This window comes from Haloarcula sp. MBLA0138 (genome assembly GCF_055632455.1).
The window spans coordinates 2567379-2677249 of the sequence record NZ_CM145746.1; the positions used below are offsets into that span (position 1 = coordinate 2567379).

Sequence of the window (109871 nt, forward strand, 5' to 3'; positions counted from 1 at the left end):
GGCCGCGACCGGGTAGGGCTCGACGCGCTCGTGGCCTCGCTCCTCGAAAAACGAGAGGAAGACCTCCCGCATCTCCGAGAGGGAGTACTCGTCGTCGAAGCCGGGGTCGTCGATGAAGCCGTACTCCTCGCAGGGGGGCTCCCCGCACGTCTCGCGCTCGGTGCGCGCCCAGAACATATCGCCACACTCGACACACTCCTGTCGGGTAAAGCCCGACTCCTCGAAGTAGTCGAGTCGGTAGGCCGCCTCGAGGTCGCTCATTGGGGCAGTGTTGGCCCGCGTTCGCCTAAAACAGTTCCGAAGGGGCCGACGGCTACAACGCGACTGCGCTCGTTCCCGACAGCGTCGGCGGCGCGACGACCCGTTCGGTGGTAGTCCCGCCCGAGGCGCTGACGATGCGGACCCGCGCGCTCCCGCCCGCTTCGAGTTCGTTGCCGAAGGCCGTGACGCCGAGGCTGTCGCTGCTCCCGAGGTCCAGCGTGATGGTGAAGCGGTCCTCGGCGTCGTTCAGGACCGGGACGGAGTCGTCGTCGTCCTGTATCGACGAGACGCCGAACTCCCCGTCGGCGCTCGACGCGCTGGAGGTTGATAGCTGGTAGTACGACCCGCTGTCGCCGACGTAGTTGACCGTCGCCTTCCCGAGGTCGACGTTGCCTGCACCGGGGGATTTCTTCACGACGATCTCGATAGCGCCGATGCCGTCGTCGTTGAACTCGTTGCCGGTGACCGACACCACCTGCACGCGGTTGGTCGTGGAGTCGCTGGATTCCTGTCCGGTCGCCTGCGCCGAACTCTGGAGGAAGCCGGCGGTGTTGATGAGGACGCCCGCGGCGATGGCGGCGACCAGCACCATGCCGATGAAGACGATGAGAGTGCCGATACCGACCTGCCCGCGCTCGCGGTCGTCTCGCGCTCGATACCCGTTCATTTCAGTTGGTGATAGCTTCTGTGGCCGACGAATGTAAAGGTGCGCCGCCGATTATCGGCCGTGAAAACGGACGTGCGGGCGTCCAGCGGCGGCGGGACGGCCGACCCGCTACCGGTCGGCGGCCAGCGACGCCAGCATCGCTTCGAGTTGCACCCGCTCGTTGGCCCCCTGCGTGATGCGGTAGTCGGTTTCGCCGACGCGTTCGAGGATGCGCACCGCCGCGTCGTCGGCCACGTCGAACTCCCAGACCGACCGGTGGAGTTGGTCGATGACGTCGCCCCCGGCGATACCCTCCTCGGTCAGCAGGCGGTCCAGCGTCGCCCGCGCCGCGGTGAAGTCGCCGTCAAGCGCCGACCGGACCATCTCGTGTATCTCCTCGGGCCGAGCGGTGGAGGTGATGGCGTAGACGGCCTGCTCGTCGACGGTGTCGCCGCTGACCGACGCCGCTTGCAGGCCGTTGATGGCCTTGCGCATGTCCCCATCGGCGGCGTAGACCAGCGCCGCCACTCCGTCGTCGGTGAGTTCGATGCCCTCGGCCTCGGCGATGTGTCGGATTTCGCGCTCGACGGCGTCGTCCGACAGTGGCGAGAACCGGAAGACGGCACACCGGGACTGTATTGGGTCGATTATCTGACTGGAGTAGTTGCACGAGAGAATGAACCGGACGTTGTTCGAGAACTGCTCCATCGTCCGGCGGAGCGCCGACTGGGCATCGGACGTGAGAGCGTCGGCCTCGTCGAGGAAGATGATACGGTACTCGTGGCCGCCGAAACTGGTTCGGGCGAAGTTCTTGATTCGGTCCCGCACCACGTCGATGCCGCGCTCGTCGGAGGCGTTGAGTTCGAGGAAGTGCTCGCGCCAGTCCTCGCCGTACAGTTCGCGGGCGATGGCGGTCGCACAGGTCGTCTTGCCCGTGCCGGCCGGGCCCGAGAAGAGCATGTGGCTCAGGTCGTTGCGGTCGACGTAGCTCTGGAGGCGGCCCACGATATCCTCGTGGCCCATCACGTCGGCGAGCGCCTCCGGGCGGTACTTCTCTATCCAGACTTCCTCGCGTCCCGCCCGCGACGCTGACTCGGCCTCGCTCATGGACGGTGGGAGGCGCGGCCCGCTCTTAAACGCCCCGACAACGACCACGAGCGACAGGCTCAAGCCCGGCGTCACGAAGACGGCGTATGGACGTGACCGTCGAGGTGGCCGGCGAGGACACCCACGAACTCACCGTCGCCGACGACGCCACGTACGGGGACCTGCTGGCCCCGCTGGACCTCTCGCCACACGCCGTCTCCGTGGTGGTCGACGGCCGGACCGTCCCGACCGACCAGCCGGTCGCGGCCGAGCGCGTGCGCGTCGTCCGGCTCATCAAGGGCGGGTGAGGGGGGCGGCGAAGCGACGGGGCAAAGGCGGGCAAGAGGTTCGGCGAAGCGACGAGAGCGACGCCGGGGCGGCCGCCCGTTTTTCACCGTCGAGACCCTACCGCCGGCCGTGCGCGTCCGCGAAGCGACCGTCGACGACCTGCCGGACGTGATGAACGTCCTCGACGGCGCGGCGCTGTCGGTCGAGGTCGAGACGGTTCGGTCGGGTATCGCCGGCGACGGGACGCTCGTGGCGGCGGTCGACGGGCGAGTGCTGGGGGCGCTCGTCCTCGACGGGGACCGTATCGTCGCCGTCGCCGTCCGTCGGGGCCGCCGCGGGCAGGGGGGCGGGACCGCGCTGGTCGAGGCGGCCGCCGACCGGCGCGAGCGACTTACCGCCGCCTTCGACGCCGACGTGCGACCGTTCTACGAGGAACTGGGCTTCGCCGTCGAACCGACCGACGAACCGGGCCGGTTCCGGGGCGTACTGGAGTGAGTCAGACCAGCGGCGCGACCAGTTCCCGCCCCGCCGCGAGGAGTTCGTCGACGCGCTCGGGGCTCCCGGCCTCGGCGTAGACCCGTAGCTTCGGTTCGGTGCCCGAGGGGCGCATGAGGAGCCACGTCCCGTCGTCCAGTCGGACCTTGAACCCGTCGACAGTGGTGACGCCAGCGACGGCGACGCCGGCCACCGCGTCGGGGAGTTCGGCCTCCAGTTCGTCGAGGACGGCCGCCTTGCGGTCGTCGGGACAGTCGACGCTGATGCGGTCCTGATGAATCTCGCCGTGGGCGTCGAGCAGGCGGTCGACGCGGTCGTCCAGCGGTTCGGCCCGCTGGGCCGCCGCGGCCAGCAGCGCCAGCAGGACGCCGTCCTTGTTCCGGAGGTGGTCGGTCAGGCCGAACCCGCCAGACTCCTCGCCGCCCAGCAGGGCGTCGTAGTCGGCCATCGCCGCGGCGACCCACTTGAACCCGACCGCCGTCTCGTGGACGGACTGGCCGTGGGCCTCGGCGACCCGGTCGACGATGCTCGACGTGGAGACCGTCCGGACCACGTCGCCGGCGCGGGTCTCCAGCAGGAAGTCGTACATCGCCGCGAGGAAGAGGTTCGGGTCCAGAAAGCCGCGTTCGGGCGTGACGACGCCGAGGCGGTCGGCGTCGCCGTCGTTGACGACGCCCAGCGCCGCCGGCCCGTCGGTGACGCGCTCGGCGAGGGCGTCGACGTGTTCGGCGGTCGGCTCCGGGGGTTCGCCGCCGAACTCGGGGTCGCGGTCACACCGGAAGCGGGTCACGTCGGCCCCGGCCCGGGCCAGCAGGTCGCCGGTGACGCCGCGGCCGCTGCCGTGCATCGCGTCGTAGGCGACCGGGAGGCCGTCGAGGGCGGCGTCGGCGTAGTCGAGCGCGTGGTCGAGGTACGCCGCGGTGAGGTCGTCCTCGGTCACCGCGCCGCGGTCGCTCTCGGGGACCGCCTCGGGGACCGCGAGATTCGCCTCGATGGTCTCGGTCACCTCGGGGAGCGCCGGCGCGCCGTCGCTCGGGACGAACTTCACGCCGTTGTACTCGGGGGGGTTGTGGCTGGCCGTTATCTGGAGCGCCCCGGCCAGCCCGCGGTCCCGGACCGTCCACGCGACGACCGGCGTCGGCGTGTCGCGGTCGGGCAGGAGGACGTCGAAGCCGTTGTCGGTCAGCACGTCGGCCAGTGCCTCGGCGAAGCCCGGCGAACTCTCGCGGGCGTCGTAGCCGACGGCGACGGTCCCCGTCTCCCCGCGCTCGCGCAGCGTCGTCGCCACCGCCTGCCCGACCATGCGGACCCGCGGTTCGGTGAACTCGTCGAGCGTGGCGCGCCAGCCGTCGGTCCCGAACGCGATGGCCGCGGCGTCCTCGGGACGTGGTTGCCCTGTCTCCATGCGCGTGGGTGGTCCCCGCAGTGACATAAGTTTCACGTCCGTCTCGGGGGGAAAATTCACACTCTTCCGGAACGAAACCGCCGGTCAGTCGTCGTCGGCGACGAGGCGCTCCTTCTCGCTCCGGGAGAGCTGTTTCACCTCGTACTCGCGGCTCATCGCCGCGGATTTGGACTCGTAGCGCTCGACGTGGACGAGTTCGACGGGCGTCCGGCCGCGGGTGTACTTCGCGCCGTCGCCGCTGTCGTGTTCCGCGACGCGTCGCTGTACGTCGGTCGTGTAACCCGTGTAGAACGTCCCGTCGCTACACGACAGGACGTAGACGTAGTGGGCAGGGCCCCGCGTGGTGGTCATCGCACGATGCAGGTGGCCCAGCGGGCCTCACACCTGTCGGGCGCGCTCTTTCGACACCTCGGCGATGCCAGCGTTCGCCGAGCAGTTCGGGCAGGCCCGGATGTGTCCGCGCTCGTCGGCGAACACTCGGGCGAACTGGTCTGAGACGTGCGCGCCGCAGTGGTCACATTCAGGCATCGTGTTCGTCGGCGACACCACCGCCGACGGTCGTTTGTAGGAGTTCCACACGCATATTCCTTTACCCAAATATTTGGGTATCCGGCTGCCGTGACGCGTCGACGCGCGGCGGCCGCCCGTCCGCGCGCCGCGGCGCTACGTCCGTGCATCGTCGAGCCGTCGGGCGATGAGCCCCGCCTGTACACCGGCGGTGAACCCGGCGTCGACGTTGACCACCGAGAGCGCGGTACAGGACTGGAGCATCCCCGAGAGCGCGGCCTCGCCCTCGCCGCCGTGGCCGTAGCCCGTCGAGACGGGGAGGCCGACGACCGGTACGTCGACGAGGCCGGCGACGACGGTGGGGAGCGCCCCCTCGCGGCCCGCCGCGACCACGAGCACGTCCTGTCCGCCGAGGCGGTCGACGGCATCCAGCGTCCGGGACATGCTGGCGACGCCCACGTCGTCGATTCGGGTGACGCGTGCGCCCATCTCCGCGGCTATCATCGCGGCCTCGCCGGCGGGGACGGCGTCGGAGGTGCCAGCGGTGACGACGGCCACGTCGGCGTCGAGGGCGGGCCGTTCGAACCCCGGGACGGTGGCGACCAGCCACCCGGAGCGCTCGTCCCAGCGGACCGTCGCCTCGCACTCCTCGGCCAGTGCCGCCCGCACCGCGGCCGCGTCGGCCGGGTCGACGCGGGTGACGATGGCCCGCCCGGTCGTCTCGACGGCGGTGGCCGCGAGGTCGGCCACCGCATCGGGGGGTTTCCCGTCGGCCAGTATCGCCTCGGGGACCCCCGCGCGTTCCTCGCGTGTCGCGTCGAACCGGCCCGCGTCGGTGGTCGCGTACCCCGACAGCTGCGCCTCGGCCTCGGCGGGGGTGACCTCGCCCGCCGCGACCCGTTCGAGTATCTCGCGCATACCCCCTCTGAGACGCGGGCGCACTCCTATCCGTCGGTCCGCGGCGGGCGGGCGAGGCGGGTATGCCCGACCCGTGTCGCGCCGGAGCGGAGACTAGCCTGATATGTCAGAGCCGGCGCGACGGAACCCGACGATTTATATGGGGTGGCGCGGTCCAAAAGCTCTCAAACCCCCGTGAGTACCGGCGAGAGCGGCGGGGATGGGGAAAGTATTTAACCAACCCTCGCGGAAAACACGTCTGTATGGCAGACCTAATCGTCAAAGCCGCCGTGAAGGAAGCGCTCGATGACATGAACGTCGCATCCGACTTCTACGATGCTCTCGACGAGGAAGTCGAGGAGCTGCTCGAAGACGCCGCCCGCCGTGCCGACGCGAACGACCGGAAGACGGTCCAGCCGCGCGACCTGTAAGGTCGTCGACCTCAGCGTTTTTTTTTCCGCCGATAGTCGACAGCGGCGGCGCTACGGCTCCCTGACCGTCACGCCGTCCTCGCGGCCGACGTGGACCGCGTCGGCCAGCCCGACGAACAGGCCGTGTTCGACGACGCCCGGCGTGTCCGCGAGGTCGCGGGCGAGGCCGGCGGGGTCCCCGATGGGGCCGAACTCGCAGTCGAGGACGAGGTTGCCGTTGTCCGTGACGACGGGGCCGTCCTTGCGCTCGGCCCGCCGGAGCGTCGGGTCCCCGTCGAGCCCGCGGACCGTGTCGGCGACCGGCGTCCGGGCCGCCGGGAGGACCTCGACGGGAACCGGGTGCGAGAGGCGGTCGGCGACCTTCGTCGGGTCGGCGACGACGAGAAAGCGGTCGGCACTCGCGTCGACGACCTTCTCGCGGGCGTGGGCCGCGCCGCCGCCCTTTATCAGGTCGCCGCCGGCCACCTCGTCGGCCCCGTCTATCGCGAGGTCGACGGTCACCTCGTCGAGGTCGGCCAGCGGGATACCCACCTCGCGGGCGAGTTCCCGCGACTGGAAGGAGGTCGGGACGCCGGTCACGTCCAGCCCCGCCTCGACCGCCCGGCCCAACGCCCGGATGGCGTAGGCCGCCGTACTCCCCGTCCCGAGCCCGACGACCGCGCCGTCGGCGACGGTCTCGGCCGCGGACTCCCCGGCCGCTCGCTTCGCCGCGTCGGAGCCGCCCTGTTTCATGTCCGGACCGTCGCCGGACGCGGACAAGACGTTTGCGCTCCGGGGTCTCCGACGGAACTTAGACGGCCCCGGACCACCGTCCGGGTATGACACTGTTCGGTACCAGCGGCATCCGCGGTCCGGTGGGGGAGACGGTCACCGCAGCCCTCGCGCTGTCGGTCGGGCGCGCGCTCGGCGTCGACAGCGACCGCGTGGTCGTCGGTCGGGACCCCCGGGAGAGCGGTGCCGTCCTGCGGGACGCCCTCGTCGCCGGCCTGCGCGAGAGCGGCACCGACGTGGTCGACGCGGGGCTGGCGGCGACGCCGACCGTCGCCCGCGCCGTGGGGTGGGCCGACGCCGACGCCGGCGTCTCGGTCACCGCGAGCCACAACCCGCCGGAGGACAACGGTATCAAGCTCTGGCAGCCCTCCGGGCAGGCGTTCGACGCCGACCGGCGCGAGCGAATCGAGGCCCGCATCGAGGACGGGACGGCCGACCTCGCGGCGTGGGACGGGGTCGGGGACCGCGAGACGGCCGACTACGCCGACCGCCACGTGGCGGCCATCCGGGCGGCGCTCGACGACCCCGCGCTCGACCGCTCGGTCGTCGTCGACGTTGGCAACGGGGCCGGCGGCGTCTCGGTCACCGCGCTGGACGCGCTGGACTGTCGCGTCGAGACGCTGAACGCCCAGCCCGACGGCGCGTTCCCCGGCCGGCCCTCGGAGCCGACCGCCGAGAACTGCGGGTCGCTGGCGACGCTGGTCGCCGAGTCCGACGCCGACCTCGGCGTCGCCCACGACGGCGACGCCGACCGCATGCGCGCCGTGGCGGGCGACGGGACCTACCTCTCGGGGGACGTGCTGCTGGCGATACTGGCCCGCGCGGCCGCCGCCCCCGGCGACGCCGTCGCGGTCCCGGTCGACACCAGCCTCGCGGTCGCGGACCACCTCGCAGCGGCGGACGTGGACGTGGAGTACACGCCCGTCGGGGACGTGTACGTGGCCGAGGCCGCCAGCACCGACGGCGTGGCCTTCGGCGGGGAGCCAAGCGGCGCGTGGATATGGCCCGAGCGGACGCTGTGTCCCGACGGCCCGTTGGCGGCCGCCACCGTCGCCACTCTCGACGCCGAGCGGCCGCTGGCCGAGCGGGCCGCCGACGTGCCCGACTACCCAATCCGGCGGGCCAGTGTCGAGACGGACGCCAAGGCGTCGGTGATGGAGCGGGTCCGCGAGGCGGTGCTGGCCGAGTTCGACGACGTGACCACCCTCGACGGCGTCCGCGTCGACCTCGGGGACGCGTGGTTCCTGCTGCGGGCCAGCGGGACCCAGCCGCTGGTGCGAATCACGGCGGAGGCCCGCGAGGCGGACCGCGCCGACGAGGCCTTCGAGCGCGCCCGCGGCCTCGTCGCCGACGCCGCCGAGTGAGGACGCCGCCGCTGGCGGCCGCGTGACCGGTGAGAAGGAGACCCCCGGGACCGAGCTTCAGGGCGGCACCGCCCGACCCCGCCGGTGGTTATCCGCGCCGCGTCGACCGGGCCTCACGGACGTCGGCCCCGTCCCGAATCTTGTCCTCGCACTGCGGACAGACCCGCGGCTTGTCGACGCCGTTCGGCGTGAAGACACGCGCGTAGTCGGCCGTTACAAAATTACCGCAGTTCTGGCATTCCGGCATACAGGCCTGAATGGGTGCTAAGTCCTCTTAATGGTTGGTGCTTTGGTAAGAATTCGCACACCCGGTTATGCGGGGTCTAGAAGGCGCTGCTGACGGTTCCGTCCTCGGCGAGTTCGACGACGCCGTCGAACCGCTCCCGGAACGCGGTCAGCGTCTCCTCGTCGTGAACCCCCTGTGCGAGGTGGAACATGCCGACCGCGTCGTACTCGTCGAGCAGTTCGAGGATGTCGGCGACGGCGTCGAGGGCCTGCTGTTCGTCGGCGTAGTAGATGAGTTCGGTCACCGAGTCGAAGGTCACTCGGAGTTTGCCGTCGTGGTCCTGCAGGAACGTCTCGGTCTCGTCGACGATGCCGGCGAGGTCGTCCGGCGCGGAGACGTACCGGACGTTGTCGGACTGGCGGCGGGTGTACCCCCGCTCGACCGAGAGCGTGTCGAGGATGGTCGCCGCGTCCTCGTCGACCTCGTAGTACTCCAGTTTCTGCTTGACCTCGCGGGCGGTCGTCCGGGTCGAGATGACCAGCATCGCGTCCGTATCCGTCGATAGGAACTCAGTGTCCAGTCGGTCTGTCTCGCCCGTACTCGGATGCAGGAGGAGGATGCCGGTCCCACCCGCCACGGTGTCCGGCGCGTTCTCGATGGCCAGCGTATACTCCATGTGGCGGTACGAGCGGCTGGGACCGCATTAAGTCTGCGGGTCCCGGGTCGGACCGCGCGTCAGAACACGCTGTCGGCGGTCGCCGCGCCGACGACGCTGAACATCGCGCCGACGGCCACGGCCTTCAGCGTCGTCAGGGCGACGGCGGTCGGCGTCGGGTCCGCGAGGGCGCCGTTCTCGACGAGAAACGTCTCCGGGGCGGTGAAGGCAAGCGCCAGCACGGCGACCGAGCCGAAGGCGACACACATCAGCGAGACGAACCGGACCGGGACGCCGGCCACGTCCACCTCGTCCTCGATGTCGCGGTCGGCGTCGGCCTTGTACAGCGCGCCGTAGCCGATGGCGAAGACGATGGCGGTGACGACGGCGGCGTGGGCGGCGGACATGTTCGCGGCCAACACCCACACCTCCTCGGTGACGACGAAGGGGCCGGCCAGCAGGAACCCGCCCACGACCTGCTGGGCCGTGTCGGCGACGCGGTAGCGGCGACGCACCATGTCCGAGCCTTGGGCGACCGGCCGGGATAACGCTACTGGGTCGGGCCGTGGACGGCGACCCCGCGGGTGGGCGAGGGCGGCCGACGACCCCGGCGTCGCCCGACAGCCCCCGAAGCGCAACGGGTTTCGGGACCGCCGTCGAATCGAGGCTATGAGCGTCAGCGACGAGTTCGACGACTGGGCGGCCCGGGGGAAGGACCGCGGGATGGAGGACCGCCACTGGCACACCGCCAAGCACGTACTGGCCCGGATGCCCGTCGAGGCGGGCGACACCGTCCTCGATTTGGGCTGTGGGAGCGGCTACGCCGGCCGCGCGCTGCGGGAGACCAAAGACGCCGGCCGCGCCTACGGCGTCGACGCCTCGCCGGCGATGGTCGAGAACGCCCGCGAGTACACCGACGACCCCGACGTGGCCTACCTCGTGGGCGACTTCGAGTCCCTGCCGTTCGCGGCCGACAGCGTCGACCACTGCTTCTCGATGGAGGCCTTTTACTACGCCCGGGACCCCCGCGCCGCGCTGGACGAACTCGCCCGCGTGCTCCGGCCCGGCGGCACCTTCCACTGCGCGGTGAACTACTACGAGGAGAACGTCCACTCCCACGCGTGGGACGACCTCGTCGACGTGCCGATGACCCGCTGGTCGGCCCCGGAGTACCGCGCGGCGTTCCGCGACGCCGGCTTCGCCGTCGCCGTACAGGACAACGTCCCCGACCGCGAGACCGAGATTCCCCCCGCCAGCGAGTTCCCGACCGACGACTGGGAGAGCCGCGAGGCGATGGTCGAGCGCTACCGGGAGTACGGGACCCTCGTGACCGTCGGCGTCGTCCGCTGACGGGTCGACGACGGGAACGCGTACGTTTTTGCCTCCCCGCGGGGAACGTGGGGTGTGATGTCACGCCAGCGGTCGTACGTGCTCGCGGGGCTGTTCGTCGTCGCGGCGCTCGTGACGGCGTGGCTGCTGTCGGACGTACTCGCGACGGTCTTTTTCGCCGTCACCGTCGCCTACGTTCTCTTCCCGGTCGTCGAGTGGCTCACCGAGCGGGACGTGGACCGGCGGGTCGCCGCGGCGCTGACGACGGCCGTGGCGTTTCTCAGCGTCACGCTCGCGGCCGTCCCGGTCGCTGCGGTGTTGTACCTCCGCCGGCGGGACCTGTTCGTGTTCTTCCAGCGGCTTCCGCCGGTGCTGACCGTCGACCTCGGGGAGTACCAGTACAGCCTCGCGCTCCGGCCGCTGTTCGCTCTCGCCCGGGAGGCCGTCACGGCGCTGGGGGTCACGTACGCCGCCGCGGCCGCGGTCATCGCCCTGAAACTCGTCCTCTTTGCCATCCTCGTCTACGCGATGCTCTGGAAGCCCGCCGGCGCGGCCCGGACCGCCCACCGCATCGTCCCGGGCCGGTACCACGACGTTCTCGACAGCCTGCACGCCCGCCTGCGGGGGACGCTGTACGCCATCTACGTCCTGCAGGCGGCGACGGCGTTCGGGACCTTCCTGACGGCGTGGGTCGTCTTCGCCGCGCTTGGCTACCGCGGCGCGTTCGCGCTGGCGGTGGTCGCGGGCGTGTTACAGTTCGTTCCGGTCGTCGGCCCCAGCGTCGTCGTCCTCGCGCTTGCGGCCGCCGACCTCGTGGCCGGGGACGCTGTCAGCGCGGTGGTGGTGGCCGCCGTCGGCCTCGTCTTCGTCGGGTTCCTTCCCGACGCGCTCATCCGGCCGCGGCTGGCCCGGTACACCACGGGCCTGCCGGCCAGCCTCTACTTCGTCGGCTTCACCGGCGGCGTCCTCTCACTGGGACTGGTCGGGTTCATCGCGGGGCCGGTCGCTATCGCCCTGCTGGTGGAACTTCTCAGCCTGCTCGGAGCGGCCGTCGACGGCGACCGGCCGGCTACTCCTCGGTGACCAGCGGGCGGTCCTGTGCCTCCCACTCGGTCAGACTGCCTTCGTAGAAGTCCACGCGCTCGAAGCCGAGGTGGCGCAAGACGACGTAGGTGTGGCTGATGCGCCGGGCGGTGTTGCAGTACAGCACCACGCGCTTCTCGGGGACGACGCCGGCCGCTTCGAGTGTGGCGAGGGCGTCCTCGCGGGGGAGCAGGCCCCGCGTGTCGTCGTCGACGAGGTCCCGCCAGTCGAGCAGGACCGCGCCGGGGATGTGGCCCGCCGCGTACTCCGACTCCTCGCGGGTGTCGACGACGACGGCGTCGGGGTCGTCGGCGGCCGCGGCCACCGCGTCGGCGTCGACCAGCGGCGTCTCGGCCGGCGGGGCGGCGGCGTAGTCGGTCGGGGTCACGTCGGGGGCCTCGCCGCTCGTGGGGTGCTCGCGCTGCCAACTGGAGAAGTCGCCGTCCAGCAGGTGGAGGCGGTCGGGGTCGTGCCCCAGCAGTTCGGCGGTCACGAGAAAGCGGGCGGCGAAGACACCGTGGTGGTCGTCGTAGGCGACCACGTCGTCGTCGGCCGCGATACCCGCCTCCGAGAGCAGGGCGGCCCAGTCGTCGCCGCTCGGGAGCATCCCCTCGCGGTCGTCGGCCGCCGTCCGGAAGCTGTCGAACGGGACGCTGACGGCACCGGGGAGGTGGCCCAACCCGTCGTACTCCCAGCCGTCGCGAACGTCGACGAGGCGTAGGTCGTCGCCGGCCTCGCGGACCCAGTCCGCGGAGACGATGTCGGTCATCGCCCGTGCTTCCGGCCGGGCGCGCTTGAATACTCGGGTTAGGGCCGCTTGGCGGTAGCGGCAACAATTTCACCATCTATCCGGTGACTCCCGCGAGCGGCGGTCTCGGCCGCCGGTGTGGCCGCGTCGGCAGCGATGCCGTGGGAACAGTTCTCATCAGTCATCCGAAAAGTAGCGGCAAAATATGTCTCCGCGGGGTACGAGTGGCCGAACATGCCGACACTCGTGGTAATATATGCGTGGTCGGCTTACGGTTCAGTGCACTATGAGCGAATACGCCAACGACGTGCTCGTCTCGGCCGACTGGGTCAGCGAGCGCCTAGACGAGTTCCAGAGCGACGACTCCGGCCTCCGGCTGGCCGAGGTCGACGTGGACACGGAGCTGTACGACGAGAGCCACGCGCCCGGCGCGATCGGCTTCAACTGGGAGGAGGACCTGCAGGACCAGACGACACGGGACATCCTCTCGAAGGAGGACTTCGAGGACCTGCTGGGTTCCCACGGCATCAGCGAGGACGACACGGTCGTCCTGTACGGCGACAACTCCAACTGGTTCGCCGCTTACACCTACTGGCAGTTCAAGTACTACGGCCACGACGACGTGAAGCTGCTCGACGGCGGCCGCGAGTACTGGGTCGAGAACGACTACGAACTCACCGACGAGGTCCCGGAGTTCTCCGCGGTCGACTACGACGCCGCTGGCCCGCGCGAGTCCATCCGTGCCTACCGCGAGGACGTCGAGAACGCCATCGAGCGCGAGCTTCCGCTCGTCGACGTTCGCTCGCCCGAGGAGTTCTCCGGCGAGATTCTGGCCCCGCCCGGACTGCAGGAGACCGCCCAGCGCGGCGGCCACGTCCCCGGCGCACAGAACATCTCGTGGGCGGCTGTCACCAACGACGACGGCACGTTCAAGGACTACGACGAACTCGAGGAGCTCTACGCCGAACACGGCATCGACGGCGACTCCACGACGGTCGCGTACTGCCGCATCGGCGAGCGCTCGTCGGTCGCGTGGTTCGCCCTGCACGAACTGCTTGGCTACGAGGACACCATCAACTACGACGGCTCGTGGACCGAGTGGGGCAACCTCGTCGGCGTGCCCATCGAGAAGGGCAACTAGAGCGGCTCCGGTTTCTTTTTCGAACGGGTCCCGAGCGGCCCGGCTCCACCCCGGCGAGCGCCGCGGCCGTCGTCGACGCTCCCGAGCGCCGCCGTCCGGTCCGGCGACGGGGCGGATGTTAAGGACTTAGTAGGTGCGGGCAGGACGTTCTGGCAGTATGAACGTCGCAGACGCCATGACGCCGCGCTCGGAGGTTGTCACGGTCGAGCTTCCGGGTACCCGTGACGACGTGCTCGAATACCTCCAAGAGCGGGCGTTCTCGTCCGTCCCCGTCGTCAAGGAGACCGACGAGGGGGAGACTTTTCGGGGACTCGTCTCGCGGGACGCGCTCATCGACCGGCCGGACGAGGACCAACTGGCCCTGCTGGTCGAGGAAGTGGCGACCACCACCGCCGACACCGCTATCGAGGACGCCGCCGCCCTGATGGTCGAGGCCGGCGAGCGCCGCCTCCCCGTCGTCGACGGCCGGCTCGAGGGTATCGTCACCGTCACCGACGTAATCCACGCGATCGCCAACGGCGACGTGGACGGGGACACCGAGGTCGGCGAACTGGCCCGCCGTGACGTGAACTGCACGTACGCCGGGACGCCCCTACCCGTCGCCGAGCGGGAGCTCTCGCACGCCGAGGTCCCCTACGGCGTCGTCCTCGACGACGAGGGCGACATGACCGGGATGCTCACCGAGGTCGACATCATCGACGTGGCCCGCGTCGTCGAGGGCGAGGACGCCACCGGCGACTCCATCGCCAATCAGGACGACGAGTGGGCGTGGGAGGGCATCAAGGCCGTCGGCGGCCGGTACATGCCCACCCGGAACGTCGAGATTCCCGCCGAGCCGGTCAGCGAGTTCATGACCGACGACCTCGTCACGGTCACCAAGCGCCGCACCGCCCGAGAGGCGGCGAAGCTGATGATGGAACACGACATCGAGCAGATTCCGATGGTCTCGGGCGACGAACTCACCGGCATCGTCCGGGACGTGGACTTGCTGGAGGCGCTATGAGCGAGGGGGAACGACTGACGGAACTCGCCAAGCGCCGCGGCTTCTACTTCCCCGCCTCGGAGGCCTACGGTGGCGCGTCGGGCTTCTGGACCTACGGCCCGCAGGGCGCGGCGCTGAAGTCGGCCATCGAGGAAACGTGGCGGGACCGCTTCGTCGTCCGCGAGGGCCACCAAGAGATTTCGGCCCCGACCGTGATGCCCGAACCGGTCTTCGAGGCGTCGGGCCACCTCGACGGCTTCGACGACATGATACTGGAGTGTCCGGCCTGCGGGGCCACCCACCGCGCCGACCACCTCGTCGAGGACAACACGGACATCGAGGAGGCCGAGTCGCTCCCCAACGAGGAGGTCATGGACATCATCGCCGACCACGGGCTGACCTGTCCCTCCTGTGACGAACCCCTCGGCGGCGTCGAGGTCGACAACTTCAACCTGATGTTCGAGACGAACATCGGCCCCGGGAGCTCCTCGCCGGGCTACCTGCGCCCCGAGACCGCGCAGGGCATCTTCGTCGAGTTCCCCCAACTGGCCGAGTACGCCCGCAACCAACTCCCCTTCGGCGTCGCCCAGATAGGCGAGGCCTACCGCAACGAGATATCGCCGCGCAAATCGCTGGTCCGGGTCCGGGAGTTCACGCAGGCCGAACTGGAGCACTTCGTCGACCCCGAGGCCGACGAGCCGCCACTCGACGAGGTCGCGGACGTGGAACTGCCGCTGTACTCCGGCGAGCGCCAGCAGGCCGACGGCGGCGGCGTCGAGCGCCTGACGGTCCGGGAGGCCGTCGACGAGGGCGTCGTCGAAAGCGACTGGGTCGCCTACTATCTGGGCGTCGCCAAGGGGTGGTACGAGCGCATCGGCGTCGACATGGACCGCTTTCGCTACCGCCAGCACCTCCCCGGTGAGTTGGCCCACTACGCCTCGGACTGCTGGGACGCCGAGACCGAGATCGACGGCGACTGGATAGAGGTCACCGGCTTCGCCTACCGGGGCAGCTACGACCTCGACAAGCACGCCGCCCACTCCGGCGAGGAGTACACCGTCTTCAAGCAGTACGACGAACCGGTCACCGTCGAGCGGCCGACCGTCGACCCCGACATGAGCGAACTCGGCCCCGAGTTCGGCGGGGCTGCGGGGGCCGTCGCCGACGCGCTCGAATCGAAGGCCGAACGCGACCCCGACGCCTTCGACGGCGAGTCGGTCACCGTCGAGGTCGACGGCGAGGAACACGCCGTCCCGGTCGCGTGGACGGGCTTCGCCGTCGAGGAAGTCACCGAGAACGGGGAGCACGTCACGCCCCACGTCGTCGAGCCCTCCTTCGGCGTCGGCCGCATCGTCTACACGGTGCTCGCCCACGCGTACGCGACCGACGAGGTCGACGGCGAGGAGCGGACGTATCTGGACCTCCCCCCGGAGGTCGCGCCGACCACCGTCGGCGTCTTCCCGCTGATGGACAAGGACGGGCTGGCCGACCGCGCCCGGGAGATAGCCGCCGACCTGCGCGGGGCCGGCCTGTCGGTCACCTACGACGACTCGGGGGCCATCGGCCGGCGCTACCGCCGGCAGGACGAGGTCGGCACTCCCTACTGCGTGACCGTCGACTACGAGTCCCTAGAGGAGGGGACCGTCACCGTCCGGGAGCGGGACACCACCGACCAGAAGCGCGTCCCCGTCGACGACCTCGCGGCGACGCTCGCGCGGCTGAACGAGGGCGACGCTACCTTCGACGACCTGTAGATGGCGGACGAGGTCGCCAGACGCGCCGTCCACGCGACGGGGGCGCTCGTGCCGCTGTCGCATCTGGCCGTCCCGTCGCTCGTCACGTGGCGAGTCGTACAGGGCTTTCTGGCGCTGTGTGTCCTCGTCGTCGTCGTTCTGGAGTACCTGCGCCTCTCCGCGGGGCTTGAGTGGGCCATCTACGACCGCTTGACCCGCGAGTACGAACAGGACAACCCCGCGGGCTACGCGCTGTACATGGTCGGGATGGCCGCCGTCGCCGGCGCGGTGTCGCTGGGGATGGCCGAGTCGGTCGCCGTCGCCGCGATGCTGATGCTCGCCGTCGGCGACCCCATCAGCGGCCTGCTCGGCTCCGCCGACGCCGGCAACGTCAAGCAGGCGTGGGTCCTGCTGGTGATGTTCGGCGTCTGTACGGGACTGGCCGCGCCGTTCGTCCCGACCGCGGCGGCGGTGCTGGGCGGCGTCGCGGCGACGTTCGCCGACGGGGTCAAACCCACCGTCGCCGGCTTCGTCGTCGACGACAACCTCTCGATTCCGGTGTTGGGCGCGGCGGCGATGTGGGTCGGCGTCGCCGCCGTCCCGGCGTAGGCCTCTACTTTCACCCCGGTACCTGAACCCTTAACCGGGGACGGGACCAACCCCACGGCAATGGCGACCGCCGACGCCGGCGCGGAGTATCTCGACCGGCCGCTGGTGACCGACGGGTTCCTCGAAGACCGCCGGTATCAGGTCGAACTGGCCGCGACCGCCGGCGGCGGCCACACGCTAGTCTGTCTCCCGACCGGGCTCGGGAAGACGACCGTCTCGCTGCTCGTGACCGCCCAGCGGCTCCACGGCGTCGGCGGGAAGTCGCTGATGCTCGCGCCGACCAAGCCGCTGGTCGAACAGCACGCGACCTTCTACCGCGAGGCGCTGGAGGTGCCCGACGACGAGATAGTGGTGTTCACCGGGGAGGTCCGGCCCGACGACCGCGCGGCCCTGTGGGACGACGCCCGGGTCGTCGTCGCCACGCCGCAGGTCGTCGAGAACGACCTCGTGGGCAACCGCATCGACCTCGATTCGGTCGTCCACTGCACCTTCGACGAGTGCCACCGCGCGACCGGCGACTACGCGTACAACTACATCGCCGAGCGCTACCACGCCGACGCCGACGACCCGCTGGTGACCGGGATGTCCGCCTCGCCGGGCGACGACGAGGAGGCCATCCTCGAAGTCTGCGAGAACCTCGGTCTCTCGGAGGTGGCGGTGATGACCGAGGACGACGCCGACGTGGCCGAGTACACCCACGACACCAGCGTCGAGTGGGAGCGCATCGACCTCCCCGAGGTCGTCGTGGAGATACGCGACGCGCTCAACGAGGTCGTCGCCGACAGGCTGGCGCAGTTGAAGGAGTTGGGCGTTACCGGCAAGTCCTCGCCGGACCTCTCCGAACGCGAGATTCAGGGGATACAGGCCGAACTCCGGCAACTGATGGACAACGACCAGAGCGAGGGGTATCAGGGGATGAGCCTGCTGGCCGAGATTCGCAAGATACGGACGGCCGTCACCTACGTCGAGACCCAGAGCGTCGAGTCGACCCGCCGGTACTTCGAGCGCCTGAAGGAGGCCGCCCGCTCCTCCGGGGCCTCGAAGGCCGACCAGCGGCTGGTCAGCGAACCCAAAGTTCGGGAGGCGATACGGAAGACCCGCGACTACGACGACCTGCACCCGAAGTTCCGCCGGACCAGAATGCTGCTGGCCGAGACGCTGGGCATCGAGAACGGCGAGCGCGTCATCGTCTTCACCGAGTCCCGGGACACGGCGGAGACGCTGGTGGACTTCCTCTCGGACCACTTCGCCACCGAGAAGTTCGTCGGCCAGAGCGACACCGACGGCAGCGAGGGGATGACCCAGACCGAGCAACAGGAGACCTTAGAGCGGTTCCGCGGCGGCGAGTTCGAGGTGCTGGTCTCGACCTCCGTCGCCGAGGAGGGGCTGGACGTGCCGGAGGTCGACCTCGTCCTGTTCTACGAGCCCGTGCCGACGGCGATTCGGGCCATCCAGCGGAAGGGCCGGACCGGGCGACAGGCCGACGGCCGCGTGGTCGTCCTGCTGGCCGAGGACACCCGCGACGAGGCCTACTTCTGGAAGGCCCGCAACGACCAGAAGCGGATGCAACGCGAGCTACAGGACCTCAAAAGCGCCGCCAGCGAACTCGAAGCCCGGCTCGACCAGACCGGGCTGGACGAGTACGGGAGCGGCGACGGGACCGCCGGCGACAGCGACGCCGCGGGGAACGGTTCGACTGGAACCGGTGGCGGCGGCGCGACCGCTGCCGACGGCGACCGAGAGGACGGCGAGAGCGCGGGCAGCGGACCCGAAACGGAGGGCGACGGGCAGGCCGGACTCGACGCCTTCGCCGGCGAGGACGTGGCGAGTGGCAGCGGGGAGACGACCGGCGGCGAGGTGACCGACGGGGAGACGGTCGGTGGCGACGCCCCCGACGGCACCGTCGCGGCGGCCGACAGCGGGAGCGAGGAACCGACGGAGATAGTCGTCGACCAGCGGGAACTCGACTCGACCATCGCCCGCGACCTCTCGACGCGCGAGGGAATCGAGACCCGACTGGAGACGCTGGCCGTCGGCGACTACGTCCTCTCGGACCGCGTGGTCGTCGAGCGAAAGACCGTCGCGGACTTCCTCGATACGCTCACCGGCGGCGACCGCTCGATGTTCGAGCAGGTCGGCGACGCGACCCGCAACTACGCCCGCCCGGTCGTCGTCATCGAGGGCGGGGACCTCTACGGCGCGCGAAACGTCCACCACAAGGCGATTCGGGGGGCGCTGGCGTCGCTGGCCGTCGACTTCGGCGCGAGCGTCATGCGGACCGCAGACGAGAGCGAGACCGCCGACTTGCTCCAAGTGGTCGCCGAGCGCGAGCAAGACGCCGGCGACCGCGAGGTCAGCGTCCACGGCGAGAAACAGTCCAAGACGCTGGCCGAGCAACAGGAGTACGTCGTCGCCGCCGTCGCCGAGGTCGGCCCGGTGACTGCCCGGACGCTGCTCGAACAACTCGGGAGCGTCGAGGCGGTGATGACCGCCGACGACGAGACCCTGCAGTCGGTCGACGGCGTCGGCGAGGTCACCGCCGAGCGAATCCGGGCGGTCGTCGGCAGCGACTACGACGCGTGAGACGCATCACGGGAGCGTTACGGGAACTTTGATATGGGTGGCCCGCCTTGATAATAAGGGGGAGACGAAGTGAATAAAACAGACGCCGACGGGCATCGCTACTTCGATTTCGAGCTTCACAACGTCGGGACCGGCAGCGAGGCGCTCGATTCGCGGACGCTCGCGGCCGACCACGACTACGTCCTCACGGTTCTCTTGCGGGACCACTACTGCCCGTTGTGTCGGGACCTCGTGGGGCGGTTGGCCGACCGCTACGACGAGTTCGCGGCGCTGGGGGCCGCCGTCGTCCCGGTGTTGCCCGACGGCCGGGAGCGCGCGCTGCTGTGGCACCGCCGGTACGACCTCCCGTTCCCGATGCTGGCCGACCCCGCGAAGGGGCTCGGCGAGTCGGAAGCGGCGGACGACGACGCGGCGCGGTTCGGGGCGTTCGCGCCCTTCGAGCGGACCATCCCGCGACTCCCGGGCGTCGCGCTGTTCGAGTGCGACGACGACCGCCTTCGGGTCGTCTCCCGCCACGGCGGCCCGAACCCGCAGGACGTGCCCGACATCGACGACCTGCTGGACCGGGTCGACGACCGGCGGGACGGCGGGGTCGACTCGGCCGTGGGGGTCACGGCCGACGGACCCGGCGGCTACTGAAGGGGGTCACGGCGGCGTCGACGGCTTTTCGGACGAATACTGCCGGCGACCGTGCGGTCCGGCCCCGCGCCGGCGTCAGAAGGTCGCGGCGTCGAGCGCTTCGGCCGCCTCGCGGGCCGCCGCGAGGTGTTCGCGGGCGGTCCGGGGGTCGTCGGCCGCGGCGGCGCGCTCGGCGTAGGCTCTGAGCGTCTCGGCCAGCAACGCCTCCGCCGCCTCGAGGTCGGCGGCCACGTCGCCGTCGGGCGAGCGGGTTCGAGTGGAAACACCGGGGTCGGGCCGGGACGGGGCGGCGTCCGCGTCGGCGCGGGCGGGAGTGTCCGAGTCGGGCCGGGGCGCGGTACTCGGGTCGGCGACGCCGTCGTCGGGCGTCGGCCGAGCGTCCCGCTCGGCCGACTGTGCGGCGGGGTCGGGCGTCGGTGTCTCGGTGGGGGCGGGGTCGGCCGCTGTCGGTTCCGCTTGGGCGTCGGCGGCCGCGTGCTGTTCGGACCGGGCGTCGGCGGCCGCTCGGTCGGGTTCGCCCTCGGCTGGCTGGCCCGGGGCACCCTCGGCACCGTCGGGGGCGTCGCCGTCGGCCGTCTCCCCGCCGAACTGGACGTGGGCGTCGTCACTGGGGTCGGTCACTTCGATGTGGTCGCCGGCGTCGGAACCGTCCCCCTCGCCGTCGCCCTGCTGGGCCCCGTCGCCGCGGTCGACGGGCTTCTGACAGGTCGGACAGAACTCCTGTCCGTCGTAGCGAAAGACCGGGTCGCCACACTCGTTGCAGTGGGCGTTGGTCATCGTCGCGCCCTTGAGCAGCAGTTCGCTCATCTGTTCGGTCGCCGCGCGCTTCTCCTCCTCGCGCTCGAACTTCTCGCGGAGCTTCTCGCGCTCGGCCTCCTTGTCGAAGTCGCTCATGTGTGTCCCAACGCCGTCACGCTGAAAACCGTTTTCGGGTGCGGTAGAGCGCGGTCGACCGGGAACTGGGGGGTTTCGACACGTTTAACGTCGGCGCGGGTGGCGTTTCGAATGGTATGACAAAGGTAAGCGTAGTCGGTGCGGCCGGCACGGTCGGCGCGGCGGCAGGGTACAACATCGCGCTCCGGGACATCGCCGACGAGGTCGTCTTCGTCGACATCCCCGACAAGGAGGAGGACACCGTCGGGCAGGCGGCCGACACCAACCACGGTATCGCCTACGACTCGAACACGACCGTCCGACAGGGCGGCTACGAGGACACCGCGGGCTCCGACGTGGTCGTCATCACGGCGGGCATCCCGCGCCAGCCGGGCCAGACCCGCATCGACCTCGCGGGCGACAACGCGCCAATCATGGAGGACATCCAGTCCTCGCTGGACGAGCACAACGACGACTACGTCTCGCTGACGACCTCGAACCCGGTGGACCTGCTGAACCGCCACCTCTACGAGGCCGGCGACCGCGCCCGCGAGCAGGTCATCGGCTTCGGCGGCCGTCTGGACTCGGCGCGGTTCCGGTACGTCCTCTCCGAGCGCTTCGACGCCCCGACCCGAAACGTGGAGGCGACCATCCTCGGCGAACACGGCGACGCGCAGGTCCCGGTCTTCTCGAAGGTCCGCGTCGACGGCACGGACCCCGAGTTCAGCGGCGACGAGCGCGAGGAGATTCTGGCCGACCTACAGGAGTCCGCGATGGACGTCATCGAGCGCAAGGGCGCGACCGAGTGGGGGCCCGCCCGCGGCGTCGCCCACATGGTCGAGGCCATCGTCCGCGACACCGGCGCGGTGTTGCCCGCCTCCGTCAAACTACAGGGCGAGTTCGGCCACGAGGACACCGCCTTCGGCGTCCCCGTCCGCCTCGGCTCGAACGGGGTCGAAGAGATAGTCGAGTGGGAACTGGACGACTACGAGCAGGAACTGATGGCCGAAGCGGCCGAGAAGCTCTCCGAGCAGTACGACCAGATATAGGCGGCCGGCGCGCGGTTTTCGCGGTCTGGTTCGCGGCGCGGTCGACGCTACGCCCGCTCCTCGTCGTCGAACCAGTCGACCTCGCGGACGCCGTCCGAGCCGTCGTCCTCGACGTCGGACCCGAGGAGCGACGCCCATTCGTCGACGTGTGAGTGCTCCCGCTGTCGCATGGGTCTACGCGGAATATCTATCCCATATTATATAACCGTTGTGCCGGGGCCGCCCACAGAATAGTGGTAACACCGCTGAGACGGTTGCAGACGGTGTGAAATCGCGTTTACTCCCGCAGCGTCTCCGGGACCTGAATGGAGTAGCGGCCGTCCTCCTGCAGCGCGATGATGTACTCGTCGCGGTCGTACAGCTCCATGAGGTTCAGCTCGTACTGGCCCGGTTCGAGCACCTTGATGGACTCGAACTGGTCGTTGAGTTCCGCCCGGAGCTCGTCGAGGTCGGGACGGTCACGCCGGTCCGCGTCGGTGTCGTCCCCGCCCTCGCTCTCCTCGGTCGCTGCCGCGACCGGCTGGAAGCGGTGCTCGGTGTCGGTCTCGGTCTGCGGGTCGGTCGGGAGCTCGTCGGGCGAGACGACCTCGCCGCGCGCGCTCGCCTGCGCCGAGTCCTCGGTGTCGGCCGCCGACGGGTCGCCGACGGGGCCCGCGTCCGACACGGCGGAAGTCGAGACGCCGGGTTCGCTCGGGCCGTCGGGGGTTCCAGTCGAAACCGGGGGCTCGCCGTCGGCGGGCGCGCCGGCGGTGGCCGACTCCGACGCCGAGCCGGTGCCGGAGACGAGGTCGCGAACCGTCGCGGCCGTCTTGCCGACGGTCCGGGCGACCCCGTCGCCGCCGGGCGGGTCGGGCGGGTCCGGCGGCTCCGCGTCTGGGTCCGGCTCCGCGCTCTCTCGGTCGGGCCGGAACTGGAACTTGTTCCCGCCACAGTCCGGACAGCCCGAGAGCATCTCCTTGGAGCCGTCGTCGAACACGCGGCCACAGCTCGTACACTGGTGGGGCATTATTTCCGGGAGACGAGGGCGCTGATGAGGGTCTCGTCCTTGTGCAGCGTCTCTATCTGGTTGGCCGGACCGATGACGGTCAGCTTCTTCGTCGATTCCTTGCCCATGATGCGGTCGAGGATGCTCGCGTCGGCCGTCTCGGACTTGGGGTAGGTCTCTATCTCGATGCCGTTGAACTCGTCGGGGCTTATCTCGGTCATCGTGACCTCGATGAGCCGGGACTCCTCGTCGGGCGAGAGCCCCTCTTCGAGGATGACGATGTTGCCGTCGCGGACCCCGTCGAGAATCATCCGTATCTTCTCCATCGAGGTCATCCCGTCCATCCGCTCGCCGCTGATGAGGTCTATCTGCACGCCGTCGTCGGGGTCTTTCACTTCCGCCATCGTATCACCCGAAGTACTCCGCTATCTTGTCGTAGACCTCGTCCATGTTGTCGCCCTCCAGCGCGGAGAGCGGGATGGTCTCGTGTTGTGGGTAGGCGTTGCGAATCCGCTGGACCGACGACTCCTCTAAGTCGATCTTGTTGGCGAGAATCAACACCGGCAGGTCCTGACTCTCGATGATGCCGATGAGCATCGTGTTGACCTGCGTGAACGGGTCTGTCGCCGAGTCGAGGACGTAGATGACGCCGTCGACGTCCTCCCGGAGCCAGTGCATCGCTTCCGCAACCCCTTCGGTGGCCTCCCGGGAGCGGCGGACGGCGTCGTCTTTCTCCATGTCGTGTTCGAGGAACTCGGTGTAGTCGACTTTCGTCGTCACACCGGGCGTGTCCACGATGTCGATGGTGACCTTCTTGCCGTCGCGCTCTATCTCGACGTTCTCCTTGCGCCGTGCGCGGCGTGTCTCGTGTGGTACGTGACTCTCCGGGCCGACGGCGTCGCCGGTCCAGTCACGGGCGATGCGGTTGGCAAGCGTCGTCTTCCCCGCGTTCGGGGGGCCGTAGATGCCGATACGCTTCGGGTCTTCCTCCGAGAACAGCGTCGACGCTGCCCGCGAAATGCTATCTTTGAGGTTCGTTAACAATCCCATCCTCGTTCCTCCCGCCGCCCGGATTACCCGGTATCGCGGCGTCTGCCCGTAGAAGAAAGGCGAATTCACTTAAGGCTACGTCAGACAACCGTAATTTTTCCGAGTTGTTCGGCAGTGGCAAACGGAGCGGGAAGCGGGGTCCGCGGAGCAGAATCGGGTGACGGAGACGGGAAAGCGTCAGAGAACCGAAGACCGGGCGCTGGACGACAAGGAAACGGGGCGAGTGTCGAAGGTAGAGGAAGCCCCCCACCCCTTCGTTTCAACTGGAACGGGGAATAGGTGTGTCCACGGGAACCGCTCGGCCCGAATCGCGGGTGACGACTGCGCGCTCTAGACGAGGGTATCAGCCGGTAGCGTCGCCTAGACGCTAGTACAGCATACTAACTATACCTACAACGTTCTATTTCTCCAGTGCGGCTCTGGTTTAACGGTATCTATGTTAAATCTTTCCTAGTCTAGCTCGTTCTCATTCTACTTCTTTACCCCCCCACCCGGGTGGTTTCTCCGTTGCACCCGAAACGAAGGGGTGGGGGGGTCTACCCGGCATGGAGGTCGACCAACTCTCGGCAGACACTGAGTCAGTCCGTAGGGACCCCTTCGGGTCGGTCGACGCCGTCCGCTCGCGTCCCGCCGCTTTCGCCGAACCCGCCACCGTTTCCCGTCCACCCGAACCCACCCCTTTCCCACAAGGGGGTTGGCTCTCGTCGACTCGACGCGGTGAGTTCCCTCTCGTCGCAACCGCGCATTCCGTCCGTCTGTGGCCGACCGTCCTCCTCGTGGTCGCTCGGCGTCTGTCTCGCCGTGATTGCTGTCCCGAGCTGTTCGCCCCCCGTTTCGGGTCCGGCGCTCTCAATCGACCGAAATATTTATTATCGAATCAGCCACGGGTTCATGTGGTTCAACTGGACGCACCCGTGACGACGAAACCGACAGGTGGTGGCGTGAAACGCCGTGTCTCGGCCGCTCTTCGGGTGCGGGCCGCTCTCTCCACACGAAACGAAGGGGTATCTCTCTGGACATGACCGACGCAAGCGACGACCCGGACGACGAGACGAACCGGTCGGAGCCGGTCGCCGACGCCGACTCGACCGGCGACGGTGGGCCGCTGGACGGCGAGACGACAGCGGAGGGTGGGGTCCTCGACGACGTCGTCCTCGACGGCATCGACTCCGGCGACGACGACTCCGACGAGGCCTCGCGAGGTCTGTTCGACGACCTGCTCGACGGGGAGCCGATATTCGAGAACAAGGAGGTGCTTCGCCCCTCCTACACGCCCCACAAGCTCCCCCACCGTGAGGAGCAGATAAACAACATGGCGACTATCCTCGTCACCGCGTTGCGCGGGGACACGCCCTCGAACATCCTCATCTACGGGAAGACTGGGACGGGCAAGACCGCCAGCGCGAAGTTCGTCAGCGAGGAACTGGAGACGACCTCCCAGAAGTACGAGGTCCCCTGCGAGGTCGAGTACATCAACTGCGAGGTCACCGACACCCAGTACCGCGTCCTCGCACAGTTGGCGAACAAGTTCATCGACAAGAACGGCGAGGTCATCGACGAGCGGGTCGCCGACCTCGAGGACCTCGCCTCGCGTGCGCGCGAAGACGAATCAGCGCTGGCCGACACCGAGTTCGACGCCGTGGCGGCGGTCGAGGACCGCATCGACGACCTCGAAGCGGACAAGGCGGGCTTCGAGGACGTGCCGATGACGGGATGGCCCACCGACCGCGTCTACAGTTCCTTTTTCGACGCCGTCGACTACCACGAGCGCGTGGTCGTCATCATGCTCGACGAGATAGATAAGCTCGTCGAGAAGAGCGGGGACGACACGCTCTACAACCTCTCGCGGATGAACTCCGAGCTGGAGAACTCCCGCGTGAGTATCATGGGCATCTCCAACGACCTGAAGTTCACCGACTTCCTCGACCCCCGGGTCAAGTCTAGCCTCGGCGAGGAGGAGATCGTCTTCCCGCCCTACGACGCCAACCAGCTCCGGGACATCCTGCAGGCCCGCTCGGAGGTCGCGTTCAAGACTGCCGCCCTCTCGGACGACGTCATCCCCCTGTGTGCGGCCTTCGCCGCGCAGGAACACGGGGACGCCCGCCGGGCGCTCGACCTGCTGCGGACGGCGGGTGAACTCGCCGAGCGCGACCAGACCGACCAAGTCGAGGAGGACCACGTCCGGCAGGCCCAAGAGAAGATAGAACTCGACCGCGTGGTCGAGGTAGTACGGACGCTGCCGACCCAGTCGAAGATCGTCCTCTTCGCTATCATCCTGCTGGAGAAAAACGGCGTCCACAACATCAACACCGGCGAGGTATACAACATCTACAAGAACCTCTGTCAGGAGATCGACGCCGACGTGCTAACCCAGCGGCGGGTGACTGACCTCATCTCCGAACTCGACATGCTGGGCATCGTCAACGCCGTCGTCGTCTCGAAGGGTCGCTACGGCCGCACCAAGGAGATCTCGCTGTCGGTGCCGACCGACGAGACGGAGGCGGTCCTGCTGTCTGATTCGCGGCTGGGCGACATCGAGGACGTGCAGCCGTTCGTACAGGCCCGCTTCGACAACTGACAGGGGTTACGGCGCGGGTCGGGTCGCGTTCGCGGCCGCCCGGTTCGACCGGAGGCGTATCTCCCCGAGCAGCGGGACGCGGGCCTCCGCGGTGCCGACGACCCACCCGGGGCGCACGACGCCGCTGATAGTGTTTGCCCCGACTTGGTCGTACTGGCCGTTCGAAATCCTGTTGTCGCCTTTCGTGATGAACCCGGCGTGGGGGGCCGGGCAGTTGGCGAGTTCGGCGCAGTTCCGGGCGTTCCCGATGGCGCTCTGGTTGGCGCGGTCGTACCAGTTCTCGTCGGCTTCGACGTACAGCATCGCTCGGTGGATGATGGGTGTCGTCCCGTTGTTGCCGTCCGGGGCGTAGACGACGACGTCGCCCCCCTGCTGGAATCTGGTGTAGCCCCCGTCGGCCTGCGCCGCGGTCACGACGCCGTGTTGGGCATCGGGGCCGGGGAACCGGTCTTCCTCCATCACGAACACGAGGTCGCCCTTCTGGATGTGTGGCTCCATGCTGCCGCTCTCGATGGCGACCAGCGGCGGCCAGACGCCGCTGACGGCGAACAGGAGCACCCCGACGACCAGCACCGCGCCGGCGCTGCTGACGACGTCCCGCAGGTAGGTACGGGCACTCGGCCCGTCGCCGCCGTCCGACTGTGACTCCCGCCCGGACATACGACTCGGCTTGTCACAGGCCGCGTATCAACTTTCCGTTGTCCCCTCCCGTCACGCTTTTGCTGTCCGGGACGGAGTAGCGAACGTGCCTCTGGAGACGCCGGCACGGGTGGTGAGCGAACTCGCCAGCCGCGGCTACAACGCCGAGCGCGAGGCCGTGACTCTGCTGGCGGACGCCCCCGACACTGACGCGGCGCTGGGTGACGCACTGGAAACGATGCCCGACGACGCGCTCAAGCTGACGGCGGCCCACGTCCGGGCCGTCCTCGACGCCTCGGGACCCGACGACAGCGGGGCCGAACCGTCCTCCAGAGCGGATCGACGCGACACCGCAGCGCCGGCGACCGACGCCGCCCCGGACCCCCCCGCTTCGACTGGAACTGCCGACGCCGAGACGGCCGACGGCGGGGGCGGTGTTCCAGTCGAAACGAAGGGGTCGAGAGACGCGGACACGAGCCTGCGTGCCATCGAGGTCGCCAACGACATGACGGGGAGTTCGACCGGGACCGGCGAGTACGGCGACTTCGTGACGGTGTTCCGGGACCGCTACGAGAAACTCGCCACCAAGCTCCGCGGTCGGGTCAACCACCGGCCGACCGACGCCATCGAGAGCATGGCCGGGGGCAGCGAGGCGGCGCTGGTCGGCATGGTCTCGGACATCCGCTCGACGGCCAGCGGTCACTGGCTCGTCGAACTGGAGGACACCAACGGCACCTTCCCCTGTCTCGTGATGAAAGACCGCCCCATCGCCGACCTCGTCCAGCAGTTGCTCTTGGACGAGGTCATCGCCGTCGAGGGGACGCTGGCCGACGACGCCGGCATCCTCTTCGTCGACAACCTCTACTTCCCGGACGTTCCCCGGACTCACTCGCCGTCGACGGCCGACCGCCACGTGCAGGCGGCGCTCATCTCGGACGTTCACGTCGGCAGTCAGGAGTTCATGGCCGACGCGTGGCACCGCTTTACCGACTGGCTTCACACCGCGGAGGCCGAGACCGTCGAGTACCTCCTCATCGCGGGCGACATGGTGGAGGGCGTCGGCGTCTACCCCGACCAGGACGACGAACTCGACATCGTCGACATCTACGAGCAGTACGAGCGCTTCGCGGAGTACCTGAAGGAAGTGCCCGGCGACATGGAGATACGGATGATTCCGGGCAACCACGACGCTGTCCGCCTCGCGGAGCCACAGCCCGGGTTCGACGAGGAACTGCGCGCTATCATGACCGCCCACGACGCGCAGGTCCACTCGAACCCGGCCTTGGTCACCGTCGAGGGCGTGACGGTCCTCATGTACCACGGCGTCTCCTTGGACGAGGTCATCGCCGAACTCCCCGACGAGGAGGCCAGCTACGACGAGCCACACAAGGCGATGTACCAGCTCCTGAAGAAGCGCCACGTCGCCCCGCAGTACGGCGGCCACACCCGCCTCGCGCCCGAGGACCGGGACTACCTCGTGATGGAGGAGGTCCCCGACGTGTTCCACACCGGCCACGTCCACAAGCTCGGCTGGGGGAAGTACCACAACGTGCTGGCGCTGAATTCGGGCTGTTGGCAGGCCCAGACCGACTTTCAGAAGTCCGTCAACATCGACCCCGACGCCGGCTTCGCCCCCATCCTCGATCTGGACACGCTCGATATGACCGTCCGGAAATTCGCGTGAGAACCGGTTTCGTCGTCCCCCTCCTCGACGGCGTCCGTCATCGACTCCAACCCAAATTCGCCGCGACCTCGGACCACCAGCGTGGGTCGCCGCGCCGGGGAGAGTTAAGGGCGTTCCCGTTCAGTATCCCCCTGTATGAGCGACGACGACCGCGGATTCGAGACGGACGCCCTACACGTCGGACAGGAAGAGCCGGACGCCGAGACACGGTCCCGTGCGCCGCCGCTGTATCAGACCACCTCCTACGTCTTCGAGGACGCGGAGGACGCGGCCGCCCAGTTCGCGCTGGAGAAGCCCGGCCACATCTACTCGCGGCTGATGAACCCGACCGTCTCGATGCTCCAAGAGCGGCTGGCGGCCTTGGAGGGCGGCGTCGGGGCCGTCGCCACCGCCTCGGGGATGGCGTCGCTGAACCTCGCCACGTTCCTGCTGGCCGACGTGGGCGACAACGTCGTCACGGCCTCTTCGCTGTACGGCGGCACCTACACCTACTACACCCACACCGCGCCGCGCAACGGCGTCGAGACGCGGTTCGTCGACACGCTGGACTACGACGCCTACGCCGAGGCCATCGACGAGGACACGGCCTACGTCCACTGCGAGACCATCGGCAACCCCGCCTTGGTGACGCCGGACTTCGAGCGACTGGCCGACATCGCCCACGACCACGGCGTCCCCCTGTTCGTGGACAACACCTTCGCCACGCCGTACCTCTGTAACCCCATCGAACACGGGGCTGACCTCGTCTGGAACTCCACGACGAAGTGGATTCACGGCCACGGCACCACCGTCGGCGGCGTGCTGGTCGACGGCGGCTCGTTCCCGTGGGCCGACCACGCTGAGAAGTACCCCGAAATCGCCGGCGACAACCCCGCCTACCACGGCGTGAACTTCGAGGAGCGGTTCGGCGACGCCGCCTTCACTTACGCCGCCATCGCCCGCGGCCTGCGGGACCTCGGCTGCCAGCAGTCGCCCTTCGACGCGTGGCAGACGATGCAGGGCCTCGAAACCCTGCCCGCGCGGATGGACCGCCACTGCGGGAACGCGATGGCCGTCGCCGAACACCTCGCGGACCACCCGGAAGTCTCGTGGGTCACCTACCCCGGACTGGACGACCACGAGACTCACGAAACCGCGAGCGAGTACCTCGACGGCGGCTACGGCGGCATGATAACGTTCGGCCTCGAAGCCGGCTACGACGCCGCCCGGACCACCGTCGAGTCGACGGAAATCGCCAGCCTGCTGGCGAACGTCGGCGACGCGAAGACGCTGGTCATCCACCCCGCGAGTACCACCCACCAGCAGCTCACCGACGAGGAGCAGGCCGCCGCCGGCGTCACCGACGACATGGTGCGGCTCTCGGTCGGGACGGAGTCGGTCGCGGACATCATCGCCGACCTCGACCAAGCCATCGCGCAGGCGACCTAGAGGCTGTAGAGGACGCGGGTCCCGAGCCACACGACGAGGCCGAGGACGAGGAGATACGCCGCGGCCGACAGTGCCCAGTCCCGGCTGACCTGCCGCACCCGCTGGCGCGGCAGTCCGGCCCGCGGCAGGACCACGAGGACGAAGAACCCGACCATCAGAGCCAGCAGGGCGACGGCGGTCCCGAGGAACACGGCCACCGACACCCCCAGCAGCGCCTCGGCCAGCAACAGCATGGTTACGAACAGCGGCCCGGTGAGCCAGCCGGCGACGTGGTGGACCACCGCGGCCAGTCGGCCCGGCGCGTCGTCGGGCGACTGCTCGGTCAGCACGCCCGCGGCGACGCGGGGCGGCGTCTCACCCTCGGGGAGTCGGGCCATCACCACGTCCATCCCGCGGGTGGCGATGATTCCGGCGACGACGCCGACGGCGATGCGAAGCGGCGGCAGGAGGGGCCCTTGGACCATACCACCCCTTGCATCTCCTGACACTTCGGTGTCGTGGGCCGCTGGCCGCGCCGACCCCCTCCTCAGAGGAGGCCTTCGGCCTCCAGCAGGTCGTACAGTTCGTCCATCGTCTCGACGACGGTGTCACACGACGGTTCGACGGCCGGTTTCGGGTCGAACCCGACCGCCAGCCCCGCAACCTCCAGCATCGGGAGGTCGTTGGCCCCGTCGCCGACGGCGACGGTCGCCTCGCGGTCCTCGCCGACGACGGCCGTGGTGACCTCCAGCGCATCGTCTTTGGTCCCCTCGATGAGCGGGCCGCGGACCTCGCCGGTGAGTTCGCCGTCGGCGACCGGCAGGCGGTTGGCGACGACGGCGTCGACCGTGACGCCCTCGGCCGCGAGTGCGGCCTCGACGCCGCGCTCGAACCCGCCGGTGAGGACGACGACGGTGTGGCCCGCCGCCCGGAGCGCCTCGATGACCCGGTCCGCGCCCGGGCGGAGTTCGACGGCGTCGAAGGCCGCCTGCGCGTCGGCGTCGCTCACTCCCTCCAACAGGGCACACCGCTGGCGCAGGCTCTCGGCGTACTCGATTTCGTCGTTCATCGCCCGCTCCGTGATGGCGGCCATGTCCTCGGCGGTGCCGTTCCGGTCCCCGAGGAGGACCGTCATCTCCGAGTCCGAGAGCGTCCCGTCGAAGTCGAACGCGACTAGCATTGCCCGGGGATAACACAGCGGGGGTTTCAAACTATCCGGTTTGGAACCGGGCGCGCCGGCACCCAGTTCGCCGGCTCAGGCCTGCTCGGTCGGACGGGACGGGCCAGTGGCGTCGGAAAAGACGGCTCCGACCCACCGGAGGCCGACGCCCAGCAGGAAGCCACAGAGGGCGACGGGGACGCCGAACGCGACGCCGACGTACGCGGCGTGGGCGACGGCCTCGGGCAGCGAGACCACGGCCGTTCCCCCGCCGTAGGTCGAGACGGTGGTGCCGTAGCGCGCGAGCCCAGCGCCGAAGACCGGCGCGGCGACGAGGACCCCCGTCGGGACGAGCCCGGAGTTCACCCCGGCGCTGGCGGCCCCGAGGCCGACGAGGGCGGCCGCGGCGAGGAAGACGCCGAGTTCGGGGTCCGTCCCGTCCCACGTCCCCGACACGAGTTCGACGAGGGGGCCGTAGCCGAGGGTCGCGTCGACCCACCACGCCGACCCGAGGGCGAGGGGGACCGCGAGCAGGAGCAACAGCACCGAGAGGGGGAGCCGTCGACCGAGCAGGACCGTCCGGACCGGACCCGTCACCGCCTCCCGGAACGGGCCGGCGAGGACCCGACGGCTCCGGTCGGCCCCGGTCCACGCGCCCGACCGGAGCCACGACCCGGCCCGGCGGAGTGTTCGCCACGCCCGCGCCGTCGCCGCGCGGCCCCTCGCGGCGGTCCACGTGAGGGCGGCGACGACGACGGCGAGGGCGGCTGTACCGTCACTGCGGAGCGTCGAAAGTGGAGGGCGCATCACGTAGGGACTTCCGGTAGGACCGGCTTAAAATCTCTGACCGTTCAGTCGTTTGGGGGCGGACGCGTCCGCTGGCGCGGAGGGGCGGGCCAATCGCGGTCCCGCGCCGTTCGACCGCGGGCTAGGGCTTCGGCGGCGGGCCGTCGTAGGCGTCCATGTCCTGATAGAAGTTCAGCATGGCGAACTTCAGCTTCTCGGGGTCGACGTCGACCATCTCGCGGCGCTCCTCGGGCGGGAACGCGCCGCGGACGGCGTAGTCGTGCATCTCGATTTCGGCGGCCTCGGTGTACCGGCCGTCGAGCAGGATTCGCGCGCCGAAGTCCTCGGGCGAGCGGACGACCCGACCGAGCGCCTGCCGGGTCTTGCGGACCGTCGGCACCTCGACGGCGTAGCGCCAGCCGGCGTCGTCGGTGTCGGCGAAAGCGGTGTCGTAGGCCGACTGCACCGCCTCCATCCGGTCGTCCAGATGCGGGTAGGGGACGCCGACGACCACGACGGTGCGGGCGTCGTCGCCGTCGTAGCTGACCCCCTCGCCGAGCGTCCCCCACAGCGAGGTGAACAACACGCCGTCGTCGCCGTCGACGAACGCCTCCCGGAGGTCACGGGCCTGCCGCCCGGGTTCGTCCAGATAGCGGGTGCCACTGACCGCGACCATGTCGTGGTAGCGCTCGGCCTCGCCGTAGGAGGGGCAGAACACGAGCGTGTTGCCCGGCGTGAACCGGATGGCGTCCTCCAGCGTCCGGGCGACGGTCCGCTGGGTCTCGGGGTCGTCGCGCTGGCTGGAAAACAGCGCGGGGCCGTCGACGGCGTAGGTCCGCCGGCGCTGTTCGGGAAACTGCGCGCCGTAGGCCATCGTCACCGGGTCGTCGACGCCGACGACGGCCTCGGTCACGTCGAAGGGGCGCAGGGTCGCGCTCATCAACACGGCGGCGTGCAGGTCGTCGAACAGGTCTCGGGTCACCTGCTCGGGGATGCAGGTGTACAGTTCCGCCCGGCCGTACACCTCGTCGCTGCCCTCGTCGCGGCGGACGCTCACCACGGGGTACTGCCCGGTGTCGTCGCTCTCGGCCAGCCACGCGTCGAGAAAGCCGGCGGCTTGGAGGGTCTGGCACTCCTTGCGCGTGTTCAGCTCTCCCTCCTTGAACTGCTCCTCGTAGCGGGCGTCGAGGTCCCGGCCCAACTCCAGCGCCGCCGTCAGTTCCTCGTGGAAACCCGGACCCGTGTACCCCTGCAGGAACGACAGCGTCAGTTCGTCCCGCCGGTCGTCGTTGGCGATGGACACGTCCTCCCAGTGGTCGTCGACCTGCTCTCTGTCCCCGAAGCCGAAGCTCTCCTCGTAGGCCTCGACGAGGGCGTCGCGGAACGTCCGCAGGACGTTCGCTGCGCCCGCCGCCCGGTCGTCGTCGAGTCCGTCGAGTTCCTTCAGCGCCTCCGCGAGGGTGTTCTCGGTCAGCGTCCGGCGGGCGTGGTCGCGGGCCGCGGACTCGACGTTGTGGGCCTCGTCGAAGACGGCGACGATGTCCTCGGGGTCCCGGCCCAGCCACCGGAAGAACTGCTCCCGGATGGTCGGGTCGAGCAGGTGGTGGTAGTTACAGACGACGAGGTCGACCCCTTCGATACCCTCTTTCAGCAGTTCGTAGCCACACATCCCGCGCTCGCCGGCGTAGGCGTAGACGTCGTCGGGGGTGCGCACGTCGTCGTAGAGCCACGCGTAGAACGCCTCCGTGTTCTCGGTGAGGTTGCGGTAGTAGTGGTCGCAGGTCGACCGCTCTTCGAGCAGGTCGTCGCGTTCGTCCTGTAGGTCCCGCAGTTCCTCGACGACGGCGCTGCGGGCCTCCATGGCCTCGCTGCTGCCGGCCTGTCCGTCCGAGAGTAGTTCGCCCTCGCGCTGTTCGAGGTCGGCGATGTCGTCTTCGATGTCCACGAGGTCCCGCGTGGTGTCCCGCAGCGCCTGACACTCCTGATAGTCCACGTCGATGTGACACATCGACCCCTTCCCTCGGAAGACGACGGCGCGCAGGCGCTCTTGGTCGGTGATGGCGCGGGCGTCCTCGACGAACTGGCGCATCTGCTGGTGGACGTTGGTCGTGATGACGACGGTCTTGTTCGTCTCGCGGGCGTACTCCAGTGCCGGAGCCAGCGAGGCCAGCGTCTTGCCGGTGCCACAGGCTCCCTCGAACAGCACGTCCCGCCCCTCGTCGAGGGCGTCGTAGATAGTCCCCATCGCCTCCTGCTGGTGGTCGTAGGGCTCCTCGTAGGGGAAAAACCGGAGGTAGCCGTCGTCGGTCGTCGCCACGGGCGTGCGTTGGCCGCTGGCGCTGAAAAGGGTTCGCCCCGCCCCGGAAGTGGCCCCGCGCCGTCGGCGGGCGACCCGAGCGGGACCGTCGCGGCCACGGCCCGCCTCGACGTCGGCCGCCGCGGCGTCGTCCGGGCCGTCGACTACGAGGCGAGACAGCGCGACGGCCCCGTGGTGGCTCGACGGCGCGGACCCGTACGCCTAGGTCTCGGGTTCGATGTACACTTTCGATACGTCGCCGTTCGCCGTTATCATCGCGTCCTCGATGGCCGTGATGGCCGCGTCGATGTTGTCGGTGTCGAGCCCCTCGGTGAACGCCACGTCCGCCGAGACGATGACCTCGCCCGGCCCGAAGTACACCGTCCGGAAGTCGACGATGTCCGTGACGTGCTCGTTGTCGGTCACGACCGCGCGGAGGCGTCGCTCGGCCGTCGCCGGCAGGCTCTCGCCCAGCAGCAGCCGCTTGTTCTCCCACGCCAGCGCCAGCGCGAACCCCATCAGCATGATACCGATGAGCAGCGCCGACACTTGGTCGTAGACGGCGTTGCCCGTCTGCTGTTCGAGGAAGACGCCCAGCAGGGCGATGACGATGCCCGTCAGGGCGATAGTGTCCTCGGTCAGCGCCGTCAGCGTGGTCACGTCGCTGGTCTCGCGGAAGGCCTCGCGGTAGCTGTCCCAGCCGTTGCGGTCCATCTGCCGGCGCATCTCCGCGCGGGCTTTCACCAGCGCGTAGGTTTCGAAGGCGAACGCCGCCAGCAGGACGCCGTAGTTGACCCAGACCGGGTCGAGCCACGCCGGCGGCGTGTACTGGACGAACAGGAACTCCACCGACCCGCTACCGCCACCGCCGTGTCCCCCGCCCGTGAGCTGCTGGAACCCGTGTTTCGCGCTCTCCCAGCCCGCGATACCGAACAGGAGGACGGAGACGAGGAAGCTGTAGAAGAACTGCGCCTTGCCGTAGCCGAAGGGGTGGTCCCGGTCCCGGTCGCGGCCGCTGTAGCGGATGCCGATGAGGAGAAATACCTGATTGCCCGTATCGGAGACGCTGTGGTACGTCTCCGACAGCATCGCGGCGCTGCCGGTCAGCAGGAACCCGACGAACTTCAGGACCGCGATGGCCCCGTTGGCGACCAAGGCGGCGAGGACGACTGACTTACTACCTGCCATCGTCGGTCCCACTCCCGGGGCCGGCAAAGTGGTTCGGATTTTACGGCCGCGGCACGTACGCCCGGGTATGCTCACCGTACTCTCCGACACGCACGGGACGGACGGTCACCGGCTGACCGACCGGACGCTCGCGGCGACCCGCGCGGCCGACCGGGTCGTCCACGCCGGCGACTTCACGACCGAGGCCGTGTTGGACGCCGTCGCCGGCGAAGCCGACGCGCTCACGGCCGTCGCCGGCAACAACGATGCCCCGGCGGTCCGCGAACGCCTCCCCGACGTGGCGACCGGGACGTGGGCGGGGCTGCGGTTCCTCGTCGTCCACGGCCACGACCACACCGAGACCGCACTCGGGATGTTAGCCCGACAGGAAGACGCCGACCTCGTCGTCGTCGGTCACTCCCACCGTCCCACCATCGCGGAGACGGACGGTCGTCTGCTCGTCAATCCGGGGAGCTACGCCGACCCGCGGCGGTATCGCCCGGCCCACGCGGAGGTCGAGCGGGTCGGCAAGGGGGTCCGGGTCCGGCTCCGCGAACCGGACGGCACCACCGTCTCGACAGTCACGTGGGACCCAGAACGGGAGCGGTGAGCGCCGGCACGTGCCGGCGCGCGCCCGGAATGCCAGGAGTGTCAGTCGGAGACTGCGCCGACGCAAGTGTGTCTTTCACACCCACGGTAAAGGACCTACTGATTACTGAAAGCGGTGTTTGACACTACCGGACGTGCCACAGCGCGGCCATCGCGGCCAGAACGAACGCGCCGCCGGCGAAGAAGGCAACTCCCGGCTCGACGCCCGCCGCGGCTTCGGCCCCGGCGCGGCTGGCGTCGAACGCCCACGAACCGGTCCGGGTCCCCACGTCCGCGACGGTCCCGTTCTCGACGTAGAGGTCGGGGCCGCCACCGCCCACGTCGCCGGTCCCGGTCCGGACCGTCGGCCCGCCGAACAGGGCGGCCAGCCCGCCGCCGGCGACCTGTTGGACGAGGAGGCTCGCCAGCGCGACGACGCCGACACCGCCCAGCAGGTCGGTCAGCACCGACCGCAGGCCGGAGGTCTCCTGCTCGTCGCCGGCACAGATGACCAGCGGCTGGTTCGCGGGCGCGAACACGTCCATCTCGCGGCCCTTCTCGGAGTAGGCGGTGTCGACGACCTCGACCGCGCCGGCGTTCTCCAGCTTGTTCAGGTGGTACTGTGCGTTCTGGAGCGACGTATCCACGCGGTCCGCGAGTTCGGCCGGCGGTGCCGGCTCCCGGTTCAGTTCCGACAGCAGCGCCCGTGCGGTGTCGGAAGACAGCGCCGACAACACGTCGTCTGCCTCCTCGCTCTCGACCCCGATGACCCGGGGCTCGGCCTCGGGCACGGCGGGGTCCCGAGAGGGCAGCAACGACATACGACCCGATATGTTCTATACCGTTATGAGTCTTTGCCAAGGTCCGGCGACGACTGTACCCATCGCTCAAAACACCGTTTGACAGTCGAAATCGGCGGTTACGGCCCCGCTCGCGGTGAGGGGCGAAACCTCTTTCAGCGCTGCCCGAGAACCGCGGTCCATGCAGGTCGACTGGGTCACCTACGGCATCCTCGCGCTGGTACTGCTCTTTTTCTTCTTCATGTACCTGATGCTGCGCCGGACCTTGCAGGGCTTCCGAGAGGGAATGCGCCGCGGCCGCGACGAGTAGCGCCGAAAGTGGTTTGGGGGCGTCGCCGGACTGTCGGATATGGACCCGCGCATCCGCGAACACGCCGAAGTCGTCGTCGACCACTCCATCGACCTCAGCGAGGGCGACGACGTGGTCATCGACGCCCACCCCGTCGCCGAGGACCTCGTCGTCGCGCTCCACGAACTCGCCGCCGACCGCGGCGCGAACCCGCTGGTCGTCCAAGAGCGACTGGGCGAGCGCTACCAGCGGGCCTTCCTCCGGAACCGCGAGTCCTTCGAGACGCCGGGGCACATCGAGGCCCTCTACGAGGCGATGGACGCCTACATCGCCGTCCGGGGCAGCGCCAACGTCACCGAGACCAGCGACGTGGCCCCCGAGACGACCGCCGCCTTCCAGCAGGCCCAACAGCCCCTCCTCGAAGAGCGGCTCTCGAAGACGTGGTGTCTCACCCAGTACCCCGCGCCAGCGAACGCCCAGTTGGCCCAACTGTCGACCGAGGGCTACGAGAACTTCGTCTGGGACGCCGTCAACAAGGACTGGGACGCGGTGCGGGCCCACCAGTCACAGATGGTCGACGTGCTGGACCCGGCCGACGAGGTCCGCATCGTCTCCGGGGAGACGACGGACGTGACGATGTCGGTCGCCGGCAACCCGACGTGCAACGACTACGGCGAGAAGAACCTCCCCGGCGGCGAGGTGTTCACCGCGCCCGTCCCCGACAGCGTCGAGGGCGAGGTGGTCTTCGACAAGCCGCTGTACCACCAAGGCCGGGAGGTGACCGACGTGTTCCTCCGGTTCGAGGACGGCCGCGTCGTCGACCACGACGCCGCCAAGAACGCCGACCTGCTGACGGAGGTGTTGAACACTGACGACGGGGCCGACCGGCTCGGCGAACTCGGCATCGGGATGAACCGCGACATCGACCGGTTCACCTACAACATGCTGTTCGACGAGAAGATGGGCGACACCGTCCACATGGCCGTCGGCCGCGCCTACGACGAGACGGTCGGCGAGGGCAATGAGCAGAACGACTCGGCGGTCCACGTCGACATGATCGTCGACATGAGCGAGGACTCGTACATCGAGGTCGACGGCGAGGTCGTCCAGCGCGACGGGACGTTCCGGTTCGAGGACGGCTTCGAGGGCTGAACGTCGACCGGCGAGCGGGCCGTCTCAGTCGTCGGACGCCTCGCCGACGGCCGTCTCGCCGTCCGCCGCCGGGTCGAACACGTCGGTGTCGCCGTGGCGCTCCGCGACGGTGAACGTGTCGAGCAGTTCCGCGAGGTCGCCGGCCCGCTCGGCCAGCGCCGCCACGTCGCCCTCCACGTCGGCCATCGCGTCGGTCTGGTCGACGGTGGCCTCGGCGACGGCGGTCGCCTCCTCGGCCGTCTCGGCGCTGATGTCCGTGACCGACTCGACTGCCGTGACGGCCTCCTGCGTCGAGGCGGCCCCCTCGTCGGTCGCGTCGCTTATCTCCCGCATCCCGTCGGTCGCGGCCTCGACGTGGTCGACGATACCGTCGAACGCGCCGAGCGCGTCGTCGACGGTGTCCTCGCCCGCCGCGACCGTCGACTGGGTGCGGTGCATCTCCGCGACGGTCCGCTCGACCTGCTCGCGCATCCGCTCGATGGAGGCGTCGATGTCGGCGGTCGCGGTCGCCGTCTCGTCGGCCAGCCCCTTCACCTCCTCGGCGACTACGGCGAACCCCTCGCCGCTGCCGTCGCCGCCGGCGTGTGCGGCCTCGATGGAGGCGTTCAGCGCCAGCATGTTCGTCTGCTCGGCGATGTCGGCGATGCGGTCGGTGACGGACTCGATGTCGTCCATCATCGCGTCGAGGGTCTCGACCTGCTCGACGCCGCGCTCGGTCGAGGCCGCTATCTCGTCGAGCGCGGCGACGGCGTCGGCGGCCGCGTCCTGCCCCTGCTGGCTGTGGTCGAGCGCCTCGTCGGCCCGGTCCCGGACCGTGTCGGCGGTGGCCGCCATCTCGTCGACGGTCTCCGAGAGCGCCGCCAACTCGTCGCCGACGCGGTCGAGTTCGTCTGCCTGTCGCTCGGCCCCGTCGGCCATCCCCTCCGCGGCGGTCCGGACCGACTCGCTTCCCTCGCGCACCGCGGCGACGGTGTCGGCCACCTCCCCGCTCGCGGCGTCGACGGCGTCGCCGAAGGCTCTGACCTCACGAATCGTCGACTCCCACTCCTCGACCACGTCGTTGTACGCGGTCGCGATCTGGACCATCGCCTCGTTGTCGGCGTCGGTCGCCATCCGCGCGGTGAGGTCGCCCTCGGCGCAGGCGGCCATCACCTCGCTGTACTCCGCGGCGCGGGCTTCGAGGCGGTCGTTCAGTTCCACTGCGTCCTCGCGGGCGGCGTCGGCGCGTTCCCGGGCCCGCTCGGCTTGGTTCCGGGCGTCCTCGGCGCGTTCCGTGGCGGCCTCGGCGTCGCGTATCTGCTCGCGCAGCGACTCGCGCATTCCGTCGAAGGCGTCGAACAGCCGGCCGATCTCGTCGGCGCGGCCCGACTCCAGTTCCACGTCGAGGTCGCCGTCGCCCAGCCGTTCGGCCGCCTCGGTCAGCCGTTCGAGCGCCGCCGCGGAGCGCCGGCCGACCGCCAGCGAGACCCCGCCGAGGACCAGCAGCGCCGACCCCAGCGTCAGGAGGAGACTCGACCCGACGGTGTTTCGCAGGCCGTAGGCGCTCGACGCCGGCACCTGCGTCACGACGGTCCAGTCGAGGCGGTCGAGCGCGGCGTAGCCAAGCACCGTCTCGTCGGCGCGCTCGAACCCGCTCGCGGCCCCGCCGCGCGCGAAGCCCGTGTCGACGCCGGCCGGGAGCGCGTCGCCGAGGACCGCGCCGCCGTCCGGTCCCAGCACCGTCGTCTCCCCGCCGTCCATCGGCTGGTGGAACGCCGCCGTCCGGCCGGAGAGGCTCGCTTCCGCGACGATGACGTGCTCGGTGTTCTGGGGTGCGGAGCTGACGAACGCCAGCACCGTCTCGTTGGCCGCCGCCGACGCGTAGGGCTGTTCGGGGACGACGACTGTGCTCGGCGTATCCGTCCGGGCGTCGAGCGCGGTGGTGTTTTGCGCCCACGGGACGCCCAGTTCGGCCAGCGTCCGCCCCTCGACGCCCGACACGGTGCTGGCCTCGACCGTGCCGTCGGCGGCCTGTACGTAGTGGACCGCAGCGAACCCCGCGGTCAAGTCCTCGGCTTCGAGGCTGAGGTAGTCCGCGACGACCGTCGGCTGTCCGTTCTGGAACTCCTTGACCGACGACAGCGTCCGGGTCTCCCGCCGGTAGCCGTCGACCCAGTTGTCCAGTCCATCGGACTGCAGCTCGGCCGACGAGACGACCCGCGACTCGACGCGGTCGTCCAGCGTCCGCGTCACGTCGACGTAGAGGACGCCCCCGATGCCGCCCGCTATCAGCGCGGCGGCCACGACCGCGACCACGAACTTCCGGACGAACCGTTCCCGGACGAACGCGGGAACGACCGCCCCGATACCGGCCCGACCCTCGAACGTGTCTCGGCTCACCATTCAGTCGGCTGTCGATATTCTCAGTACAAAAAACTGCAGTATATATAGAGTTAAATGCACCAACGTTGTCGAAATTTTCGTCCGTGTCCGAGTATCTGAAACTGAAACTGGGAGCGGAGTCGGCCGCCTATCCGACACGCCACGTCTCGGTGCCCGCCGCGTCTCGGTGCGTTCGCCGCCGACAGGACACTTATGCTCCGTGGTGCGGTAGCGATACGCATGCGCGACCAGCGCCCGCTCCCCGTCCGGGCGGCGTGGTTCCTCGCGGTCGGCTGGTGGGCGACCGGCCCGTGGCTCGTCCTCGCGTGGCTGGCGAACGCCACCGTCGTGGGGCTGCCCATCGGCGTCAAGATGATAAACCGCGTCCCGCTCGTCCTCTCGTTGAAGCGCCGCGAACACGTCTGTGCCGACGGGCGGCCGGCCCCCCAGCGCTCGCTCGCGGTCAGGGCGCTGTGGTTCCTCGCGGTCGGCTGGTGGGCCTGTGCCCTCTGGACCGCCGTCGCGGTCCTCCTCTCGGCGACCGTCGTCGGCATCCCGCTCGCGGTCTGGCTGTACAACCGCCTCCCGTTCGTGGTGTCGCTGTACGAGTACTGACCCGCTGCCAACGCGCCTGTGGGCTACAGCGCGTCTAGCAGCGCGTCCACGTCGCCGGCGTCGTTGAACGCGTGGACCGACGCCCTGACCGCGTAGGGGTCTGGCAGGTGTCGGACGACGATGCCCTCCTCGCCCAGTCGCTCGACCGTCGCCTCGGGGTCGTCCGCGGTAAACGTCACTAGCCCGGACTCGTAGCTCCGGGGGCTCAGCAGTCGGTCGCCGAGGCCGTCTTTCAGCCGGTCGGTGAGTTTCTCGACGCGGGACTGGACGGTGTCGAGTCCGACGGCCTCCACCGTCTCGACGGCCTCAGCGAGCGCGACGTAGGGCACCGGCGAGGTGGTGCCGACCTCGAACCGCCGGGCTCCGGGGTGGTACTCGTAGCCCTCGGCGTCCATCTCCGCGACGCTCCGGTAGCCGATGCGGGTCTGTCGGAGGCGGTCGTGGGCGTCCGGGTTGACGTAGAGGAACCCGCCGCCCCAGACCCCCAGTAGCCACTTGTGGCCCGCGGCAGCGACGAAGTCCGCGCCCCACTCTCGCACGTCGACTGGGTGTTGGCCGACCGACTGGACCGCGTCGACGAGTACCTGCGCGCCCGCGTCGTGGGCGATGTCGACGACCTCGCGCACGGGCAGACGCGTTCCGTGGGTCCACGTCAGCGAACTCAGGACGACCAGCCGCGCGCCCTCGACAGCCGAGCGCAGCGCGTCGGTATCGAGCCGTCCGTCGGTCGTCTCGACGACTCGCACCTCGACGCCGTGGGTGTCGGCCAGTCGGTCCCACGGCAGTGTCCCGGCCGGGTGTTCGAGGTCGGTCCGGACCACCACGTCGCCGGGCTGCCAGTCGATGGCCCCGGCCACCATGTTCACCCCGTCGGCGGTGCTGCGGGTGAACGCCACGTCTGCGGGGGCCGCGCCGACGTGTCCGGCCACTACTTCCCGCGCGGCCGCGAGCGCGTCGAAGGCGACCTGATAGGGGCCGTCGCCACAGGGGGCGTTGAAGGCGTGGCGTTCGAGGAACCCCGTCGCCGCGTCGACCACGGGCCGGGGCGTCGGCCCGCTCGCGCCCGTGTTGAAGTACGTGCAGTTGTCCAGTGCCGGTATCGACGCGCGCAACGCTGCCGGGTCCATGCCCGACCCACGGTCGGCGTGGCCTTCAGCCCTGCCACTACAGCGCCGCTCCGACCGCCCCACCGGCGGCGACGCCGACCAGCGCCGCGACCAGCGTCCCGCCGGCGTACAGCGCGGCCCGCCGGGGGTGCCCGGTCTCGGCCAGCCGGACCGCCTCGAACGCGAACGAGGAGAAGGTCGTGAACGCGCCACAGAAGCCGGTCCCCGCGACCAACAGCGCCGCCTCGCTCACCGGCGCGACGACCAGCGCGCCCAGCAGCGCGCTGCCCAGCACGTTCACCGCGAACGTGTCCCAGCGGTCTCGCTCCAGCTGCTGACCGACGAGGTGGCGCGCGAGCGCGCCGCAGGTCCCGCCCAGTCCGACGAGGACGGCGGGGTTCACGACAGCCACCTCGCAAGCAGGCGGCCCAGAACGACCCCGGCGAACCCGAGGCCGTAGTTCGCGGCGACGTTGGCGACGGCCAACTGCGGCGGCAGTCCGCTGGTCTGGACCGCGAACGTGCTGTAGGTCGTAAACGACGAGAGGAAGCCTGTCCCGACGACGAGCCGCGTCTCGGGCGAGAGGGCGTCCGCGAGGTGGGCCTCGTACAGGACGACGCCGAGCGCGACGCTCCCGAGGACGTTGACGACCAGCGTCCCGACGACACTTCCCCCGAGGGTACCCAGCGCCGGCGTCGCCCCGGCGACGGCGTCCCGGAGCACCGCCCCGACGAACCCGCCGACGGCGACCAGTACGAGCGGCTCGGCGCGGGCTAGCGGGGCGGCGTCGGTCCCGGGCATCACCGCTTGGAACGCCGAGACCGTACACGTCAGTTGCGGTTCGGTCGCGCCTCGGCGGCCGCTCGGGCGGGCTCTCGGTTGCCGCTTCCACCCGCGAGCGCCGACGCACGCGGACTCTCGCCGCCGTGGGGTGTGTGTCGCTCCCGCACCCGAACGCGGTGGACCGACTCCGTCCCGTCGTCGACGACCAGCGCCTCGCCGGCGGCCGACGGGAGCCGCTCGCCGAACGCGCCGTCGAAGTACGTCGGGTTCGTCGCCGCCAGCGCCTCGATGTCGGCCCCGCTGGTCAGCCGATGGGCGACCAGCAGGTCCGCCTGCGAGACGGCGACCGCGGGGAGCGCGCTCGGGCGCTGTGTCGCTAGCCAACAGCTCACTCCGGGCCGGCGGCCGCGGGTCAGGAGCCGGCGGAGCGGCCGGGCGGCGACGCCGTCGGTGAACGCGTGGGCCTCGTCGACCAGCAGCCACGGCAGCGACCCGACGGACTCGTCGACGCGGGCGTCGTACAGCGCCGTCGCCGTGGCGGCGAGGACGGCCCCGGCCGGCGCGGCGTCGAGGCCCGCGAGGTCGAGGACCGTCGCGCCGCCCCGACAGAGCCGCGCCGCGTCGAGGCCGTCGGGGTCGAAGACGCCCCACGACGACGCGAGCGCGAGGTGGTTGGCGGCCGCCCGCCGCGTCGGTGCGGCCGCGTCCGCCCCGTCGACCCACTCGCGCATCTCCCCCAGTGTCGCCGCGGCCGTCGCCGCGCGCCAGACCAGTCCCCCGGTCCCGCCCTGCGGGTCGACGCCGAGGATTCGACACCACTGCCGCGGACCGAGCGCGTCGGCCCGGACCCGCGGCTCCACGACCGCCGCGTCGATGTCGGCGTCGGCGAGCGGCGCGAACGCGCCCATCGGGTCCGCGACGACCGGGGCGACGCCGTCGGTCGCCGCCAGTTCTTCCACGAGGACGCCCAGCGTGTAGGTCTTGCCGCTCCCGCGCTTTCCGACGACCACCCCCGCGTGCGGGCGGTCCACGTCCATCTCGACCGCCGCGCCGCGGCTCCCGTCCCGCGCCCGGTAGTGGCCCAGCGCCGCCGTCGGCCCGCCCCCACCGTCGCGTCCGATGACGACCATACCGGCGCTGGCCCCCCGTTCGCATTTGAACGTTCGTCCGAGGGTTCAAGTGGGGGAGCGCGCCCAGACCGGCCCATGTTCGACGCCTTCCGGCGGGACGACCGCGCTATCGAGGGGCTACCGATTCGACTGGTCATCGCCCTCGTCGTCGGGGTCGCCTGCCTGAGCGTGATGATGAGTACTATCTCCGGCATCGAGACGCTACAGGTCTCCGAGGTCGACGTGGAGCCCCACCCGGAGGTGACGACGCCGGGCGCGGGGGACCTCAACGTCACCGTCGTCGACCCCGAGGGCGCGCCGGTCGCCGGCGCTACCGTCGTCGCAAAGAGCGGGACGGCCACGCTCGACTCGGTGACGACGGCCGAGACGGGGCCGACCGGCAACGCGACGCTGTCGGTGTCGCCGTCGCTCGGCGTCAATCAGCAGGAGGGAACGGTCGTCTTCGCGGTGAAACCGCCCGCGGGCAGCAGCTATCAGGACCGCCGCTCGAACACGGACCTGCTCGTCGTCGCCGGCTAGTCCCAGTCTATCCAGTCCTGTTCCCACCCGGGGCGGGACTGGGCGGCCTGTCTGGCCCGCTCGCGGTCCTCGCGGTGGGTCCGGTTGCGCTCGACGGTGTCGGCCTGTTCGCCCTCGACGAGCATCGGCCCGAAGGCGACGCTCCCGAGGCGCTCGGCGGCCCCGTCGGCGTTGACGGTCGCCAGCGTCTGCTCGGTCGCGCCGAGGGGCATCACCAGCCGCCCGTCCGACGCGAGTTGGGAGACGAGCGCCCGCGGCGGCTCGACCGCGGCGGCCTCCAGCAGGACGCGGTCGTAGGGCGCGTACTCGGGCAGCCCGTCCGCGCCGTCACGGCGGTCGACCAGCACCGCCCCGTAGCCGGCCTCCGAGAGGTTGGCCCGCGCTTCGAGCACGAGCCGCCGCGTGATGTCGACGGCCTGTACGTTCTCCGGGCCGACGTGTTCGGCCAGCACCGCCGCGGTGTAGCCCACGCCGGCCCCGACCACCAGCACGTCGTCGTCCGGCTCGGGCGACAGCGGTTCCAGCATCCGCGCGACGGTGCTGGGCGCGAGAACGCGTGTTCCGAGCCGTTCGAAGGCTCGGTCGGAGTAGGCCTGTTCCTCGCCGACGAACGGCTCGCGGGGGACCGACCGCATCGCGGCAGACAGCCACTCGCTGCGCACGACGCCCTTGCTGTCGTGCTGGAGGCTGTCGACCATGTCGTCTCGCAGTACCGCGGGGTCCATACCCCGGGTACCGGCCGGAGCTATATCAATGGCGCGCCGGCCGTCACTGCAACCGGACGAACCGCACCGCCCCGTGGCGGCTCCGGTCCAGCGAGCCGTCGGCCAGCCGGCGCGCACGGACGAGGTGCTGGCGACCGTCGCCGACCGGCGCGAGGACGACGCCCCCGGGCCGGGTCTGTTCGACGACGGCCGCCGGGAGCGACGGGGCCGCGCAGGTCAGGTACGCGCGGTCGTAGGGCGCGTGGTCGGCCCACCCTGCCTTGCCGTCGCCGACCCGGACCGACACGTCGCCGTAGCCCGTCGCCGCCAGCGTCTCGCGGGCGCGCTCGGCCAGCGCCGCGTGGTACTCGACGCTGTAGACGTTCTCGGGACCCACAAGTTCGGCCGTCACCGCGGCGTGGTAGCCACAGCCGGTGCCGACTTCCAGCACCCGGTCGCCCGGACGGAGGTCGAGCAACTCGGCCATGACGGCGACCATGTGGGGCGCGGAGATGGTCTGGCCCTCGCCGATGGGCAGCGGGTGGTCCTCGTAGGCCCTGTCGCGGCTGTCGGCGGGGACGAACTCGTGGCGCGGGACCGCGCCGACGGCATCGAGAACCCGCTCGTCGTCGACGTGGCTCTGCAGGGCGTCGACCAGCGCCGCCCGCCGGCGGGCCGGGTCGACCATCCTACCAGGCCGACCACGCGGTCGTCGACTCGTCGCGCACGTACAACCGGTTGATGTCTTTCGCCACGGCGCTGTCGCCGTCGAAGTCGAGTTTCTCGTGGTCGTAGCCGTGAGCGTCGTCGCGGATGTGGACGCCCTCGACGGTGAACTCCTCGTCGCCGAAGCCGTCGGTTTCGCCGACGACGAACTCGTAGTCGCCCGGCACCTGCAGTTTGAAGCTCTCGGTCTCGTCGTGGCGGCCGTCCTTTGGGTGCATGGTTACGTTGACCGCGACGTTCCCGACCGCGCGGGTCCAGATGGTCTCGACGGCCTCGGCCGGGCCCTCCTCCGCGCGCCCGTCGCCGGTCTCCAGACTGGTGATGCGGGCGGTCAGCACCGCCTCCTCGGTCTCCAGCAGGAACTCCTCGCCGACGGCCAGTCGCTCCCCCTCGGGCACGTCGACCTGCGCGGTGAACGACTCGCCGTCCTGCGAGACGACGACTTTCCGCTGGAGGGTGTCGTCCTCGGGGAGGGGCTCCTTGTGGACGTGGTCGCAGTCGGTACAGCGGACGGTGACCTGTCCGCCGGGCTTGAGCACCTCGTGGACGGTTTCGGCGTCCGGCGAGCAGGCCGGACAGGAGAGCGCGACGCGCTCCCCGGGTGTAGCGTCGGTCATGGGGAAGGGTTGACGGGCCGGCGGTAAATGCCCGTCGGCACGGACGCCGGCTTTTCGGCCGCTCAAAGGGCCTTTGCCGGTGGGCCGCGTACGGGGGCCCGTGTTCCGACGGACGCCAGCCGCGCGACCCTGTCTCGCTATCGCGGCCCTGACGGCGCTGGCCGGTGCCGTCGTCTGGCCGCGCCTGCCCGCCGAGATGGCGATTCACTTCTCGGCCTCGGGGACGCCCGACCGCTACGTCCCGAAGGTCGTCGCCGTCGCGCTGGGGCCGGCCGTCGCGCTCGGTACGCTCGCGGTCTTGGAGGCCGCGTTCCGCGTCGACCCGCCCGCCGACGACCGGACCGCCGGGGTCGTCGCCGTCGCCACGACGGGGCTCGTCGCGGCGCTGCACGGCCTCGTCCTCGCGTGGAACCTCGGCACCCCCGTCCCCTTCGCCCTCGTGCTGGTCGGGTCGCTGCTGTGGGCCGGCGCTATCGCCGGCTACGCGGTCCGCCGCGAGGGCGTCTCGCCGGGGTGACCGCCCTCACCGCTCCTCGCTCGGGAGGTCTACGACCTTCCCCGTTCACGGCTCGCCGGTCGCCGTTCACTTGCCGCGCGGAAGTTCCACTTCCGCGCCGTCCGCGTACACCGTCGGCTCCCGCAGAATCCCGTCCAGATGGATCGGCGCGTGGGTGTCGCCGCCGATGGCGTGGTCGTCGCCGACGGCGATGTGAACGGTCCCGCCGGCCTTCTCGTCGAGCAGGACCGACCCCACGAGGTCGGTGACGGCGACGTTGGTGCCGATGCCCAGTTCGGCGAGGTTGTAGGCGTCCCGCCCCACCTCGTCGGCGGCCGCCTCGATTTCCTCCCTGACCGCCGGGTCGTCGATGTCGGTGACGTAGCCGTCCTCGACCTCGAAGCGGAGTTCTCGCCCGTCGAGTTTCCCGTGGGGGCGCATCGTCCCGTCGACGACGAAGCTGCCCTCGGCCGTCTCGGGCGAGACGAACACCTCGCCGGCGGGGAGGTTCGACATCTCGCCGGCCTCGTGGACGATACCGGTGTCTAGCTGCCACTCGCGGCTGCCGACGCCGAACGTGATGTCGGTGCCCTGCGGGGAGGTGACCCGTATCTCCCTGGCCCCGGCGACCTGTTCGCGGACGGCCTCGCAGTGGTCGCGGATGGCCTCGTAGTCGGCGTCGAGTCCCATCAGGAACACGCCCTCGGAGATGCCCGGCAGCGTGGCGACGCGCGCGCCGGCGGCGGTGGCCTCGCTGCGGGCCTCGGTGTGGCTCAGGCTCTTGGTCGTCGGGGCCAACACCGCGTCGGCGGCCCGCATCGCGCCGGCGACGGGTGCGGGCGGCTCTTCGCCGTGCTGGTCGCCCGGCGGGTACCGCAGGAAGACGGCGTCGTCGGTTATCTCGGCGGCGACGCGGTAGAGGGCCTCGCCGATTGCCTTGCGCTCGTCGTCGGTGACGACCGCACAGGACTCCCCCGGTCGGAGGGCCAGACACTGCTCGACGGCGGTCTCTGCCGGGGCGCGAAGCGACGAATTGTCCATACCGACGGGTCGGCCCACGGGGGATTAACTGCTTGGGACGGGTGGCGACATACCGTTTATCTGCGTGGAAGTCCCACACACGGGCATGGAGATACGCGACGCCGTCGAGGCCGACGCCGGCCGGCTCGCCGAACTGGCCGACGGCCCGCCGGACGTGATGCGGAACCTCGTCCACGACCGGACGGTCAGAGTTGCGGAGAACGGCGAGGAGGCGGTGGTCGGGTTCGTGAGCTACGACGCCCGCGAGCGCACCGTTCACGTCACGCAGTTGGCCGGCTCGACCGACGCCTGCGAGCGACTGCTGACCGAGCCTATCGAGTTCGCGCGCCGGGAACGCATGCGCGTCGAACTGCTGGTCCCCGACGGCGAGGAGTCGGTGACCCACGCCGTCGAGGCGGCCGGCTTCGACTCGACCGGCAGCGGCCCGCGGTTCGACGGCCAGCCGACCACGCGCTACCGCTTGGAACCCGGTCGGGCCGAGCAGTAGCGCCGTCACCGGGGCGGGAGCGTCCCGAGGTCCGAAACCGGTCGGGGGTCGTCGGCGCCGGCGGCGTCGCCGGACTGTCCGAACGCCCCGCGGTAGCTCAGCACGTGTCCGACCAGCGCGTTCTCGACGGTGGCGGTGACGTGGTAGCGCTCGTCGCCCTCGTCGTAGCGGTCCCGGACGGTCACGTCGGCGGCCAGCGGTCCCGGGAGCGGGACGTAGCGGCCGCCGACCCGTGCCCACTGGCGGCCGCCGGCGACGACCAGCGCGCCGTCCTCGACGCGGGGACGGAGTTCGCTGACGACCCGGCCCTCGCGGCCGAGGAAGTCCAGCAGCCGCCCCCCGTCGGCGTCCCAGACGGTCACGGTGTCGAACCGGCGGGTGGTGTCGCCGAAGTCGAACTCGCGCCGGGTCGTCATGGCCTCGTGGCCGTCCTGTCGGTAGGCGACGGTCGTGACGGTGAAGGGGACGCCCGTACCCCGTTCGGGAAAGAGCATGTCCTGCGTGGTCATCGCGTACAGCGCCGGAACGACCAGCGCCCCGCGGGTGATGTCCATTCGCCCGCGTCCGACGACGGCGTCGTCGCCGGGGGCGATGTCGTAGCGGTCGTACACCTTCGGGTGGAGGTCGGCGGCCGCCGCGCCCAGCGCGCGCTCGTAGACGCCGGTCATCCGCGACTCCGCGGCCGCCCGCGTGGGTTCCGAGCGTGGAACGCGTTCATAGCCCGACTAGGGCGAGGCGAGTGAAAAAACCGTCAGTCGTCGAGGTGGTCCAGCACCGCTTCGGTCGTCCCGCCGACGGGTTCTGGCTCGTTACCGGCCTCGGCGGCGGCGTCGGGGTCTTTCAGCAGGTGGCCGGTCGTGAGACAGACCACGGACTCGTCGGCGTCGACGACGCCCTCCTCCCGGAGCTTTCGCAGGCCCGCGACGGAGGCGGCGGAGGCGGGTTCGACGCCGACGCCCTCGCCGGCGAGGTCGCGCTGGGCCGCCGTAATCGCCTCGTCGGAGACGGCGACGGCGGTGCCGCCCGTCTGTCGGATGCCGGGCAGGGCCTTCGCGGCGTTGACCGGGTTGCCGATGCGGATAGCCGTCGCGCGGGTCTCGACCTCGTCCCAGCGGCGGGTGTCGTCGGCGCCGTCCTCGATGGCCTCGACCATCGGGGCCGCGCCCGCGGCTTGGACGCCGGTGAGCTTGGGCACCTCGTCGTCGGTGATGGCACCGGCCTTGACGAGTTCGCGGAAACACTTGTACAGCGCCGCGGTGTTGCCGGCGTTGCCGACCGGCAGGACGATGCGGTCGGGGTACTCGCCGTTGTCGGCGTGGAACTCCTCCATGATTTCGAGGCCGATGGTCTTCTGGCCCTCCAAGCGGAAGGGGTTCAGCGAGTTCAGGAGGTACGCCTCGCCGCGGCCGGCGAGGTCCTGCACGATGTCCAGACACACGTCGAAGTTGCCGTCGACTTCGAGGATGCGCGCGCGGTGCAGCGACGCTTGGGCTATCTTGCCGGCCGCGACCTTCCCGGCCGGCAGGAGGACGAGCGTCTCCATCCCGCCGCGGGCACCGTAGGCCGCCAGCGCCGCCGAGGTGTTGCCCGTCGAGGCACAGGCCAGCCGGTCGACGCCGACCGCCTGCGCGACGCGGACGCCGACGGTCATCCCGCGGTCCTTGAACGAGCCGGTGGGGTTCATCCCCTCGTGTTTCACGCGGAGCGCGTCGACGCCGATGTCCTCTTTCAGCCGCGGGACCCGGTGCAGCGGCGTGTCGCCCTCGGGGAGCGAGACCCCCTCGTCGAAGGGCAGCGCGTCGCTGTAGCGCCAGACACCACGGCCCTCGAAGTCGTCGAACGTCGGCAGGTCGGCGTAGCGGGCCTCCAGCAGGCCGTCGCAGTCGTCGCAGGTGTACCGGACCGCCTCGAACGGGGCGAACGTCTCGCCGCACTCGATGCAGGCCAGCCAGACGCCGTCGGCGGCGGCGTCGGGCACGTCGTCGGTGAGTTGCAGGTCGGCCATTGGCGGAGCCTCGGCCCGGGCGGGCAAAAGTCGGACGGTTACGGGTCGGCCTCGGCGGGTTCCGAGCGCGCGTCGACGACGGCGTCGACCCGCTCGGTCAGCGCGTCGAGCGTCTCCCGGCTGTGTGCTCCCGGGTCGGCGTGGAAGTGCGCGACGCCGTCGACGGCCGTGACGCGGCGGGCGACGGCGTCGAGGAACCGGCAGGCCGTGTCGCGGTCGACGTACTGGAGTAGCGCCGTCACCGACCGGAAACAGAGCGCGGGCTGGCTCCCCGGCTGGTCTTCGAGGGCCTCCGTGACGACGACGCCGAGGCGGGTGAGGTTCGTCGCCCGGTCGACGGACTCGACGCGGAGCCACGGCGGGCCGGCGTCCTCGACCGACTCCTGCCCGACGGTGACGAGGACGACGCTGTCGGGGAGTTCGTCGGCGTGACGCCGCCAGACGGCGACGCGTTTGGCCGGCGACTGCGCGAAGGTGACGCCGACGAGGCGGTCGCCGGCGGCGCGGCCGTGGTCGACCAGCGAGAGGCACTGGCGACCGTCGGCGGGGCGGAGGGCGGGCGCGAGCAACAGGACGGCGTCGGCGTCCGCGGGAGCCGTCCCGTCGGCGGGCGTCGGAGGCATACGGGCTCAGTAGATGTAATCTGTCCGACCTTATCACTCCTCGGGTCGACGGTGTCCTCAAGCCGTCTCGTCGCCGAACGCGTCGATGCGGTCGTGGACGGCCGCCGCCCACGCGTCCAGGCTCTCGTGCATCAGTTCGCGGGTCTCCGAAAGCGGTGTGGCGGTGTACTGGTAGACGTGGCCGCCGCCGTCGAGCAGGCGGCGCTCGCGGGTCGCTAGCCCCTTCTCCCGGAGCGTCGACAGCGACCGGTTGACGTTCGAGCGGTCGCGGTCGAGTTCGGCCGCGAGTTCCGCGACGGTGCTGTCGGGGCTGTCGAGCAGCGCCCGGTAGGTCCGTACCTCGTGGGACTGGACGCCGAAGACACAGGCCAGCACGTCCTCCAGTCCCGGCTCCTCGTCGACCAGCCCGCGGAACCGGTCGGCGGCGGTGTCGATAGCCATACGAGCGCCTATGCGGGGACGACGCATAAACGGGTGAGTTACCCCAGACGCACCCGGTGAGACCAATGTCACTTGCTGCTGTCGGTCGATAATTCGGCGGTACCGTGTAACGTGGTTTCACCTGACACAACACCTTTGCCAGTCTCCCCCGACCGTTCGTGCATGGCGACACGGCTTGCCGACGAGACGGTACTGGTCACGGGCGCGAGTTCCGGCATCGGCGCGGCGACGGTGCGGCGCGCGGCCGCCGGTGGGGCGGACGTGGCGCTGCTCGCCCGCCGCGAACAGCGACTCGACGCGCTGGCCGAGGAGGTGGCCGACGACCACGGCGTCGAGACCCACGTCGTCCCGGCCGACGTGAGCGACCCGGCGCAGGTCGCCGCCGCCGTCGAGTCGACGGTCGAGGAACTGGGCTCGCTGAGCGGCGTCGTCGTCAACGCCGGCCTCGGGCGGGGCGACGATGTCGAGACGATGACCGACGACGACTACCGGGCGATGCTGGACGTGAACGTCGACGGCGCGTTCTACACCGCTCGGGAGTCGCTGCCTCACCTCCGGGCGGCCACGGGCGTCCTCGTCTTCGTCGGAAGCTTCGCCGGCCAGTACCCCCGGCCGTTCAACCCCGTCTACGCCGCGACGAAGTGGTGGGTCCGCGGGTTCGCCATGAGTCTGGCCGCACAGGTCGGCGGCGACGAAGTGGGCGTCAGCGTCGTCAACCCCACCGAGGTCCGCTCGGAGTTCGGCAGCGAGGAGGGCGACCCCTTCACCGAGCGCTTCGACCCCGGCGAGGTGACCGAACCCGCCGAGGTGGCCGACGCCATCGCCTTCGCGCTCGCACAGGAGCCACCGACGGCGGTCAACGAACTCGACGTCTACCGCCGGGACAAGTTCGCCGGGTTCTGAGCGGCGACCCCTCTCCTCCCGGCACGTCAGTCGTCCGCCCCGGCGCGTGCGGCGCGGACCGCGTACCGAACGCCCAGCAACACGGCCGTCGCCACACCCATCGCCACGTTGCCTTCGATGGCCGGCACGGCGGCGTGTACCCCCCACGTGAGCGCGACGAGCAGGAGGGCCGCGACGAGCCACCGTCCCGCCGTCGCTGTCGACGCCATCCCGGTGAGCGGACGGCGCGCCCGGAGTTAACGGTTCGCGTGCCGCTTCCGCTTCCGGCTCACGACGTGAGTTCGAACGAGCGCTTTTATTCGCTCGCGTAAACCGGTCGCTGTGAAGCTGACCGGTCGCCAGCGCGGGTCCTCGCCACTCGTCGGGAACCTCCTGCTCGTCGCCGTCGTCGTGGTGCTCGGGGTCGTGTTGACCACGCTCTCGTTCGCCTTTCTCGACGGGTTGGCCGCGCCGACGGCCGACGCCAGTTTCGAGTACGAGTCGACCCCCGCGGGGCTGTCGATGACGCCGCGGGCGCTGGGGACCGACGTGACCGTCCAGCTGAACGGCCGGCAGGTGGCGACCTTCGAGGCCGACGCGGCCGGCCAGTCGACGCTGTTGCCGACCGCGCCGGGGGACCGAATCACGGTCGTCTCCGCCGACGGGGACAAGAGCGTCCTCGTCGACCGGACGGTCGACGAGCGCTCGTCGGTCGGCGACTTCATCGCCTACTACACCTTCGGGAGCCGGACCGGCGGCACCGTCACCGACCGGTCGGGCAACGGCAACGACGGGACGCTGGAGAGCGACGGCGGCGACCCGCCGACGTGGGCGGGCTGTGGCCTCCGGTTCGACGGCAGCGACGACTACGTCTCCGTCGAGGACATCGACGCGCCGACAGACGACGTCGAGGCCTTTACCGTCGCCGTGACCTACCGACAGACGGGCAACGACGGCGGCGTCAACCAACTCGTCGAACACCAGTACCGGAGCGGCGGCGACGAGTGGTTCCTCGAAACCACCGACAGCGGGGCCGGCAGCTACGGGGTCGACTACGCGGTGCAGTTCCCGGACCAAGTGGTCTCGTCGGGTTCGTCCTACGGCTTCGGCGAGACGCACGTCGCGGTCGGCACCTACGACGGCGACAGCGGCACCTACGAACTCTACGTCGACGGCGAACTGCAACGGCAGGGGTCACACTCCCGCCCGGTCAACATGGGCGACATGCGAATCGGCCGGGACTTCGAGTCCCGGAACCAGTACCTCGCCGGCAGCGTCTGCGAGCTACGGCTCTACTACACGGCCTTCGACGAGAGACAGGTCGAGACGGTGACCGCGGCGATGCGGGACTGAGCTACTGCTCGGCCAGCCACGCCAGCAGCCCCTTCTGTGCGTGCATCCGGTTCTCGGCCTGCTGCCAGACGACGGCGTTGTCGGCCTCGATGGTCGCGTCGGTGACCTCCTCGCCGCGGTGGGCGGGCAGACAGTGCATGAACGCCCGGTCGCCCAGCAGGCCGGGCGTGACCTGAAACCCCTCGAAGTCGGCGAGTTTCTGCTCGCGCTTGTCCTCTTGGCCCATGCTGACCCACACGTCGGTGTAGACCACGTCGGCGTCGGCGACCGCGGCCGCTGGGTCGTCGGTCAGCTCCGGCGCGCCGCCGTGGTCGGCCGCGCGGTCGTACACGTCGTCGCTGATGCCGTACCCCTCGGGCGTGGCGACGGTGAGGTCGAGGCCGGCCATGGCCGCGCCGACGACGAAGGACTGACAGACGTTGTTGCCGTCGCCGACCCACGCCACGTCGGCGTCGAACCCGCCGAAGTGCTCGCGGATGGTCAGCAGGTCGGCGAGCGTCTGGCAGGGGTGGGCGTCGTCGGTGAGGCCGTTGATGACCGGCACGTCGGCGTAGGCGGCCAGTTCCTCCACGTCGGCGTGGTCGAAGACCCGGGCCATCAGCACGTCGACGTACCGCGAGAGCGCCCGCGAGGTGTCCTTGACCGGTTCGCCGTGGCCCAGATGGATGTCGTCGGGGCCGAGGAAGACGGCGTGGCCGCCCAGTTGGGTCATCCCCGTCTCGAAGGAGACTCGCGTCCGGGTCGACGGCTTCTCGAATATCATCCCCAGCGTCCGCTGGTCCAGCAGGGCCTCGTGGGCCGCCGGGTCGGCCTTGATTTCGGCCGCGCGGTCCAACACCGCAGTCAGTTCCTCGGTCGTGAGGTCGTCGATGTCCAGTAGGTCCATCTTAGTCCTCCAGCAGGCGGGCGGTGGCGTCCTCGAGGACGCCGACGGCGCGGTCGTACTCGTCGAGGCGGATGTGCTCGTCGGGCGCGTGGTCGAGGTCGGAGTCGCCGGGGCCGTAGGTGACCATCGGGCAGTCCCACGCCTTCGCGTAGACGTTCATGTCGCTGGTCCCGGTCTTACGCAGCATGTGCGGGTCGCCGCCGCGGCCGCGGATGGCCGCCCGGAACGCGCGGGCGACGCTGGTCCGGGGGCTCTGCATCACGGGTTCGACCTTGTCGTCCCAGTTGACGGTCCCGTTGGCCAGATAGCCGTCGGCTATCTCCCGTATCTCGCTCGTGGTGTACTCCGGGGGGACCCGCAGTTGCACGTCCATCGTCGTCTCGACGCTCAGCCCGTCCTCGGAGATGCCGCCGTCGAAGGAGACGGGCTTGCAGGTCACGCGCTCGAAGACCGGGACCCAGTCGTCGGGGTCGAACTCGTCCTCGACGGCCGACCACCAGTCGATGCCGTCCTGAATGGCGTTGTTCTCCGGGCGCGAGGAGTGGCCGGACTCGCTGGTGGCGACGTACGTGCCCGCCAGCAGCCCACGGTAGCCCAGCGTGATGCCCTCCCAGCCGGAGGGCTCGCCGTTGACGACGGCGTCGGGCGCGGTCTCGCGGTCCTCGACGAGGTAGCGCCCGCCCTTAGAGTCGACTTCCTCGCCGACGACGCCGACGAAGGAGGCCCCGGTGCGGACGGCGGCGACGGCCATCGAACACAGCGGCCCCTTCGCGTCGACGGAGCCCCGACCCCACAACACGTCGCCCTCGTCGGTCTCCTCGATTCGTACCGGGATGTCGCCCGGCACGGTGTCGATGTGGGAGGTCAGCAACACGCCGTCGTCGGCCGGCGCGCGGACGTTTCCCACCTCGTCTATCCAGACCTCGCGGTCGTTGGCCTCGAAGAAGTCCGCCAGCCGCCGGGCGGCCTCGCGCTCGTTCCGGGTGACCGAAGGGATGCGGACGACGTCTTCCAGCAGGTTCCGGGCCTCGGCGTCGGTCCCGCGGGCCGTGGCTTCGCTCATCCCACCACCTCCGCCACGGCGTCGACGACGGCGTCGGCGTGGCTCTCGTCGATGGTCAGCGGCGGGAGCAGGCGCACGACGGTCCGGCCGGCCGGCAGCGCGAGTACCTGATGGTTCAGCGCCAACTGCTTCAGCGCCTTGTTCGCGCCGCGGCCGACCTCGACGCCTATCATCAGCCCCTCGCCGCGGACTTCCCGGACCGCGTCGCCGACGGCGGCCTCCAGTTCCGTCAGGAGGTAGTCGCCCATCGCCGCGGCGTTGTCGGGCACCGACTCCTCGACGACCGTCGAGACGGTCGCCCCCGCGGCCGCCGAGATGACCGGGCCGCCGGAGAACGTCGAGGCGTGGGAGCCGTACTCCTCGGCTATCCAGTCCCGACACAGCGTCGCGCCGACCGGGAGGCCGTTGCCGAGCCCCTTGGCCGCGGTTATCATGTCCGGGGCGACGCCGGCCCGCTGGGAGTTCCACAGCGCGCCGGTCCGGCCCATCCCGGTCTGGACCTCGTCGAAGACGAGGGCCGCGCCGGCCTCGGCGGTTATCTCGCGAGCCGCTTCGAGGTAGTCGCCGCTCGCGGGGTTGATGCCGCCCTCGCCTTGGACGGGTTCGACGATGAACGCTGCCGTCTCGTCGTCGACGGCCTCGGCCAGCGCCTCGCTATCGTCGTAGGGGACGAACTCCACGTCGCCGATGAGGGGCTCGTAGGGCTTCTTGTACTTGTCCTTCCACGTCGTCGCCAGCGCCCCCATCGTCCGGCCGTGAAAGCCCTGCATCGTCGCCACTATCTTCGAGTTGCCGGTGGCCGAGCGGGCGAACTTCAGCGCCGCCTCGTTGGCCTCGGTCCCGGAGTTACAGAGCCACACCTTCGAGAGCGGGTCCGGGGCCGTCTCGGCGAGCAGGTCGTACAGCGCCGTCCGCTCGGCGTTGGGGTACGACGCCTGCACGTAGGTGATGCGTTCCAGTTGCTCGGCGACGGCCGACTGCACCGCCGGGTGGCCGTGCCCGAGGGGGACACAGGCGTAGGACGCGCCCATGTCGAGGTACTCCGTGCCGCCGTCGTCGTAGACGTAGGCACCGTCGCCGCGTTCGATTCGGATGGGTTTCTCGTTGAAGACGAATCCGCTCATGTTTGCTCCTCCGTGGTGTGTTCGAGCGCGCTGTCGTGGACGTGGGTCCCGTCGCCGTCGAGCGCCGAGCGGACGGGGGCGTCGGCGTTGGCGTCGGCCACCACCGCCTCGGGCGCGCCGCCCGCGATGGCCTCCTCGACGGCCATGACCTTCCGGCCCATGAACCCCTCGGCGGCGTCTTCGAGGGCGTCCCAGTCGGCCGCCGTCTCGACGGACTCGATGAGCGTCGCGGGGTCGTCCGGGTCCGCGTAGACGCCCGCAACGTCGGTCAGCAGGACCAGCGTCGCGTCGAGTTCGGCGGCGATTGCGGCGGCCGAGCGGTCGGCGTCGGTGTTCACCGGCACGATTCCGTCGTCGTCGCTCCCGGCCATCGGCGGCGCGGCGACGGGGGTGTAGCCGTCGGCCAGCAGCGTCTCCAGCAGGTCGCCGTTGACCCGCTTGATGCTCCCCGAGTGGTCGCCGCGCCGTATCTTTCGCTTGCCGTCCTCGACGACCCGGACCGCCGACTTGCGCGGGCCGTACAGCAGCTTCCCGTCGACCCCGCTCAGCCCGACGGCGTCGACCCCCTCGCTCTGGAGGCCCGCCACGAGCTGGGTGTTGAGGTGGCCGAAGGCCATCTCGAACACCTCCATCGTCGTCTCGTCGGTGAACCGGCCGACGACGCCGCTTGGCGTCTCGACGTACTCGGGCTCGATGCCCAGTCGCTCCAGCGTCTCGTCGACTTTCGTCGAGCCGCCGTGGACGACCACGACGTCCTCGCCGTCGTCCGCTAACGTTGCCACATCCGCGAGCGCCCCCGCCGGGTCAACGGCGCGAGCGCCACCGACTTTGATAACGACAGTCATGGAAAATCACTCCAAGTGTTACGGCGCGCCGACGGGGTGGAGCCCTTGGAACTCCAACCCCGCCGTCTCCTCGATGCCGAGCGCGACGTTGGCGGCGTGGACCGCCTGCCCCGCCGAGCCCTTCATCATGTTGTCGATGGCCGAGAACACGACCAGCCGCTTGTTGCCGGGGTCGAGTTCGAAGCCGACCTCCGCCCTGTTCGTCCCGGCGACGGCCTTGGGCTCGGGGTAGCGGTAGACGCCGCCCCCGCCCGCGACCAGTTCGACGAACGGTTCGTCCTCGTAGCTGCCCCGGTAGGCGCTCCAGAGGTCGCCCTTCGAGACGGGGCCGTCGGGGAAGACGTGACAGGTCGCGCTCGCGCCCCGCGTCATCTCCACCGCGTGGACGGTGAAAGAGACGTCGACGCCGAGGAACTGCTGAATCTCGGCCTCGTGGCGGTGGCCCGTCGGCGCGTACGGGCGGACGACGCCCGAGCGCTCGGGGTGGCTGGAGGCCTCGCCGCCGCCGGCTCCGCCCTCGCTGGAGCCGACCTTCACGTCGACGACGACCTGCTCGTCGCCGCTCAGAACGTCGGCCTCGAACAGCGGGAGCAGCCCCAAGATGGTCGCCGTGGCGTTACAGCCACCGGAGGCGACGAGGTCCGCGCCCGCGAGGTTCTCGCGGTTGAGTTCCGGTAGTGCGTACTCGCTCTCGGCGAGCAGTTCCGGGCGCGCGTGCCCGTCGTACCACTCGTCGTACTGCGCCTCCGTGTCGAGGCGGAAGTCGGCCGAGAGGTCGACGACAGTGTCAGCGGCCTCTTGGAACCGGTCTATCTGCTCCATCGAGACGCCGTGGGGCGTCGCGGCGAACAGGGCGTCGACCGACTCCAGTTCCTCGGGCGAGGAAAAGCGCAGGTCCGTGTGCCGGAGGTTGGGGTGTTGGTGGCCGACGGTCTTGTTGGCCTTCGAGCGGCTGGTGGCCTGAACGAGTTCGAACTCGGGGTGGCCGTCCAGCAGGCGGAGCAGTTCCCCGCCGGTGAAGCCGGTGCCGCCGACGACGCTGGCCGTGTAAGTCATGCGGTGACCTCCGCGTCGCTCTCGCTCGCCGCCTTCGATTCGAGCCAATCGACGACCGCGCTCGGCACGTCCACGTCGGCGACCTCGTTCAGCGCCTTGAACTCGACGGTGTGGTTGACCTCGTGGACGGTGTAGTCCTCGAAGTCGCCGGTCTCGTCTCGCGGCTCGTCGCCGCTCGACGTGTCCGAGGCGCTTTGCGCCTCGCTCTCCTCGTAGCCGACCTCCATGAGGTCGATGCCGAGCAACCCGCCGCCGACCGCGTCGGAGGCCTTCTCGACGAGTTCCAGCGCGCGGTCGTCCAGTTCGAAGGTGTCAGTCTCCGCGCCCTTCGCGGCGTTGGTGAGCCAGTGGTCCGAGGAGCGGACCATCGCCGCGACGGGGTCGCCGTCGACGGCCAGCACGCGGATGTCCCGGCCGGGCTTGTCGACGAACTCCTGCACGTAGAATATCTTGTGCTCGTAGTGGCCGAGCGTCTCCTTGTGCTCCAGTATCGCCTCGGCGGCGTCGCGGGAGTCTATCTTCGCCATCAGCCGGCCCCACGAGCCGACGACGGGCTTGAGGACGCAGGGGTAGCCGAACTCCTCGATGGATTCGAGCGCGGCGTCCTTGGTGAAGGCCACGTCCGTGTTCGGCGTCGGGACGCCCGCGGCTTCGAGCGCGAGGCTGTTCTCGACCTTGTCCGCACACGTCGCGGCGACTTCGGGGCCGTTGACGACCGGCACGTCGTAGGCCGCGGCGAACTTCGTCGCGTAGACGCTGCGGGAGGTCGCCAGACAGCGGTCGACGACGATGTCCACGTCGTCGAACGCCGCTGGAGCCTCGTCGATGTTGAACTGCTGTTTGCGTACGTCTATCTTCTCGATGTCGTGGTCACGGTCGCGTAGCTCCGAGAGCAAGAGCTTCTCGTCCCGGCGGATACGCGAGTAGAGGAGTCCGACTTTCATGTGTTGTATTGTGGCACGCGTCCGGTCGTCGGCCGCGCCGCCGCGGGGCTCACTCGCCCCAGTCCTCTTCGAGCTCGGGCGCGCTGTCGAGCTCGACGGGGTCGTCGGCGACGACTTCCAGCTCGGCACCGCAGGTCGCACAGTCGACAATCTCTCCGACTTCGAGGTCGTCGTGCAGGGACACCTCGGCCCCGCACTCGATGCAGTCTGCCATTGTAGCTCCCACTCGTCGGCCTACCCACTTAAACGCTTCGAACCTATCAGAATAAAATAGTAACGCACACTACGTCCTAACGGAGTTTGAGAGGCTTTTCCGGGTCGCCGAGACTTTCAATATCAGGTATCTGGTAGTATGTCCCCTCGCGGGGTTGGTCGGAGCCTACACATAGCGGTCGACCTCCGTCTGGAGCCGCTCTGTGGCCCGCTCGACGGCGTCTCGACGGTCGGCGGCGTCTTCGCGGTGTGCCGACAGCGCCTCTTCGGCCGCTGACACCTGCTCCGCGACGGCAGCGGGCGCGGGACCGCCCCGGGAGTCGCGCATCGCCACGCTCTCGGCGGGGTCCAGCGCGGCTTCGACGGCCTCGCGGTCGACGTGCGCCGAGAGGGGGTCGCTCAGCACGTCCTCGGCGGCGGCCGACAGTGCCGCGTAGTCGGGCACGGCCGCGTCGTCGTCGAGGGCCGCGGCCGCCTCGGCCACCACCTCGTGGGCGGTGCGGAACGGGACGCCGGCCATCGCCAGCAGGTCCGCCACGCCCGTCGCGGTGGCGAACCCGTCGGCGGCGGCCGCTTCGAGCCGGTCGGCGGGCCAGTCGGCGGTGGCGACGGCCCCCGCGGCCACTGCGACGCTCTCGGTGACGCTGTCGATGGCGTCCCACGCGTGGCCGCCGGCCCGCTGGAGGTCGCGGTTGTACGCCCGGGGCTGGCCCTTGAGGTTGGTCAGCAGACCGTTCAGCCCGGCGGTCGCGTCGCCGGCCCGTCCCCGGACCAGCTCCAGCGTGTCCGGGTTCTTCTTCTGGGGCATGATGGAACTCGTCGAGGCGTAGTCGTCGTCGAGTTCGACGTGGCCCTTCGAAGCCATCACGATTACGTCCTCGGCCAGCCCCGACAGCGTCGTCGCCAGCGTCGCGACGGCGCTGGTCACCTCGACGAGGAAGTCCCGCGCCGCCGAGGCGTCCATCGAGTTCTCGACGACGCCGTCGAACCCGAGCAGTTCGGCGGTGCGCTCGCGGTCCACGTCGAAGGGGGTGCCGGCGAACGCGGCCGCCCCAAGCGGGTTCTCGTTGACGCGCCCGTAGGCGTCCAGCAGGCGCGCGGTGTCGCGCTGCAGCGCCTGCTCGTAGGACAGCACCCAGTGGGCGACCGTGGTCGGCTGGGCCGGCTGGAGGTGCGTGTACCCGGGCATCACGGTCTCCGCCTCCGCGCGGGCCACGTCGAGCAGCCGCTCGCGGGCCTCGACCAGCGTCTCGACGAGTTCGAGTACGTCCGCCCGCAGGCGGTAGCGGATGCAGGCCGCCACCTCGTCGTTGCGCGAGCGGGCGGTGTGCATCTTCCCGCCCGCGGGGCCGACACGGTCGATGACCGCGCTCTCGATGGCCTCGTGGACGTCCTCGCCGTCGGGCAGCGCGTCGTGGCCCGCCGCTTCGACATCGTCCAGCGCGGCCAGAATCTCGCCGGCCGTTCCGCCCTCGACGACGCCCTGCTCGGCGAGCATCACGACGTGGGCGCGGTCGACGGCGAGGTCCGCGGCGAAGATGCGCTCGTCGTCGGCGAGCGAGGAGAGGAACGACCGGGCGGGGCCGCCGCCGAAGCGGTCCCGGCGGACGACTGTCTCGTCGCCGTCACCACCGCTCGGCGTCGAGGCGGACTCCGTCTCGCTGTCGTCCCCCGCCATCGCTCACTCCTCCGCGTCCCCGTCGCCGCCGTCGGTCACGACGGCGCTCTGTTTGGCGTCGTCGAGGATGCGGTTGGCGAGGCGGGACTGGAAGCCGTGGTACTTGGCGACGCCGGTGGCGTCCTGCTGAGTGATGCCGCCGGTGATGTCCTCCTCGTCGAAGGAGGCGGCGGACTCGCTGTAGACCGCGTAGTCCGATTCCCGGGAGACGGCGCGGCAGTGTCCGCCTTCGAGTTTCACGGTGACCGAGCCGGTGACGCGCTCGTTGGTGTCGTCGACGAAGGCCTCGAGCGCGCTCACCAGCGGCGCGTCGACGAGTCCCTCGTAGGCCTTCTGGGACCACTGCTGGTCGACCTGCGCTTTGAACGCGCGTTCCTCTTGGGTGAGGACCAGCCCCTCCAGTGCCTCGTGGGCGGTCAGCAGGACGGTCGCGGCCGGGTGTTCGTAGTTCTCCCGGACCTTCAGACCGAGCATGCGGTCCTCCATCATGTCCGTCCGGCCGATGCCGTGGGCCCCCGCCTGCGCGTTCAGCGTCTCGATGAGTTCGACCGCGTCCAGCGCCTCGCCGTCGAGGGCGACGGGGACGCCCGCCTCGAACTCGACTTCGACGAGTTCGGAGGCCTTGTCCGAGGGGTTCTCGGTCCACTTGTAGATGTCGTCCTCGGGAATCGTGCTCGGGTCCTCCAGTTCCGACCCCTCGATGGAGCGGCTCCAGAGGTTCGTGTCGATGGAGTAGCGGCCGCCGTCGCCGCCCTCGACCGGCAGGCCCTTCTCTTGAGCGTACTCGTTTTCCCACTCGCGGGTCAGGCCGAGTTCGCGCACCGGCGCGATGACCTCGAGGTCGGAGTCGCGCCAGATGGCCTCGAAGCGCAGTTGGTCGTTGCCCTTGCCGGTACAGCCGTGGGCGACGGCCGCACAGCCCTCCTCCTCGGCGACTTCGAGGATGGCCTTGGCGATGACCGGGCGCGCGAGCGCGGTGCCGAGCGGGTAGCCCTGATAGTCGGCGTTGGCCTTGACGGCCTGCAGACAGAGGTCCGCGAACTCCGCTTTCGCGTCGACGACGTACTGCTCGACGCCCAGCGCCTCGGCGGTCTCCTCGGCCTCCTCGAACTCGTAGTCCGGCTGGCCGACGTCGACGGTGACGCCGACGACCTCGTCGTAGCCGTACTCCTCTTTCAGCAGCGATACGCAGACTGTCGTGTCGAGCCCGCCGGAGAAGGCGAGCGCGACGGTTCCGTTGCCGTCTGTCATGGGTGTGGTGTGGGTGGGTTCCGTGGTGTGACTGTCGGTTTTCGGTTACGCCGGACAGCCGACCGGCGACGCTTGAGGACGAGACGAACCGTGAGTCGAAGTGTGGATAGTAGTGGGCCTAGCGGAGGCCCGGTCGTCGGGGTCGGCGTCGGGGAGTAAAACGAACGGACCCCTCGCTGGCGGCCGCGGGCGCGCCGGCGGTGTGGGTCCGCGTCATGTACCCGTGACTACAGCCAGTCGGTTACTAATAGCTTCCGTGTTCGTCGAGGTGTGTGTCGGCGTCTCACTGGCGTGTCGGCCGGGCCACAAACCTCATGCCCGTTCCGGGCGACCGGTCGGACATGGACCGCGCGGAACTCGACGTGGATACCCTGCTGAAAATCGTCCTCGTCCTCGTCGTCGTCTGGATAGCGCTGGAAGTCGTCGGCGAGGTGCTGGGGCTGTTCGCCGCGCTGTTGGGGCCGCTCCAGCCCCTGCTGGGCCTCGTGCTCGTCGTCCTCATCGTCCTCTGGCTGACCGACCGGCTGTAAGCACACGGTTTTTGGCCGCCGGTCGCGTCGGAACGGACGTGTACAGCCTGAACGTCCCCGTCCCCTCGGCGGTCGCCAGAGTGGCCAGCGAACTGGCCCGGGACCTCCCGCGGGCGGACCCGCGAGCGCGCGGGACGCACACGCTCGTCGTGAAACGGCTCGGGAGCGGCGACGCCGGCGCGTACGCCCGCATCGAGTCGCGGGTCCGCGAGGCTCTGCGCGGGACCGAGCCCTTCGACGTTCGCGTGACCGGCGTGGACTGCTTCGAGACGGCCGAGACCGGCACCTCGCCGGTGGCGTACCTCGCCGTCGAGAGCGCCGGCCTCCGCCGGCTCCACGACCGCCTCTGCGAGCGGTTCGACCCGGTCGCGGGGCTGGAGGGCGACGACTACGTCCCCCACGTCACCGTCGCCCGCGGCGGGAGCCTGTCGGCGGCGCGGCGGCTCCGCGAGCGCGAGGTCGATGCCCGCTCGTGGACCGTCGAGGCCGTCGAGTGTTACGACGCCGAGCGGACGCAGTCGGTGAGCCGGATTTCGCTCCCGGCCTGACGGGGCGCGAGCGCGGCGCTACTGCAGGTAGCCCAGTTGGCGCAGTTGCTCGTCGACGGCCGCCTCGTCCGCGTCGGCCTGCTCGACGGCCGGCTCGGCGACGATGTCGGGACGGTCGCCGTCCTCGTGGACGAGCCACGGGACCTTCGTCAACACGTCGTGGTAGATGCCGTGGGGGTGCATGTAGTCCCGGAAGGGAAGCGGGCGGTGGCGCTCGCCCAGCATCTCGCCGTGGTCGCCGGTGACGACGGTCTTGCCGGGCCGCTCGTCGAGGAGGGCGGCGGCCTCGTCGAGCGCCAAGTCGAGGTTCTCGCGGTAGGCCGTCCGGAGGGTCTCGCGGTCGAACTCGCCGCGGCGCTTGCGCTCGCTGATGTCCGAGCGGATGACCACGCCGTCGAGGCGCTCGCGCCCGGTCGCACCCAGATAGGGGGTGTGGGGCTGGAGGTAGTGGACGAGCAGGCGCTTGTTCGGGTACCGGGCGGCGACCTCGCGGGCCTTCTCGGTGACCGTCTCGGGCCGGACCGTCCCCGTCTCGGGGTCCTGATACTCCTCGTCGGTCAGGACGAACCGGTCGTGGACGGTGTAGTCGGCGTCGGTCTTGAGATACCACGAGTTGGCGCTGACGACGACCGTGTCGAGCAGTTCCTTCCCGCGGAGGTTCCCGCGGACGAACTCGTTGGTGCTGGCACCGCGGGACCGGCGGTGTTCGAGGCGACCGGGAAGCTCCGAGCGGGCGGCGAACTCGTCGTAGCGGCAGGCGTCCAACACGACGAGCGTGTCCCAGTCCTCCGCGAACACGTCGACCCCGTCGGTGTTGTAGTCGCGGCTCCGCAGCCGCCGGTGGTAGAGGACGTTCAGCTCGCGCCCGAACTTGTAGGGGTGGCGCAGGCCGTCCCGGAGGTCGGCGAGGCTGTACACGTCTGGCTGTCCCGACAGGCGCGGGTAAATGTGTATCGCTTGGCGCGCGGCCGGGGGTCACCAGCACGCTTTTGACCGCACCGACCGTCCCGTTCGGATATGGATTACCGCGAGGTCGAGAGTACCCGCGAGTTCGTCTGCCGACTGGACCACGGCGGCGACTGGCGCGACCAGATAGAGTCCTTCGCCGCGGCCCGGGATGTCGACGCCGCCTTCTTCTACGGTCTCGGCGCGGTGCAGGACGCCGAAGTCTGGTTCTACGACCAGGACCGAACGGAGTACGACGCCGTCACCTTCGACGAACCGCTGGAGGTCGCGGCCTGCATGGGCAACGTCTCGTGGCTGGACGGCGAGCGGTTCGCCCACACCCACGCCGTCCTCTCCCGGCCCGACGGCGAGGCGCTCGCGGGGCACCTCGACGCCGGCACCGTCTGGGCCGGCGAACTGTACCTGCGGGCGTTCGACACGACGCTGGAGCGGACCCACGACGAGCCCACCGACCTCGACCTCTGGGAGCTATAGATGCGCGAGGCCGACGAGCGCTACTTCGAGTCGCTGGAGGCGGACCTCGAAGCCGCGTTCGAGGTGGCCGAAACCGCCAAGCGACGCGGCGGCGACCCCGAGCCCGAGGTGGAGATTCCGACCGCGCGGGACATGGCCGACCGCGTCGAGAACATCCTCGGCATCGAGGGGGTCGCAAAGCGGGTGCGGGAACTCGAAGGCGAGATGTCCCGCGAGGAGGCGGCCCTCGAACTGGTCGACGACTTCGTCGACGGCAGCGTCGGCGACTACGACACCCGCGCGGGCAAAGTCGAGGGCGCGGTCCGGACCGCCGTCGCCCTGCTGACCGAGGGCGTGGTCGCCGCCCCCATCGAGGGTATCGACCGGGTCGAACTGCTGGAGAACGACGACGGGACGGAGTTCATCAACGTCTACTACGCCGGCCCGATACGCTCCGCCGGCGGTACCGCACAGGCCCTCTCGGTGCTGGTCGCCGACTACGCCCGCGCCCTGCTCGACATCGACCAGTACCGGGCCCGCGACGAGGAAATCGGCCGCTACGCCGAGGAAGTCGACCTCTACGACAAGGACACCGGCCTCCAGTACTCCCCGAAGGAGAAGGAGACGAAGTTCATCGCCGAGCACATGCCCATCATGCTCGACGGCGAGGCGACCGGCGACGAGGAGGTGTCGGGCTACCGGGACCTCGAACGCGTCGACTCGAACTCCCCGCGGGGCGGGATGTGTCTCGTCCTCGCGGAGGGCATCGCGTTGAAGGCCCCGAAGATTCAGCGCTACACCCGGAACCTCGACGAGGTCGACTGGCCGTGGCTGCAGGACCTCATCGACGGCACCATCGGCGAGAGCGAGACCGACCACGGGGAGGCCTCGGACGACGCGGGCGACGACGCCGCGAGCGACGGGGACGGCGACGGTACGGACGGCGACGCCGCGGACGCCGAGGAGAGCGACGGGCCGTCGGGACCGCCCCGCGTCGACCCCGCCAAGAAGTACCTCCGGGACCTCATCGCGGGCCGCCCCGTGTTCTCCCACCCGTCGAAGGACGGGGGCTTTCGACTGCGCTACGGCCGGGCGCGAAACCACGGGTTCGCCACCGCCGGCGTCCACCCGGCGACGATGCATCTGGTCGACGACTTCCTCGCCACCGGCACGCAGATAAAGACCGAGCGCCCCGGGAAAGCCGCCGGCGTCGTCCCGGTCGACACCATCGAGGGGCCGACGGTCAGGCTCGCCAACGGCGACGTGCGCCGCATCGACGACCCCGCGGAGGCCTTGGAAGTGCGCAACGGCGTCGAGAAGATACTCGACTTGGGCGAGTATCTGGTCAACTACGGGGAGTTCGTCGAGAACAACCACCCGCTCGCGCCGGCCTCCTACACCGTCGAGTGGTGGGAGCAGGACCTCGACGCGGCCGGCGCGGACGTACAGGCGATGCGTGACTCCCCGCGCGTCGACCTCGCGGACCCGAGCGCCGCCCGAGCGCTGGAGTGGGCCACGGAGTACGACGCCCCGTTGCACCCGAAGTACACCTACCTCTGGCACGACGTGAGCGTCGAGCGGATGGGGGCGCTGGCCGACGCCGTCGAGGCCGCCGAGGTGGCGACGACCGACGGCGCGATGGTCGAGCGCGACGCCGACGCCGACGGCGACCTCCACCTCCCCCGCACCGACGCCGTCCGCGAGACGCTGGAGCGCCTGCTCGTCGAGCACACACAGACCGACGACGCGCTCGTCGTCCCGGACTGGCTCCCGCTGGTCCGGACGCTGGGCTTCTCGCGGTCGCTCGAACGCGACTGGACGCTCGCGGACCTCTCCGAGCGGGCGCGGACGTACGGCTCGGCGACGGCGACGGACGCCATCGGGATGGTGCCGGACGACGGGAGCGACGCCACGAACGACGACGGTCCCGACGAGGGCATCAACGCCGTCGAGGCCGTCAACGAGGTCGCTCCCTTCGCGGTCCGGGAGCGCGCTCCGACCCGCGTCGGCAACCGGATGGGCCGCCCGGAGAAGTCCGAGCGACGGGACCTCTCGCCGGCGGTCCACACGCTCTTTCCCATCGGCGAGGCGGGCGGCCCACAGCGGGACGTGGCCGAGGCCGCCGCCCACGCCGACTCGATGAGCGACACCCCGGGTCGCGTCGAGGCCGAGGTGGCCCGCCGGCGGTGTCCCGACTGCGGCACCGAGACCCACGAGGCCCGCTGTCCGGACTGCGACGCCCTCGCCGAGACGGTGTACGTCTGCCCGGACTGCGAGCGGGAGGTCGATCCCGACGAGTCCGGCCGCGCGGAGTGTGCCCGCTGTGAGACGCTGGCCCGGCCGACCCAGTACACCGAACTGGACGTGCAGGCGACCTACCGCGAGGCCATGCGGGCGGTCGGGGAGCGCGAGACGGCCTTCGATACGCTGAAAGCCGTCAAGGGGCTCTCCTCCGAGGAGAAACTGCCCGAGCCGATGGAGAAAGGCGTCCTCCGGGCGAAACACGGCGTCTCGTCGTTCAAGGACGGCACCGTCCGCTACGACATGACCGACCTGCCGGTCACCGCCGTCCGGCCGTCCGAACTGGACGTGACCGCCGACCGCCTGCGCCATCTGGGCTACGAGACGGACATCCACGGCGAGCCGCTGCGCCACGAGGACCAACTGGTCGAACTGAAGGTACAGGACATCGTCCTCTCGGACGGCGCGGCCGAGCACATGCTCAAGACCGCCGCCTTCGTCGACGACCTGCTGGAGCAGTACTACGGGCTGGACCGGTTCTACGAGTTCGACGACCGCGATGACCTCGTCGGCGAACTCGTCTTCGGGATGGCTCCTCACACCAGCGCGGCGACGGTCGGCAGAGTCATCGGATTCACGACGGCCGCGGTCGGGTACGCGCATCCGTACTTTCACGCCGCGAAACGGCGGAATTGCTTCCACCCGGAGATGTGTCTCTGGTCTCGCGACGGGGACGGGGAGTGGGGGTACGACACCATCGAAGAATTGGTCGAGTCGCGCCTCGACGACCCCCGCGAAGACGACTTCGGAACGCTGACGCAGGAACTGGACGGCAACCTCGCGGTCCAGTCACTCGGAGAAGACGGTCCCTGCCGAAAGCCCGTCGAAGCCGTCTCGAAACACCCCGCCCCGGACCACCTCGTCCGCGTCGAAGCCGGCGGGCGGACGCTCCGGGTGACGCCCGACCACACGATGCTCCGCGTCGGGGCAAACGGTGTCGAGGAAGTCTCCGCGCGCGAACTCGACGAAGGCGACGAACTACCGGCCTACGACGGCGGTGCGACCACGACAATGACCGAAGTGGGCGGGACGGCCCCAGTCGCTGACGGGGCGGGCGTCCCGACCGACGCGGTGACCGCCGTCGAGTACGTCGAAAGCGATGTCGAGTCCGTCTACTGTCTCACCGTCGCCGACACCCACCGAGTCGCCGTCGAGGGTACCTACGTCGGCCAGTGCGACGGCGACGAGGACTGCGTGATGTTGCTGATGGACGGCCTGCTCAACTTCAGCAAGTCCTACCTCCCCGACAAGCGCGGCGGCCAGATGGACGCCCCCCTCGTGATGTCCTCGCGTATCGACCCCAGCGAGATAGACGACGAGGCCCACAACATGGACATCATGGACGCCTACCCCCGCGAGTTCTACGAGGCCACCCGCGAACTGGCCGACCCCGCCGAGGTGGAGGACGTGATGACCATCGCGGAGGAGACGCTGGGGACCGACCGGGAGTACACCGGCTTCCGGCACACCCACGACACGTCGAACATCGCCGCCGGGCCGGACCTCTCGGCGTACAAGACGCTGGGGTCGATGGAGGACAAGATGGACGCCCAACTGTCCATCTCCCGGAAACTGCGGGCCGTCGTCGAGTCCGACGTGGCCGAGCGCATCATCGAGTACCACTTCCTGCCGGACCTCATCGGCAACCTCCGGGCCTTCTCCAGACAGGAGGTGCGGTGTCTGGACTGCGGGGAGTCCTACCGGCGGATGCCGCTGTCGGGCGACTGCCGGGAGTGTGGCGGCCGGGTGAACCTCACCGTCCACGAGGGGTCGGTGACGAAGTACATCGACACGGCCATCCGCGTCGCCGACGAGTTCGGGGCCCGCGAGTACACGAAACAGCGCTTGGAGATTCTGGAGCGCTCCATCGAGTCCGTCTTCGAGAACGACAACAACAAGCAGTCCGGCATCGCCGACTTCATGTGACACCGGACCGCGACGAACCAGTTCGTCGGAACACTTAAAACGACGGGGTGTTCCCAATCTCCCGGGAACCCGCCGGCTAGTATATTACCGACCCTGAGATAGAAGGCAGCAACAGATGCACCAGCGCGTGCTCGTCGTCGACGGCACCGTCGACGAGGATTTCTACAAACGAACACTCGAACCCGCCTACGACACCGCTTTCGCCGCGTCGGTCCGGCAGGCGGTCGAAGGGCTCGCCCGCGACACCGCGGTCGTTCTCGACCGCGCGCCCGCCGGTCTGCTGTTCCGGGAACTGCGGGCGGAACTGGCACCGCGGTGGGAGGACTGCCGCGTCGTCGCCGTCGGCGAGGGGCCTCCCGGGGACGTGCCCCCGTCGCTGTGCGACGAGTGGCTCCAGCGCCCGCTCGACCCGACAGCCGTTCGCGCCAGCGTCGAGCGCGCCGGGTGCGCACCGACCGGAGTCACACGGGCGTCGGCCGCCGCGCGGTCAGACGGCGGACAGACGGCCTACGAGGACCGGACGGGCGAGGACGGCGTCGGTCCGTGGAAGTTCCGCGAGGCCGTCGAGAGCGCCGGCCACGGCGTGTTGTTCACCGACGACGCGGGCGTCATCGAGTACGTCAACCCCGCCTTCGAGGCCCAGACCGGGTACGACGCCAGCGAGGTCGTCGGGAACACCCCGCGGGTCCTCAACTCCGGCTATCACGACGCGGCGTTCTACGAGGACCTCTGGGAGACCATAACCGCCGGCGAGGTGTGGCAGGGCGAACTGGTGAACGAACGCGCCGACGGCAGCACCTACGTCGTCGAACAGACCATCGCGCCGCTGTCGGGCGAGGACGGCCCGGCCGGCTACGTCGCCATCAACACCGACATCAGCGAGAAGCGGGAGCGCGAGCGGAAGATAAGTGCGCTCCACGAGGCGACGCTGGACCTGCTCAGCGTCGACTCGCCGGTCGCGGTCGCCCGGGAGGTCGGAGACGCCATCGGCTCCATCCTCGATTTCCGTATCAACGTCGTCCGGATGCTCCGGGACGGAAAGCTCCGGCCGGTCCACGTCGACGACGGGGCCGAGGCGCTGCTGTCCGAGCGCCCGGTCTACGAGGTCGGTGAGGGTCTCGCCGGCGAGGCGTTCGCGTCCCGCAGCGCCAGCGTCTACGGCGACGTCACCGACCACCCTGACGGCGACGAACTGGCTCCGGTCCGGTCGTGGCTCTACGTCCCCATCGACGGCTACGGCGTCGTCAGCGTCGGCGAGACCGTCCCCGACGCCTTCGACGAGACGGACCTGACCCTCGTCAAGATACTCGCCAACCACGCCGAGGTGGCGCTCCAGCGTCTCGACCGGGAGCGGGAACTCGAACGGGAGAACGCCCGACTCGAACGGTTCGCCTCGACGCTGAGCCACGACCTGCGGAACCCGCTCCAAGTCGCCGAGGGGTGTCTCACCCGCTTCCCCGACGACGAGCGGGTCGCCGACCTGCGGCGGGCCCACGCCCGGATGGAGGAGGTCATCGAGGGCGTGCTGACGCTCACCCGCGGCGGCGACCGGGTAGAGGAGCCCGAACCGGTCGATATCGAGCGACTGGCCCGGGAGTGCTGGCGACACGTCAGTTCGGGGTCGGCCGAGTTGGTCGTCGCGGAGCCGTTCACCGTCGCCGGCGACGACACCCGGCTCAAACACCTCTTCGAGAACCTGTTTCGCAACGCTGTCACCCACGGCGAGGCGTCGACGGTCACCGTCGGCCCCTCGGACGACGGGCTCTACGTCGCCGACGACGGTGTCGGCATCCCCGAGGACGAACGCGAGAAGGTGTTGGAGACGGACTTCACGACCAGCGAGGACGGCACTGGACTCGGTCTCGCCATCGTCGAGGAGATAGCCCGGGCCCACGAGTGGGACGTGACGGTGACCGAGAGCGAGGCCGGCGGCGCTCGCTTCGAGTTCACCGCCGCCGGCGACCCGTACTGAGAATGTCCGGGGCGACGACCGAGCGGTTCGACGGGCTGTTCGAGCACACGACCGACGCGGCGGCCGTCGTCGCCGTCGCCGACGGTGACCGGCTGGTCGAGCGCGTGAACCCGGCGTTCGTCGAGGCGTTCGGGTACGACCCGGCGGAGATACGCGGGGAGTCGCTGGCCGCGTACGTCGTCCCGGACGGGTGGGACGCCGGCGCGGCCCAGTCCACGGAACGGGGCGGGGAGTGGAGCGTCGTCGTCCGGGAGACGACCGACGGACTCCGGCGGTTCCGCCACCGCGAGGTGGCGCTGTCCGGCGACCGTCGCTTGATGCTGTACGCCGACGCCACCGACGCCGCACGGCTCGAACAACACCAGCGCGTCCTCCACCGAGTCCTGCGGCACAACCTCCGGAACAAACTCGTCCCGCTGCTCGACGGCGCGGAGACGCTGTCGACCGAACTGTCCGGCGACCTCGGCGACCGGGCGGCGGTGATGGCCGCCGCGGCCCGGGACCTCGCGGCGCTCAGCGAGACGGCCGGGAAAGTCGAGTACGTCCTCGAATCGCACGACAACACCGAGCCGACGACGGACCTCGGGCAACACCTCGCGTCGATAGCCGCCGAGTACGACGACGGCGTCGACCTGACCGTCGAGGGGCCGGACCACCTGCTGGTGGCGGCCGACGAGCGGGTCGCCGTCGCCGTCGCGCAACTGGTCGAGAACGGCATCGAACACAACGACGGACAGCCGACCCTCACGGTGTCGCTGTCGACGGCGGGGTCAGAGGCGCTCGTCGAAGTCGTCGACGACGGGCCGGGCCTTCCGGCCAACGAGCGCGCGGTCGTCTTCGGCGAGCGACCGATACGCCAACTCCAGCACAGCACCGGCCTCGGCCTGTGGCTCGCCAAGTGGGTCGTCGAGCGGTACGGCGGCCGACTGACTCACGAGCGCCGCGATGGGGAGACGCGGCTCCGTCTCAGCTTCCCGCTTGTGGCGGACCCCGTTGCCGGCGCGGACGCGTGACGGACGCGTGACGGCCGTCCGACGGGTGTTTTTGACGGCGGCCACCGAGATACGCCCATGGCAACCACTCCCACCCCAGTGGCGACGCCCCCGGTGGCCGCCGGCGCACCCCCCGTGGTCGACGGGCTGACGCCGACCGCGGTCTACCGGTTCCGGATAACGCTCTTGCGCCACCGCATCGCGGCCCTCCAGCAGGCGCTGGAGTCCGAACGGCGACGCCGGCAGGCCGTCGTCGACCGCTACGAGCGGCTCCTCGACCAGTAGCCGCGACGAGAACGGAACCGGCGAGAACGGAACCGGCGGCCCGCGCTACTCGTCGCCCAGCGCGACGTAGGTCGTCTGGATGAGTCGGTCGTCGCCGGTCAGGCGGTCGAGCACCTCGCCGGTCGGGGCTTCGTCGAGGTTGTACACCGACAGCGCCTCGCCGCCGATGGTCTCGCGGCCGTTGAACATCCCGGCGATGTTGATGTCGGACTCGCCAAGCACTGTCCCGATGAAGCCGATGGTGCCGGGTTCGTCGCGGTTGCGGACCACGAGCATGTGGCCGTGGGGGACCGCCTCGATGCGGTGGTCGTCGATGCGGACGATGCGGGGCTCGTCGCCGCCGAACTGGGTTCCACAGACCGAGACGGACTCCTCGCCGTCGGAGACGGTGACGGTGATGAGGCTCTGGTAGTCCTCGGCCGTGCTGGTCTTGGACTCGGTTACGTCGATGCCGCGCTCCTCGGCGATGCGGGGCGCGTTGACCGCGTTGACCTGCATGTCCGAGGGGGCGAACACGCCCTTGAGCGCGGAGGCGGTGACGTAGTCGACGTCCTCTTGGGAGATGTCGCCGGCGTAGGTGACCTCGACGGAGCTCATGTGGCCGTCGAACAGCTGGACGGCGATGCGGCCGGCCGTGTCGGCCAGTTCGAGGTAGGGCTCGACGCGATCGAACGTGGCGTCGTCGAGCGACGGGGCGTTGAGTGCGTTGGCGACGGGTTCGCCGTTGAACGCGGCGACCACTTGGTCGGCCGTGGAGGTGGCGACGTTCTCCTGTGCGGCCTCGGTCGACGCGCCCAGATGCGGCGTGACGATGACGTCCTCGACGCCCAGCAGGGGGCTGTCCTCGGGCAGGGGCTCCTCGCCGAAGACGTCCAGCGCCGCGCCCTTGAGGACGCCGTCCTCGACGGCCTCGGCCAGCGCGGCCTCGTCGATGATGCCGCCGCGGGCGCAGTTGACGACGTAGCCGCCTTCCAGTTGGGCGAGTTCCGCCTCGCCGATCATGTCCTCGGTCTCGGGTGTCAGGGGCGTGTGGATGGTGACGAAGTCGGCCGCGGCGAGGCAGTCGTCGAGTTCGTCGACCAGTTCCGCGCCGAACTGCTTGGCGCGCTCCTCGCTGATGTAGGGGTCGAAGGTGACGATGTCCATGCCGAGGTTGCCCAGTCGCTTGGCGACCTCTTGGCCGACGCGGCCGAAGCCGACGACGCCCAGCGTCTTGTTGTTGACCTCGGTGCCGAGGAACTCGCCTTTGGCCCACTCGCCGGCCTTCAGGCGGTCGTGGGCCTGCGGGATGGAGCGGGCGGTGGCGAAGGCCATGGCGACGGAGTGTTCGGCGGCGGCCCGGACGTTGCCGTCGGGGGCGTTGGCGACGATGACGCCGTGTTCGGTGGCGGCCTCGATGTCGATGTTGTCGACGCCGATGCCGGCCCGGCCGACGATGACGAGGTCGGGGGCCGCCTCGAAGACGGCGTCGTCGACCTCGGTGCCCGAGCGGACGACGAGCGCGTTCGCGTCCGACACCGCGTCGAGCAGCGCGTCGCCCTCGACGTCGTAGGCTGTCTCGACCTCGTGGCCCGCCTCGCGGAGCCGTTCGAGGCCCGCGTCGGCGATGGGGTCCGTGACGAGTACCTTCATACCGGACCGAACTTACCGGGGCGCAATAACGCTTGTTTTCTCGCCCGCGAGAGCCGCGCCACGCCGTCCCGGGCGTTCTGCCACGGGCTGTCGAGGCGACACCGCATCGGGCGGAACGAGCGCGATACCGACGGCGCACCCGCTATCGGTTCGAGCGACGAGACGTGTGCCCCGTCCCCGGGGCCGAGACCGGACCGTTACCGCCAGGCCGGGAGCGACGCGGCGTCCGCGAGCGGGACTGTCAGATAGGCGTCGTCCCGCGAGATGTCGGCGACGACCAGCGTGTCGGTCTGACCTTCCTCGACGGACGCCATGACCTCCGCGTCCGCAGCCATCTCCACTGGGGCAACCGTGTCCGGCTCCATGCATGTCAATATGTAACACCCACATATAAACGTAGCGAAATCGGCGGACGGTATCGGTGTCTGCGTCTGCCGAGCGTCCGACAACTGTCATCTGAATGTCGATAGTTGCCCGACCAGCGCCCGTCGAGTGGCCGCGAGCGAGCGCTACGCGAACGCGTCCCACGGGCGCGCAGGTCCGCACGCTTTTTGCCGCTGGACGCGGTTGGTTGGGTACACGATGATATCTGAGGGGTGCGAGCAGTGCGCCAAAGGCGGCAAGATGGTGCTGTTCGTCTACGGCTACTGCGACCAGCGGGACTGCTTTTACTGCCCCCTCGGTGAGAACCGCAAGAACGTCACCCAGATGTACGCCAACGAGCGTCCCGTCGAGGACGACAGCGACGTCATCGAGGAGGCAAAGCGCATGAGTGCGCTGGGGTCGTCCATCACGGGCGGGGAACCCCAAGAGGCGCTCGACCGGACCTGCCACTACATCGAACTGCTGAAAGACGAGTTCGGCGAGGACCACCACATCCACCTCTACACCGGCATCACCGGCGGCCGGGAGAACATGCGCCGGCTGGCCGAAGCCGGCCTCGACGAGATCCGCTTCCACCCGCCGCTGGAGTTGTGGGGCGACATGCACGGCACCGAGTGGGAGGACATCCTCTACATCGCCCGCGAGGAAGGGCTGACCCCCGCGTTCGAGATTCCCGGTATCCGCGCCGAGACGGAGTTTCTGGACTTCTTGGACGAGGGTGCGGCGGACTTCTGTAACATCAACGAGTTCGAGATGTCCGACGGCAACTACCGCCGGATGCAGGAGGAAGGGTTCGAACTGAAGGAGGACCACATGAGCGCCGTCGAGGGGTCCCACGACATTCTGGAGACGATGGGCGACCACGAGAAGGTGTACTTCTGTACGAGCGTCTTCAAGGACGCCGCCCAGCACCGCTCGCGGCTCAAGCGGATGGCCCGCAACATCCGCCGTCAGTTCGACGAAGTGACCGAAGACGGCACGCTCGTCTACGGGAAGGCGTGGGTGAGCGAGGCCCGCCTCGCCGAACTGGGCGTCCCCGAGGAGTACTTCGCCGTCAAGTCCGACCACGTCGAACTCGCGTGGTGGCTCCTAGAGGAGATGGTCGCCGACGGCGACGTGCCCGAGGGCGAAATCGTCGAGCAGTATCCGACCTACGACGGCACCGTCGTCGAGCGGACGCCGGTGGCCGGCGGCCCGGACGCCGGTGGGCAGGCGGCAGCGGGCGACTGAACGGGCAGTGAGGGTTCGACGGGGACTGAGCGACCGCAAGTAGCCGCCGGGCCGGACGCCCCGGCGACCGCCACGCCGCCGGTCAAACGCCGCCCGGACCCTACAGAAAGTTGATACGCCGGGCGGGTGAGATGCCGCGTACCCTCCATGGACTACGACATCGACAGCGGAACCCTGCTGTACGCGCTGGGTATCGCCTTCGCCGCGGCCGCCCTGCTGTATTTCATCCGCGACGTGGTGTTCGGGCTCTCGATAACGGTGAAAGCCGCGCTCCTGTTGGGGGCGTTCGCGGCCTTCTTCGTCGCCGGACTGGCGATAGAACGCGACGTGTTGGACATCGTCGCCTTCGCGCTCTCGGGCGTGACCTACCTCGTGTTCGTCTGGTACGTCGCCGACCGCTACCGGCCGGCCGAGACGGGCGTGTTCGTCCTGCTGGCGCTGTCGGCGGCGCTGTTCGTCGGCCTCGGCTACGGCCTCCGGGAGGGCGACCTCTCGCTCTCGCCGCGGACCACGCGGTACGGGCTGGTTGCCCTGCTGCTCGTCGGGACGGCGCTGGTCGGCGTCGACGCGGCCACCGGCGGCGTCACCTACGACGTCTCGACCGTCGACACTGTCGACGTGACCGCGCCCGAGCGGGCCAACGAGGAGCGCGGCGTCGTCCCCGTCGAGGCCGAGGTGGGCAGCGTCACGGCGACCAACGCCGACGTCTTCACGAACGCGCTGAACACCCCCGACTTCGAGGCCTGTCTGGTCGGGACCGAACTGGACACCGGGTACGCCAGCGTCCAGTACGAGCCCTCCCAGTACGAGCAGCCCCGGACCATCGCCGGCGGGGAGACCCAGCAGTTCCGTCTCGTCTCCCGGCTCCCGGTCGACGTGAACGCGACCCAGCCCCAGACCTACGCCGTCGAGCGGGGCACCGACTGCACGGTCGAGCGCGACCGGCCGACGCTGCTGGTCGGCGTCCGCGCGGACTAACCGTCGGCGAGCGCGCCGAGACACGCCCGACAGTACGCGGCGTCGGCGCTGTTTGCCGTCCCGCAGTTCTCGCAGGTCGTCGTCCCGTCGGCAGCCGAGTCCGCCGTCGCCGCCGTGACCGCCGCGGGGTCGACGGTCCACGCGCCCTCCTCGTCGTCGGCCCGCCGGCGGGCGCGTTCGAGGAGTTCGTCGTCCCGCATGGCCGCCAGCCCGCGCCACAGCAGGAGAAACAGCGCGGTGGGCGCGACGACGACGAACAGACCGGTCAGGAGCCGGACCGCCAGTTCGACCCGTCCGAGTGCCATGTGTTCACGACGGGCGCGACGCCCGAGAACCCTTCGCCGTGGAAGCGAACCCTTTTTGCGCCGACCAGCGCCAACATCGGGTAGATTGGCTCGCTGCCAGTCGGTTCGCTATGACCGGTGACGACACCACCCGCGACACCGAGGTATCGCCCGACGACCACAGCCACGCGTCGGGCGCGGACTGGCGCGAGCGGGTCGCCGACGGCGACCGAAAGCGCGACCGCCCGGCCCCCCGCACCGACGGCGGCGTCGACAGCGGCGTCGACGACGTGGTGTTGGACCCGTGGGGCTCCTCGACGGTGGCGGACTACCGGAAGCTGTTCGAGCAGTTCGGCATCGAGGCCTTCGACGAGGTGCTTCCGGAGGTTCCCGACCCCCACTACCTGATGCGCCGCGGCGTCATCTTCGGGCACCGCGACTACCGCGCCGTCGCCGAGGCGATGCGGGCGGGCGACCCCTTCGCCGCGCTGTCGGGGTTCATGCCGACCGGCGACCCCCACATCGGCCACAAACTGGTCTTCGACGAGGTGATCTGGCACCAGCAACAGGGCGGGGACGCCTACGCGCTCATCGCCGACCTCGAAGCCCACAGCGCGCGGGGCCTCTCGTGGGCCGAGATAGACGAGCACGCGACGAACTACGTCCTCTCGCTGCTGGCGCTGGGGTTCGACCCCGAGGACGGGACGCTCTACCGCCAGTCCGACAACCGCGAGGTGCAGGACCTCGCGTTCGAACTCGGGGCCGAGGCGAACTTCTCGGAGCTACAGGCCATCTACGACTTCGACGGCGAGACCGACGTCTCGCACATGCAGTCGGTCGTCACGCAGATGGCCGACATCCTCTACCCGCAACTGGAGGGCCCGAAGCCGACGGTCATCCCCGTCGGGCCGGACCAAGACCCCCACATGCGGCTGGCCCGGGACCTCGCTGCCCGGACCCGCTACTTCGGCGTCACCGAGGCGTTCGCCAGCTTCGAGGCCGACGCGGCCGAGCGCCCCCTCCTCCGGCAGGCCTACGACGCCCGCGCGGAGTACGCCGCGGACGCCGACCGGCCCCGGTGTGGCGAGGCCGCTGACTGGCTGCGCGAGCACCGCCCCGCGCCCGCCGACGCCCGGGCCGCGGTCGTCGAGAAACTCGACAACGCCGGGAAAGAGCCCCTCCGGCCGCGCACGCGAATCTTCGACCGCAACGCCACCGACGACGCCTTCGACGCACTCGTCGAGGCCGTCGAGGGCGAGAAGCGCGTCTACGACGAGCACGTCGACGCCTTCGAGTTGGACCGCGGGGCCGCCGAGGAACTGGCCCGCGAGGTGGAACTCGACAACGGCGGCTACGGCTTCCTGCCGCCGACCTCCATCTACCACCGCTTCATGACCGGCCTCACCGGCGGGAAGATGTCCTCCTCGGTTCCGGCCTCGCACATCTCCCTGCTCGACGACCCCGAGGACGGCTACGACAAGGTGAAATCGGCCACGACCGGCGGCCGTTCGACCGCCGAGGAGCAACGCGAGAAAGGCGGGAAGGCCGACGAGTGTCCCGTCTACGAGCTGTACGCCTACCTGCTGGCCGGCGACGACGACGACCTCGCGACGGAGGTCTACGAGGAGTGCGTCGGCGGCGAGCGCCTCTGTGGGGGCTGCAAGGAGCAGGCCGCCGAGCTGATGGCCGCGTTCCTCGAAGACCACCAAGAGAAACGCGCGGAGTGGGAAGACAGGCTCGACGAACTGGACATCGACCTCGACTCGGCCCGCAAGCGCGCCTGAGACGGCCGCCCGCGCCGCTGTCTCTCGGTTCCGTCACTCTCGGCGGTCGGCGAGGACGCCGACGCGGTCGACGAGATGCGCCGACAGCCGCTCGAACTGGGCGCTCGCGGCGACCGCGACGACCACCGCGCCGACAGCGTTGAACACGAGGTCGTTGACGATGTCGCCGGTCCCGTACTGCGCGAGGACGGCCTCGCCCCCGACCAGCGACGCGAGGCCACCGCTGGCGAACTCCAGTAGCTCCCACGCCACGCCGACCGCGAGGACGAACAACACGACGAACGCCGACCGGAACGCCCGGTTGAACGTCACCGCGTGCGTGTGCCGCTCGACCGCCCGGGCCACGACGTACCCGGCACCGGCGACCAGCGTCGCCGAGAGGGTGTGCGTGAGGCTGTCGTACCAGCCGACCCACTGGTAGAGCCCGACAGCGCCGACGGCGTGTAGCGTCGCCGCCAGCGTCACCCACGCCGCGAGGCCCGTATCCATCGCGTACCCCGCGTCCCGGCGCAACAGCGCCGGCAGGAGCGTGACCGCGAGCGCGCCGAGGCCGTTGACGACCAGCGTCGCGTTGCCCCGGACCACCGCGACGGCGGCGATGACGGCGAGCAGCCCCTGCATCGCTCGGACCGCCAGCCGGTGGTGACGGGCCTCGCCCGGCAGGGCCGTGCCGGCCACCGCGTCGGTCCGCGGCCGGCCGGCGAGCCCGCCCAGTGTGTCGACCCGGTCCGACCGGGCGAGATACAGTTCGAAGACGACCCCGGCGACGAGTCCGGCCCCGGTCGCGGCCACGAGGTCCCACATCAACTCCTGTTTGGTCCCGACGAAGGCCGTCCCGACAACGGCATCGGCGGCGAAGCTCCCGACCGTCCAGACGGCGGCACACGCCATCGTCGACACGACGACGAACACGACCGCGAACCGGGGCGTCATCGACAGCGAAGTGAACGCGTCCAGTTCGAGCGCGACCAGCACCGCGACGCCGGCGGTGGCGAGAAACGGCGTCACCGTCGGGGCCACGCCGGCGGCCCTGACCGCCACCGGGACGGCGATGCCAGCGAGCAGTTCCCCCGGGACGGTCACGGCCGGTGTCCCGACGCGGAGCGGGACGACCGCGGCCGTGGCCGCGAGCAGCAGGGCCAGCGCCGCCCAGTCGGGCTCGCCGGTCCGGAGGAACTGCCCGCTCGCGGCGACGAGTACGCCCGTCGCGAGCCACGCCGCCGTGGCGTCGGCCCGGCGCGCGGTCAGCAGCGGCTGGAGGGATGCCATCGTCGGCATCCAGCCCGCCGAGGGGTAAAACCCTACCGACGACCGGGCACGCTCGGGCCACGCGGGGGGTCGAAAGTCGTTCGACGCCGCCGACTACGTGACGATGGTCGGCCCCATCCGCGAACTCGCCGCCGAGACGGGATACCGCGTCGACGAGGTCGGCTACGCGCTGTTCGCCTACGACGCGGACGTACGGGAGGGACGGCTCCACTGAGCGCCGTCACGCGAGCGGCCGACGGCCGTCTGACGAGGATATATCTCCGTCGACGACGCAGGTTCAGGTCCGATGGACGAAGCGTATCTCGACCTCGAGGCGGTCGAACTCGAACTCGACGAGGAGCTGCTGGCGGCGGTCGACGAGAAGGCCTTCGCGGACCACCGTGACAACCGCGAGGCCGCTATCCGGGACCTGCTAGACGAGTGGCTGAAGGCCCGAGAGGAGTGACCACGCCCGGCGCGTCGGTCCGCGAAATCATAACTATCGGGACAGTTCTGAACGGATAGGATTCCCGGAGTAGGGGCCGTTTCGTCCGGCATCGACCTATCGAAGAATTCACTCGGTTCGAAAGTAACATATTTCGTAGGTTATTTATCCTCTGACGAAATGGATACTGATGGCAGGCGGAACGGTCCGTAACCGACTGTCGGTTACCGACTCTCGGCGTACCTACAAGCCCCATGCCATCGCCGGTCTTTGGAGTCTGAGACCGCCGACCCACCTGCCGTCGTCAGTCAGTTTGCACCAACTCGGCCGCCCTCTGTGCCGGGGCGGCCACCCCATTCGACGACCGTAGAGTTGCTACCACGGAGCGGTCGCTACGTGTCGTACGCGTCGGCCGCGTCGGCTTTCGCCGCCGGAACGACCTCCCGTTCCGCCGCCCGCATCGACCGGAGCGCCTCGTCGGTGAACTCCACGTCCAGCGACGGCAACGCTCTCGCCAGCCCGCCCAGTACCTCGCCCGGGTCGACGCGGAACTCGAACCGGAAGGCGTCGCGCTCGGCCTGCAGCGGTGTGCTGAACTCGAAGTGCTCCTCGACGATGCCAGTGGCCCGCTCGCGGTCGTAGGCCTCGACGACCGCCGGCCAGAACTCGTCGGCGTCGGCCGCGACCAGCGGCGCGAGGTCCTCGCCCAAGCGCCGCTGGCGGTCGACCAGCGACTCGCGGACGGCCTCGCGTCGCGCCCCGCGCACGTCGTCCCGGAGCGCGTTCCAGTAGATATCCCGCGCGAGTACCTCGTCGGCGTAGTCGTCGAACGGCACCGTCGGGTCGGCGGCGTAGTCCAGTACCGCCGCTATCTGGTCGCGGAAGGTCCGTTGGTACTCCCGGAGCTTCGGCCGGACGACGTGGCGCTCGACGGGGCGGCTGTTCTCGAGGAGCTTACTCGCCACGCGGCCGCCGCCCGACTCCCGCAGCGCGGCCCCCACGTCGAACGCCGCGTACGTCTCCTCGACGAACGCCGAGAGGTAGGTGTCGAACCCGGCCTCGACAGCGCGCCTAGTCACGTCCGTCCAGTGGGACCGAACCGACCTATCGTTTGTGGGGACCCCGGTCCACACGGCTTAAGTATTCGTACAGTCATCTCGGAGTATGACACAGAGAATACAGCCTGCGGACGCGGTCGCGGCGGCCGGCGAGCGCGACCTCGTCGTCGGCGGCGACCGCCCCATCCGCATCTCCGCCGGCCACCGGCTCATGCACCACGACGGGAAGTGCTCGCGCCCGCACGGGCACAACTACGCGGTGACGGTGCGGGTCACCGGCGAACTGACCGACGAGGGGTGGGTCGTCGACAAGGGGACGGTGACCGACGCCGTCGAGGCGTGGGACCACCGCTTCCTGCTTGAGGACGGCGACCCGTTGGTCGAGGCCTTCGCCGACAGCGGCGACGGCGACGCCGTCGTCGTGCTCGACCACCCGCCGACGGCCGAGGTGATGGCCGCCGTCTTGGAGCGGCGACTCGCCGACTGCCTCCCGGAGACAGTCTCCGACGTGGCGGTCTCCGTCCGGGAGACCGACGAACTCCGTGCCCGCTGATGCCGGTCGCCAGCGACGCCGACGGCCTCGCCGACGCGGTGCCGGCCGACGCGGAAGCGGACGGCGCGCTCCCGGTCAACGAGCTGTTTCGCTCGCTGCAGGGCGAGGGGCGACTCGCCGGCGTCCCCTCGGTGTTCGTCCGGACGAGCGGCTGTAACCTCCGGTGTTGGTTCTGTGACTCCTACCACACCTCGTGGGAGCCGACCGGCGACTGGTACGGGGTCGAGGCCATCGTCGACGCCGTCGCCGACCACGACGCCGACCACGTCGTCCTCACGGGCGGCGAGCCGCTGGTCCACGAGGGCAGCGTCGCCTTGCTCGAACGGCTGGCCGACCGGGGGTACCACACCACCGTCGAGACCAACGGCACCGTCTTCCGGGACGCCCCCATCGACCTCGCCAGCGTCAGCCCGAAACTCGCCTCCAGCACGCCCACGGCCGAGCGCGACCCCAAGGGCGACGGCGAGTGGGCCGACCGCCACGACGACCGGCGTCTCGACGTCGAGACGCTGGCGGCGCTGGCCGACGCCTACGAGACGCAACTGAAGTTCGTCGTCACCGGCCCCGAGGACCTGCCCGAAATCGAGTCGCTCGTGGCCGCCGTGCGGGACGCGGCCGAGACGGCGGTCCCGGACGACGCCGTCCTCCTGATGCCGGAGGGGACGACCCGCGAGGAACTGGCACGGACCCGCGAGACGGTCGCGGACCTCGCGGTGGAACACGGCTACCGCTACACGCCCCGGTTGCACGTCGACCTCTGGAACGACGCGCCGGGCACCTGAGACACATGACAGACGACGACCGCGCTGTCGTCCTCGCCTCCGGCGGGATGGACAGCGCCACGGCGGCCTACGAGGCACAGTCCCGCGGGTACGACGACCTGTACCTGCTGCACACCAGCTACGGCCAGAACACCGAACAGCGCGAGCACGAGTGCGCGCGGGCGCTCGCCGACCATGTCGACGCGGCGGACTTCTGTCGCGTCGAGACGAGCCACCTCCGGCAGGTCGGGGGCTCGTCGCTGACCGACGACGGGATGGCCGTCGCCGACGCCGAGCCCGACGGCGACGACGTTCCCGACACCTACGTCCCGTTCCGGAACGCCAATCTGCTGTCGATGGCCGTCTCGTACGCCGAGGCCGCCGACGCGGCGGCGGTGTTCATCGGCGCGCACAGCGAGGACTTCTCGGGGTATCCGGACTGCCGGCCGGCCTTCTTCGAGGCGTTCCAGCGCGTCGTCGACGCGGGGACCCGCCCCGACACCGAGATAACCCTCGAAGCGCCCTTCGTCGAGTGGTCCAAGACCGACATCGCCGAGCGCGGGCTGGAACTGGGCGTCCCCTACGCCGACACGTGGAGCTGTTACCGCAGCGACGCGCCGGCCTGTGGGACCTGCGACGCCTGCGCCTTCCGGCTGGCGGCGTTCCAGCGGCTGGGCGAGCGAGACCCCATCGACTACGAGACGCGGCCGGACCACGCCGACTGAGCCGTCTCAGTCGTCGTCGCGGTCGGCGGCCAGCCCGTCCAGCACGTACTCCGCCGAGGTCCGCGTGGTCGCAAGCGGCACGTCGTGGACGTCACAGATGCGTAACAGGGCGGCGATGTCGGGCTCGTGGGGCTGTGCGGTCAGGGGGTCCCGGAGGAAGACGACGGCGTCCAGTCGGTCCTCGGCGACCATCGCCCCTATCTGGGCGTCACCGCCCAACGGCCCGCTGCGCTGGCGGTCGACCGCCAGCCCGGTCTCCTCGGTGATTCGCTCGCCGGTCGTCCCCGTCCCGACGAGGTCGAACCCCGAGAGCAGCCCCTCGTAGCTCTCGACGAGGTCTATCATCTCGGGCTTCTCGTCGTCGTGGGCGATGAGCGCGACGCGGGTCATACCCGTCACTGACGGGCGGGCTCGACAAAGGTCGTGCGGTCGTCACGCCACGTCGACGGTCCCGTCGGCGTAAACCGTCACGTCGTGGCCCTCGACGGCGAAGCTGACCGCGTCCTCGTCTCCGTCGCCGACGACTGCCCGGAGCGCGTCGGGGTCAACGTAGGCGGTGATGTCGTCGACGACCTCGGGGGTGAGGTCGGTCGCGGCGACGACGGCGTCGGTGACGACCGCGTCGGCGGGTTCGGGACTGACCCACGACTCGCCCTCGCCTTCGTCCGCGGCCCCGTCGCCGGCCGCGCCGTCGTCCCGTATCATGTAGACACGCTCCTCGTCGGAAGTCATGTCTCACGATAGGCCGGGGGCTGGTATAACAACTCGTGGGCGGTTTCACAACGTGAAAGAACCGCCCGGTCGCCCTCGGGCGATTGCCCGTGCCGTTTCACTCGGTGTCGGTGCCGACCAGCGGTCGCTCCGGGGACGCGAGCGTGTTGGCGACGAGCGTCCGGGTCCCGCGCCGGAGCCGCTCGGAGGCCGCCTGACTGGAGATGTCGATGTCGGCGGCCAGTTCCGACAGCGACGTCTCGCGCGGAACGGTGAAGTAGCCGCGGCTGAGCGCGAGCAACAGGACCTCCCGCTGGGGCTCCGTGACGCCGTACTGGGGGTCAAGTTCCCCCGAAGCGTCGAGCGTCTGGATGTCGATGTCGAGCCCGTCGTCGGTCATCGACTCCCGGAAGGTCAGAAGCGCGCTCTTGTCGCGGAACCGCGCCCGGACGGTCCAGACGGAGTCGGTCTGTGCGGCCCCGAGGAGGAACCCGTCGGCGACCAGCAACCCCTCGTGGAGGGCACCCAGCGGTTCGTCGTCGGTGTAGACAGCGAACCAGTTGCCGTCGGCCTCCGGCGCGACGTGGACGATGTCTCTGACACTGCCGACGCCGTCGAGGACCCGCTCGACGGAGTCCCGGTCCGCGGGTCCGACCCAGACGACCGCGCGGTAGCCGGCGTCGACCGGCGTGAGTTGCTGTAAACGGACGGCGGCGCTGTCGAGCGCGGCGGTGACGCCACCGAACGACCCTGCATCAACGTGAAATTCAACTATCATATCTCTCGGTCGGGTGGGACCGGCATAAACCCCGGTACGACAGCCGTCCGACGCGGTACCGGTGTTGGCGGGAAGCGGTCGGAAGGGCTGTCAGAGGCACGGTCCTCGCTTCTCTCTCCCCCAACACCGATTGATATTAAATAGCTACGCTACTTGAATATATGCCCTGCTTTATCAAGCGTCGCTCGGGTCCACGCCGGTCCAGTGGCGTTCGACCCGGTCGGCCAGTTCGGGGTGGTCGTCGGCGACGGCGTCCGGTTCGCGCTCGCCGTCGACGTTGACCACGGTCACGCGCCCGCGCGGCCCGTCGTAAACGCCGTGGAGGTCGTAGACGAGGCCGACGACCGTCGTCCCGTCGGGCACGTCGTCGCTGGCCCGGAGGTGGGCGACCTGTCGGTCGACGTTCGCCTCGACGAGGTGGTTGACCGCCGCCGCGTCGTCGAGGCCGTCGGGCAGCGCGTCGTAGGCGTCCCCGAGGTCCGCGGCCAGCAGGTCGACGCAGGCCTCGATACCGGCCGGTTCGTCGCCGCCTTCGCCCGACAGCGCGTGGTAGGTCGCCGTGACGGCCCCACAGCCAGTGTGGCCGACGACGACGGCTGTCTCGGTCCCCGCGTGGACGAGCGGGTAGAGCACGTCCCCGGAGACGGCCGGACCGTCGTCGGTCAGTTGGCGGACGCGGTTGCCGATGTTCCCGACCGAGAACAGGTCGCCGGGGTGGTCGTTGTCCCACATCTCGTCCTGTAACACCCGCGAGTCCGAACAGCAGACGGTGACGGCGTCGGGGTCCTGTCCGTCGCCGTGGCCCACGAGGCGGTCGTCGAACGTCGCGGCGTGGTCGGCGTTGCGCGCGAGCAACTCGGTGACAGTGTCGAGCGACATACCGGTGTCAACACGCCGGGGTCCCTAATGCGTTACTTCGTGGGACGGCCGTCGCGGCCATCGGCGGCCGACGACTTACCGACCGCGCGGTCGCGCGCGGACCGCGTCACTCGCTCCGGTCGACGTTCTCGCCCTGATAGCTCCCGTCGTAGTTCCCCTCGTGGTCGGCCTCGGCGAGTACGAACTGCGCGATTCGAGCGCCCTGCTCCAGTTCGATTGGGTGGTGGACCTGTAGCAGCCCCTCCCCGCGCCCCTCGTAGCCGGCGTCCCAGACGGCGGTGTTCAGCATACACGAGTTGCGCAGCAGCGACGACCGCGGGTAGATGAAGCCGATGTGACCCTCCGGGACGGCGACTCGGTCGGCGTACGTGACGACGTAGCCGCCGGGGTCGAGGCGGTAGACGCCGCCGTCGGGGTTGAGTTCCCGGCGTTGGCCGACGGTCTTGCCGCCGCGCTCGATGCGGCCCGGCTCGACCTGCTCGGCGACGGCCCCGAGCGTCAGGTCGACGCCGTTTGGCTGTACCTGCCCGTCGCGGAGGTCGCCGAGGTGGTCGGCGACGTATCGTCCGCTCTCGAACATACCTGTCCCCGCGCCCGCCGACGTGAAGTCCCTTCCCCAGTCGGCGACCGCTGCCGGTGTCGGGCCCTCTCGGGACCCCACCGGTGTGCCATGTGGCAGTCTTTCGTGGATACGCGGGATTTATACCCACGCGTGTTCGACAAACGGACGTTATGGGACAGACGCTCACGGAAAAGATTCTCGACGAGCATCTCGTCGAAGGGGAGCTGACACCCGGCGAGGAGATCGGCATCGAAATCGACCAAGTGCTGACACAGGACACGACCGGAACCCTCGTGTGGCTCCAGTTCGAGGCGCTCGACCTCGACGAGGTCCAGACCGAACTGGCCGCACAGTACTGTGACCACCAGACCTACCAGTTCGACTTCAAGAACACGGACGACCACCGCTTCCTGCGCTCGGCCGCCGGCACCTTCGGTGCCCACTTCTCGCGGCCCGGCAACGGCATCTGTCACAACGTCCACAAGGAGAACTTCGCCGCGCCCGGCAAGACGATGCTGGGCTCGGACTCCCACACGCCGACCCCCGGTGGCCTCGGTGAACTCGCCATCGGTGCCGGCGGCCTCGACGTGGCCGTCGCCATGGGCGGTGGCGCGTACTACATCGACATGCCCGAGGTCGTCAACGTCCGTCTCGAAGGCGAACTGCCCGGCTGGGCGACCGCCAAGGACGTCATCCTCGAGCTGCTTCGTCGCCTCTCCGTCAAGGGCGGCGTCGGCAAGGTGCTGGAGTACACCGGCCCCGGCGTCGAGACACTGACCGTCCCCGAGCGGACCACCATCACCAACATGGGGACCGAACTCGGCGCGACCTCCTCCATCTTCCCGACCGACGCCCAGACCGAGGACTACCTCGAACGGCTCGGCCGCGAGGACGAGTTCGTCGACATCGGCCCCGACGAAGACGCCGACTACGACGACGAGATCGTCGTCGATCTCTCGGACCTCGAACCGCTCATCGCCCAGCCGTCGATGCCCGACAACGTCGTCCCCGTCCGCGAGGTCGAGGGCGTCGACGTCGAGCAGGTGATGATCGGCTCCTGTACGAACGGTGCCTACGAGGACATCCTCCCGGCGGCGAAGATGCTGGAGGACCGCAACATCGACAAGAAGACCGAGATGATCGTCGCGCCCGGCTCGAAGCAGGCCTCCGAGATGCTGGCCCGGCAGGGCTGGACCGCGGAGATGATGGCCGCCGGCGTCAACTTCTCGGAAGCGACGTGTGGTGCCTGTATCGGCATCGGCCACGTCCCGGCCTCCGACTCCGTCTCGCTGCGGACGTTCAACCGCAACTTCGAGGGCCGCTCGGGCATCGAGGACGACAACGTCTACCTCTGCTCGCCGGAGGTCGCCACCGCGGCGGCCATCGCGGGCGAAATCGTCGACCCGCGGGATCTCGCCGACGAGCTGGGCGACCTCGAGGCCCCCGGACTGGAGATGCCCGACGAGTACATCGGCAACTCCGAGTCCGACCTCATCGCGCCCGACGACGCGGTCGACGACGACCTCATCAAGGGACCGAACATCGGCGACGTGCCGCTGAAGGACCCGCTCGAGGCCGAGGTCGGCGGCGAGGCGCTCCTGAAGATGGAGGACAACATCACGACCGACCACATCATCCCGGCGACGCAGGACATCCTGATGTACCGGTCGAACGTCCCCAAACTGTCGGAGTTCACGCTCTCGCGTGTCGACGAGACCTTCGCAGAGCGCGCGCTGGAGTCCGACGGCGGCGTGCTGGTCGCCGGCGAGAACTACGGGCAGGGCTCCTCGCGCGAGCACGCGGCCCTGTGCCCGATGTATCTCGGCATCGAGTCCGTCCTCGCACAGAGCTTCGCCCGCATCCACAAGGCGAACCTGTTCAACTTCGGCATCGTCCCGCTGGAGATAGACGAGGAGACCTACACGAACATCGAGCAGGGCGACGACATCGAGATCGTCGACGACGTGGCCGAGGCCGTCCGCTCCGGGCAGGAGGAGTTCACCGTCCGCATCAACGACGACTGGGAAGCCACGGCGACGCTGGACGCCTCCGAGCGCGAGCGCGAAATCCTCGCCGACGGTGGCAAGCTCCCGCACACGAAGAAGCAACACGACAGCGGTAGCGGCGCGGCACCCGCCGACGACTGAAGCCCGGTTTCGACCGGCCGAGCGCGGGCCGCGGCCCACGCTCACTTTTGCGGTCCGTGACGTGTCTTTCGTCCGCCCAGCGACAGCGCCGGCCGGCGCACACGGCGTCGTCGCTCCCGGCCGAGCGTGACAGTCTCCGCGCACTCCAGCGGCATCGCTGGGGCTGTCGGAAAGTGGAAAGAGGGGGTGGGGGGTGGGGGTGGTGGCACCCGAAAATGGGTGCAACCGTGATTTCGTCGGTGATAACTAAGAACCTTGTGGCCTGTCTGTCCCCGATTTATCGTCGTGAATTCTCGAATTCACAATTGAAAATATCATTCACAGCCGACAGGTACGTCGGCGACAACACCTATGTGGCGGCCGCCCGTACCCGTGGCCGTGACGACGGCCGCACCCGGGGGAGCGACGCCGACGACGCACCGGTGGTCCGACAGGCCGAGCGGGCCGACCTACTGGAGATACATCGCATCGAGAAGGCGGCGTTCCCCCAGCCGTGGCCGTTCTCGGCGCTGGAGAGCTACCTCGGCGAGCCGGGGTTTCTCGTCGCCGAGACGGGCAACGACGAACCGCCGGCCGTCGCGGGCTACGTCGTCGCCGACACCGTCCCGAACCACGGGACGCCGCTGGGCCACGTCAAGGACCTCGCGGTGCGGCCCGACTACCGCCGGCGGGGCGTCGGCTCCGCCCTGCTGTCGCGGGCCGTCGGCGTCGTCGCGGCGACGGGGGCGGGGTCGGTCAAACTGGAGGTCCGGGCGGACAACGACGGCGCGCGGCGGCTCTACCGGCAGTTCGGCTTCGAGCACCGCAAGACCGTCCCGAACTACTACAGCAACGGGGCCGACGCCCACGTGATGGTCCGCCTGCTGTAGCGACGGGTCTATGTGGCTCCCGGCCCTCGGTTCGACAACGATGGGATACGCCTGTCCGGTGTGTTCGGACCCGCAGGCCGACGCCGTACACCTCGCCAACCACCTCGCGTTCACCGCGCTGACCAGCGGCGGCGACCACGAAGAGTGGCTCGACGAACAGGTCCCCGACTGGGGCCAACTGGGCGAGGACGACCTCGCCGACATCGTCGTCGACCACGCCGCGGAGACGGAGTTCCCGCAGGTGTTCGAGGACACGACGGACGACCACGCCGACCACGACCACGCCGACCACGGCCGCTCGAACACCGACCTCCCCGGCGGGGCCGACGCCCACCGCGGCCGGCGCGCGCTCGGCGACGACGACGAGGCCATCCTCGCGGAGGCCCGGGAACTGACCCGCGAGATGCGGGCTGGCAGCGAGGACGCGGGCGACGAGAGCGCGGGCGACGACTCCGACGCGGAATCGGAAGCCGAAACCGAGTAGTCGCGGCCGGCGCTACGGGGCGTATGGAGACTGAGGGGCAGTTCTCGCCGGCCACGGCCGAGGCGGCGCGCGAGCGCTACGAGGCGGTCGGGCCGACGGCACAGGTCGTCGTCAAGGAAGTCGCCAAGGCGATGGGACTCGACGCCGAAGAGTACGAGCGCCGGGTCACCGGCGAAGTCGTCGAGACCGCCCGGGACGTGCTGTTCGCCGAGTCGCTCGAAGTGACCGTCGGCACCGCCGACGAGTTCGAGGCGTGGCGCGCCGACGCCGACTGCGAGGTCTCGGTCGTCGGCGCGGACACCGTCGAGAACGTCGTCTGGCACGCGCCGGCGTTTGCCGACACCGCCGTCGCGGCGACGTTTCAGGACGAGCGCCGGGCCGCCGTCGGGATGCTCCGCCGGCAGGCCTTCGGCGACATCTACCGCGAGGTCGTCTGATGCGCTCGGTCACACGGAACTTCCTGCTCGGGGTGGGTGCGGTCGTCCTCGTCTTGCTGGCGCTGGGGGCGCTCCCGGGCTTCCTGAAGGCCGGTGACCCCCACTACGTCGTGGCGACGCCGACCGTCGCGAGCGCCGGCCCCGCCGACGACACGACGGTAAACAGCACGCGGCTGTCGGCACGGCGGTACCCCTACACGACTGGCGCGCTGGCGAACGCCACGAACGCCAGCGCCGGCCGGTCGGACCCCTACTGGCGCGGGCCGGTCGGGCTGAAGGGGGCGTTCACCCACTCGCCGTTCGACGAACTCGCGGCGTTGCGCCAGCAACACCCCGGGGCGACCGACGGCGACAGCGTGGTCGTCCGCCACGGCGGCACGCTTTACAGCGTCGCGGTCCGACAGGACGTATGACCCGCGAACCGGCCCACGAGTGGCCCGTCGTCGACCGCGAGGCGGAGTACGAGACCGGGTGGTACACCGGCGGTTACGACCGCGTGCGCCAGCCCGACGGCTCCGAGAAGGCCTACTACTGGGCGGACCTGCCCGACGCCGTCGTCGTGGTCGCCCGCAGCGGCGACGACCTCGTCCTCGTCGACCAGTACCGCCCGACCATCCGCGAGCAGTGTCTGGAACTGCCCGCCGGCATCGTCGAGGACGACGAGTCCTACACCGCCGCGGGGGCGCGCGAACTCCGTGAAGAGACGGGGTTCGACCCCGCCGGCGTCTCGCTGCTGGAGGAGTTCTGGTGTTCGACGGGCGTGTTGCGCCACCGCCGGGGCATCGTCTTCGCGGAGGGGCTGGAACCGGTCGACCGCGACCTCGACGACAACGAGTTCCTCTCGGTGACGACCGTCCCGGTCGAGGACGCCTTGGCGGTCGCCCGCCGGGAGCCGGCCAACGACGCGACCATCGAGGGCGTCCTGCTGGCGCAGGCCGAGGGGCTGCTGTGACCGGGTGGCGGCCGTGACCGACGACCCGCCGTGGCTCCCCGAGACGGGCGCGTGGCCGGTGACCGACTCGCGGGTCGCGTGGTCGAACCCCTACTTCGACGCCGGTGTCGACACGGTCGCCCGGCCCGACGGGGCGGCCGCCGACTACTACTGGATAGCCCCGCCCGACGCCGCGACGACCGTCGTGGTCGCGGACGGCGAGGTGGTGTTCGTCGAGCAGTACCGCCCTCGCCTGCGCCGCCGGACGCTGGAGCTACCGACGGGGGCCGTCGACGACGGCGAGGACCCGGCCGACGCCGCGGTCCGGGAACTCCGAGAGGAGACTGGCTACCGCGCCGACGGGGTCACCCACGTCGAGACGTACCTCCCCAGCGGCTGGTGTCGCTCCCGCCGGCACGTCTTCGTCGCGGCGGGGTTGGAACCCGGCGCGCCCGACACCGACGAGGGGGAGACGATACGGACCCGGCGGGTGCCGGTCGACGACGCTGTCGCCGCGGTCCGGGCCGGCGACGGCCCGTTCCTCGAAGGGGCGCTGACGCCCCTGTTGCTGGCCCGCGAGGACGGGCTGGTGTAGTCCGGTGGAGGTTTAGGCGTCGGCGACGACCGGACGGATATGGACGGCGAAATCGGTACCGAGGAGCTACGGGACCTGTTGGACGACGGCGACGCCCGCGTGGTCGACATCCGTTCGCCGGGGGCCTTCGAGCGCGGCCACATCCCCGGCAGCGAGAACGTCCCGCTGGGCGTGTTGGTCGACGAGGTCGAGCGCTTCGAGGGGGCCGACCGGGTCGTGACGGTCTGCCCGAAGGGGAAATCGAGCCGGCAGGCCGCCCGCCTCGTCGCCTCATACGAGGGGTTCGACGGGCGCGTCGAGAGCTTCGAGCCCGGACTGACCGGCTGGGACGGCCCGCTGGCGACCGACGACGTGGCCGGCGGCGAGTCCGGCGACACGCCCGCCGAGGGACCGGACGCCCCCTTCTAGTCGTCCACGTCCGCGGTCTCCTCGCGCTCGCGCGTGGTCGAGAACGGCTCGGAGTAGATGTCGAAGTCGGTCATCTCTTGGCCCTTGTGGACGAAGTAGAACGCGCCGACGAGGATTATCATCAGCATGCCGTAGGCCGCCGCGGCGGTCAGCGCGTCGCCGTAGGTGGGGAACTTCCCGGTCCGGAAGCTGATTATCTTCCGGGCCATGGCGATGATGGCGACGTTGATGACCAGCGGGAGTATCTTCAGGTCCTCGATGTAGGCGACGATGGTCCGGTATATCTCGACGATGATGAGCAACAGGAGGGCGGTGTCGATGAGCTTGACCACCTCGTTGGGGTCGGTGTAGGAGCCGCTGACGCCTAGTTCGTACAGTCGGAGGCCGAGGTCGAAGACACCGACGGCGAAGAGCACGACCATCAGCAGGGCCGTCAGCATCTCCAGTATCTCCATCACGTACTCGGAGCGTCCCGCGATGCGTTGCATCACGCTCTCGTACGGTCCCTCGTGGCTCTCGTCGTCCGGGGCGACCGCGGCGTCCGCTTCTCCCATACCGGCTACATATCGGCCGGATGAAAAACAGTTTTGGACGCGTCACCACGCGACACGCCGGCCCAGCACGAACACGACCAGCGCGACCAACAGCGCGCCGAAGAACGCCTCCAGCCCGGCCAGCGTCCGCGCGGTCGGGCCGACCGGCTGGATGTCGCCGTAGCCCAGCGTCGTGAACGTCACCATGCTGAAATACATGTTCTTCCCGAAGATGATGAGGCCCTCGGGGCTGGCGAGTTCGGCGAGGCCGTCGATGCCGCTGGTCGTCAGGCCGCTGCTGCCGGTGGTCCCCTGCGTGACCGTCGTGTAGAGGACGCCCCAGACGAAGACGGCGACGGCCGAGACGTAGACGACCCGCCAGAGGCGCTCACCGTAGCCACAGGTCTGGTGGAGGACGTTGTTCCCGAACCACTTGCCAAGCGACTTCAGGCGGTTGGCCGGACCGACGCGCTCCTCGCGGGTGACGGCCGCCCGGAAGTTCTTCCGGCGGCGGTGGTACATCTCCTTGATGAAGAACTCGGCGGCGGCCTTCCGGTCGCCGAAGTCGCTGGCGCAGTTCTTGGCCTTCAGGTAGGTGTTTTCCAGCGTCGCCGGGGCGAAGGTGTCCTCGTCGGCCCCGTCGAACAGCGACTCGTCGGCGGCGAACTGGTGGATGGTCCAGTTGTTTCGCGCGAGGTAGGTCTTGTGGGCAGTGAAATCGAAGCCGTGGAAGTCGGTGTTACAGAACAGGAAGTGGTCGAACAGGCCGTGGTCGCAGTGGCGGTCGTCGAGGGACACGTCGTGAATCTCCCCGCCGGTGCAGTCGTAGTAGACGCTACCGTCCTCCGGTTGGCCGACGGTCCCGCCGTGGACAGCCGCGCCGGTCAGGTCCACGAGGACCGCCCCGTCGGCGGGTTTCGGTCGTAGCATCACCGAGCGCTCGAACTCGACGTTCGAGAGCGTCGCCGTCTCGGCGAAGACGGTTCCCTCGAAGTTGGCGTAGAGGAACGACGATTTGTCGAAGTTCGCCGCGCCGTCGAAGGTCGCCGACTCGAAACTGGCGTCGTCGTTGTGCATGTTCGCGCTGCCCTCGAACTCGCTGGCCCGGAAGGTGGCGTCGGCCCCGAAGACGGTGTCGGCGAACGTCGTGTCCTTGCGGAACTGGAGTTCGTCGAAGTGGGCTCCGCCGCCGAAGCGGCAACTGGAGAAGTTCGCGCGGTCCTCGAACACCGACCGGGAGAACACCGCGCCGGCCCCGAAACGGCTGTTGTCGAAGCGGGCCTTGTCGGTGAAAACCGTCTCCTTGAACAGTGCGTTGCCCTCGAAGGTCACGCTCATGAAGTTCGCGTAGCGGAACTCCCCGAGTTCGAAGTCGGCCGTGGCACCGAACGTCGCCCCCTCGAAGTCGGCGTCGTCGACGGTGTGTGCGCCGCCGGTGAACTCCACGCCCTTGAACGTCGCATCCTCGGCGAACTCGACGCCGGCGAAGCAGGCGTCGCTCTCGAAGCGGGCCTCGTTCCCGTTGGCCGCCCCCTCGAAGGTGGCGTCGGCGAAGGAGGCGTTCTCGTCGAAGCGGGCGTACGAGAAGTCCACGTCGTCGGCGAACGTCGCCCCCTCGACGTGGAGGACACCGAACACCGATTCCGAGAGCGTCACCGCCCCCTCGAAGACCGCGTCGTCGAAGCCGGTCTGTCGGCTCTCCACCTCGTCGAAGGCCGCGCGGCCGGCGAAACTGGCGTCGTTGAACGCCGCGTCGTCGTCCTCGTGGGTTCCCCCCTCGAACTCGACGCCGCTGAAGACGGCGTCACCGCCGAAGGTCACGCCCTCGAAGCCGGCGTCGCTCTCGAAGCGGGCCTCGCCGAAGTCGGCGTCGGCGGCGAAGGTCGCGCCCGCGAAGTGGCCCTCGCGGTTGAACAGCGCCGACGTGAAGGTCGCCTCGCCGTCGAAGGTCGCGTCGGCGTAGTTGGCGTGGGTGAACTCCGCGCGGTGGAACGTCGCCGTCGCTGCGAACTCGGCCCCGGCGAAGGTCACGTCGTCGTCCCGGACGTTGTCGCCGCCGTGGAACTCGACCCCCCGGAACCCCGCCGGCCCCTCGAAGGTCGCGTCGTCGAAGTCGGCGTCGTCGAAGAAGCGACACTCCTCGAAGGCCGCCTCGGCCTCGAAGGTGGTGTCGGCGAACACCGCCTCCTCCTCGAAGCCGGTCTCGTCGAACGCACAGCGGCCCGCGAAGGTGACGCCCTCGAAGGTGCCGAACTGGCAGTCGACCTGCCGGAAGTCGAACTCCCCGCCGACGGTCGCGCCGGCGAAGGTGAGGTCGTCGGTGTGGACGTTCGCGCCGCCGTCGAACTCCGCGCCCCGGAAGGCGACGGCCGTCTCGAAGGTCGCGTCGTCGAAGAGGGCGTCGTCGCCGAACCGCCCCTCCTCGAAGGCGGCCTCGCCGGCGAAGGTCGCCCCGCTGAAGACGGCGTCGCCGTCGAAGACCGCGCCGACGAACCGCGCGGTGTCGGCGAACGTGACGCCCTCGAAGTCGGCGTAGCGAAAGCGCGCCCGCTCGAAGTCCACCGGTCCCCCGAGGGTCGCGTCGGCCAGCGTCAGGTCGTCGTCGTCGACGTTGTCGCCGCCGTCGAACTCCGCACCCCGGGCGCTGAGCCGTCCCTCGACGACGACGCCCGCGAGGCTCACGTCGTCCTCGAAGCGTGCCTCGTCGGCCGACAGCGACCCGAACTCGCTCCCGTCGAAGGTCGCCTCCTCGGTGACCGTCGCGTCGTCGAGCGTGGCCGCGCCCGCGACGGTCAGGTCCGTCAGCGTCGCCAGCCCCACGACGGCGTGGGCGAAGACGGCGTCCCCCTCGACCGTCGCGCCGGCGAAGGTCACGTCGTCGTCGTCGGCGTTGTCGCCGCCGTGGAACTCGACGCCGCCGAAGACGGCGTCGTCTCGGACCGTCGCGCCCGCGAAGGAGGCGTCCGACCGGAACCGGGCCTCGCCGAAGTCGGCCACGCCCGCGACGGTCACGCCCCCGAAGTCGGCGTCCTCCGCGAAGACGGCGTCGGTGAACGTCGCCTCGTCCTCGAAGGCGGCGTCGCCGAAGTCCGCGTGGGCGAACTCCGCCGCGTGGAACCGCGCCGGCCCCTCGAAGGTGACACCCTCGAAGTCGGCGTCGTCGAGGACGACGTTGGCCCCACCCCGGAACTCCGCCCCGCGGAAGCTCGCGGTCCCCTCGAAGGCGGCGTCGGCGAACTCCGCGTCGCCGGTGAACACCACCTCGTCGAAGACGGCGTCGCCGCGGAAGGTGCAGTCGACGAAGTCGGCGTAGCGAAACTCCGCCATCCGGAAGGTCGCCGCCTCGGCGAAGACCGCCCGCTCGAAGCAGGCGTCGTCGTCCAGCAGGTTGGCGTCCCCGCGGAACTCCACGCCGTCGAACGACGCCGCCCCCTCGAAGGCGGTGTCCCGCAGACAGGTGTCCCCGTGAAAGCGCGTCTCCTCGACGACCGCCTCGCCCGCGACGGTCGCCCCGACGAGGTCCACGTCCGCCTCGAAGGTCGCCGCCCCGAGGTCCAACCGGCCGTCGACGGTCGCGCCCGAGAGGTCGACCCGCTCGGTGAACGTCGCCTCCGCCCACTCGATGTCCCCGAGTTCGGCGTGTCTGAGGTCGACCGGCTGGCCGACCTCGGCGTCCCGCAGGTCGACGGTTCCGGCCACCTGCGCGTATCTGAGGTCCAGCGGGTGCCTGTCGGGCGCGCCCAGCACCGCCGACGACAACACCACGTCGCCCAGTCGCGCGCCGACCAGCTGTTTCGCCCCCTCGCCCGCCGTCTCGGCGACCGTCCGGAGCGCGTCGGCGACCACCGCCGGCCCGACGCCGCTCTCGCTCCGCTCGCTCTCCGGGCGGTGAAACAGGCAGAACTCGCTGTCACCGTGCGTCTCGCGCTCGCACTCCCAACCGGCCAGCTCCGGCTCGGTCTCGGCTGCCTCCGCGGATTCGAGCCGGTATCCACAGCCCTCTGTCATGTACTGGACGGAACATGACTGTGGGGCGAGTAATACCTTTCGCCGCGCTCGGCGGCCACACCGGCCCCGACCCGCCGCGTGGCTGTCCCCGTCTCCGCTAGCCGAGAGGTACGCACCCCTCCGGAGACGAGGGGAGTCTATTGGGGTCGGGTTCACTAGCGACGCGGCGTCGCCGACGCTCGGCGCTCTCCGGCGGTTCTCCAGCCGAAGCGGCCGGGTTGCCCGTCGCCGCCCCGCCGTCGGGTCGTCCCCGGGGCGGCCGCGGCGCTCGCGGGTCGAACGTGGTGGCTCGGCCGAAAACGCGTCGTCACAAGGGGCTCAGCGGGGGTAACATCTCGTCATCGCCACCGTCGGAGCGTAGCAGGCCGGGGCTGAAAAGCAGTCCGTTCCCGGAGTGATGTTCACTGGGTGGTTTATACTTCGTTGCATAGCCTCGGACAGTGCCCGGACTAACGAAATAGGCCCCCACTGGCGTCGGTGGGGGACCGACGTGGTCCCTCCTACACGACTGAACTGATACTATTGGGTTTGGACCGCAATGGTCGAGATTTAGCACTGCGACAATCCCAATTTTCAGAAATATATTGTCATACTCCCTCTCAAATGCGACTGCAGTTCTAATAATACGCAAAAATTTTTAATCAGGTCGGGTTCAAGCAGGCGCAATGAGAGATGGATACGATCTCCCTTCAACTGCGCCCGGGAAGTACATGCCACTCCGGACCGATGAGCATCTCTCGAAGGCGTACTTCCCGGATAAACTTCCTCCGACACTGGAACTATCAGATGCTGTTGTTTCGGAAGTCTCGAGAGCGATGTGGTCCCTCGGTCGGCTAGAGGGGCTCGGCAGTGAAATCGACAATCCTGGTGCTGTGTTCAGTTTGTTTGTCTACAAGGAGGCTGAGCAGTCGTCCCAGGTGGAAGGGACAGCCGTGACTGTGTCTGATCTCTACCGATACGATGTCGACCAACTCCAGATTCGAGAGACAGTTGAGAGTGACCACGAAGCCGATGTGAGAGAGGCTCGAAACTATATCACCGCTCTCGACGATGCGATTTCGTTTCTCCAGACCGCCGGTATCGACCGGCAGAGCATCACGACGGAACTCATCAAATCGCTTCATGAGCAGTTACTGATTAAGGGCCGGTCGGACGGGGAAGATCCATTGCCTGGCGAATTTCGACCGGGGTACACTGCAATCGAAGAGGAGGGGCCACACGGCGTCGGGACACAGATTCGGTTCGTCCCGCCGAAACCAGATATGGTTCCGGGGCTGATAGACGATATAGAGCGTTTCGTTCAGCAGGGCTCTGATTGGCCGGATCTCGTCGATGTCGCAATCGTTCACTATCAGTTCGAAACGATCCATCCGTTCAAAGACGGTAACGGACGGGTGGGACGACTACTCGTGGTTCTCATGCTCGTCTCAAGTGGATTACTCCACTACCCGATGCTCTATCTCAGTTCGTATATCGAACGACACCGAACTGAGTATGCCGACCGATTGCTTGCTGTGAGTGAAGAGGGTGCCTGGGACGAATGGCTCCAGTTCTTTCTCCGGGGAATCCGGGAGCAGGCAGAAGAGGCGTTCGTCCGAGCAAAGCTGCTCGTCGACAAGCGAAAAGAGTACGAGTCACGATACTCGGATGCAGCGAAATCTGTCCGACGTCTCTCTCTCGCACTGTTCGAAGATCCGTATTTTACCGTCCGAGAAGCTAGTGAACGAATTGACGTTGTGTATCAGACGGCAAACAACGCTATCGGAGCACTCGAAACAGACGGTGTTGTGGAGGAGATAACCGGCAACGACCAGAACCGCGTCTTCAGAGCCGCCGAAATCATGGATATCGTCGAACGGCCTGTGAACCAACTGCCCGAGTCCGACGAACTTGTCGATGTCGAGCAGGCGTGGAAGCTACCTGAGCGATAACTTCTCTCCTGTTACTGTAGTCCTTTGCTTGTTCGTAGTATATTCATACGTGATGTATGGGGGATTCACCGTGGACGACAGCATCTATTAATCGAAACTAGGGCTCAATGTGTCCACCGCGGCGTTCTCTAACTCCGGAAGTCTATACTGATAGGGGAGAAACCATCATATGCGAACCGTTTTAACTCCCTCCAGTTCCCGTGCAAAACCCGATACAGGGGAAGTATTTCAGTGAGTGATTTCTGAGATGCGCACTTGGTGATATCCTAGTTTCTCGGGATCAAGATCGTGTTCCTCATCGACAGTGAGATTCGTTCCGTCGACAGTCTCATCGTACGCATGATGGATTTCATGTGTAGCTGGATCAAGTTCAATCATGCCGTAGCCTCGGCGACGCACAGGCCGCCTTCGACCGTCGTCCGACCGACATCGAACCCGGATTGGACGTTTCCGATGCCGCGCTGCTCTAACTCCGGAAGGCGAGCGCCCCGTTGCGCGCTCTGTCGCGCCGGCTGCCCTCGAACGGGCTCCACACTCTCGCCCAGACGAGAAGGATTCGCCTACGGAGCTATCTCTACAGAACGGGATAAATAAACGATACATTTGACGAAATGGGGAGAAATAAGTATGTATAACTGCACCAGCGCGATATATGGGAACAGCGAGAGAACTTCACACTCACTATCCGCCGAGACGAGATAAAAATGAACAACGCTAAGACGTACTGGGATTTCGGGCGAAACCTGTCGCTATCTCCGGCGGAACGGCCCCGTTCGACGCGTGGTTTCAATCCGCCCCTTTCGGGTAGTACTGGCCGCACTTCTCACAGACGAGTTCGGCGTTGTTGTACACTGTCACGACTGTCATGGTGGTGTCGCAGTCCGGGCATCGCATCACGACGGAGTATATTTCGACAATACATATATCTTTGTAAGACAGACGTCGAAATCAGGCCGTCGACTGCCGGCACTTGCTCCGGACGCGGCGCGGTTCGGACCGGCCCGACCGAAAGAGATGTAAAGGTGGCAGACCGTCTTTCTCGGGATGGCGACAACGCAGAACTACATTAGCGGAGAGTGGACCGAATCCGAGAGCGGGGAGACCGTCCCGAGCCACAACCCGGCGAACACGTCGGAGGTCGTCGGGGAGGTGCAGTCGTCGACGGCCGCCGACGCTCGGCGCGCCATCGCCGCCGCGGACGAGGCGGCGAGCGAGTGGGCGGCCACGCCGGGGCCGGAACGCGGCGCGGTGCTGCGCGAGACGGGCGACCTGCTGGCCGAGCGGAAGTCGTCGCTGGTCGAGACCCTCGTCAGCGAGGAGGGGAAGACCCGCGCGGAGGCCGCCGGCGAGGTACAGCGCGCTATCGACATCTTCCACTACTACGCGGGCAAGGCCGCCGACCTCGGCGGCGAGATCAAGGAGAGCAGTGCGCGCGACACCACGCTGTCGGTCCGCGAGGAGCCCGTCGGCGTCGTCGCGGCCATCACGCCGTGGAACTACCCCATCGCGATTCCGGCCTGGAAGGTCGCACCGGCACTGGCGGCGGGCAACACCGTCGTTCTCAAGCCTGCGACGGTAGCGGGCATCACCGGTTCGAAGCTGGTCGAGGCCCTCGACGACGCGGGGCTACCCGACGGTGTCCTCAACTTCGTCACGGGGTCGGGCAGCGTCGTCGGTAGCGAACTCTCCACCGACGAGCGCGTCGATGCCGTCTCCTTTACCGGCTCCGAGTCGGTCGGCGACATCGTCTATCAGGACGCCGCCGACGACCAGAAGCGCGTCCAGTTGGAGATGGGCGGGAAGAATCCGACCGTGGTGGCCGAGGACGCCGACATCGACGAGGCCATCGACATCGTCGGCTCCGGCGCGTTCGGCGTCACCGGGCAGGCTTGTACCGCCTGCTCGCGGGCCATCGTCCACGAGTCGGTCTACGACGAGTTCGTCTCCGGCATCGTCGACTACGCCGAGTCCCTCGACGTGGGGCCGGGGCTGACCGACCCAGACATGGGGCCACAGGTCACCGAGGCCGAACTCGACGGGACGCTCGAGTACATCGACATCGCGCGCGAGGAGGGCGCGCGCCTCGCCACCGGCGGCTCGCGGCTGACCGGCGGTGACTTCGACGACGGGTACTTCGTCGAGCCGACGGTCTTCGCCGACGTGGACCCCGAGATGCGCATCGCTCAGGAGGAGGTCTTCGGGCCGGTGCTGTCGGTCATCCCCGTCAGCGACTTCGAGGAGGCACTGGAGGTCGCCAACGGCGTCGAACAGGGGCTCTCGGCCAGCGTCGTGACCGAGAACCTGCGGAAGGCCCACCGCTTCGTCGACGAGGCGGAGGCCGGCGTCGTCAAGACCAACGAGAAGACGACGGGGCTCGAACTCCACGTCCCCTTCGGCGGCATGAAGGCGTCGTCGAGCGAGACCTACCGCGAGCAGGGCGACGCCGGACTCGGCTTCTACACCATCACCAAGACCGTCTACCTGAACTACTGAGCCGGCCCGCCGTCCGACTGTCTTTCCACGTTTTCGCGGCTACGTCGACCCGTATCGCGCCGCTGGCGGCCGGTATTGTCGCGCATTCGTTCAATCAGAGCGGTAACTGTCGCTCGAATCTCGAACCTTTGTTCCACGATAGTGAACGTCGTTCGCCATTGCGACACGACCCGCGACGTGTCGGGGGACAGTCCGCCCCATCACTGGAGACACCGAAACGGGGCGGTAGGGGGCGCGAAATGCGTGTGAACAATGTGCATGGCTCGCAACGGTAACAGTAGTACGTATGTTATACCCAGTGTTCGACTATTTGGAACAGCGTGTCGCTATTTCGCAAGTACGTCCGCCGAAGCCGAAGTGAAGTTCCACAGAACAGTCCGCGCCGTGAGGGCGCTGCCACAACCACAACACTTTTTTAATAATGACGGTCACTCTGACGGTATGAGGTATCACCAGTTAAGCGACGGTGCCGACAGCCGGTTGGCCGTCTCTGGCGAGCAGGGTATCTACGACCTGACCGCGGCGAAACCGCGATTGTCGTCGCTCCGCGACCTCTTCCGGGCGGCGAGTATCGCCGAGGAGTCTCCCGACGACATCGCGTCTCGACACCTCGACGACGCAGCGGAGCTGTCGCCCGAGCGCTTGGAGGAACAGCGACGGGTGCCGGTCGACGCCGACGAGGTGTGGGCGGCTGGCGTGACATACGAGATAAGCGAGCAGGCCCGCCGAGAGGAGAGTACGATGCCGGAGATGTATCTCGACGTCTACGACGCCGAGCGGCCGGAGATATTCTTCAAGTCGACGCCCAACCGGACCGTGGGTCCGGGCGAGCGGGTCGGCATCAGGTCCGACTCGGAGTGGGACGTTCCCGAACCGGAACTCGGCGTGGTACTCTACGAGGGCGAGACGGTCGGTTATACCGTCGGCAACGACATGAGCAGTCGCTCTATCGAGGGGAAGAACCCGCTGTATCTGCCACAGGCGAAGGTCTACGACCGGTGTTGCTCGCTCGGTCCGACCGTGGTGACCGACATCGAGGACCCCCACTCGCTGGCGCTGTCGATGTCGATCCACCGGGACGACGAGGCGATCTATACGGGCGAGACGAACACCGGAGAGATGATCCGGAGCTGTGAGGAACTGGTCTCGTACTTCCGGAACCACAACACCGTCCCGGAGGTGGCGGTGTTGCTCACCGGCACGTCGCTGGTCCCGGACGACGGGTTCACGCTCCGGGAGGGCGACCGCGTCGAGATAGAGATAGAGGACATCGGGCGGCTCCACAACGTCGTTACGACGGTGTGAGCGGGGTTCGGGGTGGTCGCAAGCCGCAGGGAGAGCGGCGCGAGCGTGCGTTAGCGTACCGTCTAGGCCGGTTTCGCCCCCTCGCTCTCGAAAACGTTTTGAGTGTCGGCGCGCATTCCTCGGTGTCGCATGAACTACGCAGACCTGCGAGACCCCAACGCGGAGTACACCATGCGCGACCTCTCGGCCGAGACGATGGGCCTCACCCGGTCCCGGGACGAGCGGCGCGACGTGGAGATAACCGACGTACAGACGGTCATCGTCGACGGGAACTACCCGTGGACGCTGGTCCGAGTCTACACCGACGCGGGCGTCGTCGGGAACGGCGAGGCCTACTGGGGCGGCGCGCTCCCGGAGATAATCGACCGGCTCAAACCCTTCGTCGTCGGCGAGAACCCGCTGGACATCGACCGCCTCTACGAGCACATGGTCCAGAAGATGTCCGGCGAGGGCTCCATCGGCGGGAAGGACATCGCGGCCATCTCCGGCGTCGAACTGGCCCTGCACGACGCGGCCGGCAAGATACTGGAGGTCCCCGCCTACCAACTGCTCGGTGGGAAGTACCGCGACGAGGTCCGGACCTACTGTGACTGTCACACCGAGGACGAGGCCGACCCGGAGGCCTGCGCCGACGAGGCCGAGCGCGTGGTCGACGAACTGGGCTACGACGCCCTGAAGTTCGACCTCGACGTGCCCTCGGGCCACGAGAAGGACCGCGCGAACCGCCACCTCCGCCAGCCCGAGATAGAGCACAAGGCCGAAATCGTCCGCCGGGTCACCGAGCGCGTCGGCGACAAGGCCGACGCCGCCTTCGACTGCCACTGGGCCTTCGCCAGCGGGAGCGCCAAGCGCCTCGCGCGCGAACTCGAACAGTACGACGTGTGGTGGCTGGAGGACCCGGTGCCCCCGGAGAACCACGACGTCCAGCGCGAGGTGACACAGTCGACGGGGACGCCCATCGCAGTCGGGGAGAACGTCTACCGGACCCACGGCCAGCGCCGCCTGCTTACCGAACAGGCCGTCGACATCGTCGCGCCCGACTGCCCGAAGGTCGGCGGGATGCGCGAGACGGCGAAGATAGCCACGCTCGCCGACATTTTCTACGTCCCCGTCGCCATGCACAACGTCTCCTCGCCCATCGGGACGATGGCCTCGGCCCACGTCGGCGCGGCCATCCCGAACGCGCTGGCCGTCGAGTACCACTCCTACGAACTGGGCTGGTGGGAGGACCTCGTCGAGGAGGACGACCTGATTCAGGACGGCTACATGCCCATCCCCGAGGAGCCCGGACTGGGTCTGACCCTCGACCTCGACGCCGTCGAGGACCACCTCGCCGACGGGCAGGAACTGTTCGACGAGGCCTGACGCCCCCTTCGACGCACTGCCGCGCCAGCGTTCTCCGATAGTGAACGACGCATCCGTCCGTCGTGTCGCGCCCGGCCCGCACACCTGCCGACTGGGGCCGTTACGTCGGTCGACAACGACAGTCACGTCGGCTGTGAACTCGACTCACACGGAGTGAGAAGTGCCCCCGTAGTCGCCGCCACACCCCCTGCTGTTCACTGTCGGTAAAGTTCTGTGCCCTCGATTCCCCGCCGTCCGGTTCGCCGGCTGACCCGCGCGACCGACCGTCTCGACCCATCTGCGGTACATTTATATATCACTGGCAATACCTGCATAGTGTATGGTAGAACGTGACAGTTCAGACGCGGCGATGCACCGGCGGAAGTACCTCGCGGCGCTCGGTATCGGTGCCGCAGCCAGTGTGGCCGGCTGTTCGGGTGACGGCGGCTCGGGCGGTTCGGGCGGTTCGGGTGGCACCGACGGCTCGGGCGGTTCGGGCGGCACCGACAGCTCGGGTGGCTCGGGTGGCCAGCAGTGGGACCAGACGCTCGAAGTGCTCCACGGCTGGGCCGGCGGTGACGGCGAGGCGGCGGTCAACGCCCTCATCGAGGTGTTTCAGGAGGAGTACCCCGAGATGTCGACGAACTTCCAAGCGGTCGGGGCGAGCGCGAACGTCAACCTGAACGCGACAATCCTCCGGCGGCTGGTCAACGGCAACCCGATGAGTTCCTTCGCCAACTGGCCGGGCCAGAACCTCGAACGGTACCGCGGCAACCTCATGGACCTCGAACAGGACGTCTGGGAGGCCGAGGGCTACAAGGACGTGATGCAAGAGCGTGCCATCGAACTCAACACGTTCAACGGGAAGATGCCCGCCGTCCCGCTCGGTTCCCACCGGATGAACAACCTGTTCTACAATATCTCGGTGTTCGAAGATGCCGGCGTCGACCCCGAGAGCCTCGACAGCGTCGAGGCGCTGATGGGTGCCCTCGACACCATCCAGTCAGAGACCGACGTGGTGCCGATGGGACAGGCGATGGTCGCGCCGTGGACCGTCCTGCAACTGTGGGCGCAGGTGCTGATGGGGCAGGCCGGCATCGACGCCTACATGGACTTCATCGAGGGCAACGGCGACCGCGCCGCGATGATCGACGCCCTCGAAACCACCCGCGACATCCAGCAGAACTACATCACCGACGACGCCTCCACGTCCAGTTTCACCGACATGGGCGGGAAGATGATAAACGGCGAGGTCGCCTGCATGCACCAAGGCAACTGGCTCGCGGGCCAGTTCCGCGTCGACGACTCGTTCAACTTCGAGGAGCACTGGGACTGGGTCCCCTTCCCCGGCACCGAGGGTACCTACACCTACCACATCGACTCCATCGTCGCGCCCGCGAACAACCCGACCCGCGAGGAGACCATCGCGTGGCAGAAGTTCGTCGGGACGAAGGAGGCCCAGATCGCCTACAACAACCTCAAAGGCTCCGTCCCGCTGCGGACCGACGTCGACCCGGACGAACTGGGGCCGTTCATCGCGATGACCTACGAGGACCTGACGACCTCGGAGCGCTACCCGCCGACCATCGCGCACGGACTCGCCGTGACGCCCGAGCAACTCGGCGCGTGTAAGACGGCGATAAGCAACGACATGATGGGTCCCTACGACGTCGAAGCCGCTGCAGACGCGCTGTTGAACGCCGTCTCCGGATAGTCGGGCCGATAACTACACTTTTTATTACGCAGGAGCGAAATCACTATAGCTATGGGTACGCACGAAACCACAGAGGCGACGACGCAGTCGTCCGAGGAAGTCGACTGGGAGACGAAGCTCAGATACTTCCTCAACAGCGACTTCGTCCGGTCCTCGCCGTTCTGGGGCATCCCATTCGTCATCATGGGCATCGCCGTCTACGGCGGGATGGGGTTCAACCTCGCCATCTCGCTGACTGACGCCCGGGGGCTGACGCCGCCGGACTACACCAACCTCGACCTCGAGATGTACGGACAGGTACTGGGCAACGAGGCGTTCCTCACCGCGGCACAGAACAACCTCGTCTTGCTCGTGGTCTTTACCACCATCTGTCTGTTCCTCGGACTGTTCCTCGCCATCCTGCTGGACCAGGGCATCCGCTACGACAATACGGTACAGACAATCTATCTGCTACCGATGAGCCTCTCGTTCGTCATCACGGCACAGATGTGGCTCTGGATGTTCAACACCAACAACGGGCTGTTGAACATCATCGTGACGACGCTCGGGTTCCAGCCGATACAGTGGATAGGGAACCCCTCCATCGCGTTGGGGTCGGTCATCTTCGCGCTCATCTGGCAGTTCAGCGGCTACACGATGGTCGTCTATCTCGCCGGTCTGCGTTCCCTGCCCGACGACCAGTTCGAGGCCGCCCGCGTCGACGGCGCGAGTACGATGAAGACCTACCTCCGCATCATCGTCCCGCAGATGAAAGAGGCGTCGGTCAGTGCGGCCGTCGTGTTGATGGTGTTCGCGCTGAAGGCGTTCACCTTCCTGTACTCGCTGACCGGTCGCTACCGGCCGCCGACCGGGACCGACATCCTGGCGACGCTGATGGTCCGGGAAGCGTTCAAGTTCGGGCGGTGGGCCTACTCCGCAACCATCGCCTCGTACCTCCTGTTGCTCGCGCTCGGCGTCATCGCGCCGTACCTCTACTACCAGTACAGACAGGGGAGCCTCTAACATGTCACAGTCAACACCTGATTCGACCTTCGACGTCGCATCGCTCGTCGAGGACGTGAGCCTGAAACGCATCGGCCAGTACGTACTGGTCATCGTCTTCATCGGGTTCTTCCTCTCGCCGCTACAGACCGGCCTCATGACCGCGTTCAAGACAAACGAGGCCGTCGCACGGTCGATTCCGCTCGTCCCACCGTCCGCGAGCGGCTTCACGCTCGGGAACATCCGGTTCGCGCTCAACGAGCTCTCGGGCGCGTTCTTCAACTCCCTGTTCATGGCGATTCCGGCCACCATCGGGAGCGTCCTGTTCGGGAGCATGGCCGCCTACGGGCTGACGATGGTCCGCTGGCGCGGTCAGATGGCGATGTTGATACTGTTCCTCATCGGCATCTTCCTGCCGTATCAGGCCGTGCTGGTCCCGCTGGCGCGGTTCTGGAACAACATCTTCCCGCTCGCGTCCATGCTGGCACCGACGTTCGGGTCGCTGCCGTTCCTGCAGTCCTACCACGCCAACCTCGTCCCGCTGATGATAACCCACATCGCCTACGGGATTCCCATCTGTACGATTCTGTTCCGGTCGTACTACCAGAGTCTCCCCAACTCGCTGGTCGAGGCGGCGAAGATAGACGGCGCGTCCATCTCGAAGATATACCGTCGCGTGCTGCTTCCCATCTCGAAGCCGATGTTCGGCGTCGTCTTCATCTACCAGTTCACCCAGATATACAACGAGTTCCTGTTCGCGTTCACGCTCATCACTGGCTCGGACACGCCCGAGGCCGTCGTGACGCTCATCCTCCCCGCCGTCGGGGCGTCGACCTCCGGCGTCGACTTCGGGATTCGGATGTCCGCGTCGTTCCTCGCGGCCATTCCGACCCTGCTCATCTACGTCGCCTTCGCCGAGCAGTTCGCCAAGGGTCTGCAGACGGAGGGAGGTGCCTGAGATGGGCGAGATAACTATCAACAAACTGACCAAGCGGTTCGGCGACACCACCGCCGTCGACGACCTCTCGGTGGAGATAGCCGACGGCGAGTTCCTCGTGCTGGTCGGCCCCTCGGGCTGTGGGAAGTCCACCACCCTGCGCTGTCTGGCGGGGCTGGAGACGCCCACCTCCGGTGACATCTACATCGCCGACGACCACATGAACTACCGCGTGCCCCAGAACCGGGACATCGCCATGGTGTTCCAGGACTACGCGCTCTACCCGCACATGACTATCCGGGAGAACGTCCGGTTCGGGCTCGAAGAGGAGTCGGGCTACACCGACGCCGAGCGCGAGGAGCGCGTCGAGGAGATAGCCGCGATGCTGGGCATCGACGACCTGCTGGACCGCAAGCCCGAGGAGCTCTCGGGCGGCCAGCAACAGCGGGTCGCCTTGGGCCGCGCCATCGTCCGGGACCCCGAGGTGTTCCTGATGGACGAGCCCCTCAGCAACTTGGACGCGAAGCTCCGGGCGGAGATGCGCACGGAACTCCAACAGCTACAGGAGCAGTTCGGCGTCACGACCGTCTACGTCACCCACAACCAGACGGAGGCGATGACGATGTCCGACCGCATCGCCGTCATGAACGACGGCGAACTCCAGCAGGTGGGCCAGCCCCTCGAACTGTACCACGCGCCCGCGAACCGCTTCGTCGCGGGCTTCATCGGCGAGCCGATGATGAACTTCTTCACCGGCACCGTCGACCGCGGGACGTTCGACGGCCAGTTCATCGAGTACCCCTTCGACGCCGACATCAGCGAGGCCGTCGACGGCGTCGACGAGGTGGTGCTGGGCATCCGGCCGGAGGACATCGCCATCGAACTGGCCGACGAGCACGACGGCCCTGTCCGGGACCACGAGTTCCCGATGGAGGTGACCGTCGTCGAGCCACACGGTGACCAGAACGTCGTCCACCTGAATCATCCCGAGGACACGGCCGGGACGGAACTGCTGCACGCCCTGACCAGCGGCACCGACATCTTCCAGTCCGGGCAGTCTGTCGTCGTCACTCTCGACCCCGACGACATCCACGTCTTCGACGCCGAGAGCGGCGAGGCGCTGCACACGCGCCGACTGGCCGCGGCCACGGAGGTGACGAACGTCTAATGTCCCGCCTGATACTCGACGACGTGACGAAGGTGTTCGAGGACGGCGACGACGAGATAGTCGCGGTCGACGACATCTCCGTCGAGATTCCCGACGGCGAGTTCCTCGTGTTGGTCGGTCCCTCTGGCTGTGGGAAGTCCACTACGCTGCGGATGATAGCGGGGTTGGAAACCATCACCGACGGCGAGATAAAGCTCGACAGCGCGGTCCAGAACGACGTGCGCACGCAGGACCGCGACATCGCCATGGTGTTCCAGTCCTACGCGCTGTA

General features: G+C 69.2%; 117 protein-coding genes (2 of these 117 cut by a window edge). 56 read left to right on the forward strand and 61 right to left on the reverse strand.

All coding sequences use genetic code 11. The features are described 5' to 3' along the window. From alaS to ACV7JO_RS13720, 3 genes are all read right to left on the reverse strand, one after another. Positions 1-261, reverse strand: partial view of an alanine--tRNA ligase gene (alaS, locus tag ACV7JO_RS13710; protein ID WP_470353968.1) — the beginning only. It extends 2523 nt beyond the left edge of the window; only the first 261 of its 2784 coding nucleotides appear in the window; the start codon lies at positions 259-261; the stop codon falls past the left edge of the window. 52 nt (positions 262-313) lie between these two features. Continuing rightward, positions 314-928, reverse strand: coding sequence for an archaellin/type IV pilin N-terminal domain-containing protein (locus tag ACV7JO_RS13715; protein WP_470353969.1), 615 nt, complete (start codon positions 926-928; stop codon positions 314-316). Between the two features lie 108 nt (positions 929-1036). After that, complete coding sequence (locus ACV7JO_RS13720) at positions 1037-2014, reverse strand: replication factor C small subunit (RefSeq protein ID WP_470353970.1); 978 nt, start codon at positions 2012-2014, stop codon at positions 1037-1039. 86 nt (positions 2015-2100) lie between these two features. On the opposite strand from ACV7JO_RS13720, the gene samp2 reads away from it, so the two are divergent. After that, entirely contained in the window at positions 2101-2301 is a 201-nt protein-coding gene (gene samp2 / locus ACV7JO_RS13725) for a ubiquitin-like small modifier protein SAMP2 (protein ID WP_470353971.1), read from the forward strand. Positions 2302-2410: 109 nt separating this feature from the next. Further along, positions 2411-2776 (forward strand): GNAT family N-acetyltransferase, encoded by a 366-nt coding sequence (locus tag ACV7JO_RS13730; protein ID WP_470353972.1) that lies wholly within the window; start codon positions 2411-2413, stop codon positions 2774-2776. Between the two features lies 1 nt (position 2777). Here ACV7JO_RS13730 and ACV7JO_RS13735 read toward each other — a convergent pair whose 3' ends face one another. The 4 genes from ACV7JO_RS13735 to larB form a co-directional block, all read right to left on the reverse strand. After that, entirely contained in the window at positions 2778-4181 is a 1404-nt protein-coding gene (locus ACV7JO_RS13735; RefSeq protein WP_470353973.1) for a phosphoglucomutase/phosphomannomutase family protein, read from the reverse strand. Positions 4182-4265: 84 nt separating this feature from the next. Continuing rightward, positions 4266-4532: a GIY-YIG nuclease family protein gene (locus ACV7JO_RS13740; protein ID WP_470353974.1), complete on the reverse strand. Its 267-nt coding sequence runs from the start codon at positions 4530-4532 to the stop codon at positions 4266-4268. Between the two features lie 27 nt (positions 4533-4559). After that, on the reverse strand, positions 4560-4709 hold the full coding sequence (locus tag ACV7JO_RS13745) for a DUF7563 family protein (RefSeq protein ID WP_470353975.1): 150 nt from the start codon (positions 4707-4709) through the stop codon (positions 4560-4562). A gap of 135 nt (positions 4710-4844) precedes the next feature. Next, the gene (gene larB / locus ACV7JO_RS13750) at positions 4845-5606 is read right to left on the reverse strand and encodes a nickel pincer cofactor biosynthesis protein LarB (RefSeq protein ID WP_470353976.1); all 762 of its coding nucleotides are present in this window, start codon (positions 5604-5606) and stop codon (positions 4845-4847) included. 242 nt (positions 5607-5848) lie between these two features. Between larB and ACV7JO_RS13755 the strand changes: the two genes are divergently transcribed. Further along, entirely contained in the window at positions 5849-6016 is a 168-nt protein-coding gene (locus ACV7JO_RS13755; RefSeq protein WP_470353977.1) for a DUF1931 domain-containing protein, read from the forward strand. Between the two features lie 51 nt (positions 6017-6067). Here the strand turns inward: ACV7JO_RS13755 and rpiA are convergent, their stop codons facing one another. Next, positions 6068-6748: a ribose-5-phosphate isomerase RpiA gene (rpiA, locus tag ACV7JO_RS13760; RefSeq protein ID WP_470353978.1), complete on the reverse strand. Its 681-nt coding sequence runs from the start codon at positions 6746-6748 to the stop codon at positions 6068-6070. Positions 6749-6834: 86 nt separating this feature from the next. On the opposite strand from rpiA, the gene glmM reads away from it, so the two are divergent. Next, positions 6835-8151, forward strand: a complete 1317-nt coding sequence (glmM, locus tag ACV7JO_RS13765) for a phosphoglucosamine mutase (RefSeq protein WP_470353979.1) — start codon at positions 6835-6837, stop codon at positions 8149-8151. 88 nt (positions 8152-8239) lie between these two features. Here glmM and ACV7JO_RS13770 read toward each other — a convergent pair whose 3' ends face one another. The 3 genes from ACV7JO_RS13770 to ACV7JO_RS13780 form a co-directional block, all read right to left on the reverse strand. Beyond that, positions 8240-8398: a DUF7563 family protein gene (locus ACV7JO_RS13770; RefSeq protein WP_470353980.1), complete on the reverse strand. Its 159-nt coding sequence runs from the start codon at positions 8396-8398 to the stop codon at positions 8240-8242. 76 nt (positions 8399-8474) lie between these two features. Further along, complete coding sequence (locus ACV7JO_RS13775) at positions 8475-9053, reverse strand: DUF7090 family protein (protein ID WP_470353981.1); 579 nt, start codon at positions 9051-9053, stop codon at positions 8475-8477. A gap of 59 nt (positions 9054-9112) precedes the next feature. Continuing rightward, the gene (locus ACV7JO_RS13780) at positions 9113-9550 is read right to left on the reverse strand and encodes a DUF2391 domain-containing protein (protein ID WP_470353982.1); all 438 of its coding nucleotides are present in this window, start codon (positions 9548-9550) and stop codon (positions 9113-9115) included. A 151-nt stretch (positions 9551-9701) separates the two neighbouring features. Between ACV7JO_RS13780 and ACV7JO_RS13785 the strand changes: the two genes are divergently transcribed. After that, entirely contained in the window at positions 9702-10382 is a 681-nt protein-coding gene (locus ACV7JO_RS13785) for a class I SAM-dependent methyltransferase (RefSeq protein ID WP_470353983.1), read from the forward strand. Positions 10383-10439: 57 nt separating this feature from the next. Beyond that, on the forward strand, positions 10440-11444 hold the full coding sequence (locus ACV7JO_RS13790) for an AI-2E family transporter (RefSeq protein WP_470353984.1): 1005 nt from the start codon (positions 10440-10442) through the stop codon (positions 11442-11444). Here ACV7JO_RS13790 and ACV7JO_RS13795 read toward each other — a convergent pair. Continuing rightward, a complete protein-coding gene (locus tag ACV7JO_RS13795) occupies positions 11431-12213 on the reverse strand; it encodes a sulfurtransferase (protein WP_470353985.1) in 783 nt (260 codons plus the stop codon). The two genes, ACV7JO_RS13790 and ACV7JO_RS13795, sit on opposite strands and share 14 nt — an antisense overlap. 265 nt (positions 12214-12478) lie before the next feature. Here ACV7JO_RS13795 and ACV7JO_RS13800 point away from each other — a divergent pair, with 265 nt between their 5' ends. The 6 genes from ACV7JO_RS13800 (at position 12479) to ACV7JO_RS13825 (ending at position 19879) form a co-directional block, all read left to right on the forward strand. Continuing rightward, positions 12479-13333, forward strand: coding sequence for a sulfurtransferase (locus ACV7JO_RS13800; protein ID WP_470353986.1), 855 nt, complete (start codon positions 12479-12481; stop codon positions 13331-13333). 157 nt (positions 13334-13490) lie between these two features. Then, complete coding sequence (locus ACV7JO_RS13805) at positions 13491-14336, forward strand: CBS domain-containing protein (protein ID WP_470353987.1); 846 nt, start codon at positions 13491-13493, stop codon at positions 14334-14336. Further along, positions 14333-16069: a glycine--tRNA ligase gene (glyS, locus tag ACV7JO_RS13810; RefSeq protein ID WP_470353988.1), complete on the forward strand. Its 1737-nt coding sequence runs from the start codon at positions 14333-14335 to the stop codon at positions 16067-16069. Before ACV7JO_RS13805 ends, glyS begins: the two co-directional genes overlap by 4 nt. Next, entirely contained in the window at positions 16070-16657 is a 588-nt protein-coding gene (locus ACV7JO_RS13815; protein WP_470353989.1) for a dolichol kinase, read from the forward strand. A 60-nt stretch (positions 16658-16717) separates the two neighbouring features. After that, on the forward strand, positions 16718-19240 hold the full coding sequence (locus ACV7JO_RS13820; RefSeq protein ID WP_470353990.1) for a DEAD/DEAH box helicase: 2523 nt from the start codon (positions 16718-16720) through the stop codon (positions 19238-19240). Positions 19241-19309: 69 nt separating this feature from the next. After that, on the forward strand, positions 19310-19879 hold the full coding sequence (locus tag ACV7JO_RS13825; RefSeq protein ID WP_470353991.1) for a redoxin domain-containing protein: 570 nt from the start codon (positions 19310-19312) through the stop codon (positions 19877-19879). 75 nt (positions 19880-19954) lie between these two features. Here the strand turns inward: ACV7JO_RS13825 and ACV7JO_RS13830 are convergent, their stop codons facing one another. After that, entirely contained in the window at positions 19955-20773 is an 819-nt protein-coding gene (locus tag ACV7JO_RS13830) for an Sjogren's syndrome/scleroderma autoantigen 1 family protein (protein WP_470353992.1), read from the reverse strand. Positions 20774-20889: 116 nt separating this feature from the next. Between ACV7JO_RS13830 and mdh the strand changes: the two genes are divergently transcribed. Next, a complete protein-coding gene (gene mdh, locus ACV7JO_RS13835; protein ID WP_470353993.1) occupies positions 20890-21801 on the forward strand; it encodes a malate dehydrogenase in 912 nt (303 codons plus the stop codon). Between the two features lie 47 nt (positions 21802-21848). On the opposite strand, the gene ACV7JO_RS13840 is transcribed toward mdh, so the two are convergent. The 4 genes from ACV7JO_RS13840 to ACV7JO_RS13855 form a co-directional block, all read right to left on the reverse strand. Continuing rightward, positions 21849-21971, reverse strand: coding sequence for a hypothetical protein (locus ACV7JO_RS13840; protein ID WP_470353994.1), 123 nt, complete (start codon positions 21969-21971; stop codon positions 21849-21851). A 107-nt stretch (positions 21972-22078) separates the two neighbouring features. After that, the gene (locus ACV7JO_RS13845; protein ID WP_470353995.1) at positions 22079-22807 is read right to left on the reverse strand and encodes an OapC/ArvC family zinc-ribbon domain-containing protein; all 729 of its coding nucleotides are present in this window, start codon (positions 22805-22807) and stop codon (positions 22079-22081) included. Next, positions 22807-23190, reverse strand: a complete 384-nt coding sequence (locus ACV7JO_RS13850; RefSeq protein ID WP_470353996.1) for a DUF2073 domain-containing protein — start codon at positions 23188-23190, stop codon at positions 22807-22809. Before ACV7JO_RS13850 ends, ACV7JO_RS13845 begins: the two co-directional genes overlap by 1 nt. Positions 23191-23194: 4 nt before the next feature. Continuing rightward, complete coding sequence (locus ACV7JO_RS13855) at positions 23195-23836, reverse strand: Era-like GTP-binding protein (RefSeq protein WP_004590329.1); 642 nt, start codon at positions 23834-23836, stop codon at positions 23195-23197. A gap of 1018 nt (positions 23837-24854) precedes the next feature. Between ACV7JO_RS13855 and ACV7JO_RS13860 the strand changes: the two genes are divergently transcribed. Continuing rightward, a complete protein-coding gene (locus tag ACV7JO_RS13860; RefSeq protein ID WP_470353997.1) occupies positions 24855-26414 on the forward strand; it encodes a Cdc6/Cdc18 family protein in 1560 nt (519 codons plus the stop codon). Between the two features lie 6 nt (positions 26415-26420). Here ACV7JO_RS13860 and ACV7JO_RS13865 read toward each other — a convergent pair whose 3' ends face one another. After that, positions 26421-27074 carry a S26 family signal peptidase gene (locus ACV7JO_RS13865; RefSeq protein WP_470353998.1) on the reverse strand — a complete coding sequence of 218 codons (654 nt, stop codon included), beginning with the start codon at positions 27072-27074 and terminating at the stop codon, positions 26421-26423. A gap of 85 nt (positions 27075-27159) precedes the next feature. Here ACV7JO_RS13865 and ACV7JO_RS13870 point away from each other — a divergent pair, with 85 nt between their 5' ends. Together ACV7JO_RS13870 and ACV7JO_RS13875 are read left to right on the forward strand one after the other, a co-directional pair. Then, positions 27160-28737, forward strand: a complete 1578-nt coding sequence (locus ACV7JO_RS13870) for a DNA-directed DNA polymerase II small subunit (RefSeq protein WP_470353999.1) — start codon at positions 27160-27162, stop codon at positions 28735-28737. A 135-nt stretch (positions 28738-28872) separates the two neighbouring features. After that, positions 28873-30165, forward strand: coding sequence for an O-acetylhomoserine aminocarboxypropyltransferase/cysteine synthase family protein (locus ACV7JO_RS13875; RefSeq protein ID WP_470354000.1), 1293 nt, complete (start codon positions 28873-28875; stop codon positions 30163-30165). Here ACV7JO_RS13875 and ACV7JO_RS13880 read toward each other — a convergent pair. The 5 genes from ACV7JO_RS13880 to ACV7JO_RS13900 form a co-directional block, all read right to left on the reverse strand. Beyond that, positions 30162-30629, reverse strand: a complete 468-nt coding sequence (locus ACV7JO_RS13880) for a hypothetical protein (protein WP_470354001.1) — start codon at positions 30627-30629, stop codon at positions 30162-30164. The genes ACV7JO_RS13875 and ACV7JO_RS13880 overlap by 4 nt on opposite strands. A 62-nt stretch (positions 30630-30691) precedes the next feature. Next, positions 30692-31324, reverse strand: coding sequence for a phosphoserine phosphatase SerB (gene serB / locus ACV7JO_RS13885; RefSeq protein WP_470354002.1), 633 nt, complete (start codon positions 31322-31324; stop codon positions 30692-30694). A 75-nt stretch (positions 31325-31399) separates the two neighbouring features. Further along, entirely contained in the window at positions 31400-32110 is a 711-nt protein-coding gene (locus ACV7JO_RS13890) for a DUF8071 domain-containing protein (RefSeq protein WP_470354003.1), read from the reverse strand. Between the two features lie 121 nt (positions 32111-32231). Then, positions 32232-34406, reverse strand: a complete 2175-nt coding sequence (locus ACV7JO_RS13895) for an ATP-dependent DNA helicase (RefSeq protein WP_470354004.1) — start codon at positions 34404-34406, stop codon at positions 32232-32234. Between the two features lie 201 nt (positions 34407-34607). After that, the gene (locus ACV7JO_RS13900) at positions 34608-35573 is read right to left on the reverse strand and encodes a cation diffusion facilitator family transporter (protein ID WP_470354005.1); all 966 of its coding nucleotides are present in this window, start codon (positions 35571-35573) and stop codon (positions 34608-34610) included. 67 nt (positions 35574-35640) lie between these two features. Between ACV7JO_RS13900 and ACV7JO_RS13905 the strand changes: the two genes are divergently transcribed. After that, on the forward strand, positions 35641-36162 hold the full coding sequence (locus ACV7JO_RS13905; RefSeq protein ID WP_470354006.1) for a metallophosphoesterase: 522 nt from the start codon (positions 35641-35643) through the stop codon (positions 36160-36162). A gap of 124 nt (positions 36163-36286) precedes the next feature. On the opposite strand, the gene ACV7JO_RS13910 is transcribed toward ACV7JO_RS13905, so the two are convergent. Then, complete coding sequence (locus tag ACV7JO_RS13910; protein WP_470354007.1) at positions 36287-36961, reverse strand: ArsR/SmtB family transcription factor; 675 nt, start codon at positions 36959-36961, stop codon at positions 36287-36289. Positions 36962-37121: 160 nt separating this feature from the next. Between ACV7JO_RS13910 and ACV7JO_RS13915 the strand changes: the two genes are divergently transcribed. Further along, positions 37122-37250: a DUF7859 family protein gene (locus ACV7JO_RS13915; RefSeq protein WP_470354008.1), complete on the forward strand. Its 129-nt coding sequence runs from the start codon at positions 37122-37124 to the stop codon at positions 37248-37250. Between the two features lie 39 nt (positions 37251-37289). After that, a complete protein-coding gene (locus ACV7JO_RS13920) occupies positions 37290-38381 on the forward strand; it encodes an aminopeptidase (protein WP_470354009.1) in 1092 nt (363 codons plus the stop codon). Positions 38382-38405: 24 nt separating this feature from the next. Here ACV7JO_RS13920 and ACV7JO_RS13925 read toward each other — a convergent pair whose 3' ends face one another. Continuing rightward, the gene (locus tag ACV7JO_RS13925; protein ID WP_470354010.1) at positions 38406-40763 is read right to left on the reverse strand and encodes a methyl-accepting chemotaxis protein; all 2358 of its coding nucleotides are present in this window, start codon (positions 40761-40763) and stop codon (positions 38406-38408) included. A gap of 219 nt (positions 40764-40982) precedes the next feature. Between ACV7JO_RS13925 and ACV7JO_RS13930 the strand changes: the two genes are divergently transcribed. Next, entirely contained in the window at positions 40983-41357 is a 375-nt protein-coding gene (locus tag ACV7JO_RS13930; RefSeq protein WP_470354011.1) for a YccF domain-containing protein, read from the forward strand. Positions 41358-41380: 23 nt separating this feature from the next. Here ACV7JO_RS13930 and ACV7JO_RS13935 read toward each other — a convergent pair whose 3' ends face one another. Genes ACV7JO_RS13935 through ACV7JO_RS13950 form a run of 4 tightly spaced genes read right to left on the reverse strand, consistent with a single transcriptional unit; the run spans position 41381 to position 44376 of the window. Continuing rightward, positions 41381-42484: an aminotransferase class V-fold PLP-dependent enzyme gene (locus tag ACV7JO_RS13935; RefSeq protein WP_470354012.1), complete on the reverse strand. Its 1104-nt coding sequence runs from the start codon at positions 42482-42484 to the stop codon at positions 41381-41383. A 37-nt stretch (positions 42485-42521) separates the two neighbouring features. Then, a complete protein-coding gene (locus ACV7JO_RS13940; RefSeq protein ID WP_470354013.1) occupies positions 42522-42866 on the reverse strand; it encodes a fluoride efflux transporter FluC in 345 nt (114 codons plus the stop codon). Continuing rightward, the gene (locus ACV7JO_RS13945; protein WP_470354014.1) at positions 42863-43264 is read right to left on the reverse strand and encodes a CrcB family protein; all 402 of its coding nucleotides are present in this window, start codon (positions 43262-43264) and stop codon (positions 42863-42865) included. Before ACV7JO_RS13945 ends, ACV7JO_RS13940 begins: the two co-directional genes overlap by 4 nt. A 29-nt stretch (positions 43265-43293) precedes the next feature. Beyond that, positions 43294-44376 (reverse strand): ATP-binding protein, encoded by a 1083-nt coding sequence (locus tag ACV7JO_RS13950; RefSeq protein WP_470354015.1) that lies wholly within the window; start codon positions 44374-44376, stop codon positions 43294-43296. 75 nt (positions 44377-44451) lie between these two features. On the opposite strand from ACV7JO_RS13950, the gene ACV7JO_RS13955 reads away from it, so the two are divergent. Next, on the forward strand, positions 44452-44895 hold the full coding sequence (locus ACV7JO_RS13955; protein ID WP_470354016.1) for a carboxypeptidase-like regulatory domain-containing protein: 444 nt from the start codon (positions 44452-44454) through the stop codon (positions 44893-44895). Here ACV7JO_RS13955 and ACV7JO_RS13960 read toward each other — a convergent pair. Genes ACV7JO_RS13960 through ACV7JO_RS13970 form a run of 3 tightly spaced genes read right to left on the reverse strand, consistent with a single transcriptional unit; the run spans position 44892 to position 46942 of the window. Further along, positions 44892-45620 (reverse strand): protein-L-isoaspartate O-methyltransferase family protein, encoded by a 729-nt coding sequence (locus ACV7JO_RS13960; RefSeq protein WP_470354017.1) that lies wholly within the window; start codon positions 45618-45620, stop codon positions 44892-44894. The two genes, ACV7JO_RS13955 and ACV7JO_RS13960, sit on opposite strands and share 4 nt — an antisense overlap. A gap of 43 nt (positions 45621-45663) precedes the next feature. Beyond that, positions 45664-46287 carry a protein-L-isoaspartate(D-aspartate) O-methyltransferase gene (locus ACV7JO_RS13965; RefSeq protein ID WP_470354018.1) on the reverse strand — a complete coding sequence of 208 codons (624 nt, stop codon included), beginning with the start codon at positions 46285-46287 and terminating at the stop codon, positions 45664-45666. A 1-nt stretch (position 46288) separates the two neighbouring features. After that, positions 46289-46942: an HVO_0476 family zinc finger protein gene (locus ACV7JO_RS13970; RefSeq protein ID WP_470354019.1), complete on the reverse strand. Its 654-nt coding sequence runs from the start codon at positions 46940-46942 to the stop codon at positions 46289-46291. A gap of 100 nt (positions 46943-47042) precedes the next feature. Between ACV7JO_RS13970 and ACV7JO_RS13975 the strand changes: the two genes are divergently transcribed. After that, positions 47043-47459 (forward strand): DUF1648 domain-containing protein, encoded by a 417-nt coding sequence (locus tag ACV7JO_RS13975; protein WP_470354020.1) that lies wholly within the window; start codon positions 47043-47045, stop codon positions 47457-47459. Between the two features lie 66 nt (positions 47460-47525). Here the strand turns inward: ACV7JO_RS13975 and ACV7JO_RS13980 are convergent, their stop codons facing one another. Continuing rightward, positions 47526-48479 carry an aminopeptidase gene (locus ACV7JO_RS13980; RefSeq protein ID WP_470354021.1) on the reverse strand — a complete coding sequence of 318 codons (954 nt, stop codon included), beginning with the start codon at positions 48477-48479 and terminating at the stop codon, positions 47526-47528. Positions 48480-48564: 85 nt separating this feature from the next. Between ACV7JO_RS13980 and ACV7JO_RS13985 the strand changes: the two genes are divergently transcribed. Next, positions 48565-48966 (forward strand): hypothetical protein, encoded by a 402-nt coding sequence (locus ACV7JO_RS13985; protein WP_470354022.1) that lies wholly within the window; start codon positions 48565-48567, stop codon positions 48964-48966. A 5-nt stretch (positions 48967-48971) separates the two neighbouring features. Here ACV7JO_RS13985 and ACV7JO_RS13990 read toward each other — a convergent pair whose 3' ends face one another. From ACV7JO_RS13990 to ACV7JO_RS14005, 4 genes are all read right to left on the reverse strand, one after another. Next, the gene (locus ACV7JO_RS13990) at positions 48972-49634 is read right to left on the reverse strand and encodes a DUF4166 domain-containing protein (protein WP_470354023.1); all 663 of its coding nucleotides are present in this window, start codon (positions 49632-49634) and stop codon (positions 48972-48974) included. Positions 49635-49717: 83 nt separating this feature from the next. Continuing rightward, the gene (thrC, locus tag ACV7JO_RS13995) at positions 49718-50971 is read right to left on the reverse strand and encodes a threonine synthase (RefSeq protein WP_470354024.1); all 1254 of its coding nucleotides are present in this window, start codon (positions 50969-50971) and stop codon (positions 49718-49720) included. A 38-nt stretch (positions 50972-51009) separates the two neighbouring features. Beyond that, positions 51010-51594, reverse strand: coding sequence for a DUF7504 family protein (locus tag ACV7JO_RS14000; protein ID WP_470354025.1), 585 nt, complete (start codon positions 51592-51594; stop codon positions 51010-51012). Positions 51595-51651: 57 nt separating this feature from the next. Then, complete coding sequence (locus ACV7JO_RS14005; protein ID WP_470354026.1) at positions 51652-52035, reverse strand: helix-turn-helix domain-containing protein; 384 nt, start codon at positions 52033-52035, stop codon at positions 51652-51654. A gap of 162 nt (positions 52036-52197) precedes the next feature. Between ACV7JO_RS14005 and ACV7JO_RS14010 the strand changes: the two genes are divergently transcribed. Beyond that, on the forward strand, positions 52198-52938 hold the full coding sequence (locus ACV7JO_RS14010) for an SDR family oxidoreductase (RefSeq protein ID WP_470354027.1): 741 nt from the start codon (positions 52198-52200) through the stop codon (positions 52936-52938). A gap of 26 nt (positions 52939-52964) precedes the next feature. Here the strand turns inward: ACV7JO_RS14010 and ACV7JO_RS14015 are convergent, their stop codons facing one another. Then, positions 52965-53147, reverse strand: a complete 183-nt coding sequence (locus ACV7JO_RS14015) for a hypothetical protein (RefSeq protein ID WP_470354028.1) — start codon at positions 53145-53147, stop codon at positions 52965-52967. Between the two features lie 112 nt (positions 53148-53259). On the opposite strand from ACV7JO_RS14015, the gene ACV7JO_RS14020 reads away from it, so the two are divergent. Beyond that, complete coding sequence (locus ACV7JO_RS14020) at positions 53260-54270, forward strand: LamG-like jellyroll fold domain-containing protein (protein ID WP_470354029.1); 1011 nt, start codon at positions 53260-53262, stop codon at positions 54268-54270. 1 nt (position 54271) lies between these two features. Here the strand turns inward: ACV7JO_RS14020 and argF are convergent, their stop codons facing one another. The 9 genes from argF to ACV7JO_RS14065 all read right to left on the reverse strand — a co-directional run bounded on the left by argF (position 54272) and on the right by ACV7JO_RS14065 (position 63330). Next, positions 54272-55156: an ornithine carbamoyltransferase gene (argF, locus tag ACV7JO_RS14025; RefSeq protein WP_470354030.1), complete on the reverse strand. Its 885-nt coding sequence runs from the start codon at positions 55154-55156 to the stop codon at positions 54272-54274. A 1-nt stretch (position 55157) separates the two neighbouring features. Next, on the reverse strand, positions 55158-56219 hold the full coding sequence (locus ACV7JO_RS14030; RefSeq protein ID WP_470354031.1) for a [LysW]-lysine hydrolase: 1062 nt from the start codon (positions 56217-56219) through the stop codon (positions 55158-55160). Then, positions 56216-57343 (reverse strand): aspartate aminotransferase family protein, encoded by a 1128-nt coding sequence (locus tag ACV7JO_RS14035; RefSeq protein ID WP_470354032.1) that lies wholly within the window; start codon positions 57341-57343, stop codon positions 56216-56218. The genes ACV7JO_RS14030 and ACV7JO_RS14035 overlap by 4 nt, the downstream gene beginning before the upstream one ends. After that, positions 57340-58188, reverse strand: a complete 849-nt coding sequence (locus ACV7JO_RS14040; RefSeq protein ID WP_470354033.1) for an acetylglutamate/acetylaminoadipate kinase — start codon at positions 58186-58188, stop codon at positions 57340-57342. The genes ACV7JO_RS14035 and ACV7JO_RS14040 overlap by 4 nt, the downstream gene beginning before the upstream one ends. Before the next feature lie 18 nt (positions 58189-58206). Then, positions 58207-59244: an N-acetyl-gamma-glutamyl-phosphate reductase gene (gene argC, locus ACV7JO_RS14045; RefSeq protein ID WP_470354034.1), complete on the reverse strand. Its 1038-nt coding sequence runs from the start codon at positions 59242-59244 to the stop codon at positions 58207-58209. Next, positions 59241-60188, reverse strand: coding sequence for a RimK family alpha-L-glutamate ligase (locus ACV7JO_RS14050; RefSeq protein WP_470354035.1), 948 nt, complete (start codon positions 60186-60188; stop codon positions 59241-59243). Before ACV7JO_RS14050 ends, argC begins: the two co-directional genes overlap by 4 nt. Before the next feature lie 49 nt (positions 60189-60237). Then, positions 60238-60402: a lysine biosynthesis protein LysW gene (gene lysW / locus ACV7JO_RS14055; RefSeq protein WP_470354036.1), complete on the reverse strand. Its 165-nt coding sequence runs from the start codon at positions 60400-60402 to the stop codon at positions 60238-60240. 165 nt (positions 60403-60567) lie between these two features. Further along, positions 60568-62079, reverse strand: a complete 1512-nt coding sequence (argH, locus tag ACV7JO_RS14060; protein ID WP_470354037.1) for an argininosuccinate lyase — start codon at positions 62077-62079, stop codon at positions 60568-60570. Between the two features lie 3 nt (positions 62080-62082). After that, positions 62083-63330: an argininosuccinate synthase gene (locus ACV7JO_RS14065; protein WP_470354038.1), complete on the reverse strand. Its 1248-nt coding sequence runs from the start codon at positions 63328-63330 to the stop codon at positions 62083-62085. A 341-nt stretch (positions 63331-63671) separates the two neighbouring features. On the opposite strand from ACV7JO_RS14065, the gene ACV7JO_RS14070 reads away from it, so the two are divergent. Both ACV7JO_RS14070 and ACV7JO_RS14075 read left to right on the forward strand, forming a co-directional pair. Continuing rightward, a complete protein-coding gene (locus ACV7JO_RS14070; RefSeq protein ID WP_470354039.1) occupies positions 63672-63860 on the forward strand; it encodes a DUF7554 family protein in 189 nt (62 codons plus the stop codon). Positions 63861-63898: 38 nt separating this feature from the next. Beyond that, complete coding sequence (locus tag ACV7JO_RS14075) at positions 63899-64408, forward strand: 2'-5' RNA ligase family protein (protein ID WP_470354040.1); 510 nt, start codon at positions 63899-63901, stop codon at positions 64406-64408. 18 nt (positions 64409-64426) lie between these two features. Here ACV7JO_RS14075 and ACV7JO_RS14080 read toward each other — a convergent pair whose 3' ends face one another. Next, the gene (locus ACV7JO_RS14080; RefSeq protein ID WP_470354041.1) at positions 64427-65326 is read right to left on the reverse strand and encodes an alkaline phosphatase family protein; all 900 of its coding nucleotides are present in this window, start codon (positions 65324-65326) and stop codon (positions 64427-64429) included. A gap of 99 nt (positions 65327-65425) precedes the next feature. Here ACV7JO_RS14080 and ACV7JO_RS14085 point away from each other — a divergent pair, with 99 nt between their 5' ends. From ACV7JO_RS14085 to ACV7JO_RS14105, 5 genes are all read left to right on the forward strand, one after another. Further along, the gene (locus ACV7JO_RS14085) at positions 65426-65848 is read left to right on the forward strand and encodes a PPC domain-containing DNA-binding protein (protein WP_470354042.1); all 423 of its coding nucleotides are present in this window, start codon (positions 65426-65428) and stop codon (positions 65846-65848) included. Next, positions 65849-70054, forward strand: a complete 4206-nt coding sequence (locus ACV7JO_RS14090; RefSeq protein ID WP_470354043.1) for a DNA-directed DNA polymerase II large subunit — start codon at positions 65849-65851, stop codon at positions 70052-70054. A gap of 115 nt (positions 70055-70169) precedes the next feature. Beyond that, positions 70170-72026, forward strand: coding sequence for a PAS domain-containing sensor histidine kinase (locus ACV7JO_RS14095; RefSeq protein WP_470354044.1), 1857 nt, complete (start codon positions 70170-70172; stop codon positions 72024-72026). Positions 72027-72028: 2 nt separating this feature from the next. Beyond that, a complete protein-coding gene (locus ACV7JO_RS14100) occupies positions 72029-73039 on the forward strand; it encodes an ATP-binding protein (RefSeq protein ID WP_470354045.1) in 1011 nt (336 codons plus the stop codon). Between the two features lie 57 nt (positions 73040-73096). After that, complete coding sequence (locus ACV7JO_RS14105; protein ID WP_470354046.1) at positions 73097-73303, forward strand: hypothetical protein; 207 nt, start codon at positions 73097-73099, stop codon at positions 73301-73303. A 45-nt stretch (positions 73304-73348) separates the two neighbouring features. Here the strand turns inward: ACV7JO_RS14105 and serA are convergent, their stop codons facing one another. Beyond that, a complete protein-coding gene (serA, locus tag ACV7JO_RS14110; RefSeq protein ID WP_470354047.1) occupies positions 73349-74935 on the reverse strand; it encodes a phosphoglycerate dehydrogenase in 1587 nt (528 codons plus the stop codon). A 197-nt stretch (positions 74936-75132) separates the two neighbouring features. Further along, entirely contained in the window at positions 75133-75300 is a 168-nt protein-coding gene (locus ACV7JO_RS14115; RefSeq protein WP_470354048.1) for a DUF7556 family protein, read from the reverse strand. Positions 75301-75517: 217 nt separating this feature from the next. Here ACV7JO_RS14115 and ACV7JO_RS14120 point away from each other — a divergent pair, with 217 nt between their 5' ends. Further along, positions 75518-76549: a radical SAM protein gene (locus ACV7JO_RS14120; RefSeq protein WP_470354049.1), complete on the forward strand. Its 1032-nt coding sequence runs from the start codon at positions 75518-75520 to the stop codon at positions 76547-76549. Positions 76550-76696: 147 nt separating this feature from the next. After that, on the forward strand, positions 76697-77527 hold the full coding sequence (locus ACV7JO_RS14125) for a DUF1109 domain-containing protein (protein ID WP_470354050.1): 831 nt from the start codon (positions 76697-76699) through the stop codon (positions 77525-77527). Here the strand turns inward: ACV7JO_RS14125 and ACV7JO_RS14130 are convergent. Further along, positions 77524-77832, reverse strand: a complete 309-nt coding sequence (locus ACV7JO_RS14130) for a DUF7577 domain-containing protein (protein WP_470354051.1) — start codon at positions 77830-77832, stop codon at positions 77524-77526. The genes ACV7JO_RS14125 and ACV7JO_RS14130 overlap by 4 nt on opposite strands. 110 nt (positions 77833-77942) lie before the next feature. Between ACV7JO_RS14130 and ACV7JO_RS14135 the strand changes: the two genes are divergently transcribed. Beyond that, positions 77943-79595 (forward strand): tryptophan--tRNA ligase, encoded by a 1653-nt coding sequence (locus tag ACV7JO_RS14135; protein ID WP_470354052.1) that lies wholly within the window; start codon positions 77943-77945, stop codon positions 79593-79595. Positions 79596-79628: 33 nt separating this feature from the next. Here ACV7JO_RS14135 and ACV7JO_RS14140 read toward each other — a convergent pair whose 3' ends face one another. Next, complete coding sequence (locus ACV7JO_RS14140; RefSeq protein WP_470354053.1) at positions 79629-80864, reverse strand: DUF2238 domain-containing protein; 1236 nt, start codon at positions 80862-80864, stop codon at positions 79629-79631. A 286-nt stretch (positions 80865-81150) separates the two neighbouring features. Here ACV7JO_RS14140 and ACV7JO_RS14145 point away from each other — a divergent pair, with 286 nt between their 5' ends. Further along, positions 81151-81309: a ribbon-helix-helix protein, CopG family gene (locus tag ACV7JO_RS14145; RefSeq protein WP_470354054.1), complete on the forward strand. Its 159-nt coding sequence runs from the start codon at positions 81151-81153 to the stop codon at positions 81307-81309. Positions 81310-81680: 371 nt separating this feature from the next. Here the strand turns inward: ACV7JO_RS14145 and ACV7JO_RS14150 are convergent, their stop codons facing one another. Beyond that, positions 81681-82367 (reverse strand): hypothetical protein, encoded by a 687-nt coding sequence (locus tag ACV7JO_RS14150; RefSeq protein ID WP_470354055.1) that lies wholly within the window; start codon positions 82365-82367, stop codon positions 81681-81683. A gap of 85 nt (positions 82368-82452) precedes the next feature. Between ACV7JO_RS14150 and ACV7JO_RS14155 the strand changes: the two genes are divergently transcribed. Genes ACV7JO_RS14155 through queC form a run of 3 tightly spaced genes read left to right on the forward strand, consistent with a single transcriptional unit; the run spans position 82453 to position 84385 of the window. Then, complete coding sequence (locus ACV7JO_RS14155) at positions 82453-82899, forward strand: 6-pyruvoyl trahydropterin synthase family protein (RefSeq protein ID WP_470354056.1); 447 nt, start codon at positions 82453-82455, stop codon at positions 82897-82899. Continuing rightward, positions 82899-83681, forward strand: coding sequence for a 7-carboxy-7-deazaguanine synthase QueE (locus ACV7JO_RS14160; RefSeq protein ID WP_470354057.1), 783 nt, complete (start codon positions 82899-82901; stop codon positions 83679-83681). The genes ACV7JO_RS14155 and ACV7JO_RS14160 overlap by 1 nt, the downstream gene beginning before the upstream one ends. Before the next feature lie 5 nt (positions 83682-83686). Further along, positions 83687-84385 carry a 7-cyano-7-deazaguanine synthase QueC gene (queC, locus tag ACV7JO_RS14165; RefSeq protein ID WP_470354058.1) on the forward strand — a complete coding sequence of 233 codons (699 nt, stop codon included), beginning with the start codon at positions 83687-83689 and terminating at the stop codon, positions 84383-84385. A gap of 6 nt (positions 84386-84391) precedes the next feature. Here the strand turns inward: queC and ACV7JO_RS14170 are convergent, their stop codons facing one another. From ACV7JO_RS14170 to ACV7JO_RS14190, 5 genes are all read right to left on the reverse strand, one after another. Further along, positions 84392-84775, reverse strand: coding sequence for a methylglyoxal synthase (locus ACV7JO_RS14170; protein ID WP_470354059.1), 384 nt, complete (start codon positions 84773-84775; stop codon positions 84392-84394). Positions 84776-84817: 42 nt separating this feature from the next. Next, entirely contained in the window at positions 84818-85117 is a 300-nt protein-coding gene (locus ACV7JO_RS14175) for a HalOD1 output domain-containing protein (RefSeq protein WP_470354060.1), read from the reverse strand. A gap of 97 nt (positions 85118-85214) precedes the next feature. After that, complete coding sequence (locus tag ACV7JO_RS14180; RefSeq protein WP_470354061.1) at positions 85215-85874, reverse strand: helix-turn-helix domain-containing protein; 660 nt, start codon at positions 85872-85874, stop codon at positions 85215-85217. 174 nt (positions 85875-86048) lie between these two features. Further along, positions 86049-86753, reverse strand: coding sequence for a carbonic anhydrase (locus ACV7JO_RS14185; RefSeq protein WP_470354062.1), 705 nt, complete (start codon positions 86751-86753; stop codon positions 86049-86051). Between the two features lie 106 nt (positions 86754-86859). After that, positions 86860-87333, reverse strand: coding sequence for a deoxyuridine 5'-triphosphate nucleotidohydrolase (locus tag ACV7JO_RS14190; RefSeq protein WP_470354063.1), 474 nt, complete (start codon positions 87331-87333; stop codon positions 86860-86862). Positions 87334-87485: 152 nt separating this feature from the next. Between ACV7JO_RS14190 and ACV7JO_RS14195 the strand changes: the two genes are divergently transcribed. The 8 genes from ACV7JO_RS14195 to ACV7JO_RS14230 all read left to right on the forward strand — a co-directional run bounded on the left by ACV7JO_RS14195 (position 87486) and on the right by ACV7JO_RS14230 (position 93186). After that, entirely contained in the window at positions 87486-89462 is a 1977-nt protein-coding gene (locus ACV7JO_RS14195) for an aconitate hydratase (RefSeq protein ID WP_470354064.1), read from the forward strand. A gap of 422 nt (positions 89463-89884) precedes the next feature. Beyond that, positions 89885-90331 carry a ribosomal protein S18-alanine N-acetyltransferase gene (gene rimI, locus ACV7JO_RS14200; RefSeq protein ID WP_470354065.1) on the forward strand — a complete coding sequence of 149 codons (447 nt, stop codon included), beginning with the start codon at positions 89885-89887 and terminating at the stop codon, positions 90329-90331. Between the two features lie 40 nt (positions 90332-90371). Next, complete coding sequence (locus ACV7JO_RS14205; protein ID WP_470354066.1) at positions 90372-90815, forward strand: DUF5810 domain-containing protein; 444 nt, start codon at positions 90372-90374, stop codon at positions 90813-90815. A gap of 23 nt (positions 90816-90838) precedes the next feature. Next, the gene (locus ACV7JO_RS14210) at positions 90839-91252 is read left to right on the forward strand and encodes a DUF5809 family protein (protein WP_470354067.1); all 414 of its coding nucleotides are present in this window, start codon (positions 90839-90841) and stop codon (positions 91250-91252) included. After that, entirely contained in the window at positions 91252-91665 is a 414-nt protein-coding gene (locus ACV7JO_RS14215) for a hypothetical protein (RefSeq protein ID WP_470354068.1), read from the forward strand. The genes ACV7JO_RS14210 and ACV7JO_RS14215 overlap by 1 nt, the downstream gene beginning before the upstream one ends. Continuing rightward, on the forward strand, positions 91662-92204 hold the full coding sequence (locus tag ACV7JO_RS14220; RefSeq protein WP_470354069.1) for an NUDIX hydrolase: 543 nt from the start codon (positions 91662-91664) through the stop codon (positions 92202-92204). Before ACV7JO_RS14215 ends, ACV7JO_RS14220 begins: the two co-directional genes overlap by 4 nt. A gap of 13 nt (positions 92205-92217) precedes the next feature. Further along, entirely contained in the window at positions 92218-92778 is a 561-nt protein-coding gene (locus ACV7JO_RS14225; protein ID WP_470354070.1) for an NUDIX hydrolase, read from the forward strand. Between the two features lie 39 nt (positions 92779-92817). Next, positions 92818-93186 (forward strand): rhodanese-like domain-containing protein, encoded by a 369-nt coding sequence (locus tag ACV7JO_RS14230; RefSeq protein ID WP_470354071.1) that lies wholly within the window; start codon positions 92818-92820, stop codon positions 93184-93186. Here ACV7JO_RS14230 and ACV7JO_RS14235 read toward each other — a convergent pair. Beyond that, positions 93183-93740 (reverse strand): phosphate-starvation-inducible PsiE family protein, encoded by a 558-nt coding sequence (locus ACV7JO_RS14235; RefSeq protein ID WP_470354072.1) that lies wholly within the window; start codon positions 93738-93740, stop codon positions 93183-93185. The two genes, ACV7JO_RS14230 and ACV7JO_RS14235, sit on opposite strands and share 4 nt — an antisense overlap. Positions 93741-93782: 42 nt before the next feature. After that, positions 93783-97727 carry a pentapeptide repeat-containing protein gene (locus ACV7JO_RS14240; RefSeq protein ID WP_470354073.1) on the reverse strand — a complete coding sequence of 1315 codons (3945 nt, stop codon included), beginning with the start codon at positions 97725-97727 and terminating at the stop codon, positions 93783-93785. A gap of 665 nt (positions 97728-98392) precedes the next feature. Here ACV7JO_RS14240 and ACV7JO_RS14245 point away from each other — a divergent pair. After that, on the forward strand, positions 98393-99658 hold the full coding sequence (locus tag ACV7JO_RS14245; RefSeq protein ID WP_470354074.1) for a Fic family protein: 1266 nt from the start codon (positions 98393-98395) through the stop codon (positions 99656-99658). Between the two features lie 786 nt (positions 99659-100444). On the opposite strand, the gene ACV7JO_RS14250 is transcribed toward ACV7JO_RS14245, so the two are convergent. Then, positions 100445-100552, reverse strand: a complete 108-nt coding sequence (locus ACV7JO_RS14250) for a TFIIB-type zinc ribbon-containing protein (RefSeq protein WP_470354075.1) — start codon at positions 100550-100552, stop codon at positions 100445-100447. Between the two features lie 150 nt (positions 100553-100702). On the opposite strand from ACV7JO_RS14250, the gene xacF reads away from it, so the two are divergent. The 8 genes from xacF to ACV7JO_RS14290 all read left to right on the forward strand — a co-directional run. Then, positions 100703-102151: a 2,5-dioxovalerate dehydrogenase gene (gene xacF, locus ACV7JO_RS14255; protein WP_470354076.1), complete on the forward strand. Its 1449-nt coding sequence runs from the start codon at positions 100703-100705 to the stop codon at positions 102149-102151. Positions 102152-102592: 441 nt separating this feature from the next. Then, entirely contained in the window at positions 102593-103456 is an 864-nt protein-coding gene (locus tag ACV7JO_RS14260; RefSeq protein WP_470354077.1) for a fumarylacetoacetate hydrolase family protein, read from the forward strand. A gap of 129 nt (positions 103457-103585) precedes the next feature. Further along, the gene (locus tag ACV7JO_RS14265; RefSeq protein WP_470354078.1) at positions 103586-104821 is read left to right on the forward strand and encodes a mandelate racemase/muconate lactonizing enzyme family protein; all 1236 of its coding nucleotides are present in this window, start codon (positions 103586-103588) and stop codon (positions 104819-104821) included. Between the two features lie 349 nt (positions 104822-105170). Further along, positions 105171-106514, forward strand: a complete 1344-nt coding sequence (locus tag ACV7JO_RS14270; RefSeq protein WP_470355787.1) for an ABC transporter substrate-binding protein — start codon at positions 105171-105173, stop codon at positions 106512-106514. 51 nt (positions 106515-106565) lie between these two features. Continuing rightward, positions 106566-107516, forward strand: coding sequence for a carbohydrate ABC transporter permease (locus ACV7JO_RS14275; RefSeq protein WP_470354079.1), 951 nt, complete (start codon positions 106566-106568; stop codon positions 107514-107516). A 1-nt stretch (position 107517) separates the two neighbouring features. Beyond that, complete coding sequence (locus ACV7JO_RS14280) at positions 107518-108453, forward strand: carbohydrate ABC transporter permease (RefSeq protein WP_470354080.1); 936 nt, start codon at positions 107518-107520, stop codon at positions 108451-108453. A 1-nt stretch (position 108454) separates the two neighbouring features. Beyond that, complete coding sequence (locus ACV7JO_RS14285) at positions 108455-109600, forward strand: ABC transporter ATP-binding protein (protein ID WP_470354081.1); 1146 nt, start codon at positions 108455-108457, stop codon at positions 109598-109600. Continuing rightward, on the forward strand, positions 109600-109871 hold the 5' portion of the coding sequence (locus ACV7JO_RS14290; protein ID WP_470354082.1) for an ABC transporter ATP-binding protein. Its footprint extends 874 nt past the window's final position; only the first 272 of its 1146 coding nucleotides appear in the window; its start codon is at positions 109600-109602; its stop codon lies off the right edge, out of view. The genes ACV7JO_RS14285 and ACV7JO_RS14290 overlap by 1 nt, the downstream gene beginning before the upstream one ends.

Bases quoted from the DNA above. Each gene is read 5' to 3' on its own strand.
- ACV7JO_RS14090 (WP_470354043.1), top strand. From the start codon at position 65,849: ATGCGCGAGGCCGACGAGCGCTACTTCGAGTCGCTGGAGGCGGACCTC.
- ACV7JO_RS13950 (WP_470354015.1), bottom strand. From the start codon at position 44,376: ATGGTCGTCATCGGACGCGACGGTGGGGGCGGGCCGACGGCGGCGCTG.
- ACV7JO_RS14035 (WP_470354032.1), bottom strand. From the start codon at position 57,343: ATGAGCGGATTCGTCTTCAACGAGAAACCCATCCGAATCGAACGCGGC.
- ACV7JO_RS13905 (WP_470354006.1), top strand. From the start codon at position 35,641: ATGCTCACCGTACTCTCCGACACGCACGGGACGGACGGTCACCGGCTG.
- ACV7JO_RS14085 (WP_470354042.1), top strand. From the start codon at position 65,426: ATGGATTACCGCGAGGTCGAGAGTACCCGCGAGTTCGTCTGCCGACTG.
- ACV7JO_RS13740 (WP_470353974.1), bottom strand. From the start codon at position 4,532: ATGACCACCACGCGGGGCCCTGCCCACTACGTCTACGTCCTGTCGTGT.
- ACV7JO_RS13990 (WP_470354023.1), bottom strand. From the start codon at position 49,634: ATGACCGGCGTCTACGAGCGCGCGCTGGGCGCGGCGGCCGCCGACCTC.
- serA (WP_470354047.1), bottom strand. From the start codon at position 74,935: ATGAAGGTACTCGTCACGGACCCCATCGCCGACGCGGGCCTCGAACGG.
- ACV7JO_RS13970 (WP_470354019.1), bottom strand. From the start codon at position 46,942: ATGACCGACGCTACACCCGGGGAGCGCGTCGCGCTCTCCTGTCCGGCC.
- ACV7JO_RS14130 (WP_470354051.1), bottom strand. From the start codon at position 77,832: ATGGCACTCGGACGGGTCGAACTGGCGGTCCGGCTCCTGACCGGTCTG.
- ACV7JO_RS14010 (WP_470354027.1), top strand. From the start codon at position 52,198: ATGGCGACACGGCTTGCCGACGAGACGGTACTGGTCACGGGCGCGAGT.
- ACV7JO_RS14000 (WP_470354025.1), bottom strand. From the start codon at position 51,594: ATGCCTCCGACGCCCGCCGACGGGACGGCTCCCGCGGACGCCGACGCC.
- ACV7JO_RS14245 (WP_470354074.1), top strand. From the start codon at position 98,393: ATGAGAGATGGATACGATCTCCCTTCAACTGCGCCCGGGAAGTACATG.
- ACV7JO_RS13965 (WP_470354018.1), bottom strand. From the start codon at position 46,287: ATGGTCGACCCGGCCCGCCGGCGGGCGGCGCTGGTCGACGCCCTGCAG.
- ACV7JO_RS13985 (WP_470354022.1), top strand. From the start codon at position 48,565: ATGGAGATACGCGACGCCGTCGAGGCCGACGCCGGCCGGCTCGCCGAA.
- ACV7JO_RS14285 (WP_470354081.1), top strand. From the start codon at position 108,455: ATGGGCGAGATAACTATCAACAAACTGACCAAGCGGTTCGGCGACACC.
- ACV7JO_RS13855 (WP_004590329.1), bottom strand. From the start codon at position 23,836: ATGGGATTGTTAACGAACCTCAAAGATAGCATTTCGCGGGCAGCGTCG.
- mdh (WP_470353993.1), top strand. From the start codon at position 20,890: ATGACAAAGGTAAGCGTAGTCGGTGCGGCCGGCACGGTCGGCGCGGCG.
- ACV7JO_RS14100 (WP_470354045.1), top strand. From the start codon at position 72,029: ATGTCCGGGGCGACGACCGAGCGGTTCGACGGGCTGTTCGAGCACACG.
- glyS (WP_470353988.1), top strand. From the start codon at position 14,333: ATGAGCGAGGGGGAACGACTGACGGAACTCGCCAAGCGCCGCGGCTTC.
- thrC (WP_470354024.1), bottom strand. From the start codon at position 50,971: ATGGCCGACCTGCAACTCACCGACGACGTGCCCGACGCCGCCGCCGAC.
- ACV7JO_RS13770 (WP_470353980.1), bottom strand. From the start codon at position 8,398: ATGCCGGAATGCCAGAACTGCGGTAATTTTGTAACGGCCGACTACGCG.
- xacF (WP_470354076.1), top strand. From the start codon at position 100,703: ATGGCGACAACGCAGAACTACATTAGCGGAGAGTGGACCGAATCCGAG.
- ACV7JO_RS14170 (WP_470354059.1), bottom strand. From the start codon at position 84,775: ATGACCCGCGTCGCGCTCATCGCCCACGACGACGAGAAGCCCGAGATG.
- ACV7JO_RS13845 (WP_470353995.1), bottom strand. From the start codon at position 22,807: ATGCCCCACCAGTGTACGAGCTGTGGCCGCGTGTTCGACGACGGCTCC.
- ACV7JO_RS14190 (WP_470354063.1), bottom strand. From the start codon at position 87,333: ATGTTCGAGAGCGGACGATACGTCGCCGACCACCTCGGCGACCTCCGC.
- ACV7JO_RS13910 (WP_470354007.1), bottom strand. From the start codon at position 36,961: ATGTCGTTGCTGCCCTCTCGGGACCCCGCCGTGCCCGAGGCCGAGCCC.
- ACV7JO_RS14005 (WP_470354026.1), bottom strand. From the start codon at position 52,035: ATGGCTATCGACACCGCCGCCGACCGGTTCCGCGGGCTGGTCGACGAG.
- argF (WP_470354030.1), bottom strand. From the start codon at position 55,156: ATGGACCTACTGGACATCGACGACCTCACGACCGAGGAACTGACTGCG.
- ACV7JO_RS13715 (WP_470353969.1), bottom strand. From the start codon at position 928: ATGAACGGGTATCGAGCGCGAGACGACCGCGAGCGCGGGCAGGTCGGT.
- ACV7JO_RS13900 (WP_470354005.1), bottom strand. From the start codon at position 35,573: ATGGCAGGTAGTAAGTCAGTCGTCCTCGCCGCCTTGGTCGCCAACGGG.
- ACV7JO_RS14235 (WP_470354072.1), bottom strand. From the start codon at position 93,740: ATGGGAGAAGCGGACGCCGCGGTCGCCCCGGACGACGAGAGCCACGAG.
- ACV7JO_RS13735 (WP_470353973.1), bottom strand. From the start codon at position 4,181: ATGGAGACAGGGCAACCACGTCCCGAGGACGCCGCGGCCATCGCGTTC.
- ACV7JO_RS13775 (WP_470353981.1), bottom strand. From the start codon at position 9,053: ATGGAGTATACGCTGGCCATCGAGAACGCGCCGGACACCGTGGCGGGT.
- ACV7JO_RS14065 (WP_470354038.1), bottom strand. From the start codon at position 63,330: ATGACAGACGGCAACGGAACCGTCGCGCTCGCCTTCTCCGGCGGGCTC.
- ACV7JO_RS14195 (WP_470354064.1), top strand. From the start codon at position 87,486: ATGGGACAGACGCTCACGGAAAAGATTCTCGACGAGCATCTCGTCGAA.
- ACV7JO_RS14115 (WP_470354048.1), bottom strand. From the start codon at position 75,300: ATGGAGCCGGACACGGTTGCCCCAGTGGAGATGGCTGCGGACGCGGAG.
- ACV7JO_RS13850 (WP_470353996.1), bottom strand. From the start codon at position 23,190: ATGGCGGAAGTGAAAGACCCCGACGACGGCGTGCAGATAGACCTCATC.
- ACV7JO_RS13805 (WP_470353987.1), top strand. From the start codon at position 13,491: ATGAACGTCGCAGACGCCATGACGCCGCGCTCGGAGGTTGTCACGGTC.
- queC (WP_470354058.1), top strand. From the start codon at position 83,687: ATGACAGACGACGACCGCGCTGTCGTCCTCGCCTCCGGCGGGATGGAC.
- ACV7JO_RS14125 (WP_470354050.1), top strand. From the start codon at position 76,697: ATGGACTACGACATCGACAGCGGAACCCTGCTGTACGCGCTGGGTATC.
- ACV7JO_RS13935 (WP_470354012.1), bottom strand. From the start codon at position 42,484: ATGGACCCGGCAGCGTTGCGCGCGTCGATACCGGCACTGGACAACTGC.
- ACV7JO_RS14260 (WP_470354077.1), top strand. From the start codon at position 102,593: ATGAGGTATCACCAGTTAAGCGACGGTGCCGACAGCCGGTTGGCCGTC.
- ACV7JO_RS14050 (WP_470354035.1), bottom strand. From the start codon at position 60,188: ATGAAAGTCGGACTCCTCTACTCGCGTATCCGCCGGGACGAGAAGCTC.
- samp2 (WP_470353971.1), top strand. From the start codon at position 2,101: ATGGACGTGACCGTCGAGGTGGCCGGCGAGGACACCCACGAACTCACC.
- ACV7JO_RS14040 (WP_470354033.1), bottom strand. From the start codon at position 58,188: ATGACTGTCGTTATCAAAGTCGGTGGCGCTCGCGCCGTTGACCCGGCG.
- ACV7JO_RS14280 (WP_470354080.1), top strand. From the start codon at position 107,518: ATGTCACAGTCAACACCTGATTCGACCTTCGACGTCGCATCGCTCGTC.
- argH (WP_470354037.1), bottom strand. From the start codon at position 62,079: ATGGCGGGGGACGACAGCGAGACGGAGTCCGCCTCGACGCCGAGCGGT.
- ACV7JO_RS13945 (WP_470354014.1), bottom strand. From the start codon at position 43,264: ATGCCCGGGACCGACGCCGCCCCGCTAGCCCGCGCCGAGCCGCTCGTA.
- ACV7JO_RS14175 (WP_470354060.1), bottom strand. From the start codon at position 85,117: ATGACTTCCGACGAGGAGCGTGTCTACATGATACGGGACGACGGCGCG.
- ACV7JO_RS13790 (WP_470353984.1), top strand. From the start codon at position 10,440: ATGTCACGCCAGCGGTCGTACGTGCTCGCGGGGCTGTTCGTCGTCGCG.
- ACV7JO_RS13925 (WP_470354010.1), bottom strand. From the start codon at position 40,763: ATGGTGAGCCGAGACACGTTCGAGGGTCGGGCCGGTATCGGGGCGGTC.
- ACV7JO_RS13780 (WP_470353982.1), bottom strand. From the start codon at position 9,550: ATGGTGCGTCGCCGCTACCGCGTCGCCGACACGGCCCAGCAGGTCGTG.
- ACV7JO_RS13755 (WP_470353977.1), top strand. From the start codon at position 5,849: ATGGCAGACCTAATCGTCAAAGCCGCCGTGAAGGAAGCGCTCGATGAC.
- ACV7JO_RS14155 (WP_470354056.1), top strand. From the start codon at position 82,453: ATGACACAGAGAATACAGCCTGCGGACGCGGTCGCGGCGGCCGGCGAG.
- ACV7JO_RS14185 (WP_470354062.1), bottom strand. From the start codon at position 86,753: ATGTCGCTCGACACTGTCACCGAGTTGCTCGCGCGCAACGCCGACCAC.
- argC (WP_470354034.1), bottom strand. From the start codon at position 59,244: ATGACTTACACGGCCAGCGTCGTCGGCGGCACCGGCTTCACCGGCGGG.
- ACV7JO_RS14210 (WP_470354067.1), top strand. From the start codon at position 90,839: ATGGAGACTGAGGGGCAGTTCTCGCCGGCCACGGCCGAGGCGGCGCGC.
- ACV7JO_RS13980 (WP_470354021.1), bottom strand. From the start codon at position 48,479: ATGGACAATTCGTCGCTTCGCGCCCCGGCAGAGACCGCCGTCGAGCAG.
- ACV7JO_RS13880 (WP_470354001.1), bottom strand. From the start codon at position 30,629: ATGGTCCAAGGGCCCCTCCTGCCGCCGCTTCGCATCGCCGTCGGCGTC.
- ACV7JO_RS13865 (WP_470353998.1), bottom strand. From the start codon at position 27,074: ATGTCCGGGCGGGAGTCACAGTCGGACGGCGGCGACGGGCCGAGTGCC.
- ACV7JO_RS14275 (WP_470354079.1), top strand. From the start codon at position 106,566: ATGGGTACGCACGAAACCACAGAGGCGACGACGCAGTCGTCCGAGGAA.
- ACV7JO_RS14105 (WP_470354046.1), top strand. From the start codon at position 73,097: ATGGCAACCACTCCCACCCCAGTGGCGACGCCCCCGGTGGCCGCCGGC.
- ACV7JO_RS14120 (WP_470354049.1), top strand. From the start codon at position 75,518: ATGATATCTGAGGGGTGCGAGCAGTGCGCCAAAGGCGGCAAGATGGTG.
- ACV7JO_RS14095 (WP_470354044.1), top strand. From the start codon at position 70,170: ATGCACCAGCGCGTGCTCGTCGTCGACGGCACCGTCGACGAGGATTTC.
- ACV7JO_RS13860 (WP_470353997.1), top strand. From the start codon at position 24,855: ATGACCGACGCAAGCGACGACCCGGACGACGAGACGAACCGGTCGGAG.
- ACV7JO_RS14220 (WP_470354069.1), top strand. From the start codon at position 91,662: ATGACCCGCGAACCGGCCCACGAGTGGCCCGTCGTCGACCGCGAGGCG.
- ACV7JO_RS13875 (WP_470354000.1), top strand. From the start codon at position 28,873: ATGAGCGACGACGACCGCGGATTCGAGACGGACGCCCTACACGTCGGA.
- ACV7JO_RS13840 (WP_470353994.1), bottom strand. From the start codon at position 21,971: ATGCGACAGCGGGAGCACTCACACGTCGACGAATGGGCGTCGCTCCTC.
- glmM (WP_470353979.1), top strand. From the start codon at position 6,835: ATGACACTGTTCGGTACCAGCGGCATCCGCGGTCCGGTGGGGGAGACG.
- ACV7JO_RS14160 (WP_470354057.1), top strand. From the start codon at position 82,899: ATGCCGGTCGCCAGCGACGCCGACGGCCTCGCCGACGCGGTGCCGGCC.
- ACV7JO_RS13720 (WP_470353970.1), bottom strand. From the start codon at position 2,014: ATGAGCGAGGCCGAGTCAGCGTCGCGGGCGGGACGCGAGGAAGTCTGG.
- ACV7JO_RS14135 (WP_470354052.1), top strand. From the start codon at position 77,943: ATGACCGGTGACGACACCACCCGCGACACCGAGGTATCGCCCGACGAC.
- ACV7JO_RS14140 (WP_470354053.1), bottom strand. From the start codon at position 80,864: ATGGCATCCCTCCAGCCGCTGCTGACCGCGCGCCGGGCCGACGCCACG.
- larB (WP_470353976.1), bottom strand. From the start codon at position 5,606: ATGCGCGAGATACTCGAACGGGTCGCGGCGGGCGAGGTCACCCCCGCC.
- ACV7JO_RS14230 (WP_470354071.1), top strand. From the start codon at position 92,818: ATGGACGGCGAAATCGGTACCGAGGAGCTACGGGACCTGTTGGACGAC.
- lysW (WP_470354036.1), bottom strand. From the start codon at position 60,402: ATGGCAGACTGCATCGAGTGCGGGGCCGAGGTGTCCCTGCACGACGAC.
- ACV7JO_RS13795 (WP_470353985.1), bottom strand. From the start codon at position 12,213: ATGACCGACATCGTCTCCGCGGACTGGGTCCGCGAGGCCGGCGACGAC.
- rpiA (WP_470353978.1), bottom strand. From the start codon at position 6,748: ATGAAACAGGGCGGCTCCGACGCGGCGAAGCGAGCGGCCGGGGAGTCC.
- ACV7JO_RS13920 (WP_470354009.1), top strand. From the start codon at position 37,290: ATGGACCCGCGCATCCGCGAACACGCCGAAGTCGTCGTCGACCACTCC.
- ACV7JO_RS13890 (WP_470354003.1), bottom strand. From the start codon at position 32,110: ATGCGCCCTCCACTTTCGACGCTCCGCAGTGACGGTACAGCCGCCCTC.
- ACV7JO_RS13955 (WP_470354016.1), top strand. From the start codon at position 44,452: ATGTTCGACGCCTTCCGGCGGGACGACCGCGCTATCGAGGGGCTACCG.
- ACV7JO_RS13820 (WP_470353990.1), top strand. From the start codon at position 16,718: ATGGCGACCGCCGACGCCGGCGCGGAGTATCTCGACCGGCCGCTGGTG.
- ACV7JO_RS14265 (WP_470354078.1), top strand. From the start codon at position 103,586: ATGAACTACGCAGACCTGCGAGACCCCAACGCGGAGTACACCATGCGC.
- serB (WP_470354002.1), bottom strand. From the start codon at position 31,324: ATGCTAGTCGCGTTCGACTTCGACGGGACGCTCTCGGACTCGGAGATG.
- ACV7JO_RS14070 (WP_470354039.1), top strand. From the start codon at position 63,672: ATGGACCGCGCGGAACTCGACGTGGATACCCTGCTGAAAATCGTCCTC.
- ACV7JO_RS14215 (WP_470354068.1), top strand. From the start codon at position 91,252: ATGCGCTCGGTCACACGGAACTTCCTGCTCGGGGTGGGTGCGGTCGTC.
- ACV7JO_RS13915 (WP_470354008.1), top strand. From the start codon at position 37,122: ATGCAGGTCGACTGGGTCACCTACGGCATCCTCGCGCTGGTACTGCTC.
- ACV7JO_RS14145 (WP_470354054.1), top strand. From the start codon at position 81,151: ATGGACGAAGCGTATCTCGACCTCGAGGCGGTCGAACTCGAACTCGAC.
- ACV7JO_RS13745 (WP_470353975.1), bottom strand. From the start codon at position 4,709: ATGCCTGAATGTGACCACTGCGGCGCGCACGTCTCAGACCAGTTCGCC.
- ACV7JO_RS14180 (WP_470354061.1), bottom strand. From the start codon at position 85,874: ATGATAGTTGAATTTCACGTTGATGCAGGGTCGTTCGGTGGCGTCACC.
- ACV7JO_RS14015 (WP_470354028.1), bottom strand. From the start codon at position 53,147: ATGGCGTCGACAGCGACGGCGGGACGGTGGCTCGTCGCGGCCCTCCTG.
- ACV7JO_RS13830 (WP_470353992.1), bottom strand. From the start codon at position 20,773: ATGAGCGACTTCGACAAGGAGGCCGAGCGCGAGAAGCTCCGCGAGAAG.
- ACV7JO_RS13785 (WP_470353983.1), top strand. From the start codon at position 9,702: ATGAGCGTCAGCGACGAGTTCGACGACTGGGCGGCCCGGGGGAAGGAC.
- ACV7JO_RS14240 (WP_470354073.1), bottom strand. From the start codon at position 97,727: ATGACAGAGGGCTGTGGATACCGGCTCGAATCCGCGGAGGCAGCCGAG.
- ACV7JO_RS14250 (WP_470354075.1), bottom strand. From the start codon at position 100,552: ATGCGATGCCCGGACTGCGACACCACCATGACAGTCGTGACAGTGTAC.
- ACV7JO_RS13930 (WP_470354011.1), top strand. From the start codon at position 40,983: ATGCGCGACCAGCGCCCGCTCCCCGTCCGGGCGGCGTGGTTCCTCGCG.
- ACV7JO_RS13800 (WP_470353986.1), top strand. From the start codon at position 12,479: ATGAGCGAATACGCCAACGACGTGCTCGTCTCGGCCGACTGGGTCAGC.
- ACV7JO_RS13960 (WP_470354017.1), bottom strand. From the start codon at position 45,620: ATGGACCCCGCGGTACTGCGAGACGACATGGTCGACAGCCTCCAGCAC.
- ACV7JO_RS13815 (WP_470353989.1), top strand. From the start codon at position 16,070: ATGGCGGACGAGGTCGCCAGACGCGCCGTCCACGCGACGGGGGCGCTC.
- ACV7JO_RS14205 (WP_470354066.1), top strand. From the start codon at position 90,372: ATGGGATACGCCTGTCCGGTGTGTTCGGACCCGCAGGCCGACGCCGTA.
- ACV7JO_RS14270 (WP_470355787.1), top strand. From the start codon at position 105,171: ATGCACCGGCGGAAGTACCTCGCGGCGCTCGGTATCGGTGCCGCAGCC.
- ACV7JO_RS14030 (WP_470354031.1), bottom strand. From the start codon at position 56,219: ATGAGCGAAGCCACGGCCCGCGGGACCGACGCCGAGGCCCGGAACCTG.